Below are 115,343 nucleotides of genomic sequence, written 5' to 3'. Positions count from 1 at the left end.
GTTCCTTTTCCAACTCCATGAATTCCACCAATAAAATATATATTTTCAAATAACCTCATAAATAGAAATTTCGAGCAATATACAAAAAGAAAGAAATGCATTACAGATTTATTTCTTCACACTACCAATTATCCCTTTCAAAAACCCATTAAAATCAAATCCCTGATCTTCTTCTTTCAAACCCATTCTCACAATTACCATATCTAATGATGGAATAATCGCCACCATTTGCCCCTGATATCCGCTGCAATAAAACATGTCACGAGGAACATCTGGAAATTTTCCTCCGGCGTTTAGCCAAAATTGTGCTCCGTATGCTCCTTTAGAAGTATTTGTTGGCGTTGCAGAATATTTTACCCAGCTTTCATCCAGAATTTGTTCTCCTTTCCAATTTCCTTTGTGCAGGTATAACAATCCAAATTTTGACCAATCTCGCGCCGTTGCCCACGCATATGACGAACCAACAAATGTTCCTGCCATATCTTGCTCAACAATCATCGAATTCATTCCTATTTTATCGATTACGGCACTGTACCAGAAATCAAGATATTCCTGTTGTGTTTTAAACTGACTTTTTAAAATTCCGGATAATAAATTGGTTGTTCCTGACGAATAATTCCAATGTGTGTTCGGCTTAAACTGGGCCGGTTTTTCGCGCTGTACTTTTGCCATATCTCCAGATTGAAAAAGCATTATTGTCGCGTCACAAATTTTGCTGTAATTCTCTTCCCATTCTAAACCCGAATTCATATGTAGCAAATCATTTATAGTAATGATTTTACGATCATCATTTTGCCATTCTGCAATTGGCGCAGGTTTGTAAATATCAATTTTTCCTTGTTTGGCCAAAACTCCAAAAGCAGAATTGGTGATACTTTTGGTCATCGACCAACCTAAAATTTTACTATTTTTATTGAAACCCGTATCATATTGTTCCGCAATTAATTTATCTTTGTATAAAACGACAACGGCACGCGTACGTTTTGCTTTTCCTCCGTTTTTATCGAAAGAATCATCAACTGCTTTTTTCAGTTTCGAATAGTCAATATTTGAGAACACCGTATCTTTCGGATCAATATTTCCGTAAGGAAAAGGCAAGGCCTTAGATTTTGCTCTTTTAGGCAATAAATACGGTTTCGAAATATCATAATCATCATCTATTAAAGTGGCTCCTAAACCTTCGCGGTAAATGGCTTTTCTTTCTTTTAAACCATAAACAGAAGATGTCGCAAATTTTCCGGCTTCATCAATTGTATTTGTTGCCAAATCCATTAACTTAATATCATTATCACCTTTTTCAATCAATTCTTTCGATCGATGATCTAAAAAATGTCCCGAGGCAATACTTTTGGCCGAAAAGCCAGAGATCAATTCAAGCTTTGGATAAGTGGTAAATCCAAAATAAAAAATTACAATCAGTAAAACAAGTGCCAGTAACCTGATGATTTTTTTCATATTCTTAAAAGATATTTTTACTGCAATATAAATAATTTATGCTCACGATTTTAGCATCCAATTCACATTTTGAATTCAAATTATTTACAAAACGTAACTTAATTTTACAGAATCAATATTCAAACCTTCGATTGATAGTACCATAAAAGGAAATTATAGTTTTGATGGGTAAACCAATTTAGTTTTAGTACTTTTGTAGATAGAATTTTTCTAAATAAGACATGTTAGACATCCAAAAAATAAGAGCTGATTTTCCGATCCTTTCGGAAAAAGTAAACGGAAAACCATTGGTATATTTCGATAACGGAGCAACCTCACAAAAACCACAAATTGTGATCGATGCGATCGCGACATATTATCAGGAAATAAATGCCAATATTCACCGTGGTGTTCACACACTAAGTCAATTGGCAACTGATGCTTACGAAATTTCAAGAGTAAAAATCCAACATCATATCAATGCTAAGTTTTCTCACGAAGTACTTTTTACTTCAGGAACAACGCACGGAATCAATTTAGTAACCAACGGTTTTGCATCTATATTAAAACCTGGCGACGAAGTTGTGGTTTCTTCTTTAGAGCATCATAGCAATATTGTGCCTTGGCAAATGTTATGCGAAAAAACCGGAGCAACGCTAAAAGTTATTCCGATGAATGAAAACGGTGAACTGATTATGGAAGCTTTTGATGCTTTACTTTCAGAAAAAACAAAAGTGGTAACGGTAAATCATATTTCGAACGCATTAGGAATCATCAATCCTATCAAATATATGATCGAAAAAGCACACGCCGTTGGCGCTGCTGTTTTGATCGATGGCGCGCAGGCTGTTCCGCATTTAAAACCGGATGTTCAGGATTTAGATTGTGATTTTTATGCTTTTTCCGGGCATAAAATGTGTGGTCCAACCGGAACCGGAATTTTATATGGAAAAGAAGAATGGCTAAACAAATTGCCTCCTTATCAGGGTGGCGGAGAAATGATCAAAGAAGTTACTTTCGAGAAAACGACTTATGCTGATCTTCCTCATAAATTTGAAGCCGGAACTCCAAATATTGCCGGCGGAATTGTTTTAGGAACCGCTGTTGATTATTTAAACAACATAGGTTTTGATAATATTCAGAAACAAGAAGAAGCATTATTAGAACATGCTACAAAACGTCTTTTAGAAATTGAAGGTTTAAAAATTTACGGAACAGGAAAAAATAAAGCTTCTGTAGTTTCGTTTAATATAGACGGAATTCATCCTTACGATATTGGTTCTATTATCGATAAATTAGGAATTGCCGTTAGAACCGGACATCATTGTGCACAACCCATCATGAACTTTTTCTGCATTCCCGGAACGATCCGTGCTTCATTTTCTTTCTACAATACAATAGAAGAAATTGATGTAATGGTTGAAGCGGTGAAGAAAGCAAAAACCATGTTAAGCTAAAAAAATTATGCGAATATTATCTTTATTGCTCTTAACGATTTTCATCGGAACAAGTTGCTCAAGCCAAAAAACCAGCGATATGACATCAACACAAATGGAATATTCGGCTGTTTCGAGAGGCCTTTATAAATTGATAGTAGTTCAAAATAAAACAGTTTCTGTTACCAATGGTAAAAACACACAACCAGTAGTAACAAAAATTAGCGATGCTAAATGGAAAGAGATTGTAGCAGAGTTTTCAAAAATTAATTTAGAAAGTATTCCAACATTGAAAGGACCTACTGAAAAACGTTTTTACGACGGTGCCGCAATTGGAAATTTAAAAATAGTTCAGAATCAGAAAATCTACGAAACGCCAGGTTTCGACAATGGTTATCCTCCAAAGGAAATAGAAAAATTGGTAAATTTGCTGGTAGATTTCACGAAAGAATAATTATGACAATAAAAGAAATACAAAACGAAATAATAGACGAATTCTCGATGTTCGACGATTGGATGCAACGTTATGAGTACATCATCGAATTAGGAAAAAGTCTTCCGTTGATCAAAGAAGAATACAAAACCGAAGAGAATTTAATCAAAGGCTGTCAATCGAAAGTTTGGTTACAAGGCGAACAAAAAGACGATAAAATTGTTTTCACTGCAGATAGTGATGCGATTTTAACCAAAGGAATTATCGCCATTTTAATCCGCGCTTTCTCTAATCAAAAAGCAGAAGACATTATAAAAGCTGATACTGAATTTATTGATGAAATTGGTTTAAAAGAACACTTATCTGCCACTCGCGCAAACGGATTGGTTTCGATGATAAAAAATATCAAAATGTACGCTTTGGCTTTTGATGCTAAAAACAGAAATTAATTAGCCGATTTTTAACCATATAAGTTATATAAGAAATTATAAGCTTGTTGGTTAATTATTAAAAGAAAAAAAAGCCATATCGAACTAAGAGAATATAAGCATAATATTTAAATGAACTTATATCGCCTATATTTTTAAAGTAGGTTTTATCTTTCTTTTTTATTTGTTATTATTGCTAAAAAAAGCATAATGACAAAGAAATATTTGACTGATTTAATTTATAAGCTAAATGGCGCGGCAATTGAAGTTCATAAAAATATCGGAGCTGGACTTTTAGAAAATATTTATCATCAGTGTATGATTAAAGAATTATCTCTAAGAGGAATTAATTTTCAATCTGAAATGGTAATTCCGGTTGAGTATAAAGGTCTAGAACTTGAATCAGACTTAAGATGTGATTTATTCATTGAAAATTGCCTGGTTTTGGAATTAAAAGCTGTTGATCATATTATACCAGTCCATATTGCTAAACTGATGTCTTATATGAAACTTTTAAAGTCCCCAATAGGATTAATGATAAATTTTAACGTGACAAATATCTATCACGAAGGACAAAAAACATATGTCAACGAATTATATCGCTGGCTAGAAGATTAAAGGGTTAATAAAAATTAAACCATATAAGTTATATAAGAAATTATAAGCTTTTTGGTCAATATTACACAGAAGAAAAACCATATTGAACTGAGAAAATATAAGCACATTATTTAAATGAACTTATATAACTTATATGGTAGAAAAAAAACAAAAAACAAAAAAATGGAACAAGAAATAGACACAAACGAATTAGGAGAATCAATTGTAAAAGTTTTAAAAAGCATTTACGATCCGGAGATTCCTGTAGACATATATGAGTTAGGATTAATTTATGACGTAATGGTAAATACAGATTACGAAGTAAAAATTCTGATGACATTAACATCTCCTAACTGTCCGGTTGCGGAAAGTTTACCAAGAGAAGTAGAAGAAAAAGTAAAAACAATCGAAAACATTAAAGATGTTGATGTTGAAATTACTTTCGATCCGCCGTGGAGTAAAGATTTAATGAGCGAAGAAGCAAAATTAGAATTAGGAATGCTTTAAAAAAGTATACAGTTTTCAGTCTCAGTTTTCAGTTTTTCACTGTGACTGTGACTGAAAATTGAAAACTAGACAAAATGGAAGAAATCATCAATAAAGTTGCCAATAGTGCCTTAGAAGTTTTTGATCTTGAGGATTATTATCCAAAAGGAGCGCGTGTGCAAATTGACATTTCGCAATGGCTTTTAGAAGGTTTTTTATTAAAAGAAAAAGACTTTAGAGAACACTTAAAAAATCACGATTGGTCGCAATATCAAGATCAATATGTGGCTATAAACTGTAGTACAGATGCTATTGTTCCTGCCTGGTCTTCTATTCTGGTAGCGATTCAATTGGCACCTTATGCAAAAAAAGTAGTCAACGGAACGATCGAAGATTTAGATGCAAGTTTATATGAAGAGATTTTAAGCAAACTTGATTATTCTGAATACAAAAACAAACCGGTAATTGTAAAAGGCTGTTCGAAAAAACCAGTACCAACGCGCGCTTATATTTTAGCCGCAACTTACCTGCAACCTTTTGCAAGAAGTATTATGTACGGCGAAGCTTGCTCAGCAGTACCTTTATACAAAGAATCTAAGAAATAACTTTCTTTTACAGCCAATAATCCCGAAGCTTTTAACGTTTTTTAGTATATTTGTTCTTACACATTTAAACTATATACCATGAGAAAGCTAACGTTATTACTTTTTATTTTAGCGAACTTAACTTTTGTTCAAGCCCAAAATTCTGAAAAAGAATTAATCCAAAACACTGAAAAAGCAGTAAAGAAAATAAATGATACTATCGAGGGAGAAGGCTGGAAAGCCAAAGGAACAGTTTCTCTTTTACTAAACCAATCGAGCTTTAATAATTGGATTGCAGGAGGTGAAGACAGCTTTTCGGGAACTCTTGGAATCAACTACGATTTCAATTACAAGAAAGACGATCTTACCTGGGATAATAAAATTTTAGCTTCTTACGGACTTTTACAAACTAAAAATGCCGACTATGAAAAAAAGACTGATGACCGTCTTGAATTCAATTCAATAGTTGGAAAGAGAGCTTTTGGCGAATGGTACTATTCTTATTTCCTGAATTTCAGAACTCAGTTTACAACAGGTTATTTGTATGGTAAAGATGCAAACGGAAAGGAAATTAGAACCGAAAATACCAAATTTATGTCTCCGGGTTATCTTACTACTGGTCCCGGTATTTACTGGACAAAAGATGACAATCTAAAAATTAACTTTGCACCTCTTACCTCTAAATTTACTTTTGTAGACGGAGCTTATACCTCAGGAATCGACCAGGGAACTGGTTTACCGTATGTTAGTGGTGATTATTTTGGTGTAGATGCTAACAAAACCATGCGTTACGAATTAGGTTTCTATGCATCGGTTTATTATAAATTGGCTATCATGACCAACGTAACCGCAGAAAATACTTTGAATTTATATTCTAATTATTTAGAAGATCCACAAAACGTAGATATCAATTACTCTTTGAATATTATCATGAAAGTAAACAAATTTTTATCTGCCAATTTATCCTTCCAGGCAATTTATGATGATAATGCTTTTCAGGGTTTTCAAACCAGAGAAGTATTTGGTTTAGGAGTTAATTTCGGATTTTAGTTTATATAAAATTTTACCGCAAAGAGCGCAAAGTTTTTTTTTCTGGGGTGAAATAATCGCGCAAGGATCCAAAGATATATTATGGATGACTTCTGCATCTTAGCAAAATTAATCACTACATTAAGAACATAAGCTTAAAAAACTTTGCGACTCTGCGTCTTTGGCGAGATTAAAACATTTCAGCTTACAAATTAATTGTATAGACATAAGAGCAAGCAAATACTTTTTTATATCACGGCTTTATAAAAAAACAAAGTTCGCAAAGCTATATAGATTTAGCTTTGCGAACTTTATGTTTTGTGAAGATACTTTAATATAATCTTAGCGCTCTTTGCGGTAAAATTTTTATTTATTATTCCTTATTCCTCATCTTGTTCTTCTTCTTTTTCGATTGCATCTTTATAATCCGGATACAAGAATTTATTATAAGGAAATCTGGTTATGTGAATCTGACGAACTGCTTCATAAACTCTTTCTCTAAATTCCTCAAAATTTTCTTTATTCGTAGCCGAAATAAACAATGCATTATCTTCTCCCAAACGATGCATCCAGGTTGATTTCCATTCGTCAAGTGTATAATGTCTTGGCGTTTTCTCAGTCATTAAATCATCCTCATCGATTGTCAGGTGTTTGTAGGCATCAATTTTGTTAAAAACCATTATAACCGGTTTTTCATGTGCTTTTATATCCTGCAAAGTCTGATTTACAGATTCTATATGATCTTCAAAATCAGGATGCGAAATATCTACAATATGCAATAACAAATCTGCTTCACGAACCTCATCAAGCGTACTTTTAAAAGAATCTACCAATTGCGTTGGTAATTTTCTAATAAAACCTACTGTATCTGACAATAAGAATGGCAAGTTTTTAATCACCACTTTGCGAACCGTTGTATCAAGAGTTGCAAACAATTTATTTTCAACAAAGACATCACTTTTCCCAACCGCATTCATCAAAGTCGATTTCCCCACATTGGTATATCCAACAAGAGCAACACGAACCATCGCACCACGATTACTGCGCTGCACACCCATTTGTTTATCGATCGTTTTTATTTTGTCTTTTAAGAGAGCAATACGATCACGAACAATACGTCTGTCAGTTTCAATCTCGGTTTCTCCGGGTCCACGCATTCCAATTCCTCCTTTTTGGCGCTCAAGGTGAGTCCACATACCCGAAAGTCTAGGTAACAGATACTGACATTGCGCCAGCTCTACCTGCGTTCTTGCATACGAAGTTTCGGCCCTTTGAGCAAAAATATCCAGAATAAGATGGGTTCTGTCTAAGATTTTACAATCTATAATTTTAGAGATATTCTTTTGTTGTGATGGCGATAATTCATCATCAAAGATTAAAGTCGATATGTCGTTTTCTTTTACAAAAAGATTAATTTCTTCAATTTTCCCTGTTCCAACAAAAGTCTTGGGATTTGGGCGTTCCATTTTTTGCGAAAAGCGTTTAATAACTTCACCTCCTGCGGTAAATGTCAAAAACTCTAATTCATCAAGATATTCGTTAAGTTTTTCTTCACTTTGATTTTGGGTCACAATACCAACAATGGCAGTTTTCTCAAAATTTATAATTTCTTTTTCTAACATAGCTTTGAATAAGGTGCAAATTTAATGATTTGTAAGGTACTAACACTTATAGAATCTCGTTTTTAAGTTCTATTTGGGAAATTAGTGTTTCTTTAAAAAAAGAAACCATTTAGAAATTAAGTCGATTCTTAATTTCTAAATGGTTTAAAGTAAATAAAAAAGATTGTTTTTATTCGTAAATAAAAGTCTTTTCTGTTTTTACAATTCCGTTTTCTTCAATTTGAGAACAAGAAATTGGAAAGTTTAATTTATTGTATTTGAATTTTCTGCTTACGCCTACTAAAACAGTAGATGACGGACTAAAATTTACCTCGTTATTATAGGATATTGCTTCAAAACTAAACTCTTCTTCGTGATATGAAATCATGGGTACAATTACTTTATAATTATCACCAAACAAGCTCTGAACAATTAATTGATCTACAGATTTTTTATCATCAAAAGTATACGTTTTAGAGATTTTATCTCCCACAAGACCTTTATGTTTAGCAACATTATCATTGATATAAACATATTCAATTTTACCAATTATTGCTTTGTTTCTGTCTCTCGTAGTACGTCTTACAATTATACCGTTCTCTACAATATATTCTACATCATCAACAATGTTTTGGTGATTCGTACTTTTTTTGGTAATTACTTTTACTCTTGCTCCCTCGTAGCCAAAAGTTACTGTTTTGGTAATGTAGTCGTTACCTTCCTGATATTTTTTAACGAATTTTGTAATGTTATTATCTGCATCGTAAGAGTAGTTTACGACTTCTTTCCATTCGCTTCCAATCTTATCTTTTACAGTCTTATCCAGCAATCCTTTTGTATTGTAAAAAAAATGCTGAACAACGTCTGATGTTGTAATGGTTTCTATTTTTCCGTCTTTAAAAACAACTGTTTTATTTACAATTTCACCATCTTTCGAGTTTTGGTAATTTGTTTTTACAATGTTGATTTGTTTTAATCTAACAGGAGCATTTTGATCCTGACTGTGCAACAAGCATGGAAAAACCATCATCAAGATGGCGATAAAATAGGTTTTCATGTAGTATTTGTATTGATTTGGGATGACCAAAATACAAAATTCAATTAAATTTTAACAGTTTAAAACTTAAAAACAACACACAATTAAATTATCACTTAAAAATCAGCACTTTAATTTCATTTTTAAAAATTGAACGCCTTACTTTTCTCCAAAAATTTTAACATCATCAACCATAAAAGCTCCGTTTAATGTTTTGTCTTTACCGGATCCTATATATTTGAATGCAATATGAATATTTCCTGAGTAAGCAGATAAATCTATTCCGCCGGAACTTATAAATTGTCTTGTTGGCGTTGACAATGAAGGTAAATTTGCTTCTAGTTTTGTCCACTTTGCTTTAGTAATACTGGAACCATCAAAATTAGCTGAGATATAAACTTCTAAAGAATTTAGGGGTGAATCTACTTTAAGGTCATGTTGAGCACTTCTAAAAGATAACACAGCATTTTTATATCCTGACATATTGATCTTTGGCGTAACTAACCATGCAATATTTTCGGCAGCTGTTGTACTGGTGGTATTAAATTCTGCGTAACCATTTCCTGCATACAACATACTTTTCCATATTTTTGAAGCTTTTTCTACTATGTTGCTCCAACCTGGCAATGTGAAATTTACATTGTTTTTTACTGATTGAAAATCTTCCGAAAAAAAAGGAACGGTTCTTTTTCCGTTCATTACCAAATCTTTTTCTGACCTGATCATCAATTGGTAATCCGATCCAAATTTGGTCAAAATCCCTCTCACTTTTCCGCTTCCTTCCGGTACGATATGATCTGCAAAACTAGCGTAACTGCTTGTTCTGAAAATAATCTGATTACCGGTTTTATCTCGTAAATTCCAATTGGTTGAACCACCCACATTATTAGATTCTTCAAAATAATGACGACCAATTGCTTCTTCGGTAAATTGCACATCCGTTAACTCTACCAAAGTATTGAGTTTATCATCGTTTAGAGCTTCTTCAATAGAAATAGACTCAACCAATTGACTTTCATCAATTACTGTACACGAAGCATTAAGGACATTTTTATAATCATTTTGCGAAACTCTGCCAATAGTGGGATCGCCAGCATTACTTACATACAGACTTCCTATTCGCAATCCTCCAAAATATAAATCTGTAAACTGGTTTTTGACTTTTATATACACTTTATTTCCAATTCGAAAATCAATATAAGTGTTCGAAACATCTACAGGAATGCTAAATCCTATTGCAGGTACTTTATCTGTCGCTAATGTTTGAAAAGAAATCGCCTTAAAAAAATTGCCTCCTTCATCACTCGATACCACATAAGCTTCGATGATATCATTGTAATTGTATTGTTTTGGAACTGAACCCGAAAGATCCTTAACTTTTTGAACCGATTGATTTACTGCTAAATCAGGCTGTGTGCATTTTAGTTTTGGAATTTCAACTTCATTATTACAACCATAAAAAAAGAAGACTGACCACGCTAAAAAAGGAATTAAAAATCTATTTTTCATTTCGAATGTGTATTAAAATTTTATAAACTTATCGTGAGGTTTACGAAATAAGTTCTTCCGTATCCGTAAAAATATTTGGGTGCAAATGATGGCGTTCCGCTTGAAACATCCTGATTTAATGCTCTGAAATTCGCATTTCTTGCCTGCTCAAAACCTCCTGTTTTATAAGTCTTGTCAAGAACATTATTTATACTTGCAAAAAGCCCGACATATTTACCTGAAATACGCCAGGATTTACCGCCTGTAATATTTAGCAACGAAATAAGATCGAATTTCTCTTGTTTTAATAAAGCGGCTGCACGTTCTTCTGTAGCTTCAGGAAAAACTAAACCGCTGATTGGATTTTTATAAAAACGGGCTGTTCTGGCAATTGGCGAAACATCAATATAACTTTCGGTCAAATAATTGATGTTGGCTCCCAACCACCAATATTTAGGATCCCGATATTCTAACCCAAAAGAGTAAGCTTGTTGCGGCATACCGGGTTGTTTATAATTTTTGAGATATGATTCTCCAAAATCAAAAGTAGTTTGTGTATCACCTTTCGCAGCGTTGGCATCATTTGTAACCGAAACATTTGGATTACTATTGTAAGTGTAATTACCGTAAGCTACAGATAATGTACTTTTTAATGTAGATGAAATTTGATATTCGAAACTCAGCTCTGCTCCAATATTTTTCTTGTCGAGATGTGTCAAAGTCTGACTCACAAATGCATCTGTATTATTGTAACTGGCTCCTCTGTCAAAAATACCTTCAGCATAGAAAAAAGAAGTTTTTGTAGTGTTCTTGATCAAAGTATAATAAACCGTTGTTCTAATTTTAAGTTTTGGAGAACGGAAAACATAATTACCTTCGACACTACTGATATTTTCATTTTCGATTCCGTCTACAACTGAATTATTCAGGCGTGAATTGGCGAAAGTATTTCGAAGTGATGGCGCTCTTGTAAGATGCATTCCGTTAAAGAACAACCATTGTTTTCCCGAAATCTTATAAGTAAATCCACCTTTGAAACCAAAATTTTCAAAATGTACTTTTTCACTTTTACCTAAAGAAGTTGTTGGGTAAATTCCGTTTTGATACAAACCTTCTCTTTGATAATTGGAGATGGAAAATGATTGACCTAAATAAAAATCAATTTTTCTATAATTAAATTTAAACTGCGTAAAAGCATCGACTGTAGTCGCTAGAAGATTAAAATTATAACCATAAGCATCTCCTTTTTTCACCTGACGATTTGGATGCTGAAGATCTGATTGCGACTGATCTCCAACATAAAATGCATCGATATCTTCAAAATATTCGCCTCCCAGCAAATCTAAAAGATATTGAAATTGATGTGATTTTAAATTCCGAAAAGTTATTCCGCCATCAAAAGAGCTGTTTTCTGTAATTTGAATGTTTAAGTTTGAATTGGCAGCAAACGTTTTATCATCTGCTCTGTCTTCATACAAAACATAATGACTTTGAGAAGGCTGATAACCTATAATTTTTCCATTAGAATTTAATATTGGTTGCTGATTGGCCTGATACATTTCATCCCAATTGATTTGCGGATTCTCCAGAAACAATTTTTTATTGAGTTCCGCATTTTCATAATCCGGTGTAAACTCTCCTGAAAACTCTCCGATATCTTTTCCGTAAAGTGAGGCATAATAACTGGGTAATTTTCGATAATATGTAGGATCCGGACTATTTGCATTTTGATAATCAATCGTGCTGTTTCCTACTTTACCAAACTGATACATTATATTGGAATTCAGTTTTGCTTTTTCATTTATCTTGTAATAATGATTGAGCATCAATAAAGGTTCTTCGACTTTTTTTACCCTTGCATTTCGTTTTTCGCCATCCTGAAAACCCCAATACGAATTGTATTTTTCGTTGGTTAATTCGACAACTTCATTGGTATTGGCTGAGTTTTTTCCTCGGGAATTTGGCGTATAAAATCCCGTGAAGTTTAGCGAGTGTTTGTTACTTAATTTCTTTTCGACACTTATAAAAAACGATTCGGCATCGAAACTTGTTCCTTCAAAATAACCTTCATTACCAATACGTTTTCCTGCTGATATTACATACGCCCACCCAGAAGAATTCATTCCGGAAGCATAGGTCGCATTGGCACGCCAATTATAGGTTGTATTACTTCCTGAAAAAGTAAGCCTTGCTCCTTTTCTGTAAGTTGATGCGCGGGTCGAAATTTGCTGCGTGCCCAATATGCCTCCAAAAGTAAAATTTGAAGCTGCGGCTCCAACAGAAAATTCCTGATTTCTAAGTACGTCATTCAAACCTCCCCAATTACTCCATTGCGGTCTTCCGTCATAAATTTTATTCATGACCATGCCATTGAGCATCATAGTTCCGTTTTCGCTGTCCAGACCCCGAATTCTAAATCGGGCTTGTCCCCAATTGAAAGCGGAGGCCTGCATAAAAACATCTTTTGAAGACTGTAAAAGTCCTGATGTCATTTCTGACGAACTGTTATCATCTGATAATTCACTGTCTAATAAGGTGATTAACGTTGCAGGAACATCATCTGAAAAATTATCTTCTAATTGTAATATTCCAAGATTGACTGTTTGTTCCGGATTTGAGTTTATCTTTAAAAGTAAATCTTTATATCCCTGACTACGAAGCAATAATAGTTGTTCTCCTTTAATAGCAGAATGCAATTCGAATTTTCCGCTTGCATTGGTAAGTTGTGTGATCGAAGAATTCTGGATACTTACCACAACATTTTCAAGAGGACTTTGCGTTTTTGCATCAATTACTATTCCTTCGAAAGTAGTTTCTTGTTGTGCAAAAGCAACTCCAAAAGACAATAAAATAAAAAACAATATGTATTTCTTTCCCATGAAAACCCAATTTACTTTGATAAAAGTTTTCAGATTAAACAGTCTTGATTTTCAAAACTTTTTAATTCTGCATCAAAAGATAAAATTGGTCTTTGGAAAAGACTTTCGATAAATACGAAACTTAATTTTCAACCTCAAATATAAGCAAAAATCGATGTAAAAGAAATTTCTTACAAATTTTTATTTTATAAATAAGATTGCTTTTTAAAAATCAGTAATTAATTTGGGCATTTGCTAGTTTTATTATAGCCACAGATTATAATGATTGAAATGATTTTTTCTCATTTAATGTTATTTTCGACGAAGGAGGCCTGAGCGATAGCCAACGAGCAAATCAAACTAGAAATTCTGTAGAGAATATCGTCAATATTTGGTGTATTACTATACGGAGTTTCTTGTGGAGATCCCTCGTTCCTCGGGAGGACAAACTAGAGGAAAAAACTCTTATGAAAATGATTGTCCTAGCCCCGATAGAAGTGGAAATCCTTTTGTGGCGGTGTTCGCCACAAAAGATTGGAACGTATAGCGGGATTAGCTCCTGAAAAAAAATTATGCTTCGGTAGTTCTAATTTTCGAAACCATAAAGGCGATCAGAACACCAAAGATTCCGATAAAGGCAAAGGAAAACTGAAGTCCGAAAGCTTCCGCAATATGTCCAATAACCGGAGGTCCCATCAAAAAACCTAAAAAACTTACACTCGAAACAATGGTTAAAGCTTCTCCGGGAGGAACGGTAGGGTTTTTTCCTGCCATACTATAAACGGTAGGCACAATGGTCGCAACTCCTAAACCAACAAGCATAAAAGCAATGGTACAAGGAATAATATAAGGAAGAAAAACAGCAGTAAAAAGCCCCACAGAAATCATGACGCCACTAATTTGCATCACCCGTTCACGACCAAATTTGTTGATGAGTCCATCGCCTAAAAATCGTCCGCTGGCCATCATGATCATGAATGATGTATAACCTAAAATTACTAAAGGTCCGGGAGCTTGTACAATATCTTTAAAGTAAACTCCGCTCCAGTCGAACATTACACCTTCGCTGGCCATACTGCAAAAACCAATTACACCAAGCCAAAGCAAAGAGCTGTCGGGTTTTACAAATAGCTTTTTCTTTTCGGATGTTTTGTTTTTTATTTTTTCTTTGGCTTTGACCAAAAATTTAAAATTGAAAGCAACCATTAAAAGTACAATTGCGCCCACAACCAGAAAATGATGAAATGGTGTGAGTTTTAAAGTCAGCATTCCTAAACCTACCAAAGCTCCTGTAAATCCGGCAAAACTCCACATTCCGTGAAAAGAGGACATGATTGTTTTTTTGAAAAGTACTTCGGTATAAACTCCTTGAGTATTTACGGCGATGTTGGCTAGATTTCCAAAAACTCCAAACAGAAATAATCCTAGTGATAATTGCAGTGCTGATGTTGCTAATCCTAAATTAGCCAAACACAAAACATACATTATTAAAGAGAAAACAAGGATACGATGACTCCCAAATTTGGTTACCATTTTACCTGAAAAAGGCATGATGATCAATTGTCCCATTGGCAAAGCAAAAAGAATCGACCCCAAATCTCCTTCCGTTAAATGTAAAGCGGTTTTTATGTCTGGAATTCTGCTCGCCCAGGTTGCAAAACTTAATCCCATTCCAAAATAAAACATTCCCACGGCAAAACGAATTCGGTTTAAATAAGAGGCTTTTGCTTCTCTATAAACTTTCTTGATTTTTCCTTTTGTTTGGAATAGCGATAATGGATTGAAACTGATCAAAGTGATTTATTTTTGGATTCTAGTATAAAAGTACTAAAAAGCTACTTTATAGACTATAAAACCCTACTAGTTCCTAAATTTATAACGTTATATGTTTATAAATTTGTTTTAAGGGACTAAGGTTCTGAGAAACTAAGGTGCTAAGGTTTTCTATTTGTACGCATAAAAAAGACGCACTGCCGTGCGTCTATGATATAGTTTAAAAGATATAATTAGAATAAATCTGTGTTAATCCGTTTAGATCCGTAAAACCCGTGGGCAATTTTACGTTACAAATTAATTACCTTTTGTTGCGCATTACTTGCAATTGCAGCTTCTATAATTTGCATCACTTTTACACCATCTTCTGCTGTAACGGGTTCTATTTTATTATTTGCAATGGATTCATAAACGCCATCAAAAAACGAAAAATAATTTCCCTGAAGTGTTGGGATTTTTTCTCTTATTTCTTTTCCGTCAATTTCGGTATGCAATAATCCTTGTAAGTTTTCTGATTCTGTTCCCCAGGATTCTAAATTTGGTTTTTTACCTAGTTTTAATTCATCTTCCTGAACATCTCCACGAGGTTTTAGGAAAGATCCTTTTTTTCCGTGAATGGTATAAGCAGGATTGGCTTCGCGAACAAAAAAACTGGCTTTTAATCGTACTCTGAAATCTTCATAAATCAACAATAAATCGATCCAGTCATCGACCAAAGAGTTTTCTCTTGTAAAACGAATATCTCCAAAAACGGACTTTGGTGAACCAAACAAACAAACGGCCTGATCGATTAAATGCGGACCTAAATCTTTCAGGATTCCGGCTCCGTCATTTACAGTTTCTTTATGTGCTTTTGCACTCAATAAAGGATTGTATCTGTCAAAATGAAATTCGGCTTCGACCAAATCTCCTAAAGTTCCTTCTTTGATTATTTTTTGAACGGTTTTAAAATCACTATCCCATCTTCTGTTTTGGAAAACAGCCAATTTCAAACCCTTTTCTTTGGCTATTGCAGCTAATTCTTCGGCTTCGGCCACGGTTGTTGTAAATGCTTTTTCGACAACGGCGTGTTTTCCTGCCAATAAAACTTTTTTGGCATATTCGAAATGTGTTCCAACCGGTGTATTTACAATTACCAAATCGACATCATCTGCCAATAAATCATCAATTGTTGGATAACTTTTTACGCTTGGATAATCTTCCTGAATGAGTTTTTTGCTTCTTTCCCAAGATCCTAAAAGTTCAAATCCGGGGTGAATGTCTAAAAACGGAGCATGAAAAACTTTCCCCGACATTCCGTATGATAATAGTGCTGTTTTTATTTTTTGCATTTTGTATGTTTTTACAATTAAGGTTAAACATTTTATTTTTTTCTAACCATTAAGAGATTAAGATTATTAAGCATTCGAACTTAATTTTTCTTAATCTCTTAATGGTTCAAATCAAAAAAACTTATGTTTTAAATTTTATTTAATCTTAGCGCGTTCGTATTGTTTTGGCCATTGAATATCGTCGTGTAATTCTTTGGCGAAATCTAATGGCAAGTTAGGATTTCTAAGGGATTCTCTGGCGAATAAAACCAAATCAGCCTGAGCTTTTTCTAAAATTGCTTCGGCTTGTTTGGCTTCGGTTATTAAACCTACTGCGCCTGTTGGAATATTTGCTTCTTTCCTAATTTGTTCTGCGAAAGCAACCTGATAACCTGGTTTTAATTCAATTTTTTGGTGTGAAACCAATCCGCCTGATGAAACATCAATTAAATCTACTCCTTTTTCTTTTAAGATTTTAGAAAGTTGTACAGATTCTTCGGGATTCCATCCGCCTTCTGCCCAATCTGTCGCTGAAATTCGTACGAATAAAGGTAAATCCGAAGGCCATTCTGATTGTACTGCTGCTACAATTTCTAAAGTAAAACGGATTCTGTTTTCAAAACTTCCGCCGTATTCATCGGTTCTTACATTCGTTAAAGGAGATAAAAACTGATGTAATAAATAACCGTGTGCTCCGTGAATTTCTGCAACCTGATAACCGGCCTGAACCGCTCTTTTGGTCGCTGCTTTAAAATCTGAAACTACTTTCTGGATTCCGTTTTGGTCTAAAGCTTCCGGAAGAAATGGTTCATCATCATGATACGGAATGTTACTCGCAGAAACCGTTTGCCATCCGCCTTGAGCGAAATCTAATTTTTTATTCCCTTCCCAGGGAGCTGAAACACTTGCTTTTCGTCCTGCATGTGCCAATTGAATTCCGGGAATAGCATTTTGAGAAACTATAAATGCGTTGATTGTTTTGAGTTTTTCGATGTGTTCGTCTTTCCAGATTCCTAAATCAGATGGAGAAATTCTGGCTTCGGGAGAAACTGCTGTTGCTTCCTGAATGATTAAAGCTGCTCCACCACTGGCACGACTGCCTAAGTGAACCAAATGCCAATCGTTTGCAAATCCGTCAACGGAAGAATATTGACACATGGGCGAAATAACGATTCTATTTTTTAAAGTGATTTTTTTTATAGTAAGTGGAGAAAATAATAATGAAGCCATGTTGTAACTTTTTTATGGTTTTACAATATCAATTGAGGATGATAAAGTTTAAAAAGTAAAGTTACGGCTTCTTGATAAAAAGAGAAATCTAAATGTTTATTAATTAACAAACATTTAAACCCAATATTTACTTAAAGGTAAGTTCCCAAAACATAGCTTAATAAATAACAATGAGGTTTAAGTGGCAACATCATTATTATTTATTAAGCTATGATTTGGTTTTAATATTTTCTAATTGGCCAAAGCCTGCCCAAAAATAATTCCTTTTTCAAATACCTGTATCAGGAAAAAGATTAAAATTACCGAGCCAAAAATTATTGGATAGTAATTCTCGCTTTTAGTTTCCATACTTTGAAATTGCCTGTATTAATGTTTAAATCTTAATTATAAATATAGTAAAGTGTTGCACCACAAAACTTTCCTAGAAAATAGATAAAAAACATGCTAGCTATCATAAAACTAAACATAAGCATGATCCTGGTTTCCTTTGTGTCTTTAAAAATTTGATTTTTCATGTTTTCTTTTTATTATTAGTATTAAGTTAGAATATTACTTTTACAAGCTTTTATTGAAAGAAAAATAATGTACAATATAATACTTTAATATTTCAGACAAAATAAATTATATGATTTTTCTTAATTATAGGTTTGCGGACAAATTTAAAGCAGACTTTGTTTACTCCACAAATTATAATATTCTCCTTTTTGTTCCAGTAAGCTATTATGACTCCCAGACTCAGCAATTGCTCCACTTTTCATCACTAATATTTTATCAGCATTTGCAATTGTACTTAATCGATGTGCAATAATTATTATAGTTTTTCCCTGAGCTTTAAAATTATCTATTACATCTTTTACAACTTTTTCTGAATTAGTATCTAATGATGCTGTTGCCTCATCCATTAATAAAATCTCCGGATTTTTATATAATGCTCTGGCTATTGCAATTCTTTGTTTTTGCCCACCAGAAAGCATTGCTCCATTTTCGCCAATTTGCGTTTCAAAACCATTGGGCAATTTTTCTACAAATTCTGTTATTCCTAATTGCTTTGACAGATCCAAGACTCTATGGATATCAGGGAATGAATCTCCTAAGGCAATATTCTCTATTATATTTCCGGAAAATAAATTAAGTTGTTGCGGAATCACTCCAACAATCTTCCTTAAACTTTGGTAATGAATAAATTGAGTATCAAATTCACCTATATAAATTTTTCCTTCTTTTATTGGGTATAAATTTTGAAGAAGTGAAATTAAAGTGGTTTTTCCACTACCACTTTCACCTACTATTGCAGTTGTCTCATTTTTTTTGAATATGGCATTAAATTTTTTAAAAATTTCTAATCGTGATCCATATCGAAAAGAAACATTTTCGAATTTTATATCGCCTGCATTCTCTCTTTTTAACTCAACTTTATTCTCTGTTTCCTCTCTTTCCAAATCCATTATTTCAAAAAGCCTATCAGCAGCAATTAATGCATTTTGAGCCGTTTTATTCATTCCGATTAAAGAAGCAACGGGCGATGTAAAATAACCGATTAAAGCATAAAAAGAAAATAATTCTCCTGGAGTGATAGATCTGTCAATCACATAACCGGAACCAATCCACATTAAAACAACCGTAAATCCTGAAGCTAAAAGTTGCGTAGATGTACCAGCAAAAATTCCATTCAGGCCTGATTTATAAGTTGTAAATAAAAGTTTTACAAATTTATTTTCTGTTTTTAAATTAGAAAACTCTTCAATTCCAAATTCTTTTACTGTCCTTACATGTGTAATACTTTCTACTAATTGAGTTTGTAATTCCGCAGCATTTTCCATAATATTTCGCTCGACTTTCTTGTTGAATTTGTTTAAAACAAAATATATCAAGGTATAAAATGGAATCGCAAGTAGAATAACCAAAGCCAGTTTCCAATAATAAGTAAACATTAAAGCAAATGAAAAAATTACAATAAAAATGTTGACAATCATTTCTATAGCAACTTCATTTATAAACGAACGAATTTTTACTGCATCGTTTATTCTGGAAGTTATTTCACCAATTTGCATAGTGTCAAAAAAACGTTGTGGTAAGTGCAATAGATGTTTATAATAACCCAAAATTAATTTCGCGTCAATTAATTGCCCCGTTTTCATAACAAATATGCTTTTTTTAGAGCCTATATAAGCTTGAAGTGCTATAATAGCAATCATCGAAATACTCAATAAATTAAGTAGGTTTTTATTGCCATCGACCAAAACATAATCTGTGATTTTTTGAATATAAATAGACATTGACAATCCCAAAACAGTAAAAACTATGGCACCAATTAATGCCTGAAGTAAAATGATTTTATGTGGTTGAATTAAATTCCAAAATCTCTTTATTGGCGAAGTTTTTTCGTTTAGTGTTTTAAAATCATCATTGGGTGCAAAAAGAATTAGCACACCAGACCATATTTTTTGGAATTCTTCAACAGTATAAACTTCCATTTTACCAAAACCCGGATCCATAACCGTAATTTTAGATTTCTCAACTTTGTAAATTACAACATAATGATGTAATTGTGCTTTTGTGATAATGTGGGCAATTGCAGGAAGCGGAATTTTATCTAAAGAATCCAGACCTCCTTTTACACCTTTTGCTGTAAAGCCCATTTTTTCTGCTCCCTCAATAATACCCAGTACATTTGTACCACGTTTATCAGTGTTGACATACTGTCTAATTCTGGCTATAGGCAAATTAACTTTGAAATGGTTTCCAATAGATGCCAAACAAGCAGCACCACAATCTTGAATATCATGTTGTTTTATTTTTATTGAAGCCATTTTAATTACTCTTTGCTATTTGTTTTGGGTTTAACCAATCATCTATTTTATCAAATAACAGATCAAACAAACTTCTGCGGGTTAATATGTATCTGGTTGTTAAGGTCATTCCTTTAGAAACATTGGCCTGATAACCTGATTTCAGTTTCAGTGTTGTAGAATCAAGAGCGCAACGAACTTTAAAAAAAGCCTGCTCTCCCTGAATTGTTATATTTTTATCGATATCAATTACTTTTCCTTCTAAAAAACCCCATTGGTTATAATTAAAAGCATCCAATTGAAATTTTACTTTTTGATTTTTCTTAATTAAGCCAATATCATTTGTAGCAACATTATTTTCTACAATAAGATGATCAGCCGAAGAAATCGTTGCGATAGATTGTGATGCATTAATGAAAGAACCTTTCTGAATACCTGAAAAATTCTCTATAGTTCCAGAAATAGGAGCCAAAATAATATAATTGTTCGATTCAATATTTATTTTAGAAACCGATCCGTTCAAATTTTTCAAACGTTCTTCTAAATCTCTTTTCTGATTTTCCCAAGTCAATTTCTGCTGACTTATATAACTTTGCAATGCTTGTTTATTGAAATGCAATTCATATTCGATTTTTTCGAAATCAGCTTTTGCAATAATATCCTTATCATACAAGATTCTATTACGGTCATGATTTATTTGTGCCTGTGAAATTTTGCTTTGCAATTCACTTTTTCCCGATTGAAATTTGAATAAATCTTCTCGTGCTGCAGATGTGAGCAAATGATTCGTTTTATTTTGTAGAAGGTTTGAAAGATCATTTAATAATTCAGAGACAGAACCAGATAGTGTATTTTGTATCTCTTTATCACTTTCCAGGTTTTCTTTTGAGATTTTTACAAGCGTATCTCCTTTTTCTACAATATTATTATTATTATTTAAGGAAACCCATTTCACACGCCCGCTTACAATTGCCGTAACAGGTACATTGTCCGTTTTACTGCGAATAATACCACGACTCTGACTACTAATATCTACTTTGATTATAGGCAAAAGTCCTAAGAAAATTATAAGTGCTAAAACAATTACAAAATAAATGGATAAACTTTTGGTTTTATTTTTTGATATAAGATTCTCCAGATTATTTATAGGATCTGAACTAAAATTCATACTGCTTAATTTGAGATACTTATTTATAATATATAAATCTTATAGACCGGAATTATTATTTTTGTTTTTCTCAGCTAATGAGTGAAATAAAACAATGCCTTACCAAAAAATAGAATATACAAACAGAAAATAAAATAACATAAACCAGAGTTAGAAACTTTTTCCCTTTTGTTCCTAAGAAAATTGTGTGAAATAAATTATTTTTCATTTTAAATATATTTAATTATTGCCCTCTATAATTTTATCCTTTTTAGTCTATAATAATAAAGCCAACTTTACTTTTATGATCCAGAAGTTTGTGATTCAAACCAGTTTTAAATATTAAATGAGAATAAATAAAATCACCAACCGCTCCCAAAGTCATAGAAAAGCCAATGAAAAAACAAAACAAATCACCAAATAACATCCCATATAAGGAAGGTAATAAACCCAATATAAAAAAAGGCGCCAGAGACACAACCAACATTTGCTTTGATGTTAATGGCTCGAGACAATTTGCAAACGGCATTAACTGTTTTTTTATAAACCCAAATCGTACCGACTTCCAACCGTTTTTAGAAAAAAGACCCATAAAGATGCCATGAATAAGCTCATGAATTATAATCCCTATTACAAGAATTAAATTTGGTGCTAATAAAATCAAGATTGTATTGGCTTTTTTGTTATCAAATATTAATAGCGATTCTTTTATTTCTTTCAAGTTTTGCTTAAAAACTTCATCCCATCTTAAAAATATAATAGAAATAAATATTAAAATAATTGGAACACTAAGCAGTATTCCAATTATATGCACTTTTTTAGATTCAATATAAATCTCCCTCATTATTTATAATTTTAAAATCTCAAAAAATAAGTATTACCTTTTTAGAGCATATTTGAATTTATCAAAATTCTTAGGCAATTCATTTGTTACTCTTAATTTATTAGAAGTGACATTGGGTTTAATTTTTATAACTTTTGTTTTTTCATCAATTTCGACTTCATCCATACTCCTCATATTAACCACGTCTAAGTGCTGTACTTTAAATTTATAGGTGTCCTTTTTAAGATCAATTATAACATATTCACTTGCTTTTAGTTGACCTAATGGCTTATCATTAATCCAGATGTTTATTCTGGAAGTATTATCTATTTTATGCAAAATATCAGCCCCATTGTAAATTAAAACCTTGCCATTTCCTAAGTTGTCTAATTCAACTTTTTCAAACCCATTTTTAATAAAAGTATATTCAGAAGGAATTGACTTTAAGCCACATGAGAATACAAGAAAAAGGATAAAACAAAGTACTGATTGTTTAAATAATTTGATAAAATACTGTTTCATTATATTGATTTTTGATTTTATAATTTGTTCTTATACTTTTCAACGTAATACTGTAAAATATACTAAGATTTTATAGAGCCTTGATTCCTCAAGGCCCTATATTTAATTAAAAAAATGTAGCTCCGGTAAACACATCTCCTCTATAATAAGCAGTGTCATTAGAGCCATTACCTCCAGGACCATTTACTTTTTTTCCATTATTATTAGAAATTAAACCAACGCCAATTATTAATGCGCCAAGTGCAATAAAAGTAAAAAGTTCTCCCCCTGTTACTTCTTGTACTTCTTGAGCATTAAGCTCTACTAAATTCAAATTTTCTAAATTAATAATTTTAAAGTTTAAAATATTAATTAATAATTTCAACAAAACCATTTTCTCGAGAACGTTTTCGTTATAGCAAACTTATCAGAGTTCCGTCTAATAAAATTGGACGGAAGTATAAATCATCTTTTTTTTTGATAATTATTTTAAGAACAGTTCCTCTTCGATCATAGAATATTCAAATTTTTCAAACTCCTGTATTTTAGTGTTTTTTACTAAGAATATACTATCACAATCTTTATAAAGAGTTTCCAGAATATGAGAACAAATAAAGACAATACTTTTTTTTGATAATTGTCTGATATAATTCATCAGTACATAATTAGACTCTAAATCAAGTCCATTAAAAGGTTCGTCAAAAATATAGATATCATATTCTTTCTGAAAAACAGCATTCATATAAGCTTTCTTTTTCATTCCTGTCGAAAAAGTTTTGATGAGTTTATCCTGAGGAACATCAAACATCTGAAAATCACTATTCTCAATATTTAATAATTCCTGGTAAAAAACGGCAAATTCTTTTGCCGTCAATTCATCATAAATTACGGGTTCAGTAGGACACCATGCTATTTTGCCATGAAAAGAATTTTCTGTTTCATGAGCAATAGAACCAATAAAAGAAGTTAAGCCCATTATGCACCTAAATAATGTAGTTTTTCCTTCTCCATTTTTCCCTACAACCCCATAGATACCGCTTTTAGGTATAGAAATCGAAATGTTTTCTAAAACCGTTTTGTTCTTATAGGATTTATTTTTTATGTCAATTTGAAACATCCTGAATCGCTTTAATAGTTTTAACTGATTTTAGATACAAAAATGGAATAGCAACAACAGATATTCCCAGCGGAAGCATACCCAAAAAAACGGCAAGCATAATTTGATGTAAAAATTGATTGTTGAAATAGGAATATTTGAATATGATATTGAGTATTGGAATAGCAAAAATTAAAGGTATAAAACAGAGAAATTCCCATTTTTGAAATACCATCAGTGCAATAATTAAGGGGACAGTTGTTATTAGGGAATTTGTGATTGCCGTTTTGAATTGCTTATTAAGATAACCCTTCCCTGAATAATAACTCATCTTTATGTTTTCGTAAGCTTCTCTTTGAAAAGAAGGTAATGCACTCAAAAATGAAGCAACAAAAAATGCAGCTATAATAAGATTTTCGTTATTGTATAAATCTCCAACAACCACAAGAAAAATAGTTATAGGAAGAAACAAAATTAATTTGTTTTTGCGCCAACAAATATTCCAAAAAGGATCAAATAGTTTAAACGGATATTTGATTGTTTTTCCGTAAAATTCCGGAACAGCAATAATGTAAGCCGCTATTAAAAAAAGATATATTATAATAAATAAATATTCTTTATTCATAAAAAACAAAACCAAATAAGGAAAACTATAAACAAAATATTCTCCATATAATACTAACTTCCATTTCTTATTTAGTTTTAATAGTTCAATATCTTTCCTGTTAACATGATAAAAAAAAATATCTAAGGAAAAGAGAAGTGAATAATTTCTTAAGACATTAAATTTTTCATTCAAACAGAAAAAAAATAGTAAATAACCGCAAAGAAATAATATCAAAGTCAATTTGTCCATGGGAGGAAGAAATTTTCTTAGACGAATTAACACCAAAGTTTGAATTAGTTGTATCATATTTTATTATAAAAGGAGCGAGTTACTTATATAGTAAATTCGCTCCTTAAAGTTTTCAATAAATTAATACGCATTATGCGTTCCCCATAATAAAGAAACTGCAATTATTAATGGAATAATTCCACCCTCAATTTCCTGTGTTTCCTGAACATTAAGCTCTACCAAATTTAAATCTTCTAAATTAATTAATTCTAATTCCATAATTTTAAATATTAAAGGTTAATAAATTTCAACAAAATCATTTTCTCGAGAACGTTTTCGTTATAGCAAACTTATCAGAGTTCCGTCTAATAAAATTGGACGGAAGTAGGATCCTCCAAAAATTTCTTTAGATTCATCATCTTTAATAGTTTTTAAAGAGAAATTTAATATTAGCTCAAAAGAACTTTCATAATAAAAGCTTTCTCTTTTTTTACAATATTTTACAGGAGCATCAAGTTCCTTTATCATTTCTAATTCATTATAAAGCTGGCTTCTGCTTAAACTTAACTTTTTAGCAAAAACAAGAGGAGTACCTGTTTTTTCAGAACTAATTAATATATGCATCCTTTTAATTCTTTCGATTTGTTTAATAAAATTCATGGCGTATAATTTAAAGATTAGCGAATAAAACAATTGATTGATAATTCTAAAATATTTTTGTTAACTCTTTAAGAATAATTCAGATTTACAATAAGAATGAAATTAAAACGGAAACACTAAATAAGTGTCTGCTATAAGTTTTTTAAATATCACAATAAGACAAATTGTAACATTAATTAAGAATGAGTTACTAATATATAGAGAAGCGAAATGAAGTTTTCTTTATTTATAAAGTATGAAGCAATTATTAACAAGAATTTAAAACCTTAAGTGTTATCTTGCGTCTTAAATTAAATCAGAAAACGTTACTTTTGTGCGTTAAATTACGAACTAAAAATACAAAATGGATATAGTTATCAAACTCTCTCAATTTCTATTGAGTTTATCTTTACTTATTATTCTTCACGAATTAGGGCATTTTATCCCTGCAAAATTATTTAAAACAAGAGTCGAAAAATTTTACTTATTTTTTGATGTTAAATATTCCCTGTTAAAAAAGAAAATTGGCGAAACCGAATACGGAATTGGTTGGTTACCACTTGGAGGTTATGTAAAAATCTCCGGAATGATCGATGAAAGTATGGACAAGGATCAAATGGCTTTGCCACCGCAACCGTGGGAATTTCGTTCTAAGCCAGCCTGGCAACGTTTGATTATTATGTTGGGTGGAGTTACTGTAAACTTTATTCTGGCATTCATTATATATATAGGAATGGCGTTTGCTTATGGCGAGACGTATGTAGCAAATGCTGATTTGAAAGATGGTGTTTTGATCGAAAACCCAGCAATGCTTAAAGCTGGTTTTAAAACTGGTGATAAACTTATTTCTATAGATGGAAAAAAAGTTGAAAATTTCGACAAAGAGTTAAACATGAATGTTATAATGGCGAAGGAAGTCCTGATCGAAAGAAACGGGCAACAACAAACCATAAAAATGCCAACTGATTTTGTTGATCAGTTATCAAAACAGGAAAAAGGACTTCTTGTAAGCATGAGAACTCCGTTTGCAATTGCTGCTGTTACTCCTGAATCTGGAAACACAGCTTTAAAACCAAAAGATTTAATTATTAGTCTTAACGGACAAGATGCAAGATATTTTGATCAGGTTAAAACGATTTTAGAAAATAATAAAGGAAAAACAATTCCTGCTGTTGTTTTGCGTGATCTAAAGCAAGTACCTGTTACAGTTAAAGTTTCTGAAGCTGGTGTATTAGGTGTTAGTGTTGGCGGTTTAAATATCGAATCTCTAGCAAAATTAGGCTACTATAAAGTAAGTACTAAAAACTATAGTTTCTTTGAATCAATTCCGGTTGGGTTAACAAAAGGGAAAGATCAATTAGTTGGATACGGAAAACAGCTTAAAATGATTTTTAATCCTGAAACAAAAGCTTACAAACAAGTAGGTGGTTTTGCAGCGATTTTTAACATTTTCCCTAGTACCTGGAGTTGGGAAGCATTTTGGACAATCACTGCTTTATTGTCGATTATGCTTGGAGTTATGAATTTATTGCCAATTCCGGCTCTTGATGGTGGTCATGTGATGTTTTTATTATACGAAATAATTAGCGGCCGAAAACCAAGTGACAAATTCCTTGAAAATGCCCAAATCGTTGGTTTCGTTCTACTTATAACATTACTTTTGTTCGCTAACGGAAATGATATTTATAAGGCAATTGTTAAGTAGTAAAATATTTTAAAAAAAGTGCGAAAATGTTTTTGAGAAACTAAAAAATCCTCTATATTTGCACTCGCTAAAAAGAACAACAACTTCCTCCTTAGCTCAGTTGGTTAGAGCATCTGACTGTTAATCAGAGGGTCCTTGGTTCGAGCCCAAGAGGGGGAGCAACTTTTTTTAGCAAACATATTTACCTTTAAGGTGATTCCTTCTTAGCTCAGTTGGTTAGAGCATCTGACTGTTAATCAGAGGGTCCTTGGTTCGAGCCCAAGAGAGGGAGCTTAAAAAAAAGACTATCATTCGATAGTCTTTTTTTTTGTTACAATAGTAAAGCTTAATTCCTCACCAATTTACTGTGCTTCACTACATTATTGCCTGTATTTTTACTTTCAAATAAAAGCATTGCTTCATTTGCTTTACCCATTTGATTGATTCCTTTTAGGGATTCTGCGTAACGATAATAATACATAGCATCTAAATCTGTTTTCATAATAAACAGCTCTTCGTAGTATTTAGCCGCCGTGGCCAAATCACCATCAAAATAAGCCCTGTCTGCGACTTTTGTAAGCATCTCTACAGATTTATAGCCTTTATCTAAAACTTTAGCATAGGTGTCGACTACATCAATGGTTACATATTTTGAATCTTCGGCTGGAGCGATTACCTCGACTTTGATGGGCTCAATATTTGTGACACCATTATCAACAACGGCTTTTGACTGTAATGCTATGTCACCTCTTTTTACTCTGGGTTTTCTATATATTGGAGTTACAACCCTGGTGTTATTTGGCCCCAGATCATTTGTATAAACCATGTCTAATTTTGAAACTTCGTATTTGGTAATCCTTTTCCCAAAAGTCATATTAATGGTTTCCTCTACATAATAGCCTACAATTACCAGATTTTCTTTAGAGGAATTATCAGAACGCACGGTTGCATTCTCAATTGCTGTAATCGTGGGAGCATTATCTTTGCTTTGCCCAAAACAGCTAAAAGAAAAATTAAACACAATTGCTACAAAAAGTACCTCATAAATTTTCATGATAGCTTGGCGTTATTAGTCAAATAAATATAAAATACTGATATAAAGATAGTTATTATTTTATTTCGTTGTATTATAAAAACTACAAACAAGCATAAAAAAACGTTTAAAAGTAATTTTTAAGATTGATCCTAAAAATTTTGAATAAAAAAAAGCAGCGTTACTTTTCAGTAACGCTGCTTTTATATATCCTTTTGACTGGTGATTAGACCCCTAACTTCTTAGCAATATCCGTTGGAATTCCTCCTTTGTTTAGTAACAAAGCAGTTGTTTTATATTTCACAAAGTTTTTAGTTACAAACAAGTATCCTTTGTAGTCGTTTGTTGCTCCCCATGAATTTTTTACGATGTAATATTCTTTTCCGGTTTGATCTTTTGCAATACCAATAATGTGCATTCCGTGATCATCTGTTGTAGTGTAGTTATCAAACGCAGCCTGACGCATTTCTGGCGTGATTTCAGGTTCAGCTTTTGGTCCGTTGAACATGTCTGCTTTTTCTTCGGCAGTCATATCATCAAATTTCTTTGTTGGTACATAAGCTACACCGTTTTTCCAACTAAAGCTTTTCTCGCTTACATCTGTTGCCCAAGCTACTGTATATCCTTTTTTCAAAGCATTGTCGATAACATCAGTCATGTCATTTACTTTTACGTTGTAAACCTGATCAAATGACCAGTTGTCCGGTACCATCATGGTTGTTTTTTCGTAATACGGAGAGGTTGTAAACGATGAAATTTCTACATACTCATCAGGATTAATTCCTACTACTTCTTTAGCAAACGTTTGTGGTGTGTAATTTTTCCCTTTGTAGGCGAAGTTTTCCGGTACAGTTCCTAAATAAGAATCGATAACTGCAGCGTAGGCTTTTTTCCAGTTTGGCGTTAATTCTCCATTCGGGTTTTTAACTACAGCTGTCAAAACACCTTCGATCATTGCTGCCATTTCACCAAATTTATTTTTATCTGTTCCGTAGTTTAATCCTGTGTAAACTTCTCTTGGTACAGTTCCGTATTTTTTATACATATTAATTACATCGTGCAATGCTCCACCATCACCTAAAGTAACAGCTCCGTGCATACGTACATAATTAACTCCTTTTTCTACATAAACGTTTCTTGCAGAGTAAATCTGAGACAATTCTACCGGTTGTTTTCCTAAACGAATCATTTCTGACTCTAAGAAAGAGTTCGTAGAATAACTCCAACATGTTCCTGATGAACCCTGAAGTTTTACAGAAGTAGTTCCTAAATTGATTACGTCAGTGAATTTAAAGTTTTCTTTACTTTTTTCGCTTGCATTCAGTTTTAGTGAATTCACTAAAATGTCTTGTGCAAAACAGCCGGTTGCTCCAACAAAAAAAACCGAAGCAGCAAGTACTGATTTGAATGAAAATGTATTCATAATTTATATTTAATGATTTGATAAATTAGTTGCTATAATTTACAATTTGTTACAAAACAATTAAATTTTAGTTAATAAAACTAACCTTGCACCGTTAATATTTACAAAATATTTTTATTAAGCTATAAAAACTTACAAAATATGCAAAACCGTAACTTAAAGAGAATCAAAAACAAATGATTTTTAATTTTAGCAAATATGTAGTAATTTGGTTGCTGTAAATGCCACTCATAATCCTGGAAAATGTTCGAACTCGAAAAAGAAAAATATTTGGGTAATACCAAAAATATCTTCAACAACAAGCAAGGCATTGCGGTTGTCGAAACAGAGTATCAGCAAAAGGTTTACGAAGGATGGCATTCGCATAATAATGCGCACATTACACTTTTCCTGAAAGGCGGGACGGCCGAAAAACGAAAAAACTCCAGTACGGTTGTGGGCCCGGGCTCTTTATTATTTTACCACAGCGACGAATTACATCTTAATCAGGATACTCTTTTCCCTTCTAAAAACATCAATATCGAAATAGAAGAAAACCTATTGAAAGAACTTCAAATCTCTGAAGCTATTATCGAAAAATCTACCCGAAATACTACGCTTACTAAATTTTTGATTCTCAAGATTTTTAAAGAATCGATGGTGGCTGATCCTTTTTCCGCCGATACGATCAATATGTTATTTGCACAATTATCGAATGCTAACACGCATTTGGAAAAATATGAAAAAAGTCCGTTTTGGGTAAAGAGTTTAAACGAATTACTGAATGATTGCTGGAACGAAAATCCAAACCTGCTGGATTTGGCTCAGGTTTTAAACTTAAATCCTATCACGATATCCAAGCATTTTCCTAAATATTTTGGCTGTACTTTAGGTGAATATATGCGCCGCATAAAAATAGACCGTTCGCTTTCGCTGATAGAGTCTAACCAAACTAATTTGACCGAAATTGGTTTTCAATGCGGATTTGCAGATCAAAGTCATTTTATAAGAACTTTCAAAAATCAAACGGGATTTTTACCCAAACAATTTCAAAAATTATAAGAGAGGCAAATTTCATTCTATTTTTTGGTTTTGATGTCGCATACCTTTGCTTCATCATAAATCATAAAACACAATCAGATGGAAACGCTTACTTTAAAACAAAGAACTTTTAATTCTCCTGTAACCAAAATTATTCTTGCCTTATTGACTTTTTTGGCGGTGGTTATTATTGGTCAGCAAATTGCCGTAAAATTACTGGATTTAACTTTGCTCGATAAAGATTATCGAAATCTTCTCAAAGGTCTTTTTGTGTCGGCATCGTGCGTTTTGAGTTATATTCTATTCTTTAAAAAATATGATAAAAGAGCCGTAACTGAGTTTGCCGCAAAAGGTCTTGCAAAAAATCTTATCATTGGCACTGCCATTGGTTTTATCCTGCAATCGCTTACTATTTTAGTGATTTACCTTAACGGAAGTTACAGCGTTATCAACATCAACCCTGTTTCGTTTATCCTGATTCCGTTTGCTCTTATGTTTACCGTTGCCATTATCGAAGAAATATTGGTAAGAGGTATTATATTCAGAATTATCGAAGAAAAACTGGGGAGTTATGTTTCTTTGACCATTTCGTCGGTACTATTTGGCGTTTTGCATTTGGCAAATCCTCACAGCACTTTGATTTCGAGTATATGCATAACTACTGCAGGTTTTTTGATGGGTGCTGCTTTTATTTACAGCCGTAATTTATGGATGCCAATTGCTTTACACTTTGCCTGGAATTTTACCCAATCAGGGATTTACGGAGCAATCACATCCGGAAACGAAAAAACAAAGAGCTTATTAGAAGCCAAAATACAAGGTCCGGAATTTATTACCGGCGGAGCATTTGGTCCCGAAGGATCGATACAGGCCATTGCTTTTTGCGCTATAGGAACTATTATAATATTGATTTTAAGCCGTAAACAAAACAAAATCATCAAACCGTACTGGAAGCAATAAGTATTATGAAAACCTTGTTAGCAGCTCTTCTTTTTTTAAAACCTGCAAGCTGAAACTTACATTTATCAACCTAAAAAAAAAGTCTCAACAGATCATATCTATTGAGACTTTGGCTTTATAAACTAACTAATTGTAATGCTAATTATCGCAACCAATTGCTGCCAAATACTACATAATAAGCCCAATCTTCATTGCCTTTTGCAACGTCGACTCCCATACGGAGTTTGAATTTTCGGGCAAGTAAATATCTAAAACCTGTTCCGTAACTATAAACTACGGGTTTGGCAAAAGCTTTATCCCAATCGTTAAAAGCACTTGCCACACCGCCATATCCCATAAGACTCCATCTTCTGTATAAATCCCATCTCAACTCTCCTTCGGTAACAATACTGGTTTTACCCTGATATCGTGCAGCAGGAATCCCTCTTAGATTAATTCCGGGACGTAGATAAAAAGGCGGACTTCCAAATACTTGTTCTCCTTCGATCCTGAGCCCTCCAATTAATTTTTTAGCGATGGGATAATATCCTATTGCTGATAAATTTACCCGCCAGGCCTGGTAATCACTGCCTATTGCCTTATCTGACCAAAAAAAGTCTGACTGGAGTCGTATTCCTTTATCGGGAGTAAAGATATTATCCCGCCCGTCGAACTGAAGCGCTGCTCCTAACTGACTCACGGTACTATTAATATCTTTGAGATTGGCAAATGCAGGAAGATTATTTAAATCCGGAAAATTAATTTTAGAATCCAACAAAAAATACTGTGGTCCTGCGCTCCATTTCCCGTTTCGAAACTGCTTCATAACGCGGGAATAAAAAACAAATGATTTAAAATTAAGGTCGATTTCTTTATCATTACCATTGGGTAAATTTTCATAAAAAGACATGTTTACATCTCCGTAACCGGCTCCCACACGATACATTATTCTTGATTTTATGAAACTTCCTGCCCTAAAAGCACCTGCAACCCAGCTCTTATTTCCGGTATACATTCCCATTGCTCCGGTAATATCAGGATCTACAAATCTTTTCTTTCCGTTTTCATCAATAACGGGCGCATGTTTTTTAAGGAAAATAGGCACAATTGCACCTCCAATTCCGCCTAAAGCAGGTTCTGTAATTAATGTTGGAACCACTATAAAACCATGTGCATAAATAATATAATCGCTCAAATCGAATGCTCCGTCCAGAGAATCTTTTACGCTAATATGAGGTTTTTGTCCCATCATTGTAAATGATAAGAGAAAGAAAAGACTGGCGAGAATAATTTTCTGAAAGAGTTTCGTGCTTTTCATAGTAGCATCTGAATATTTATTTCTCATTTAAAGTAATTTAGATTGTATGGCATTCATCAGAAAATATTCACTCAATAAAAAAACAGTTGTTTAGTATTTGCTCACTATTTTTTCTTGAAACTAAACACATGGGCGAGTGTGAGAAAAAAAGTATTTCCCTGAAATCTATTTACGGCTTCGACCTCAGCAATCCATCGAAATCCTGCAGAAGTACTACAACCAATATGATAGTAATTGATCTCGGCCCCGATACCGCCAACGCGATCTTTATCAGTCTCGATAGTACCAAATACAGGAACCGGTATCTGATCGTTTGTCACTTTATATTGTAGGTAATAAATTAATCCCGCGTTTAATATTCCTTTAGGCGCTGTTTTTTCAGGATTCATCATATAAAAGGTTTTTCCTAAACCTCCTTCAATACTTAAAAGGTCTCCTGTTTTAATATCAGTATCTTTCTTTTTTCCATTGAGTTCATAAGAAACTAAAGCTGAAAAATGGACCGTTTTTTTATCATTAAAAAATAAAGTTGTTCCGGCAGAAAACTCATTCATAAACATTCCTAAGCCACTATTATCAGAAGCTCCGAGATCAAATTTTCCTGTTGGCAAATAGATTTGATAACTAAAAACAAAGTCGGCTCTTTTATTGTGCCAGCCTAGTTGCACCGGAACAATATAAGTATCTGTTAAGGCAAAAGGACTTTTGGAGTCTACGGTATTTCCCTGAATTCTATTGGATGCAAATGCAAGCAAAACAGTTGCGCCATAATTGGCCCCTAAAATTTTAAAATCACTTACATATGTTGCACCTACCCCTGTAATAAACATGTTCAGGTCAGGATTTGCAATAGATTTATCGCCATTGGCATTTCTTAAAGATGAAGCGCTGTAAATATATCCCGGTACATAAACACTTAAGGTATTTTCTGGAGTCTGCGTTCCGGATTGTAGCCCCATTGCCCCAAGAATATGACCTCCTTTAAGCTGTGCATGACTCAAAAAGGAAATGAGCAGAAGTAATAGTGTAAAAAATGATTTTATGGTTTGTCTTTGTATATTAAGTTTTGTTTTCATAATTGATATTTTAAAAATTAATGAGACCCCACAACTTCTTTTTTACAAACTATCTTTTTTTAGTTTGAAGCTTGTTTAAAATAATAAGCATTGGTTTTCTCAGGATTAATTCTAATTACTTTAAAATATTCAGAAGGTGATTTTCCAGTATGTTTTATAAAGGCTCTAAAACAGGTTGTTCTGGATTTAAAACCAGAGCCCCAGGCCATACCTTCAAGCGATAAATCTTTCCACTCAGGGTCATTAATTTTATCTTTAAAATATTCGATCCTTTTAAGATTTACATAATCCTGAAAATGAAGATTAAATTCTGAATTGATTAAATTGGAGATGTGATGTACTGATATTCCAGTCTCATCAGCGATATCGCGTATTACTAAATCTTTTTTCAAAAAGAGTTCTTTTGATTCAAAAATGCTCTCTAATTTGTTGAGATATAGTAATTTTTTTTCGGAAGTTAATTCTTTTACAAGTGGTAAAACCGTCTTGTTTTCACTTGTCTCTACTGTTTCTGATCTTGTTTCAGCAAACTCAATAGTTTCATTTGTATCATAAAAAATTTGTGGTCTAAAATAGAGCCATGCTACTGTAAAAACCAAAACCGATGATATTAATATATAACAGGAAAAATCAATTCTATCTACACGTGCCATTAAAAAATAATGTACAAACAGAGCTGAAAACAAAAACAATATCATCAAATTATATACTCTAATCCAGCTTAAAATTTTTATTCTGTTGAAGTGATTTTCTTTAAATTTTTTCAAATCGTAATTCAAAATCATCATGGTCTGACAAAAAGCATATAAGAGCCAAACGGTCAGACTTAACATCGAAAAAGGACTGTTTATTTTGGCTGAAACAGAATCAACTATTTGCAGATTCAGAAAGGTACCTACCCATACAAAAAGAGTTAAAGTAAAATATATTAGAAAAGGTAAAAAATGCAGCCAATCGTACTTTTTAAACAATTTGCCCGAGAACAACATGCTTCTTACATACAAAAAGGCACAAGGAGCAACCAAAAAAATAAATGATTTTGCGATCATAAATAAATCAGGAAATTCTTTGAAACTGTTTGCAGATAAGTAAAAATTATATACGCTAACGACGGCAAGACTGAATAAAAACAATCCGAGAAAGAAACTTTTTGAGTAGTTTTTTTTTGAAAAAAGAACCATAAAAGAAGTTGCAAAGCCTACTATTGTTGCTATAAAAAAGAAAAGTGAAAGTACTATATCGATCATGGTTTGTGAGCTTAATTTATTTGTACGTACCTTTTTTCTTTTAAAATAAATTTAAAAAAGAAAGTTTTTCCATTTGCTGCAAGACTATACGTATTTGATTAGGATACGTATAGTCTTGAAACAATTATCTGGAAGCTATTTTTTTGCTAAGCCGGGAGGAAAACCAGCCAGAATTTTTTTGATAGAATTAGTAACAAACTCTTCCGGATTGTCTGGTTTACTGTCAATTTGAGCGTTACCAATTCCTTGCCAAATCAGTTTTTGAGTTTTTGATGATACAATATCAATGATCAGTGAGCCATCAACATAATCGTAAGAATTAAATGTTGTATTGGCATTACCCATCATTGCACCTCCACCACCCCAATATCCGTAAGGGCGATACATTCCGCCATAACCGTAAAAATCAGTGTTGGCAGATACAGATGTTTTGTTTTTTAAGATCGTAACCGCATTTACTTTTAAATCCGGATTGGTAGTTGTTTCTGTAAAACCTTTGTTGATCAACTCAGCACGAATTGCTTTTGTAATACGATCTACATTCAATTGATTGATTTGACCTTCCTGTGCTTTTAAATCATAAAATGCAAAAGTTTTGTATTCGCTAAAATTAGCAGAATGGTCATAGTCACTTGTCACTTTTACAGTTGGAGAGCAGCTGAAAAATAAACCCAAAAGCAACATTGAGATTATACGAAGATTCTTTCTTTTAATATTCATCTTGTGGTATTTTAATTAATGATTAAATTAGTTTAACTCGAAATTCTTAAAATCTTGCTTAAACCCTGAATATACGGGAAGTCGTGTTAAATAATTGTTTAAATTTTCACAAACAACTACTAACCAATATCTTACCAAATACTCAAAGATAAATTATTTTATTTAATTAACATCACCTAAGATGTAAAATTCTTACTTATTTAATCAGAACAATTTATTTATATTAACATAGACTGTTCTGAGCTTTTTAAGCCCTATTTTCCTTGTACAACGACATAACTGTCTTGTCCGTCTTTTGAAATTGGCTGATAATACACGTTATTGTAAATCATGTATTTTTGACCGTCTATTGTTTTTTCTTCGGCTCCTTCCGGAAGATGCGAAACAACGGCTCCAACCGGAGCATTTACGACTTTATATTTACTGCTGTCTTTTGAGTAATAGGTTCCTCCATAATAATAGTATTCGACACCCGAAACATTGATGGTGACATATCCTTTTGGCAACTCCGAAATTGTTGCTCCAAGTGGCGCAGAAACTACTTTGTAACCACTAGATTCTTTTACATAGTAAACTCCATCATCATAGTTATAATTTGTGTTTTCTACAGATATCACTATAGCGGCAGTGGTTAATGTTGTCAAAAAGAAACCTACCGGATACCACGTTGGTCCCCAAGCATAGGGTACAAACGGATGATAAGCATAAGGAAAAGGCACTGGATAAGGATGAAATGGTACCGGATAAGGCCTAGGATACGGATGCGGTGGCGGCGGTAAAGGTCTTGGAGGTAACGGTCGCGGCGCAGGAGGTATAGGTCTTGGTGGCGGTAATGGTCTCGGTGCTGGCATTGGCATTGGTCTGGGCATTGGTCTGGGCATTGGTCTGGGAGGCGCAAAATGACCAAAACGCTGTGCTGTTGCTTCTTCAGGAATCATAATTAATAATGCAAAAAATGCAATAATCAGGATTGCTATTTTATTTTTGGGTTGATATGATTTCATAACTAAAGAGTTTATAAGATTATTTAGTGTTTTCTCTAGGCGCTAATTTTACTTTTGTCGCTTTGGGAGGCGTCGTAAATTCAAACATAGAATCCGGATAATCTGTATTTATAGTCCAGTCTTTATAAAGGGCCTCGTATTGAGGTTTGTCTTTATCTGAAGTATAAATAATCACTAATTTTACTGGTAGAAACAAATCATCACTGGCAATCCAGAACTGAAAACTTTTTGTTTTATCGTTTCCTGCAATATGAAAACAGTCACGCCCATCGACTATGGTTTCTCCTAAAAAGACTAAATTGCCTTGTTCTGACAATAGATCCTGCAAAAAGGAAGGGTAGAAAAAATCAGCACCCGGAAATTCGATTCCAAATTTTTTGCTGGCTTCGTCAATCGTTTCGATGACAGAACCGGGAGCGGCTGTAAAACCATACGTATTATTATCAAACGAGTAATAATTAAGTTTTTTACCATTGTACCATAAAGCGCGGTTTCCTTTGTCTCCTGATGAAGTAACTTTCATTTTATCAGGAAACTTAATGGCTACTTTATCATTTATAGCATGCTTGATAAGGCCTAAACTTTCGTTTGCTACATCATAAGTTGTAATCGCTGTAAAACTGCAAGACTTTATATCCTGAAAAGTTTCGCCAGTTCGATGTAAGAGAAAAACAGCCGTAGAATCGATACGCTGTGTTTGGCCATTGGTAGTGATTGTCATTATCACAAAGCCCATCAAAAACAAAAACTTTTTACCCATACATTTATTTTTATTAATTAATGAAAGGTTAGATTTCAGCCGAAATTGGTAATCTTCCCTCTTTTATTGCTTCTAACATTTTGGTATAATCTGCATCATTTTGGTTCGCATAAGAAATAGAAAATCTCGAAATTGCATTAGCAAATTCATTACTTTTCCCCATATATCCTGATAATACCGAAGGATCTCCTGTACGGGCATGTGCTCTTGCAAGTGCCCAACCGCAAGCTTTTGCATAATCGATCATGTTTTTAGATTTCATAATTTCAAGCACCGGTTTTACTTTTGCATCGCGAAGCTGGCGGATGTAAAAAAATTTACCATTGTCATCGTTTGTCCATCCTAAAAACATGTCTGATGCAGATTGCATCAGTTTTTGCCCTCTCACAATTCGTTCACCCTGATGAGTGTACTTACTTTTGGCTTTTACATTTGCTTCAAGCACACTTTTTCTGGCTTCTTTAAATTGTAAAAAAATAGGTTCGCCAGTAGCCGACATTAACAAACTAATTCCACAAAGCGTTCCCACACTTCCTACACCCACCACTTTTATAGCCAGATCATGTAAGGTATATCTACTTAATAATACTTTTTTTTCATCAGACAATGTTTTGAGATACCGGTTATGGACCATTTCTGCTTCCTCCAAAATTCGTTTTGCACCTTCTCCTGTTGGATGATAAATTAAAGGCGGATCATCTTTTATTCTTGCCCGCGGACCTTCATGATAGGTCATCTTTGCAAATTCTTTTTCATGAGCAGTATATTCTGCCGCTTTTTTAATTCGCTTTTGCTGAAATGATTTTATTTCTTCATCATCACCTCTTTCTATCAATTCTGCCAGATCAATATCGGCATACCAAATTTGAAGCGCTGATAATTTACTATACTCCAACATGTGTCTTTTATAACTATCGGCAACATTCCAGGCAAATTCTTTACAGGTTTTATTCGAAAATTTTCTCCATCTTCCGGCGATTACAAAACTTGCGGCGAGTCTTTTTACATCCCACTCCCAAGGTCCTGGATGTGTTTCATCAAAATCATTAATATCAAAAACCAGTTTGCGCTCCGGAGTTGCAAATCCTCCAAAATTCATTAAATGACAATCTCCGCAAAGCTGAAGATCAATTCCTGTATTGGGAGTTTGTGCTAAGTCTGCCGCCATAATTGCAGCAGATCCTCTAAAAAAAGCAAAAGGAGATTCCATCATTCGGCTATATCGAATCGGTAACAGACTTTCGATTCTTCCAATGCTTGTTTGAATTAAAATTTCGACCGGATCTTCCCGATTTTCCGATGGATTCCATTCCTGATGCGTTGATCGGGGCGTAACTTTTCTTATTGCAACGCCCTTGTCAAAACGTTCCGCTTTTGATGCTACAGGATCAAAAATATTTTCGCTTTTATCGTTGAATTCGTCAGTCATAACTTTTAATTTTCTTTTCTTTTAAAAGGCAAATCTGTTGTTAACGTAATTCTAATGGTATGATTCATTCTGCTTAAACCACTTTCGGTGTCAGGCGATTTAAAAAAAATCTGATTCATATAGCCCAATTCCATCCGGATTTCCCTTCGTTTATCAAGACTATAAGCTGTTCCTAAATACAATCTGTTTTGATCCAGATAGTTTTCGTTACCACTGGCAGCATTTGTTCTAATATGAAGTTCATCATAAACCACTGCCGCCCATCGCGGTTTAAACCATAATTGATATCGCACCTGGTATCTGAACGTATTTTCGAATTTGTAATAATCAAAGTGATCACTTGTACTGTTGGGGTCGTCTTTTCGACCTAACCAGCGTTGCTCCATTCTAAAACGTTGCGACCAAACTTCATTTCCTTCTTTCTTAACAATACGCCAAATAAACTGCTCGTAAATACGGTAATCCGGATTATTATATGGCAGTGAAATCTCATCATAAGGCAAATCCCACTGATAGGCGAACCCGGCTCCTAAACGGTTTCCGTTTTTAAGATAATAATTGGCTCCTGCCCTGTAAAAAGAACCCTGAAGTTCAGATACAAATTGATTTCCTTTTGAATATCCTTCTAATAACAAACCCCAGCGTCCGTCTTCTTTAAAAGGCAAATACATTTCATAACCCACCCAAGCGGCAACATTTTGTGCCATTTTTTGAGCATTTGTTTTAATGCTGCAAAAGAGCATTAATACAATAATAAATAAGGATTTTGAAATATTAATTCTCTTCATGGGATCAATCAAATTAGTTTTTCAATTACTTAAATGACTATTTTTTTTAGTCCCGGAAACTTCTTAGCACTACTTCAATATTAACTTGTTTTCAAAACTGCCGGAGGAAGCCAACTGTCTTTTATAACACGGTCTTCTGGCCAATAACATCTTATATAAAGAGAAAAAGTTTCTTTTGGCGATGGTAACCAGTTACTTAATTTATCATTAGATGGAGGTGTATTTTGTACATAAAGCGTCAATGATCCATCTGTATTATATTTTAAATCCTTATTTTTTGTTCCTAAAGAAAAACGATTGATTGAATTTGGAGAAAAGAAGTGGTATTGATTGTATAAAGTAAGCGACCAAAAACCTTTTACAGGTGGTACTTCTCCTTTTGCAAAAGTTACTGTGTACTTACTATTTCCCTGTAATCTTACTCCTGAAACATCTTTGTCCTGATAGAAATATTTTGTCTCGATAGGTTTATTCACAAAAATATTGGCTTTAGCGCAAGCAGTTCTGGTTAGATAATCCAATCCAAATTGTGCTCCGTTTGCTTGTGTTGTCCAATTGTCTTTTAATGGATAACCTACATTCGAAAATTGAAATAAAGGCGTAATTAATTTTTGATCTGCATCTATTGCAGCTTGTTTAAGTATCGCTTTTATCTTTGGATCTTTTGCAGCTGCAGCCAAAACAGATTGAATTTGTCCGTAAATAGCTTCTTCACCAGGCATTGGCGGAACTTCTTTCATAATAGCCGGTAATTCATCAAAGTATACTTCTGGTTTTACCCATTTTGTTTCTTCATTTCCTTTTTTTGCAGGTGAAGGCAAAATTGGAATTTTTGTCCAGTCTTTCGTTTTCTCTTTTCCGTCAAACTGACTTAAAGTATACATTACTATTTTTTGAACTATCGGCTGAATTGATTTTTTATCAGCAGGATCATCTGTTTGAAAAACACGCGGAATCACCACTCCCAAATCAGTATCACATTTGAATACAGCAGTAATCCCATCCGGCACTTTTCCGTTCCATTTTGGCCCTGTCAATAAATAGAATCCAGGTTTTGTTCCGTACATTTTTCCTAAAGCTGCATAACCATCTGTACGTTGATTACAAACCTGATATACCCAAAAACGATCTCCAAAATCCGGAACCTGAACTACTATTGCGTCTTTGGTAAAATCAGTTATCCCAAATCCGTAAACTACATCCTGATTCGGACAAGCTACTTCTCTTTCACCTGACTGAATATAGTCTGTCAACATACACAATTGATTTGGCGGACTCAATGGTACAATTCCTCCCTCATAACTTGGCTCCGGAAGTTTTGAGAACATTACGTTTCTATTATGAATATTTGTCATTGGCCAACCCCATAAATAAGCAAGTGTTCCAATGTGTTTTACATATTCATCTGTCAAAATTGTGTTTGCCACCGGACCAGCAGGAATGCCAATTTTAACTGCTGCTGTATCATTGGCAACTATACCATTACCAACTTCTTTTCCGGTTGCCGTTTCTTTTTTACAGCTTATCAATAGTAAAACTGCCAATAGAGGAATAAATATTTTTTTCATGATTTTATTTTTTGGTCATTATCAATAACTAGTTTTTTGGCTCAATTGGCGCAGGGAACCATTTACCGTCCTGAACTATTTTTTTAGGAATGTATGTGCGGAAATTGATAGAGAAACCTTTCCCGGCCGGCGTTGGAAGCCAGTTGCTTTCTATTGCTCCTTTTGGCAATGAAGATGCCAGCCAAATACTTAAAGAACCATCAGGGTTTTTCTTTAGTCCGGAAACATTATTTAGATTATAACGCTTCAATTTATTGTCAACCACTCTGTAATCCGGCACACTATATACTGTTGTTGACCAAAAACCATCAACAGCAGTATCTGGTAATGCATCTTTTGGAAATTTTATTTCATATACTTTATCACCTGTCAAAGGCTGGCCTTTACTATCTATTAATCCAATAAAATAAACAGCTTCTTCTTTTCGGTTTGCCCATAATCCACCATAATTTATAATATCACGAGCCAGAATATCATCACCAAAATTACCGGCAGCATAAGATACTGACCATCCTCCTTTTTGAGTTCCAAAACCTTTTGCTCCTGCCAAAAATGCCGGAATTGCTTTTGTTTTTACGATTTCATCAACATGAGCTTTAGCCTTATCATCGGTTTTACGATAAGCTTCAATTGCAATTGCTTTATCCAGAAATTCTTTTGCTTTAGGCATTACATCCGGGTAAGAAGCAATAACTTCTTCTACATTATCAAATATTTCTCCGCCAATTGGTGCTTTAGGAGTAAACTCTGGAATGGTTAAAGGCGGAGCTATTTTAATTCCGTCAGGAACTGTAAACGTAAATTGTCTTTGTAGTTTTTGTGCTATATCAGGAGTTCCTTTCAATTCTACACGAGCAAGCATTTTTGCTTTTTCTGATGGTAATTCGATTTTTACAGCATCAGCCGGAATTGTTGGATTGGTTCCTTTAAGCACTAAAGCAAATTTGCCATAAGGTGTTTTAGGAAAATTACGATTGTTGATATTAACAATTACTTCTCCCCAACCGTTCAATAATTCTGCGGTATAGTAACGTCCTTCTATTTTAGGAACATTCAAAATGACAGCATGATCCTTATCGACTGCAATCCAGGCTTCAAGATAAGCAACATCAAGATTTGGATTTACAAATTGAGCCGTACCAAGCGGATTGTATTTTATTTTATTATATCCTACTTTCTCCACATTAATGTCATGGTTCTCTTGCTGAATTACCAAATATCTTCCGTACAAATAAGTATAGGCGTCTACAATATCCTGATCTGAAGGAATTGCAGCACTACTTTCTGTAGTAGATGACGGAGTTGTTGATGTCGATGTTTCTTTTTTGCAACTAATAAATAGAAACAATACCGCTAAAATTAGAACTGATTTTTTCATAGTAATGATTTTATATTGAAATTTTATTTTTTAAGATCCTGGAAATACAAAAGCAACAACGGCTCTCAATCCCCAATCTGGTCTTGATTCATGCGGACCAACAATTGGTATTAAGGGCTGAATGCTAAACTGTACAATCTGATCGCCAAATTTAGTAATGCCCCCAACAGATGGATTTAAAGAAATCATGGTTGTATTTGCTTCCCAATTTTGAGTGATTTCGGCATTTACACCTAAGCTTGCTCCGCTTTTATAACTATGTGAAAGAAATATTTGAGTATAAAAACTATTAACATCTGCACGTTCTTCTTTTCCGGCAACTGACCAAATTTGATTGGCAAGAAAACCTACCGAAAGTCCTTTTCCCTGATGCATAACTAAGACACTTGGCCCTATACCAAATTTCTCTGTTCCTAAAACTTTTTCCGTAGCGGTTGGTACTAAAAAGGCTGGTCCAAATCCGAAAATAAGTCCTTTTGTTTTAGGAGCAAAAAAAGCGGTTACTGTTGCATCACTTAAACCAAACTCATGAGTGTTTTCTCCTGTAATATCTCTTTGATCGACAACCGGAAGAATATATCGTGTAATTAAATTTAAATTATCACTTAATTTAAAGGGAACAACTGGCTGAATATTTATAGTATACTTTGATCCGTTGAAAGGACCAATACCATAATTAAGATTGTTTTGCAAAGGCACACTAATTAAACTTGCTACCGGATTTGCCAGTTTGTCTGCCAACTCCTGAGCACTTGCTCCAGCCTTTTCTTCTTGTGCAAAAGCTGTGATACTTAAAAAACAACAAATTAATTTTAACAAAAAATCAATTTTAAAATATTTGAGTGACAATTCCATATGGTTTTTTTTAAAATTTATAATAATTAAAAAAACAAATCTACTTGTTTTTATTTAACAAGAAATGATTTACATAATAATATTTACTTATTCCCTACAAATATTTTATTACAGTCACTTTTATACTGATTATGTGATATTAATATTTTTAAGATTTAGCATCATTAGATAAAATTTAAACAAAGCAACCTTGAATATGTAAAGGTTGCTTTGTTTGAATTTTTATAACTAAATTATAGTTTATATAAATCGTTCTATATCACCCTCCGCCACTTCTTTTAGCTGTTGATATGGATTTCAATTTCTCTTGTGCTTCTTTCAGCTTCAAATAGTTATCAATAGTAATTGGGCCAGGATACAGGTTACTTTGTACTACATGAGGTGGATATTTTTCATAGGTTTTAGCAAATTCTCCAATAATGTTCTGAACAGTTGGCAAGAACCAGGTTTTCTCTGTAAAGTTATTCATGAATAAATCGTAACGTTCCTGAGGATCTGCCCATAAGTCAAATATTTGTGGTACAGTTGCTACATAACTAGATGCCCCTTTCCATCCTAAATTAGAATCTACCGCTAAACCTCCTGTTGCTTGTCCGTTATCACCACGTAAATTAAAGACAGCTTTGAATTTTCCAATTCTTATTGCTCCCGGCAATAATTCATCTTCTGTAAAATAAAACCACATTGTTCTTTTTGATTTTCCTGTGCCAAATAAAACAGGAGACATATCATAACTATCAAAAATAGTTGGCTTGCCTTCTCGGTCTACGGTTGGTAGTTCCTGACCTGATAAAGCAGCAAATGTTGCCATGAAATCAAGTGTTCCTAAAATATCATGATTTTGAGTTCCTGGTTTAATTTTTCCAGGCCACCATGCGAGTGTTGGAATACGGCTTCCACCTTCACGGTCTGTTCCTTTTGTTCCTCTAAAAGGTGTATATCCGCAATCTGGATAAACATCTTGCCAGGTACCATTATCTACTGTGTAAATAATTAAAGTATTTTCGGCAATTCCCATGTTACGAACTTCATCGATAATACGTCCAATTCTGGTATCCAATTCTACAATACAATCAGCATATTTATTTTTACCCGCAGATTTACCCGCAAAATCAGGATGTGGTAAGTTTGGTTGGTGGTTTTTTGCAAAAGAAATTTCCATAAAAAATGGTTTATCTCCTTTTTTGCCATTTTCTTTCAGCCATTTGATAGATTCCTCTTCTGTATATTGATCCAGATACGGAATTACTTTTCCATCAATTTTTCTAACTTCTCTATATGGTTTTCCAGCTTCACCTTCTAATGCTCCTTTGGTTCCTTTTGCCCATTGAGCACGAATATCATCAGGCATATCTGCATTCCATTCAGGATCTGTATAGGTATAAGCATTTAAGTGATATAATGTTACATTTTTCATAACATCAAAACCTTGTGCAATTGGCATTGAATAATCTTCTTCACCAAGGTGCCATTTTCCGGCAAAAAAGGTGTTATAGTTTTTACGTTTTAATATAGAAGCCAATGTCCACTCTGCTTTTGGTAAACCACCTCCATCACCAGGAAATGCTACGGTTGTCATACCGCTTCGGTTAGGAATTCTTCCTGTTATCAAGGCTGCCCTGCCTGGAGTACAGCTTGGCTGTCCATAAAAAGACCAGAACTGCATGCCTTCTTTTGCCATTTTATCTATATTTGGGGTTGCAGCACCACGGCCTTCTCCTCCTCCATAAGGACCTAAATCTCCCCATCCGGTATCATCTGATAATAAGATAATAATGTTGGGGCTTTTTTGGGAATATCCCATACTAGCAACTAGTAAAAAACATATTACAATAAAACTTGTAATGATGTTTGACTTGATTAATACTTTCTTTGTTTTCATAGTTTGTCTGATAAATAAAGTGTTTAAATTATTTTATCTATTTTGGGCATGAAAATTATTTTAAAGGCTTTTAATCAGTTCTTAGAATTATATCATTTATCGGGGAATATAGTTTTCCAATCGTCTTTCATGCTGATTACATGATATTTGTATTTGGCGGCAGTATTTAAGGATAAATTATCTTTTTCCTGATAACTGTATTCTCTAATAGAGTCATTATGATTTACAATCATTTGAAAAGAAGGATATTTGCTTCCTGAGGAATATCTTAACATGGCAAGATCGCCCGCTCCGCCTTCGTTACCGCAGGCAAAAACCGGTCTTTGGCCAATGTGTAATTGTATCCCGATTGGTTTTCCTGCCTTATCGTTAAGAAGATCCAAAGCCGGTTCTCTTTTTACGCTATTGGCTGCATCATCAAAAGAGTATTTAAAAGAAGTTCCTACTACTTGTTCTTTTGGGATTCCGTAAAAATCAGCTGATATTGCTCTGACTAATTCAATAGTTCCACCTGTTACAATGAAAGTTTTGAAACCATTTGCACGCAAATAATTCAAAAGCTCCAATTGTGGCTGATATCTAATTTGTTTTAGCGGAACGTTTTTACCAGGATATTGGGCACTAGCAAAAAACTCTTTTGTAGAAGCTTCAAATTCATCTTCGGTCATGCCTGTATGTGTGGCAGCCACTAATTCGATAAGGGCTTTATCGCCACCTTTTTCAAAAAAGGTTTTGTCTTTTTCAACTACAGCCTTAAAAGGTTGTTTTTGAGCTAATTCAGGCTTAGCTTCAATCATTTTCTTAACGCGGTAAAAAGCAAATAATTCCTGAACGTATGGTTTTTCAGCCCAAAGCGTTCCGTCATTATCAAAAGTCGCTATTCTGTTTTCTATAGGAATAAAATCCGGACTTCCTTCTTTTGTAACCTTAGTAACATAAGCAATTATATCTTTTTTCAAAGCTCCGTCATTCCAGCTTGGTAGCGGATCCCCGCTTGTCGCAATAGTTTGCGTACTATCTTTAGGATTAGTGGTAGCGATAGTATCAGACTTTTTGCACGAGCCCAACAATAATAAAAACAAGGGCAATATATATAGTTTTTTATACATGATATTGATTTTTAAATTATTGAAAAGCCTGAGTTATGAGAATAACTCAAGCTTTATTAATCCTAATTTTTTTTATTTTTTCTTTTTATCTGTTTTTGCATTTGCATCATCAACACTTTCATTTGCAGCACCTGGCAGAATTTTTCTTTCTTTTTCTAAAAATGCCTTCGCTTTTATTTGTAATAATTTTTGCTCCAATATAGTTGTTGGGTTAAAACTTGGAGGCACCGACCGCGGAGGATATTTATCAAATGTTTCAGCAAAAATAAATACCTGCTCCATAAGACCATATACAGATGGAACATGATTCATAATCCAATCCCAATAGGTATTCGAAGTGATATCTGCCCTTTCATAAGGATCTTGCATTAAATTGAAAATTTTTTGCATACGAAGTTTTGTAAAAGGTTCTGCCCAAAGCCCCATCGTACCCTGCATACGCTGTTCAGCAAAAACATATTTATAATCTCCCTGACGTAAGCCTACCAATAAACCATCATCATCTGAATAAAAGAATTTATCTCTTACACTTGGTCCTGTACCACGAAGCAATGCAGATTGATCGAATCCATCTAAGTGAACATTGTAGTTTTTACCATTTGCATTATAACCGTTCAATAATTTTTTTACTAAATCTGGTTCACCTGCAATTGAAGCCAATGTTGGCATCCAGTCATTATGACTCATCAGCTCATTTGTAATTTGCCCTGGTTTGATAACTCCCGGCCAACGCACTAAACAAGGAACTCTAAAGGCGCCTTCCCAGTTTGTATTTTTTTCAGAACGAAATGGGGTCATAGCACCATCAGGCCATGTATTCATATGAGGACCATTATCTGTAGAATACACCACAATCGTATTATCAGCAATACCCAAATCGTCTAATGCTTTTAAGATATCTCCAATTGTTAAATCGTGTTCGATCATACCATCTATATATTCACTGTCTCCATGAGTATATCTCCCTCTATGCTCTGCTCTAACGTGTGTACGAAGGTGCATACGCGTAGCATTGAACCAACAGAAAAATGGTTTTCCGGCAGCGGTTTGTCTTTTTATAAAATCAATAGCTGCAGCAGATGTTTCATCATCTATAGTTTCCATTCTTTTTTTAGTAAGAGGACCTGTATCTTCGATTCTTTGTTTTCCTATTTTTCCAAAACGAGCATCTGGAATACTAGGATCATCAACATTTGTTGCAGTACATTTCAAAACTCCTCTTGGCCCGAATTTTTTCAGATAAGCTGGATCTTTTGGATAATCCGGCAATTCTGGTTCTTCTTCAGCATTTAAGTGATATAAGTTTCCAAAAAATTCATCAAATCCGTTCACTGTAGGTAAGCTCTCGTTACGGTCTCCAACGTGATTTTTACCAAACTGACCTGTAGCATAACCCAAGTTTTTCATGATACCTCCAATTGAAGGATCTAACTGACTCATACCCATAGGCGCACCTGGAAAACCTACTTTAGTTAATCCACTACGAATCCCGTGTTGCCCCGTTAATAATGCAGCACGCCCTGCGGTACAACTTTGCTCTCCGTAATATTGTAGAAATCGCAATCCTTCGTTCCCAATACGATCGATATTAGGCGTTGTATATCCCATTAATCCATCACTATAAGCACTTATATTGGTTGTTCCAATATCATCTCCCCAAAGAATAAGAACATTGGGCTTTTTTGTATTCTGTGCATTCGTTATCGAAAAACAAGTTAATGCAAAGAGCATTAGTGAATTTCTAAATCCATTTTTAAGTCTACTTTGTTTCATGGTACTAAAATTTATTAATAAATCCTTTTATTAGCCAACATTTTATATAAGAAAATTACTATTTTAAATAGCCAGATGCGCGAAGTTAAATTTGGTTTATATCAATTCTCTATATGTTTAACAGGTATATTTTGAAACAAGAATTTTCTTAACTTTTATTTAACTGTCTCAAAATTAACCAATAAAAAAACTAAGAATAGCATTTATATGGTCTGACATTGTTTCATTTTATAAAATGAAACAATAAAAATGTCTTATTTTACTCCTAATTGTTTGATTTTATAAAATATGCTGCATAAAATGATTTAATCAGTAACCAGATTTTTGAATTTTATTCTGATAAAAAAAAGCGTCAGAACAACACTTTTAATTTGATATGATTTTTTATTAAAATTTAAACGCAAGATTTCAAATTTTAAATGGTTCGAAATTTTCAATCTTTTTTGATTTGTTATTTCAAGACAAAATTTTAATTTTTTATCTTAATTATTTAAAGCGAAAACTGCTTAAAAAGATTCCGAATCTTATTTTTATAATTCATCTCTGAAAATAAATTCATTAGCATCTAAACAAAAAAAGACTCATGATTTTATCATAAGTCTTTTACAAATCAAAAAAGTTTAAACCAAAAAAAAGCCATTCGATATCGAATGGCTTTTTTATATTATAAATAAAGATTACTCTATTTCAGAAACTCTCATGGTATTTACCATTCCTTTATCCTTAATTGGCATAGCTGCAAGGTTAATTAAATAATCACCTTTTGTAGCATATCCTTTTTCAACTGCAATTTTATTTACATCTGTTACAGTATCATCTGTACTTACGTCTTTATCATAGAAGTATGATTTTACTCCCCATAATAAATTCAATTGTGTTAAGATTCTTCTGTTTGAAGTAAATACTAAAATATGTGCAGATGGTCTCCAAGCCGAAACCTGAAAAGCAGTGTATCCGCTATTTGTTAAAGTACAAATTGCTTTTGCTTTGATTTCGTTAGCCAATAAAGCTGCCTGATGACAAACTGTTTTAGTAACAAAACGTTTTGTTTTAATTTGTGGAGTGTTTTGTGGAACCTGAATTAGCGGAGAATCCTCTACAGCTTCACAAATTTGTGTCATTTTTTGAATAACTTGTACTGGATAATTTCCTGTAGCAGTTTCTCCAGACAACATTACAGCATCAGCACCGTCCATTACAGAGTTTGCAACGTCGTTTACTTCAGCTCTTGTTGGTGTAAGACTTGTAATCATTGTCTCCATCATTTGTGTAGCAACGATAACAGGAATTCTTGCAATTTTTGCTCTGCGGATCAAATCTTTTTGAACCAATGGTACTTCGTGAGCAGGAAGTTCAACTCCTAAATCTCCACGTGCCACCATTAAAGCGTCGCAATATGCTACAATTTTATCCATGTTCTCAAGAGCTTCCGGCATTTCAATTTTAGCTACAATCGGAATTTTATATTCTGAATGTTTAGCGATCAATTCTTGTAAGTCTTGTAAATCGCGAGGTGTTTTTACAAACGAAAGTGCGATCCAGTCTACTTTTTGCTCAATAGCAAAAATAGCATCTGCAATATCTTTTTCAGTCAAAGCTGGTAAAGAAATCTTAGTGTTTGGAAGATTAACTCCTTTTTTAGATTTTAATTCTCCACCCTGAATTACTTTAGCAACAACTTCAGTCTTTTTATCAGTAGAAATAATTTCGAAAATCAATTTACCGTCATCAAGCAAAATACGCTCTCCCGGATTCACATCATTTGGAAAATTTTGGTATTTCATGAATACTTTAGAAGCAGTTCCTAAAATATCTTCTGCTGTTGTAAAAGTGATTAAATCACCATCATGAACAACAGTTCCTTCCTCCATTACACCAACTCTTAGTTTTGGTCCCTGTAAATCTCCAAGGATTGCAGTTGTGTAACCAAACTCTTCGTTTAGTCCTCTAATAATATTAATTTTCTCTTTTACACCTTCGTAATCAGCATGCGAAAAATTAACTCTAAACACATTAACCCCTGCATCGATCATATCTTTAATGATCTCTCTCGTACCACATGCAGGACCAAGTGTAGCGACAATTTTGGTTTTTTTGTTTGTTAACATTTTTTTTAAAAAATTAGATTGTTTTTTGATTTTATTTTATCGGTATCTACAGCATAAATAGCTGCAATACTCTCGATGGTATTTAATTGTTGTTGAATTTCTGAAAAATCGAGAGCCTCTTCGCTATTCTCTATTTTCAGGAAAAAATCTACTTTTTTGAATTCAGGAAGTAAATGAATTGTTGTTGAAACCTCACTTGTTTCATTGGAAAACAAATCCTGGGAATCATTTCTACTCGTTGAAATGATTTCATTTTTATTCTGAATTAAATTCCATGAAACTGTTTTCTCAGCATCATAATAATAGAATCTCGAAAAATTTGCCTCGCCTTCTTTAGTCTGAGCATGGATCTCGTTTTTGCTCTTACTTAAGTTTATCGGAAGGTTTTTATTGATAAAATAGGCCAATCTATAATCTTCTAATGAAGTATGAATTGCCATTAAATAATAATCAATTTCGTCAAATTCGTCTAAATCCAATCTATGAATAGCCATGTCATGAAAAATCAAGGTGTAAATATACTATTTCTAGCGGAGCTTAAATAGTTAAGATGTGCTTGTTTTTATTAATTTATAAACGAAAACGTTATAGCTTTAAGATAGTTACACTAAAATTGTAGCTATTTCTTGTCTATTTTTTCCTGAAATGCAAAATAAGCTCTTTGTGATGCTTTCTCTTCTGCTTTCTTTTTTGAAGTTGCCCGCGCTCGTGCGATTACTTTATCGTCTATACTTAATTTAACGCCAAATAAGCGCTGACCGTCTATACCGTTATCCTCAAAAATGTCGTAATGAAAGACTCTCTTTTCTTTCTGACACCATTCGATAACCAAACTTTTATAACTAATTACTTTGCCTTCAAGTCGTGCAATATCAACATAAGGAGCAACAACCCGCTTTTGAATAAACTTTTCGCAAAATGCATATCCTTTATCCAGATAAATAGCACCTACAAGTGATTCGAAAATATTACCATGAATATTTTCTCCAAAATGCTGAATAGGTACTTTGCTTTCTACAAAACGAACTAAATTTAAATCTTTACCCAGCTCATTCAAATGTTCGCGACTCACAATTTTTGATCGCATTTTAGTCAGATAACCTTCGTCGCCATTTGGTGCTTTATTAAATAAATGTGCTGCAATTACGGCACTTAACATAGCATCTCCTAAAAACTCTAATCGCTCATAATTTATTGGATGTCCTGATTCGTCTATTTTATTTGAAGACCTATGTGTGAAAGCTTTCTTATAAAAATCGATTGTAGCAGGCTGAAAACCAAGTATTTTCTGAATAGTGTCAAAAAAAATCCCGTCTTCTAGAGAACGGGATTTAGAAAATATTTTTTTGATAAAATTCATATACAGAAATTAGTCAACTAATTTTTTAAACAATACGCAAGCATTGTGTCCACCAAAACCAAAAGTGTTACTCATAGCAACATTTACTTCTCTTTTTTGAGGTTTGTTTAAGGTAAGATTCAATGATGGATCAATATTTTCATCCACTACCGTATGGTTGATAGTTGGAGGAACAATACCATATTTCATTGCCAGGATAGATGCAATAGCTTCAATAGCTCCTGCAGCACCAAGTAGGTGTCCTGTCATTGATTTCGTAGAGTTGATGTTGATGTTTTTTGCATGCTCACCAAATACAGCACTGATTGCTTTCAATTCGGCAACATCTCCTAATGGAGTAGAAGTTCCGTGAGTATTGATATGATCAATATCTTCCGGTTTTAATCCAGCATCTCTTAATGTATTTTTCATTACTGCAATAACTCCAATTCCTTCCGGATGTGGTGCAGTTAAATGATAAGCATCAGATGACATTCCGCCTCCGCCAACTTCGCAATAAATTTTTGCACCTCTGGCTTTAGCATGTTCGTATTCTTCAAGAACCAAAGCTCCTGCTCCTTCTCCTAAAACAAAACCATCTCTGGTTGCATCAAAAGGTCTTGAAGCCGTTTCCGGGCTATCGTTTCTTGTAGATAAAGCGTGCATAGAGTTAAAACCTCCCATACCCGCAATAGTAATAGCAGCTTCTGAACCACCTGATACAATTACATCACACATTCCTAAACGAATGTAGTTGAAAGCATCGATTAATGCATTTGCAGAAGATGCACATGCAGAAACAGTAGTATAATTTGGTCCCATATAGCCGTTACGCATCGAAATGTGCGCCGGGGCAATATCGGCAATCATTTTAGGAATGAAAAACGGATTGAATTTTGGTGTTCCGTCTCCTTTTGCATAATAAATAACTTCATCCTGAAAAGTCTCTAAACCACCAATTCCAGCTCCCCAGATAACACCCACTCTTGTTTTGTCGATATTATCATCAGTAAGTCCGGCATCTTTGATAGCTTCATCACTTGCAGCGACAGCATATTGAGCGAATTTATCTAATCTACGAGATTCCTTGCGATCCATGTAATCTTCAATATTGAAGTTTTTTACTTCACAGGCAAATTTCGTTTTATGCTTCTCTGTATCATAATATGTGATAGGAGCGGCTCCGCTAACCCCATTCACAAGTGCCTCCCAATAATCCTGAATATTATTCCCGATCGGAGTAAGAGCACCTAATCCTGTTACAACAACTCGCTTTAACGTCATAAATATGTATTTTGTACTTTAAACAAATAAAACCCATGCTTTCTTAACTGTAATGTTTACTTAAGAGCCATGGGTATTACAATATAAATATATCTTTTTGATTGAAAACCAATCGAAATTTAAATTTTAAAAAAAATAATAACACCCGATCCTTAGAAATTACAAAAATCAAAAGTCAAATTCCAATTGGAATTTGGAATTTTAAAAATTGGTATTTTTAGAAACCGGGTGCAGTATTATTATTTTTTAGCTTCTTCGATATAAGAAATAGCTTGACCAACAGTAGCAATGTTTTCTGCTTGATCGTCTGGAATTTGAATATCAAATTCTTTTTCGAATTCCATAATAAGCTCAACAGTGTCTAATGAGTCAGCTCCCAAATCATTAGTGAAGCTTGCTTCTGTTACAACTTCGTTTTCGTCAACACCTAATTTGTCTACGATAATCGCTTTTACTCTTGATGCAATGTCTGACATAATCTTTAATTTTAGAATTTAATTTGTTGGCAAAAATAAAAAACTTTATTTTAAAACCACGATTTAGTTTATAAATGTAACACTAATTTATAAAATTAATTTCAAGAAAGCTTTTTTAATACTATTTATTTTCGATTTTTATTCCGTTTTTTGCATTCTCAAATTATATTCAATTATGAAAAAAATTATTGTTTTTGCCTCAGGATCAGGAACTAATGCCGAAAACATCATAAAGTATTTTGCGAAAACCAAAATTGCAAAAGTCGTTTCGGTTTTTACAAATAATGCTGCGGCAAAAGTCATCGAAAGAGCAAAAAATCATCAAATTCCAACCGAAATTTTCTCAAAAAGTGAATTATTAGAAAGTAACCTCTTACAAAAAATACAAGAAATCGACCCGGATATGATAGTTCTGGCAGGTTTCTTATTGAAATTCCCGGATCATATAATCGAGAAATATCCTAATAAAATAATCAACATCCATCCGGCACTTTTACCAAATTACGGAGGTAAAGGAATGTACGGCATGCACATACACCGCGCTATAGTGAATAATAAAGAGAAAGAAACCGGAATTTCTATTCATTATGTAAATGAACACTATGATGAAGGCGGTATCATTTTTCAGAAAAATGTAGCCTTAACGGAGGACGATACGCCAGAAACAGTAGCCGAAAAGATTCACGAACTGGAACAAAAGTATTTTCCTGAAATTATTTCAAGATTATTGGAAGATTAAACTGTAAAAAATTAAACCATATAAGTTATATAAGAATATATAAGTTGAACTCTAATTGACTTTCTTAATCTTGACAAAGAAATATAAGCTGTATTATTAAATGAACTTATATCAGTTGGACTCTAATTAACTCTTTTAATACTTGACAAAGAAATATAAGCTGTATTATTTAAATGAACTTATATAACTTATATGGTAAAAAAAAATAACAATGAATCACGAAGTACATATATATACTGATGGCGCTGCAAAAGGAAATCCCGGAAACGGAGGATATGGCGTAGTGATGGAATTGGTGGGAACGCCACATAAAAAAGAATTCTATGAAGGTTTCCGTTTGACTACTAATAACCGAATGGAGCTTCTGGCTGTAATTGTAGGTCTCGAAAAACTAAAAAACCCAAATATGAAGGTTTTGGTGGTTTCAGATTCTAAATACGTGATTGATTCTGTAGTGAAAAAATGGGTTTTTGGCTGGGAGAAAAAAAACTATACCGGCAAAAAAAATCCTGATTTATGGAAACGGTTTTTAATTATTTACCGCAAACATCAGGTCGATTTTAAATGGATTAAAGGTCATAACAATCACCCACAAAACGAACGCTGCGACGAATTGGCTGTTATGGCGGCTATGCAAAAGAACCTTTCGGTTGATGTTTATTACGAAACCATCGGCTCAAAATCATAAAAAAAATAACGCGTCAAAAAACAATTGTTTCTGACGCGTTTTCTCGTTATCAAAAGTACTAGCTTAAACGATTTTATTGCTTATCTAAATCTTTGGCTCTGTGAAATCCTACCAGCAAACCTACTCCAGACATGGTGATAATCGTTGCCGGATATACCACATCTGAATTCATTGCTGTATAAGTAGAAAGAAATAAAGCAATAAAAAATCCAAGTCCGATACCTATTAAAAGAAAAGCTGTATTCAGAATAAGGATTTTCCAGGCCGGAACTCCATTGGTTCTTCCTTTTAAAAAGATACTGGCATCGACTCCTTTTTCTATAAGTGCTAAACGTTCTCTGTTTCTTGTTGAATAAATAAGATAAACGATTCCGAAGATCATTAAGAAAAGACTGATTGGTACTAAAATTTGTGCTCCCATAATTTTTTATGTTTTTATAATTGATTGATACCCCATATGACGACATGTTTTGAATTGAGGTTACAACTTTCGATAAAAAAAATCAAAATTTAAATTCCAAATTCCAAAACTTACTGATTATGAGTTAATTTTGAGTTTAAAATTGTTTTTTGAGAAACGATATTTTCGTCGAGATGACAATATTGGAGTTAAACTTTGTCAAAGTTTTAAACTTTGACAAAGTTCTACAAACATATAGATTAGAATTTAAACTACATTTCCTCTTCTGAAGTTGGAATTTGAAATTTATTTATTTTTTAAAAAAATCTTGTAACCTAAACACAGAACGTGTCGTCTTACCTATTATGAGTACAATAAGTGATCAACATTATATAGATAAAGTGTTGCAGGGCGAGACCAATGCGTTTGCCGTGCTGGTTGATCGTTATAAAGATATGATCTTTACATTGGCTCTAAAAATGATTAAAAACAGAGAAGAAGCCGAAGAAGTTGCACAAGATACTTTTATTAAAGCGTATAATTCTTTAAGCAAGTTTAAAGGCGATTCTAAATTTTCGACCTGGATTTATAAGGTTGCTTATAATACGTGTTTAGATCGTTTGAAGAAAAATAAAAAAGAAGACAACAATATATCCATAGACGAATTTTCGGCTCATTTAATAAAAACTATGGACAATGCTTTGAGCGCTTTAGAAGACAAAGAACGAAAGCAAACCATTCAGAATTGTTTGAATTTATTACCGAGAGAAGAGAATTTCTTGCTAACTTTATTTTATTTTGAAGATCAGAGTTTAGAAGAAATTGGAAAAGTCATGAATATTAATGCTAATAATGTTAAGGTAAAACTATTTAGAAGCCGACAAAAATTAGCTGTAATTTTGAAAAAGCAATTAGAACCAGAAATAATAGAATGTTATGAAAGAAAATGATAAAGAAATAGAAAATCTGATTGAAAGAATGATGGCCGAAAATACTTTGGAGTCACCATCTATTGATTTTACTTCAAAAATAATGTCTAAGGTTTTAGTGGCTGAAAAAAGCAAAATCAAAGCTTACAAACCTTTGATTTCTAAATCTACATGGATTTTTATTGGTATCAGTTTAATTGCCTTGACCGCTTATGCTATTTATTTCAATAACGACATTTCTAATTTTGAAATAGCTAAAACATATTCGGATAAAGCTTCTACTCTATTTTCAGGAATTCATTTTTCTACAAATGTGCTTTATGCTTTATTGGTGGTTCCTTTTATGATTTTGGTTCAGATTGGGGTTTTGAAAAATTATTTTGATAAGAAGTATGAGTTGTAGTAATCACCTTCATTTTTCTACTCATCTTATTTTTGAAATATTTATTTAACTTTACAAAAGCATTATTTAATAATAGACTTATAGAGTATAATGACTGAATCTTCAAAAGAAATAAAATATACAACTTTAGAATCTGCTTACAAAGCTGGAATTATAAAAAAAATAAGTGCAGTCCGCGCAAATAAAAACAACTATCTATTTATAACTTTAATAGCTCCTAATGAAAATAACAACAATTTCTATTTTTCAAAAAAATCATCTAGAAAAATATTAAAAGGAGACGTTCTGACCCATAAGCAAATTAAAAATTCTAAATTAATTCTTTCCAGCAATAAACAAGGAAGAGCACGTTTGAAATTCCTTCTGCCAAATTCTTATTACACTGACTTAAATACAATATTTGAGATTCCTAACAATCATGAATTAGAAGTATTAGATTTTCTTAGAAAAGAAATAGAATCTAGTAATAATTTTGAAGATGATGAAGAAGACGAAGACGAAGATTACAAAAATTATGTAAAACAACGTAACGCTAGTAGGCTGAGAAGAAGCTCTACTATTGAAAATAATAACGTTAAGATAAAAAGTCATCACATTGTTTCAGATAGACAATATGGCACGCATACAATAATTATTCTATTTTTAGTCGGAATTTTATTTGTATTGATATTTGGTTTAGCCAAATAGTAAATTCAATTTCAGTTAAAAACAATCAAGACACAATTCATTCATTTACAATGGTTTTAGCCCCGAAAACGATATTCTTTTTTTATGAAAATTTTGAGAACTTAAACCGTTGCAATATTGCAACTTATGAAGTATCTTTGCACCCTAATTCGAAATTCATAAAATGAATAAATTATTGATTGTTGGAACGGTTGCTTTCGACGCGATTGAAACTCCTTTCGGAAAAACAGATAAAATATTAGGTGGTGCTGCAACGTACATTGGTTTATCAGCATCGTTTTTTAACTTACAATCGGCCATTGTTTCTGTAGTTGGCGACGATTTTCCTCAAGAACATTTAGATCTTTTAACTTCAAGAAATATTGATATCTCTGGTATCGAAATTGTAAAAGGCGGAAAAACCTTTTTCTGGAGCGGTTTATACCACAACGATCTAAATTCAAGAGACACTCTTGTAACTGAACTTAACGTTTTGGCTGATTTTCAACCAAAAGTTCCTCAAAACTATAAAGATGCCGATGTTGTGATGTTAGGAAACTTACATCCGTTAGTACAAAGTAGTGTTTTGGACCAAATGGAGAAAAAACCAAAATTAGTAGTTTTAGATACTATGAACTTTTGGATGGATTGCGCTTTACCGGAATTACTTGACGTAATTAAACGTGTAGACGTAATTACAATCAATGACGAAGAAGCAAGACAACTTTCAGGCGAATATTCATTAGTAAAAGCAGCTAATAAAATCCAGGAATTGGGACCAAAATATGTGGTGATCAAAAAAGGAGAACACGGAGCACTTTTATTCCATAACAGAGAAGTATTCTTTGCACCGGCTTTACCACTAGAAGATGTTTTTGATCCAACAGGAGCAGGAGACACTTTTGCAGGTGGTTTTTCAGGATTTATTGCACAAAGCGAAAACATCTCGTTTGGCAACATGAAAAATGCAATTATTTACGGATCTAATTTAGCTTCATTTTGTGTAGAGAAATTTGGAACCGAAAGGATGGAAACATTAAGCAAAGCAGAAGTAGCGATTCGATTACAACAATTTAAGTCGTTAACTCAGTTTGACATAGAAATATAATGCCCTGAAGCCTCGATAAAACGGGGCTTTTTTATTACGTTATTACGCACAACTTACAACAACAACAACACAAATACAAAAAACAATGAGCGACGCTTTAAAACACGAATGTGGTATAGCCTTAGTTAGACTTCTTAAACCGCTTGAATATTATAAAGAAAAATACGGAACTGCTTTTTACGGGATACAAAAAATGTACCTGATGATGGAGAAGCAACATAACCGTGGGCAGGACGGAGCAGGTTTTGCCAGCATTAAATTAGACGTTGAACCTGGACAACGCTACATTAGCAGAGTTCGTTCAAATCATTCGCAGCCAATACAAGATGTTTTTAAACAAATCAACGAAAGAATCAGTGAAGAGCTAAAAGCAAAGCCAGAAATTGGTGACGATGTTCAAAAAATAAAATCTGAAATTCCTTATGTAGGCGAATTGTTTTTAGGACACGTTCGTTACGGTACTTTCGGAAAAAACAGCATCGAAAGTGTACACCCATTTTTACGTCAGAGTAACTGGATGCACCGTAACTTAATTTTGGCAGGAAACTTTAACATGACAAATGTTAAGGAACTTTTTGAAAATTTAGTTGAGCTAGGACAGCACCCAAAAGAAATGGCGGATACTGTTACCGTTATGGAAAAAATTGGTCACTTCTTAGACAAAGAAGTAATGCAATTGTACCAGGACTGCAAAACCGAAGGTTATTCTAAAAGAGAAGCTTCTCCGGTAATTGCAGACCGATTGGACATTGCAAAAATATTAGGCCGTTCTGCTAAAAACTTAGACGGAGGTTACGCAATGGCCGGATTATTAGGTCATGGCGATGCTTTTGTATTTAGAGATCCAGCAGGAATTCGTCCAGCTTACTTTTATCAGGACGACGAAGTTGTCGTTGTAGCTTCTGAAAGACCTGTTATTCAAACGGTATTTAATGTACCTTTTGAAAGTGTTCAGGAAATCGATCCGGGAAATGCTTTAATTATAAAGAAAAGCGGAAAAGTTTCTATGGAACAAATTTTGGAGCCAACCGTTAAGAAAGCTTGCTCTTTTGAAAGAATTTATTTTTCAAGAGGAAGTGATGCCGAAATATACCAGGAACGTAAAAACTTAGGAAAATTAATTTTACCTGCTGTTTTAGATTCAATAGACAGCGATACAGATAATACTGTTTTCTCTTATATCCCGAATACAGCAGAAACTTCATTTTATGGTTTAGTTGAAGCTGCTCAGGATTTCTTAAACCAGAGAAAAAACAATTATATTTTAGCCAATAGAAATACGCTTACAGCCGAAACTTTACAGGAATTATTGGCTGTAAAAATTCGTACTGAAAAAGTTGCGATTAAAGATGCCAAACTTAGAACCTTTATTACTGAGGATAGCAGCCGTGATGATCTTGTTGCACACGTTTACGACGTGACTTACGGAGTGATCAAACCAACAGACAACCTTGTTATCATCGACGACAGTATTGTTCGTGGTACAACGCTTAAAATGAGTATCATAAAAATGATGGATCGTTTAAAACCTAAACGTATCGTAATCGTTTCATCGGCACCACAAATTCGCTATCCTGATTGTTACGGAATTGACATGGCGAAGCTTGAAGGTCTTGTAGCTTTTAGAGCAGCTTTGGCTTTATTAAAAGAAAGAAACCTATATCATATTGTAGACGAAGTTTATGCAAAATGTAAAGCACAGGAAAACTATATTGATAGCGATGTTGTAAATTATGTTACTGCAATCTACGATCAGTTTACTCCTGAAGAAATCTCAGATAAAATTGCCGAGATGTTGAGTTCTCCGGAAATCAATGCCGAAGTAAAAATCATTTTCCAAAAAGTAGAAGATTTGCACATCGCATGTCCGAAAAATTTAGGTGATTGGTACTTTACGGGAGATTATCCTACACCAGGAGGTAATCGTGTCGTAAACAGGGCTTTTATGAATTTTTACGAAGGAAAAGACGCGAGAGCGTATTAAAAAAATACTAACAAAAGGTTAATTTGTGCATTTCATCGGTTTTTTTTGCCGTTCATCCTATATGTTTGGTAAAATTGAAAAGCTACAATACTTTTGAGATACCATAACATTAGTAGGTTAAGTTTATGGTAGATTTGGGGCAAAAAGGGTGGAAGCAATTCCACCTTTTTTATTGGAATAAACTCAAGTATTTCAATTTAAATGCATTATCTTCTTTTGGTCGGATATATTGACCATTCGTCTGAAAAGTTTTTTATATAAGAATAGCTGCCATACATTTACTAAACCATAACATTAGTAGGTTAAGTTTATGGTAGATTTGGGGCAAAAAAGGTGGAAGAAATTCCGCCTTTTTTATTTTTATTTTTTAAGAGTTAAGAAAATAGACTAAAAGCAAAAGCATAGCTTTTAAGCAGAGAACTCCTCCTCTAATTTTCCCTCTTTATTACATTCTCTTTATTCTTCCCTCTTTATTCTTTCTTCTTTCTTCTTTCTTCTTTCTTCTTTCTTCTTCCCTCTTTATTCTTCCCTCTTTATTCTTTCTTCTTTCTTCTTTCTTCTTTCTTCTTTCTTCTTCCCTCTTTATTCTTCCCTCTTTATTCTTCCCTCTTTATTCTTTCTTCTTTATTCTATTTTCTCAACTCCCTATTCTAACTTTCTCTTACTTAGTCGGATATATTTACCATTCGTCTAAAAAGTTTTTTATATAAGAACAGCTGCCATACATTTACTGAACCATAACATTAGTAGGTTAAGTTTATGGTAGATTTGGGGCAAAAAAGGTGGAAGAGATTCCACCTTTTTTATTTTACATATAGAAGAAAGAAAATAGAGCAAAGAGTAAAGATTGCTGAGCATAGTTTTAATATTAAATAACAACAAAAAAAGACGGATAGCCATCAAGCCATCCGTCTTTTTTCTTTAATCTTTATTCTATTCTCTTTCTTAGACTATTTATCTAAAGCGAATCTTCTTGCAACTTCTGTCCAGTTAATTACACTGAAGAAAGCTTCAATATAATCCGGTCTTCTGTTTTGGTAGTTTAAGTAGTAAGCGTGCTCCCAAACATCCATTCCTAAGATTGGAGTTCCACCGTTACCAGCAACTTCCGGCATTAATGGATTATCTTGATTTGGAGTACCTACAACTTCTAGTTTACCACCTTTTTTTACTGTTAACCAAGCCCATCCTGAACCAAATTGTGTTGCTCCGGCTTTAGCAAATTTTGCTTTAAACTCTTCGAAAGTTCCAAAAGAATCTTCGATTGCAGCTAATAAATCACCTGTTGGTAATCCGCCACCGTTTGGAGACATTACAGTCCAGAATAAATTGTGGTTGTAAAAACCTCCACCATTGTTACGAACTGCTGCGTTTGTTTTATCTAAATTGATTAAGATATTTTCGATTGTCTTACCTTCTAAATCTGTTCCTGCAATTGCAGCGTTTAGATTTGTTGTGTAAGCATTGTGGTGCTTTGTATGATGGATTTCCATTGTACGAGCATCAATATGTGGTTCTAATGCATCATATGCATAAGGTAATTGTGGTAATTCAAAAGCCATGATATTATGATTTTATGATTTATAATAATTTATCCCAAATTTAGACATTTAACTTTGGAATAGAAAATACTATTTCGTTATAATTCGATTTAATTAACTGATAATTTGATTATTTAACAGTTAAATAACTGAAATTCTTTACTTTCCGTTAAACGTAGTCATTGTATTTTCTAAACCGGCGGTCCCAAATGTTTTAATAATTTCTGAAGAAATTTCTAAACGTTCGGGTAATTTTGCTTTTTCTTCTTCGTCCCATTCTCCTAAAACGTAATCGATTTGCTGTCCTTTTTTGAACTGATCGCTGATACCAAATCTAAAACGGGTGTAGTTTTGAGTGTTTAAAACCAAGTTGATATTCTTTAAACCATTATGACCTCCGTCGCTTCCTTTTGGCTTGATGCGAATGGTTCCGAATGACAGGTTTAAATCGTCTGTAATGACCAGAATATTCTCTAAAGGTATATTTTCCTTGTCCATCCAGTATTTTACCGCCTTGCCGCTTAAATTCATGTAAGTGTTTGGCTTAAGCAAGAAGAAAGATCTTCCTTTGAATTTATATTCGGCCAAAGCGCCGAGTTTTACGGTTTCGAATGAAAGTCCTTCTTTTTTAGCTAAAAAGTCCAGGACTTTGAATCCTATATTATGTCGTGTATTTACGTATTCGGCTCCAATATTACCAAGTCCTACGATTAAATATTTTTTACTCACGTTTTTTATATTGTTTTTTGGGTGTTCGTGAACCTCCGGTTTCATATTGTCTATGTTCTCTTCTTTTTGTGTTGATGAAAACAGTTTGTTTATCCATTTTATCATGATGCAAAAGTAAGATTAATTAGAGAATGTGCCAATTGGTTGATTAGATAATTATTCTTAACTGCAAAGTTCGCAAGGGTTTTACGCAAGGTTCGCTAAGAAAAAGTTTCTCGCAGATTTTGCAGATGGAGCAGATTTTTTTTATTTGATTGTATGATGCTCATTTTTGTCAGGCTGAGCGAAGTCGAAGCTCGCGCAAAATATTTCAATTTAGATCGTCGAGCCACTTGCGGTCCTTCGACTTCGCTCAGGATGACATAGAAGCTCATCAGCTCAAAATCTTATAAAAACTAAACTTGTCGCTAGCCCTGACAGAAGCGGTATCCTTTTTCTTGCTTCTTTAGCAAGGAAAAGATATAGCGGATGGCAGGAACGTTGGGTCTTGAAGAAACCGAAAATTTCTGCTTCAAAGAAAAACAAACACAAAACCAGAAAAGGGGCTTGGACTTCGCTCAGCCTGACATTAAGATAAAAAACTTAGTCCCGAAGCCTCGGGACAACATCTTAGTAACTTAGAATCTTAAAGCAAAAAAAAAGCACCAATCTTTCGATTGATGCTTTTTGTATTGAAAATTTGAAAAAAATTATTTTTTCTTTCCTTTTGCAGGAGCTTTTGCAGCTTTTGCAGCTTCTTGAGCAGCTTTCATAGCAGCACGAGAAATTCTTACCTGAGCAACAACTGTGTTCTCTGGGTGCATAACTTTGTATTCTGGTTGACCAACTTTAGTAACATATAATTTGTTACCCATTTCAAGTGGAGTAATGTCAGCTTCAACAAAATCAGGAAGATCTTTAGGTAAAGCTTTAACTTTTAATTTACGAGTGTTCAAACGTAAAACACCACCTGCAAGAACACCTTTTGATGTACCTACAACTTTTACAGGAACCTCCATAGTGATTTCTTTGTCATCAAATAATTGAAAGAAGTCAATGTGTAAGATTTTGTCAGATACAGGGTGAACCTGGATATCTTGTAAAATTGCATTGAATGATTTTCCTTTTCCAAGCTCAATCACAACTGTGTGTGCGTTTGGAGTGTAAACCAAGTTTTTGAACGCTGCAGCGTCTGCTGAGAAGTGTACTGCTTGATTTCCTCCGTATAACACGCAAGGAACCGCTCCAGCATTACGTAAGGCTTTAGTTGACACTTTGCCCACGCTTTCTCTTTCTGATCCTTTAATTGTAATCGATTTCATTGTAAAAAAAATATAGTTATTAAATAATATTCTAACGCTTATTGTAGTGAGATTGCTTCGTTCCTGGCAATGACTACATTATAAATTTTCCACTGATGGAATTGTTGTGGTGCACCATGTGCATAACTTCGGCAAAAAGAGGTGCACAACTCACTACTCTTATTTTCTTTGATTCTTTCTTTAACGGAATAGAATCGGTAACTATTAACTCGCTTAATTTTGAGTTTTCGATTTTTTCGTATGCGTCACCTGATAAAATGGCGTGTGTACAAATTGCTCTAACGCTTAATGCTCCTTTTTCGATCATTAAATCTGCTGCTTTCGCTAATGTTCCACCAGTATCGATCATGTCGTCTACTAATATTACGTTACGTCCTTTTACTTCACCAATTAGCTCCATAGTGTCGATAACGTTGGCTGCTTTTCTTTGTTTGTAACAGATTACTACATCTGATTCCAGAAACTTAGAATAAGCATATGCTCTTTTTGAACCTCCCATATCCGGAGATGCAATGGTTAAATTGTCTAAATTTAAACTTTTTACGTATGGTAAAAAGATTGTAGATGCAAATAAATGATCTACCGGTTTTTCGAAAAATCCCTGAATTTGATCTGCGTGCAAATCCATTGTCATTACTCTTGTCGCTCCGGCAGCATCTAATAAATTAGCTACTAATTTTGCTCCAATCGGAACTCTTGGTTTGTCTTTTCTATCTTGTCTTGCCCAACCAAAATAAGGCATAACAGCTGTAATGTGTCTGGCTGATGCACGTTTTGCTGCATCAATCATTAGTAACAATTCCATCAAATTATCAGCAGTTGGAAATGTTGAGCACACGATAAAAACGCGTAATCCTCTTATTGATTCTTCGTATGATGGCTGAAATTCTCCATCGCTATACGTTGACATCGTTACTTTTCCTAACGGAATTCCGTATTGTTCTGCAATTTTTTCTGCAAGATAAACACTTTGTGAACAAGCAAAAATTTTAGCTTCTGGTTCTAGGTGCGACATTATAATTTGTTGTTTTTGCTCCGCTGCGCTCTGCACGATTCGGCTTTACATTTTTTAGTAAAGCAAGACCAGTATAAATGCCTCGGGTGTAGTTAGTTGTGTGTGCTTCGTTTTAACGAGGTGCAAATTTAGAAAATTTATTGGACACTGAAAGGAAAAATTTAAGTATTTTTAGTAGAACATTTAATTTTATTTTTTACATTTGCACCGTGTTAAAGAAATAAGCACAGTTATGACATCATAATTAACTTATTTTATTGCGTTGAAATGATCGATTTATTTGATTGTTTTTTCGTCTGCTAAGCCCGGATGGCGGAATTGGTAGACGCGCTGGTCTCAAACACCTGTGGGAAACCGTGCCGGTTCGACTCCGGCTCCGGGTACAAAAACCTCTTCGAAAGAAGAGGTTTTTTTGGTTTTATGGTGTTATTTTTTCACCATATAAGTTATATAAGCAAATTTAATCTACACTTTTATTAAATGAATTATATGGAATGGCTTTAAATTATTAAGAATAATCAATTATTAATAGTGTTTTTAATCTTTAAAGTAGCATATCTTTTTAAAATCAAATCATAATTTTTATTAATATTGATTAACGGCATAGTTACTCTTTTTTTAATTTCATCATAATCTGAATATTCTGGATTATATTTTAGAAACTCTTCTACCTTATATTCTTTTTCTTGAAGCATCTCACGTTTAACTTTTATCGCAACGATTATACTGTTTAAAGAATCGATTGATAACCTATTTATCTTTGATTCATCTAAAGTATTTATCAAACTATCATAATCTCTATTTATTTTTTTTAAAATATCTAAATCAGATAATGCAATTGATACATTAGATGGTAATTCTTTTTTTGCACACGAAGCAAAAATAATAAACAATAGCAGTAATGTTTTTTTCATTTTATTGTATTAAAATTTCTAATTATCAAATCTACTCTTTTTAAATTTTGCTTATTTATGGTTATCCATAATTTATATTCTATTAAATAAATAAGGAAAGCGTTTCTTCGTTTCTTCCATAACATCTTGATGAGATTGAATTCTTCTATTTGCAATATCTTCCAATGCCTTATCTATTGCTTTTATTTCAAGTTCGCTGATCTCATATTTTTCAAAACTATGTTTAAAATCTTTTTCGTTAACTTTTATCATAATTAATCTTTTCACAATAATACGTTTTTCGTAACAGATGCGGTATCATAATATGGTAATACTTCCTCCACTTCCACCTCATTAAATAATTCGCAACAAGCAATTTATATTAAAATAATTTTGTTATGTTTGTAAGTGTAAAACTAACACTTAACCATGAAAAAGCTATTATTACTAATCTTTTTTGGGATTTTTCTCAATTCGTTTGCTCAAAAAAAACCAAATTCATTTTTTACGAATTCTGAGAAGACCATAAAAGTTGGCTTCGAAATGAATGCGAAAAACACTCCAACATATACTGTATTATACAATGATAAAGTTGTACTTAATACATCTGAATTGGGAATTATCCGCGAAGACGCCAATTTCTATTCTGATTTAAAGTTGATTAAAATCTCTGATGCCAAAAAAGTAACTGACCACTACTCGATGCTTCAGGGAAAACGAAAAGATATTTCATACTCGGCCAATCAATATATTGTGAGTCTTCAGAATTCGAAAAATGAAGTTATGGAAATCATTTTTCAACTTTCGAAAGATGGTGTCGCACTTCGATACAATTTCCCTTCAACATCAAAAGAATTGAAAAAGATTGTCGAAGAAAAAACGGCTTATAATTTTGACACTTCGGCGAAAGCCTGGTTACAACCCATGTCGAAAGCAAAAACAGGATGGAAAGAAACGAATCCGGCTTATGAAGAACATTATGCAATGGCCGTTCCTTTGAACACAAAACCAGCATTTGGCGAAGGTTGGGTTTATCCGGCGCTTTTTGAAACCAACAATAATTGGGTTTTGATTTCTGAAACCGGTTTGCACAACAAGTATTGCGGAACACGATTGGTATATAATGAAAATGCGAAGGCAATGCAGGTTACTTTTCCTCAAAAGGAAGAAATTTTCCCGAATGGCGCATTGAATCCGGAATCTGAATTGCCATGGATTACACCTTGGCGCATTATCACAATTGGTTCTTTGAATACGATTACCGAAAGCACTTTAGGAACTGATCTTGCTGATCCTGCTATAAAAATGGATATTTCTTTTATTAAAAGCGGATTATCATCATGGAGTTGGGTTTTATTAAAAGATGACTCTGTAAACTACGAAACTACTCACCAGTTTATTGAATACGCCTCTAAAATGAATTGGCCGTATTGCCTGATTGATGCCGATTGGGATACAAAAATTGGAGATAAAAAAATGAAGGAATTAGTGGCTTTCGCCAAAACCAAAAACGTGAAATTATTGGTTTGGTACAACTCATCCGGTTCCTGGAATGGTACTGAATATCATCCAAAGAATAAATTATTAACACCGGAAAGCAGAGCAATTGAATTTAAAAGAATGAATGATTTAGGTATTGCCGGAATCAAAGTTGATTTCTTTGGAGGTGACGGACAATCGATGATTGCATATTATCACGACATGCTAAAAGATGCTGCCGATTATAAATTGATGATTAATCTACATGGTGCGACTTTACCTCGCGGATGGCAACGTACATACCCAAATTTACTAACTACCGAGGCTGTAAAAGGATATGAATTTATCACTTTCGATCAAAACATTGCCAATCTGGAACCTAGTCATTGTGCGATGCTGCCTTTTGCCAGAAATGCTTTTGACCCAATGGATTTTACTCCAATGGCTCTAGATAAAATTCCGAATATTGATAGAAAAACAACTCCGGCTTTCGAATTGGCTTTACCAGTTTTATTCTTATCAGGGATTCAGCATATTGCTGAGATTCCGGAAGGAATGGCTAAAATGCCAGCTTATGTTGTTGATTATTTAAAAGATATTCCAACAAATTGGGACGACTCAAAATTTATTGCAGGTTTTCCAGGAAAGTACATTGTTATGGCCAGAAGAAGTGGAAACACCTGGCATATTGTGGGGATTAATGGAGAAAATTCTCCTAAAGAAATTGAACTGGATTTGTCTTTTGTAAAGAATCAAAAAGGATTTATTATTCTTGAAGATGAAAATGGTTTTAAACAAGAAGCTATTTCTAAAAACAAAAAACTGACGGTGAAAATAAAACCTAATGGCGGTTTTGTAGTTAAAATATAAATTCCAATCCCGAAGCCTCGGGATAAATTCCAAATTCCAATCGATTACGAACATTGGAATTTGGAATTTTTTATTTGGAATTTAATCCATTATTGATCTCTTCTTTAATAATTAAATCATTAATAAGTTCTGACATTTTTTTAGCACCTATTTCATTTAAATGGTCGCCATCATAGAAATCTTTATTTACAAATAACTTATTGTCCAGCAAATTATAATAAACAGCATTTTTATTTTTACTGGCAAACTGCGTCATAGTAGTAACAGTGTTTTCTATTTGTTTTGGCTCAAGATTATCGACATATGTTTTATAAGCAGGAGATGTAATAAAAATCACTTTTGCATTTCGGGATTCTGCAAACTTAACAATTTCATTTAGGGTTTTAATATTCGCATTGTAACATACATTATTTTCTATATTTACAGTATGCCTTTTAGCGGCAGTAATTCCGGTTGCAGTCAAATCATTGTTTTCAGTTGATTTATAACTTGTACCCCAGCCTGATTTATCACAACTAATGTCGTTTACTCCTCTTTTATAATATCTTTTAACTCTGGAAATATGATCCTTTAATTTTCCATTTATTATTTCGAAATTATAATATATATCATTATCTAGGTGTATATCATAATATATTTTGTACTCCTTTTTTCGCCATATTTCTGCCCCGGAATTAATGTTAGAATACAAAGAAAAATAATCAACGGGTACTATAATATATTTTAGATTGCTCCATTTTGGACTGTATTTTGTTAAAATGGCTAAATCATAATCCAGCGGTTGCGAAACATGTGCTGCATTAAAACTTTTCTTTTGAATATATTTTGGATCTATCCCATAATAAGTATGCGAATTACCTAAAATAAGAACTTGAACTTTATCTGAATTGTTTTCTAAATATTCATTTTTATACGAATAATCATTAGGTATTCTTCTTGAAAGAATCTCCATAAATATTGCCAGGAAAATAATTGGCGCCAGAAAAACAATAACAAGCTTGATAAATTTTCTCATAATTAAAATTGGAAATAAATAAATTGCTGCTCAGAACCGGCAAAATAAAATATAAAATATACAATTGCGTAATAAAATACCCACCTAATTGCTTTGGGTAATTTTAACCCTACTTTAGCTATTGCAAATTGCTCTTCTCTACCAATCCATTCGATAATTATGAATGCGGTAAGTAATATCATCAAAATAGGTTTTAAACCAATGTCGGAGAGATTAGGAATAGAAAATAATGATTTAGAGAATATTTTTGTAATAATACTGATGGCATGTCCTACACTGTCAGATCTAAAAAAGATCCAGGCAAAAACAGTTAAACTAAAAGTTGTTACTATGGCAATAAATTCTTTGAATGTTGGAAAATATTTTCCCTGAGCAACAATATCAAGATTATTTCTATTAGTATTAAAAATTATTGAAGGCATAATATAGAGCGCATTTAAAAAGCCCCAAATGATGAAAGTCCAGTTTGCACCGTGCCAAAAACCGCTTACAATAAATATTATAAAAGTATTTCTGATTTTCATCCACATGCCTCCTTTGCTTCCGCCTAACGGAATATACAAATAGTCTCTAAACCATGTTGACAATGACATGTGCCATCTTCTCCAAAATTCGGCAATATCTCTTGAGAAATAAGGAAATGCAAAATTTCGTAATAAATCAATACCAAAAAGTCTTGCAGTTCCTATGGCAATATCTGAGTATCCGGAAAAATCACCATAAATTTGAAATGCAAAAAGTATAGCTCCAATAAGCAATGTGCTGCCGGAATAATCTTCAGAATTATTAAAAACGGTATTAACATAAATTGCACATAAATCTGCTATAACTACTTTTTTAAATAATCCCCACAATATTTGTCTTAAACCATCAACAGCCTGCTCATAATCGAAAACTCTTTTTTTCTTAATTTGAGGCAGTAAGTGTGAAGCACGCTCAATTGGCCCGGCAACAAGCAACGGAAAGAAACTTACAAAAACAGAATAATCGATAAAATTCTTTTCGGCTTTGATCCTGTCTTTATAAATATCAATTACATACGACAAACCATGAAAAGTATAAAATGAAATACCAACTGGTAAAATCACTTTTAATGTCCAGGGATTCACTTGTAATCCAAAATTAGACACTGCAGCTGCAAATGATTCTGCGAAAAAGTTATAATATTTAAAAACTCCTAAAAACCCAAGGTTAATAGTAATACTGAGCCAAAACCAAACTTTTTTAGTTGTTTTACTTTCTGTCTCTGACATCTTTAATCCTGTGTAATAATCTAATAATGTAGAAAACATTAAAAGAAATAAAAACCTCCAGTCCCAACAAGCATAAAAAAAGTAACTTGAAGCTAAAAGTAAAATATTCTGAAGTTTAAGTGATTTATTTGTGACAAACCAATAAAGAAAAAATACTATAGGCAGAAATATTGCGAAATTGATTGAGTTAAAAAACATTACTATCTATATATTTTGATTAGGATCTTAAACGAAAAATAATTGATCTTTGATTCTAAATTGAGATCACTATTTACATTTCGTTTTCAATTGAGATTTTTGTGCGAAAATAATCTTTTTCATATAATATTATTCACTTTTAATAGGTGATTAATTCTAATATTATTAAAAATTATTTCGATCAATTTTAATACACATACATATATAAAGGAACTTAAGAAGATGTTTTTTCTAAAATATCTCACAACTCGCATTATGCAAAACAGGAAAATTACAAGAGTTCGCAATAAAACACAATTGATTTGCTTTTGTATGTAATTCTATTGCCAATTCTATTTTATCTGCATTTGCAATTTTTACTTTAGGCTTTAATCTGACTTCTGTAATACGTCCGCTTCCATCAGGAGAAACTTCAAGCGTAGCTTCGGCATTGTCTGAATATTCCAGGACTTCTATTCCGTTTTGAGAGCATACATATAAATAGGACATCATGTGGCAGGAAACTAAACTGCTCAACAGCAAATCCTCTGGATTGTATAATTCGGGATCGCCCTTGAAAGCCTTTGCTGCCGAAATATTTAAAAGTGGTTTTCCTTCAATTTTAATTTGATGACTTTTACTGTAAAATCGCTTCGTTGAATCTTCTTGAATTTGATTGGAATTCCAATTTAATACTACTTTGAATAAATGTTTAAATGCCATTTTTTAGATTTTCTGTAAGAGATTCAATTCATTTGAAAATAACTGTATTGATTATTCTCAATCAAGGTCGATTACGTTTTTATCGTTTTAATGCAAAATGTCCGGAAAAAACAACTTTATTATTAAAGCTGGCTTTAAACCAATAATCATCAGCCGGCATTTCTCTTCCGCCATAAAAGCCATTCCATCCAGAATCATCTGAGGATAGTTCTTTCAATAATTTACCATATCTGTCAAATATTGATATTTTGGCATTTTGAAATTTTTTTATAACGCTTATTTGCCAAAGGTCATTGTATCCATCATTATTTGGTGTAAAGAATTTTGGGTAATCAATTACTGTAACTTCTTTCGAATCTTCTCCACAGCCATCTTTATCACGTACAGATACCATATAATTTCCTCCCGGAATATCTGAAAAGTAATTACTATCCTGATAATTTATTCCATCTATAGCATATTCAAAATCACCATAACCTTCTGCTATAATTTCAATAAAATTGTTATCTGACAATTCTTTATATTTCACTTCTTTAATAATTGGAAGTACAGATCGTGTTAATTCAAAATCAAAACTATTTTCACAATAAATATCATTTAGAATTTTTCCGACCAAGAGCGTATACTTTCCTGCATTTATTAAATTGGCCTCATTCGTATTTGAAATAATATCGCCTACGGCAGATTTCCAAACATAACTATCTAAACTATTATCAATACTTATGTGCATTGAAGGTTCTAAATTGCATAAGAAATAAGTTTTATCGATCTGTACAGTGGGCAAATCATTTACAATTAAATCAAAACTTGTTTCAGAATTACAGAGACTATTTGCTTCGTTCTCAACCCTTATATATATTGTTTGAGATTTTGACTGCGTATTTTTAAATAATATTGGCAATGGATCAGGCAATGGATTTCTATTATTGTCAAAATACATTATTTTCAGACCTGACTGATTCCCTATAATTTCAGTTTCTAAATTTGACATATCAAAACTGGCAAAACCATTCCCTTCGTCGCAAGCATACTTATTTACAGGTTTGTTAATTTTTGGTTGCGAAGCTGTTTTTAAAACTAATGTAGTTTCTGCATAACAGTTAGTCAAAACATTCGTTACTCTAACAGTTATTGTTTCCTGATTATTAGTACTATTTGTATAAGGATTAGGCAACGGACTTAACAATTGATTTCTGAGCGCATCAAAATAAGAAACTTTCATTCCGGTTTGATTTCCTAAAACAGCAGATTCAACTTTCGAAGTATCAAAATATTCCGAAATACCATCGTTGTTGTCATCACATCCAATAAGCTCTTGCAAAAGGTTTGCCGTCGGCAAAGGATTTACTATTATTTTAAAAGTTGATTCGTTGTAGCAATTTGTATCTGTATTAATGGCTTTTACTTTTATTATTTCTTCTTTAAGCACCAAATTAGAAATTGCATCTAATGGATCTATTATTTTCTGTCCGTTTTGATGATAAAATTCAACTTTTATATTGGTTGCAGTTCCGGTAATTAAGGTTTCTACTGGCTTTAAATTAAATTGAGCAAATCCATCTGTATCATTGTCACAGGTATTTAAATCAGTAATAACAGATAAATTGGGTAATGAATTTACAATTAAATCAAATGTAGTTTCAGAATAGCAACAAAGATTATCTTTATGGCTTACCCTTACCTTTATTGTTTCTCGTTCTTTAATGGTATTTGTAAACGGATTTGGCAATGAAGTATATTTATTGCCTTTACCATCTATAAAAGTTACATCCTTATCTGTTTGTCCTCCTAATACCTGCTGTGCAACCATCGAAACATCAAAAGATTTTGAAATACCAGTGCCAGATAAACTTTCGCATGCATAAATATTGTCGATCCCGTAAGCTTTTGGCGGTTCTTTTGCATCAATTGTTTCGGTTAATACTTCTACTGCTCCGTCTTTACCGGTAACTGTGGCAATAACTGTATATTTTCCGTCTAATGAGAAATCATGAAAAGGAGATAAATCTGTAGAAGTATTAGCTGCTCCTGAAGCCGGATCACCAAAATCCCAAACTATTGAAGCTACTTTTGACTGATCATCAACACTAAATTCTTTTAAAAATTCAGAGCATATATTTGAAAAATTCATTTCGAAATGGTTAGACACATTCTTTACATTCCCCGTTACATTAATATAAAAATTGGCATTTGGAAATCCAAAATCAGCAGTAGAAACATATTTATCTCCGGCTCCTGACAAATTTGTGCAACCTCTTTGCCATGACACATCATTATCTTGTGCTGAGCCAGCTATAAATGCGACTCCTTCACCTCCTTCAATTCCTTTGTGCACTTCTACGAGAATTCTTTCTACGCCTGCAGGAATTACTATTGGTGTATCAAAATCGACCTGTACAATCTGAGATTCATGACCTAAACCATATTGAAGTACTCTAGACTGACTACTTCCTATCAAATTTGTTTCGGAAAAAGAAGCTGGAAAATTATTGTCTATTTTGTAAATATTAAATTTAATATTGGGTTGCCAACCCGTTTTATTAATTGCAACTTGCCCTGAATTAATTACAAATTCTTCGTTATTTGATATTCCAAAATCTTTTAAAGTAAATGCTCTTGCCCAATAAATATTAGTAGAACTGCAGGAATGTATAGCTGTTTCTATTACATCATCACAAACATTATGAGACAGTCTTGTTATTGGTCCAGTACTTTTTGAATTAAATGCCTCACCAGTTACATTTATATAAAAATTTGCATTTGGAACAGGGATGGTTAAATCTGTAGTACGAGAAAAAGGAAGCGTTTTATCACAACCTAAATACCAAGAATCTCCCTTATCTTGCTCCGTACCTGCTACAAAAACTTCTGCCGATGTGTAATTAGTATAATCTTTACCCTTACCCACCATTACCAAAATTTTTTCAACTCCAGCTGGAACAATAATTGGATCATCAAAATCTATTTGCATTATTTCTGGATTTCCATGAATGGTTTTTGTTGGCATAAGGGCTCTAGATCCAAGTAATGGTTTTTCAAAATAAGTTCTAAAAAGCTCAGGAAATCTGTCGTCAACAATATAAACTGAAAATGACAAATTTGCACCAACATCCGATTTTGCAATTCCAATCTGTCCCGATTTAATAATAAATTGTTCATTTGGTTTTATACCAAAATCTGATAATTTAAATACTCTTGACCAGCTTTCATCATCTTTGCAAGAATACATATCAGTCTTAACAAGTGTTGTCCCGATATTATTCGTCAATGTTATTTGTGCATTTATAGGATAAAAAACTATAAAAAATAAAAAACAAAGTGCTGAAATAAATTTATTTTTTCGAATAATAGTCACTTTCATCAAAGTAATTTTTGGTTCTTTTTTCAAAATTTTGGTTGGATAGCGATCATCAAATATAAGAATCAAACGATATAATTTTGGCTCAAAAATACTTTTTCATAACGAAATAATTCTCTAAATAAAAAAAACCTCAAAAGTACTCCTTCCGAGGTTTTTTAAAATTACTAAACTAATAAACAGAATCCTAAAACTATTTCTTCACTGAAAATTTAAAAGTAGTTTTAGTTTTATAATTTTCTCCCGGGTTTAAAACCGTTGTTGGGAAATTTTTCTGATTTGGAGAATCCGGATAATGCTCTGTTTCTAAACAAAGTCCGGTTCTGTGAGCAAATGTTCCGCCTTTTGGCATTGGTAAAGTTCCGTCAAGGAAATTTCCTGAATAAAACTGAATTCCAGGTTCATCGGTTGTCATTTCCATCACTCTTCCGCTTGCTGCGTGGTATACTTTTGCAATGATTGTTTTTCCTTTTTCAGGATTGTTCAATACCCAGCAATGATCGTAACCTTTTCCTCTTTCTAATTGTTCGTTTTTAACCTCGATGTCTTTTCCAATTAATTTTGGTGTTCTAAAATCGAAAGGCGTGTTGGCAACATCTTCTAGTTTTCCTGTTGGAATTAAAGTCGCGTCAACCGGAACTAATTTATCAGCATTCAAAGTCAATTCGTGATCTAAGATTGTTTTTGTAAAATCTCCTGATAAATTGAAATAAGAATGTTGCGTAAGATTTATAACTGTCTTTTTATCTGTAGTTGCTTCATACAATACTTCTAATTGGTTATCATTTGTCAAAGTATAAGTAACAAAAACTTTTAAGTTTCCAGGATAACCTTCTTCCATATCTTTACTTAAATACGATAATTTTAAAGAAGCTGTACTTCCTGATTTAACCTCATCGGCTTTCCAAACCACATTAAAAAATCCTTGCGGTCCTCCATGCAAAGCATTTGGCGCATTATTGATTGCTAATTGATATTCTTTTTCGTCTAACTTAAATTTTCCTTTAGCAATTCGGTTCCCGTATCTTCCAATCAAAGCTCCAAAAAATGGATTTTCCTTTTCGTATTGTGCCAAAGAACTAAACCCGATCACTACATTTTCAGAAACACCTTCTTTATTTGGTACTTTCAAATCTGTAATTCTTCCTCCAAAAGTGATGATGTCTACTTCCATCCCATTTTGGTTTTTCAGTTTATAACTGTCAACCTTTTCTCCTTTTGCAGTGGTTCCGTATTCTGATTTTTCGATAGTAACCGCAGCTTTTTCGTCTGGAGAAACTGTTGTAGTATCTGTTTTTTTATCGCTTTTGCATTGAACTGAAACCAAAGCCAAACTCAAAAGGCTCATTCCGAAAACGCAACGTTTTAATACATTCATAAATGATAATTTTGTGGTTATTGTGAAATGTTAGATGTTAAAAGTAATCTGCTAGGCGTAATAAAAAACCCTAAATTTTAACGCGGATTAAACAGATTCGTTTCACGAAGACGCGGATTAAACAGATTTTTAATATCTAAAATCCGTTTTCATCTGCGCTTTTGCGTTAGCAAATCCGTTTTATCAGCGTTCTATTTTCAAAAAGTGAATTTATTACTCTAACAAGTTAAAAGTAACAAAAACTTAGAACCTAAGCAACTTAGAATCTTAGTACCTCAGCCTACAATCCGTGTTGAAACAAATGATAATAAGCTTCGTTCGCATTGATCTTGTCTTTAAAGTCTCTCACGGTTGTTTTTTCGTCAATAACCAGTAATTCGATTCCGGCGATATCTGCAAAATCTTCCATATATTCTGTTGTAATCGCCTGACTATATACGGTATGATGCGCTCCTCCTGCAAGAATCCAGGCCGTTGCTGCGATATCAAGGTTTGGTTTACAATCCCATAAAACTCTGGCAACTGGCAATTTTGGTAAATCTGCCAATGGTTTAATCGCTTCAACTTCATTTACAATCAAACGGAAACGATTCCCCATATCAACTAAAGAAACGTTAATCGCATCTCCCGCAGGTGAATTAAACACCAAACGTGCCGGATCTTCTTTTCCTCCAATTCCTAACGGATGCACTTCGCAAGAAGGTTTTGCATCTGCAATTGATGGACAAATTTCTAACATATGTGATCCTAAAACATATGATTTTTGAGGCGTAAAATGGTATGTATAATCTTCCATGAAAGAAGTTCCTCCTTCAAGACCTAGGTTCATTACCTTTAAGGCACGAACCATTGCAGCCGTTTTCCAGTCTCCTTCTCCACCAAAACCATAACCGTCGGCCATTAATCTTTGTGTTGCAATTCCCGGTAATTGTTTCCAAACCCCAAGGTTTTCAAACGTATCTGTAAAAGCTCCAAAACCTCCTTCTTCAAGAAAAGCTCTTAAACCTAATTCTATTTTTGCTGCTTCAACTAATGAACTTCTTTGTGCTCCGCCTTCTTTTAATGAATCGGTTAGAGAATAAGAAGATTCGTAAACTGCCAATAAATCATTCAATTGTTGGTCTGTAACTTTCTCGATATGTTTGGTAACATCAGATGAATCATATCCATTTACCGACATTCCGAAACGAATTTGAGCTTCAACTTTATCACCTTCCGTAACGGCAACTTCACGCATATTATCTCCAATACGGGCTACTTTTAGATTTTGAAGTTCATCCCATCCTAAAGCTACTCTTGTCCAAACACCCAATTTGTTTAAAACACGAGGATCTTCCCAATGTCCCACAACAACTTTACGTTTTTTACGCATTCTTGACATGATAAAACCAAATTCACGATCTCCATGTGCTGATTGATTCAGGTTCATGAAATCCATGTCGATAGTTCCCCACGGAATTTCAGCATTGTATTGTGTATGCAAATGACATAATGGTTTTTTAAGAATACTCAATCCGCCAATCCACATTTTTGCCGGAGAGAAAGTATGCATCCAGGCAATAATTCCGATACAGTTTTTAGCTGTGTTTGCCGCTAAACAAACATCTAAAATTTGCGAAGGCGATTTTACCACATCTTTGTAAACCACTTTTACAGGAATACTTGATGATGCGTCTAATCCTTTTGCAATTAATTGCGAATGTTCTGCTACTTTTCTTAGTGTTTCCTCACCATATAATTCCTGGCTTCCTACTACAAACCATACTTCTTTTTGAGAGATATCTATCATTTCTTTTGTTTATTTTGTTTCAGGTTTTCTTTGTTTCAAGTTTTGAAATCGTGGAAAATCTTTGTTCTATATTCTTTGTTCTTTTATCTAAATTTACTGTCCGTAATACGAGTCTTTTCCGTGTTTGCGGTTGTAATGTTTCTTTATTAGGGAATCTTTTAATCTTGGTGCGTTTGGGTTTATTTGTAAAGTCAGATACGCCATTTCGGCAACGACTTCCAGAACCTTGCTGTTGTAAACTGCTTTTGCGGCATTTTTTCCCCATGCAAATGGACCGTGATTTCCAATTAAAACCATTTCTACTTCTTCGTAAGAAAGATTTTTTTCTTTGAAACAATCCAAAATCTGAATTCCGGTATTATGCTCGTAGTTTCCTTCAATAAGAGAATCTGCCATCGGTGGCGCACACGGAATATCAGCTGTTAAATGATCAGCATGCGTGGTCCCGAAGATTGGAATATCACGTTGCGATTGTGCCCAAGCAACAGAATATGTTGCGTGTGTATGGGCAACGCCTCCGATATTTGGCCAATTTTTATATAAATAAGCATGCGTTTTTGTGTCTGATGACGGACGCATAGAACCTTCGATAATATTGTTATCAAAATCAACAATCACAATATCTTCGGGTTTTAAATCTTCGTATGGAACACCGCTTGGTTTAATGGCAAAAACACCATTTTTTCTGTCAACAGCACTCACATTTCCAAAAGTATATACAACCAAATTCAATGCATTTAACTGCATATTGGCTTCGTAACATTCCTGTTTTAAATCTTTATAAAGAGAACTCATGTTGCGAAATTTTAATAGTTGGATCTTCGTAAGCGCTTAATTGATCGTATGCAACAAGCAATTTATGATATGCTGCTACTTTATCTAATTGAGGGAAATATTCTGCGTCGAAATCGCTTCCTATTTTTTGACTTGCTTCAATTACATTCGGATAAATTCCCGCTGCAACGGCTGCGTAAATCGCGGCTCCTAAAGCCGGGGTCTGGTCTGAAGCTGCAATTTTAATTGGCTTGTTTAAAACATTTGCCAAAGTCTGCATGATAAAAGGAGATTTACGGGCAACGCCGCCAATTCCGATAACGCTGTCAATTTTTACTCCTTCTTCTTCAAAACGATCCACAATTTTCTTTGCTCCAAAACAAATAGCGTTTACCAAAGCTTTAAAAATATGTGGCGCTTTTGTTCCTAAAGATAAATTTGAAATCGCGCTTTTTAATTCCTGATTGGCATCCGGAGTTCTTCTTCCGTTAATCCAGTCCAAAGCAATTGGAAGACTATCTGAAACCGGAATTTTCTCTGCTTCTTTTGTCAATTCAACAATTAATTTATCGCTGAATTCTTCTCTTAATTGTTCTTTTTGAGCATCATTTAAAACAGTTGAAGAATTCAATAAATGATCTGTTGGCCAAAGCAATAATTCTTTGTACCAGGCCAGTAAATCTCCAAAAGCAGATTGTCCTGCTTCAAGACCAATAAAGCCCGGAATTACAGATCCATCAACTTGTCCGCAAATTCCACGAACCGTTTTTGTTCCAACTTCATCATAAGAACCTACGAGAATATCGCAGGTTGAAGTTCCCATAACGCGAACTAAAGTATTTTCTCCAATCTTAGCTCCAACAGCTCCTGAATGTGCATCGAAAGTTCCTACGGCTACAACTGTATCTGTAGAAAGTCCTAAACGATCTGCCCATTCTTTGCTTAAATTTCCGGCAACCAGATCTGATGTATATGTTTCATCGTATAAATTACCACGAAGCGTTGCTAAATATGGATGTAATTTTTCTAAGAATTCAACTGGAGGAAGTCCGTTCCAGTCTTCGTGCCACATCGCTTTATGACCTGCTGCGCAACGGCTTCTTTTAAAAGTTTTTAAATCTTTATCTTCAATCAATAAATACGTCATTAAATCGCAGTGCTCCATCCAGGTGTGCGCTGCATTTCGAACGGCTTCATCTTCCCTTGCAATGTGCAAAATTTTTGCCCAAAACCATTCTGATGAATAAATTCCGCCTACATATTTGGTTACGTTTTCTCCGCCCCAGCTTACAGCCAGTTCGTTGATTTCGTTTGCTTCATTTATAGAAGTATGATCTTTCCAAAGTACCATCATCGCATTCGGGTTTTCCTCAAAACCTTTTGTCAAAGCCAGCGGAATTCCGTCTTTCGTTACAGGCACAGGTGAAGATCCCGTTGTATCAATACAAATTCCGCGTACCAGCGAAGGATCGACTTTACTTTCTTTTATAACCGTTTGAATGGTGATTTCTAAACCTTCAATATGGTCTAATGGATGTTGACGAAACTGATTTGCAGCCGCATCACAATATTGCTTGTTTTTCCATCTTTTATAATGAGAAACATTGGATGCCAGCTCTTGCCCATTTTCAGTGTCTATTAGCATCGCTCGAACTGAATCTGTTCCGTAGTCCAATCCTATAACGTAATTTTTCATTCGAAATTCTTTTTATAATAATGACAAATATAAATATAAATATTTTATAAGTGTACAAAAAACACTTAATAAAAATAAGCCTTTTAATTTTTGCAAATAATGCATCAAAACAGTCGTTTAGAATCAAATCAGAAAACAAACGTTGATTTTACATTTATTATCTTGCGATTATTTCATCTTTATCTTCAAAACGGTAACTGAGTAAGCAGGAAAATCATATTGTACCTTGTTTCCGTTTACTTTAAATTCGCTTTCTTTTGGACTAATTTTAGTCGGAGATTCAAAAGAATTTTCATCATTTATTCCATCTCCTTTTAAGATTATTGCCGTTCCTTTTGACTCTAATTTTACTCCTCTTACATCAATTGAAGCATTTTGTGCCGATGCAGAAGCATTTACAATTTTCAGGATTACTTCTTTAGAATTTACATCTTTTACTGCCGATGCAAACAAATCGTTTTGTCCTGTAACTGCTTTTCCTTCTTTTGTAATATTGATTAAATCTGTTCCTTTATTATTAGAGAATAATTTCTGAACATAATAATTTGGCGTTCCGTATGATTGTAAATTGTTAAACCAAATCATGTCTGGAGTCCATTGCCAACCTTCAACGTGAGCTAATAAAGGTGCATAAGAAGTCAAATGAACTACCTCAGCATTACGCTCCATTCCAGTCATGAAAGCAGCTTCAGAAAAAGCACATTCCCAGTTGTTTTTATTATCCGGACTTGCGATCGCTACACTTTGAGCTGCATATTCTCCGGCAAAAATCTTTGGTCCTTTACGATCGTAATTGTCATAACGTGTTACGTTTTTACGGAACCAAGCCGGATCTTTATAATAATGTTCGTCGACAATTTCTGCGTTTAGTTTTTTAAGTTCTTTCATACCATAATCAAAATAATCTCCGTCAGGAAAAGGTCCTGTTCCCGAAACAATGATGATGTTTGGATATTTATCTTTGATCGCTTTTTGAAATACTTTGAAACGCTCGATATAGTCCGGTCCCCATTGTTCATTTCCAACTCCGATATGTTTTAAATTGAATGGTTTTGGATGTCCCATATCAGCTCTCACTTTTCCCCAGGCAGTAGTCTGATCGCCATTTGCGAACTCAATTAAATCTAAAGCATCTTGTACATAAGGATCTAATTGATCCATTGGAACCAATTCTCCTGTATTGAACTGACACGCCATTCCGCAACTTAAAATGGGTAATGGTGAAGCGCCAATATCTTCTGAAAGTTGGAAATATTCAAAAAATCCTAAACCAAAACTCTGGAAATAATCCGGTGCCGGTTTGTGTGCAAATTCGGTATTCCAACGGTTGATCATTGTTTCTCTGTCCTCAACATTTCCAATTGATTTTTTCCATTGGTAACGTAATGCCAACGTTTTTCCTTCAACAATACAACCACCAGGGAAACGTAAAAATCCCGGTTTCAAATCGTATAATAATTGTACTAAATCAGCACGCATTCCGTTCTTTCTTCCTTTCCAGGTATCTTCCGGAAACAATGAAATCTGATCTAAATCGATTACTCCGCTTCCTTCAAAAGTGATTCTAATTTGTGCTTTTGCTTCTGTTGCAGTCGATGTTAGTTGTGCAGTATAATTGGTCCAGTCTTTTGCTGTTGGAACAATCGAAGTTTCACCTAAAACCTTTTTGTTTTTATCAATAAATTGAATCTTAATCTTCGAAACATTTCCTGATATTTTCGCAGCTTTTAATGATAAATTATATTTCAGATCTTTTTTGATTCCCATTCCTCTGAAACCTTCATTGATCAACTCATAACCGCTGGCATCATTAAGGGTAACGCGGCAATAATTATGATTTGTCCCTTTTTGAGAATACTGAATGATATTCGCGATTCCGGATTGCTCGTTTAATTTATGGCGATCGCTGTTGGGTTCTTTCCACCCCATCATTGGTGTTTCAAATTCGAATGATCTGTTCTTGATCATTTCGGCATATAAACCTCCATCGGCAGCAAAATTGATATCTTCAAAAAACACTCCGTACATCGTTGGCTGAATTTTCGTCACTGTTTTTGCAGCGTCAACCTGAAGATTGTTCTTTTGTGCCGAAGCGTAAATGCCGTTAAGCAATAAACCACAAAGGGTAATTTTGGTAATTAAATTGGACTTCATTTTTATTATATTTAATGTGTTTTATGGCACGCGGATGACGCGGATAAAACGGATTTTTATTTTTTTGTTTCACTCAGATTTTTGCAGATCTGAGCAGATTTTATTTTCTAATCTTTGACGTTTTAAACGCATAGAAACATAGTTTTTGATTCTGGAAAAAGGCATTTCATTTATCTAAACAAACATAACTATGTGTGCAAATCTAGATTTGTTTTATACTCTTTTTATTCATTTTAAATTCTATGTTTCTATGTGTTTAAATGTTTTTTCTCGCAGATTTGGCAGATTGAGCAGATTTTTTTTATGTTATGCGTCTGACGGATTGAAATCCGTCTCTGCAATATGAATCGTTCCTCCGGAACTTTTTTAAATCTTTTTTATCCTATCATCTGCGACATTATCTTTCTTCTTGCCTCTTGATTCTTTGTTCTATTCTCTTTGCTCTTTCTTCTATATTCTCAATTCTTATAATCCAACCAAACTTTCATTTTCCCAACACCACGATTTGACCAAGAGTAATATGGAATTGCTTTGAATTTTGAATTTTCGATGACGTTTACACCTTGCAATAAATTAGGTTCTTTTTTTACTTTGAAAGTATCTCCGGCGGCTACATCTATTTTATCGAAATTGCTTTTGTTGTCGATTTCTTCTACGGCGTAAACGATTGGACCATATTCTAAAGAAACTTTGTTTTTATTACTTTCCACTTTAGCATTGGTTTGAACTTCCTGAACTTCCATTGGGAAATTAAGATTGATTTTATCTCCTTTTTTCCAATTTCTTGTAATGGTGAAATAACCGTCTTGTGGCTGAATTGCTAAAACTTCTCCGTTTAAATTGATTGTTGCTTTTTGAGTCGAAGCTTTTTTATAAGAGTATAAATCTCCTGGCAAAACTTCATTTCTTGCCCAACCCGGAACTCTCAATTTAATTGTGAATTGGCTTTCTTTTTTCGGATTAACCGAGATCGCTACTTTTCCGTTCCAAGGGTATCCGGTTTGTTGTGAAATCTGTAAATCGGTTTTTCCTAAAGCGAAAGAAGCGTTGTTTGAAGCGTATAAATTCACATACAAAACATCTTTTGATTTTGAATAAATCAATCCCGGAATCGAAGGAATAAATCGAATTAAATTTGTGGGGCAACAAGAACAATCAAACCAAGCCTGACGTGTGCATGAACCTCTGTTTGATTTAAAAACACCATCAGATTCTAAGGCATTTGGATAGAAAAATTGTTTTCCGTCTAATGAAATTCCAGAAATTAATCCGTTGTACATCGTTCTTTCGATCACATCAAAATATTCCGATTTCCCGTATAAATTATGTAATCTGTGATTCCAATATACATCGCCAATTGCAGCGCAAGTTTCATTATATGCCGTTAAGTTTGGCAATTCATAATTGTCTCCAAAAGCTTCTCCATCATGTCTTGAGCCAATTCCGCCAGTGATATACATTTTTTTATTCACCATATTATTCCATAAATTATTTACGGCATCGGTATAGGCTTTGTCTTTTGTCATGGCAGCAATATCTGTCATTCCAGCATACATGTAAACGGCTCTTACGGCATGACCCACTACTTCGTTTTGCTGCACAACCGGAATATGATCTTGTGCATATTCACCATATAATTTATGATTATTCGGGTTACCGCGATTGTCTAAATAATATTTTGCCAGTTTTAGATAATCTTCTTTTCCGGTAATTTGGTATAATTTAATCAAACCCGTTTCTACAATTTGATGTCCCGGAACTCCCTTCACCTGACCTGGACCATCGCCAAAAGTTTTCACTAATAAATCGGCATTTTTGATGGCGATTTCAAGGAAATTTGTTTTTCCTGTCGCTTCATAATGCACTACAGCAGCTTCGATCAAATGTCCTGCATTGTAGCATTCATGACTAATTTGTAATGATTCCCAACGTTTTCCTTCGATAACCGGAACCCAAGGCGCTGGCGGTTTTGCCGGATTTATAGTTCTCCACGTTGTAAGATATCCATCTTTTTCCTGACCAATTTTTACGATTGCAATCAACGAATCCAATACTTTTTCAAGTTTTGGATTTGGTGCGCTGATCAAAGTATTCGAAGCGCCTTCGATTATCTTATAAACATCGGTATCGTCAAATGGCATTTCGCCTCTAACTGTTCCTGTTTTTTGTTTTCCGGCGATTAAGAAATTCTCAAATCGCCCTTCTTCATTACATTTCTGAATGGCGTATGCAATCGTAATTTCCTGCACTCTTTTAATAATAGGCAACCAAAAAGAATCTGTCAGTTTTACATTTTGAATGTTGACCGGTTCTATTTCGTAACCCGCTTTTAGAGCCGAGGTTTTACTCGATTGTACAATATGGTTCTTGGTTTCTTTACAGGAAACAAAAATCAAAAATGACAAGAAAATCGTTAAGGTAGTGAAAGTGTATTTTTTCATTATTTTTTCTATTCTATTTTAAAACGGGCCATAAATCATTGTCCCAAAGCATTTCTTTAACGACCAGTCTTGGCGTTCCGTTGGTTTTCTTTTCATAGGCATGATAAAAAATATAATCTTTTCCGTCAAACGTATAAGCGCTGTTATGGCCTACGCCAAAGTAATTTTCATCTCCCTGAACTACGATACTTCCGCCGCCTTCATTTAAAGATTTTCCGTCTTTATCTACGTAAGGTCCGGTTACATTTTTAGATCTTCCAACAACAACTTTATAAGTGCTTTTTTCTCCGCGACAGCATAAATCCCAGGAAAGAAATTGATAGTAATAACCGTTTTTCTTAAAGATAAAAGGAGCTTCAAGCGCGCCATCGCCCGGGTCTGCATCCGGTAATTCGAAAGTTCTTTTGCGTTTCGAAATTGTGTGCCATTCCTGAGGCTGAGCAATCGATTTTAAATCTGGATTTAGTTTAACCAGTTTCAATCCTTCCCAAAAAGAACCAAAAGACAACCACGGCGTATTGTTTTCATCGAAGATTAAATTCGGGTCAATGGCGTTCCACATATCGCGGTTGGGTTGCGATTGAATCACAATTCCCTGATCGACCCATTTGTACTTTTTGTCTTTTGGATCTAATGTTGTATTGGTCGCAACGCCAATCGCCGATGTATTTTTGGCGAAAGCCGAAACCGAATAATACAGATAATAAACATTGTTGTGCAATGAAATATCCGGCGCCCAAATATGATTTTTGAAATCGGCCGCAACGCCATCTGCCCAAACGGGTTTGTCTTTGAAAACCTGCGGTTCAGGATTCCAGTTTTTTAAATCTTTCGAACTAAAAACACTGATTCCGTTTCCGGTGCAATACAAATAATAGGTGTCCTTTTGCTTGATGACAACCGGATCGTGTACTACAATATCCTGCGCAAATGAAACTGAAGCTATCAGCATCATTAGAGCAGAAAGTGAATATTTTATGTTTTTGTAAAACTTCATAATTGGATGTTTTTTTTCACCATATAAGTGATATAAGATAATTTAAGTTTTGCGTTGACTGGAAACTTTTTAAATCATATAAGCTAAAACTGAAAACCGAGACTGAGACTGAAAACTGCGACTGAAAACTAAAAATTACTGAATTCCTTCTGATGTCATCACCACGCGTTTCATTGTTCCGTCTTTGTTATAATACAATTTATCGACACAAACAGATCTTCTGAAACTTCCTCCGTGTGGAATTGACGCTCCGTTGTGATAAATAAAATACGATTGTCCTTTAAAATCTATTATCGCCTGATGGTTGGTATTGCTATTTCCGGCGATTTCATTCAAAATTCCTTTAAACTCCCACGGACCAGTAATTGACTTACTCATCGCATAGGCAATTTTCTCCGGAAATTCATAAGCGTACGATAAGTAATACCAGTCTTTATGTTTGTGAATCCAAGGTGCTTCGGTAAAATTTGGAAGTTTTATGTGATGAATTTCTCCGTCTATTTCAGTCATATTTTCTTTTAATTTTGCATAATGACAAGCTGTATTTCCCCAAAATAAATAGGCCTGACCATCAGTATCGATATAAACCGTTGGATCGATATCGTCCCAACTTATGTCCGTAAATTTGGTCATGTCGTTTGTAATCAGGGCTTTTCCAAGAGCATCTTTAAAAGGTCCTGTTGGACTGTCTGAAACCGCAACTCCAATTGATTTCCCGTGTACTGAACCGTGCTCAACGGTTACATACCAATAAAATTTTCCGTTTCTTTCAATTACCTGCGAAGCCCATGCATCACCTTTCGCCCATGCAAAATCACTGACTTTTAAGGGTACAGGATGTGATTCCCATTTTTTCATATCTGAAGAAGAATATACTACCCATTCGTTCATTTTATAAAAATTAAAATCGTTTGGAGCTTCGTCATGACCAGCGTATAAATAGACTTTATCTTTATAAACCAATGCCGCAGGATCTCCTGTATATTGATCTTTTATAATGGGATTATTGAATTTTGTTGGATCAATTTGGCTTTGAACTGTTTGACAGAAGGCAAGCAAAACTAAAAGTGATACTATATTTTTCATTATGATTATTTTACACATTATATTTTCTCGCAGATTTTGCAGATCAGGCAGATTTTTTATCCTTTTAATCCTTTAATCTGTGGCTTTTATTTTAACACATAGAGACATAGAATTCTTTGTGTTGAAAAAGGCGTTTCACTTAGTTTTAATACACATAGCTATGCGATTTATTTGAAGTGAAACGTCTTTTCGCGATTTGTTAAACTATGTTTCTATGTGTTTAAAATAATTTTAATTCACTTTTTTACCCCAAACCGGCAATCCGCCTGACGTTAAACCGGAATAACTCAAAGTCACTTTTCTTGTGGCTGATTCCCAATCCCAGGCATCGGTTACGTTACATTTTACTCCATTTACAGTTAAGATTTTTTTTGCACTGTCATACGACCATGTTCCATTTGCATCTCCGCTTACTTTTTTATCTGCGGTTAAATAAACGGTAACTGATTTTTGAATGGTTTTATATTGATAATTCATGGTTATTTGTTCCCAAGTTCCAATAAAACTAGCTTCAGAAATCGTTGTTGCCGGTACGCCCGCATAACGTTCTGCTTCTACAACCGGCCATCCATCTTCTGTCCATTGAATACCGCGAACGTGTCCCATCATTACCGCATTCGAAACTGCAATTCCCGGAACTCCTTCCGGCAAACGTGCTTGTGATGCGTAATACCATTGTTTGGTTTCTGGATTTTGGAAAATTCCGCAATGTGAAATTCCAACCCAGCCTGTATGATTTTTAAAAGAATAGGGATGAGTCAACATCGGGAAACAATCGGCTCCGTTTGTAATACTGGTTCCGGTAATGGTTTGGTAAGGGCCTAAGATATTTTTTGAACGTGCTACACGTGTATTATAAGCAACTGATAATTCATCATAAGCCAAAAACAAATAATAATATTGAGTATCCGGATTATAAATAATTTCAGGTCCTTCGAGTGCTTGCCAACGGTTTGAATTTACGTTGCCGCGTCCTGCAATTCGTACTCCGTAATCGTCAATTGTTTTTAATTTGTCTGGTTTTCCTGTTGCCGGATTAAGCTTTAAAGCTGCGATTCCGGAATGCCATGAACCATAAATTAAATACTGATCGCCTTCAGGAGTCTGAATAAAACTAGGATCGATGGCGTTGAATTTAAAATACGCATCCCAATCGTTTCCTCCGTTTCGAACGTAGCTTTTTACGCCATCAGGTTCAGAGCAAACGACCATTCCTTTATCGACCCAATTGTTAGATGCTAAATCAGTTGTTTCGGCTAAGCCAATGAAAGCGCGTTCTGTCCAGGAAGTATTCGTGTCTGTTCCTACAATAGGATTCGTCACTACAATGCTGTAATACATTCTGTAAATATTGCCCACTTTTCGAACACAAGGCGCCCAATATCCATAATTAGGATTGGTAATGGGTGGTAAAGCAGGAGACATTCTGGCTCTTTTATTGTTTAAAGAATCTTTTACCCAAGCCGGAGCTTCGGTCATTGACGATCCCATAAATTCCCAGTTGATTAAATCTTTCGATCTTCTGTAAAAAAAATGTCCGTGACCATCTGTTGCATTCCCATAAGAAGCATCTGTTTGGTACATATAATAATACTCTCCCGATTTTTCTACAGATGGATCATGTACGTTGGCAAGATTCCATTGTGCTCGGCTTCCCCAACTGGATAATGCCGTATAATTATCTGCGTAAGTTGGTCCCGGAAAAGCGGGCGTCACTACCGGAGGATCAACAACCACTGGCGGATCAGGATTTTCATTTGTTGCAGGATCATCTTTTGAACAGCTCACTGCAGCAAAAACAAATAAAAGCAGCCCTAAGTACGAGGCTATTTTTATTATATGTTTTGATTTTTTCATTTTTTTAGCTTGTTATTTTCCTTCTAATACTACTACAGAGAAAGGAGGAATTGTGATTTCTAATTTTCCTTTTTTATTTTCGAAACCTTTAAAAACTGTTGGTACAATTTTGTTTGGAGTATCGAATGAATTATAATCCTGTAACTTAGCTGATGTTATAATAGTTCCTGTGAAATTTTTCACGCCCAGATTATTGACATCTATTTCTATTTTATTTTTATTCTTAGCATCTACATTTACTAAAGAAATATGAACCAATCCGCTTTTGTCTTTTGATGCCGAAGCAGAAACTGCCGGAAGTGATTCTCCGTTGAAAGTGTATAATGGTGATTGAAAATTGACTGGTAATAATTTAGCATCCTGATGAACACTGTACAATTTCATAACATGATACGTTGGCGTTGTAATCATTTTTGCTTTATCAGTAAGTATTACCGCTTGCAAAACGTTTACACATTGTGCTAAATTTGCCATACGAACTCTGTCAGCATGATTGTTGAAAATGTTAAGCGTTGCTCCGGCTAAAACTGCATCTCTCATGGTATTTTGTTGGTATAAAAATCCAGGATTTGATCCTTTTTCGACTTCGTACCAAGCTCCCCATTCGTCTACAATCATGGCTACTTTTTTCTCCGGATCGTATTTGTCCATTATCGCAGCATGTTTGGTCACCAATTCTTCCATTTTTAAAGCCGATTGCATGGTATGGAAATAGCCGTCTTCGGTAAAATTTACACCGTCGCCTTTTTTACCCCAATCGATAACAGCATAATGATGTACCCCAACTCCACCCAACATATTGATCGGAATGTTTTTCATTAAAACTTCTGTCCAGTTATAATCAGCGCTGTTTGATCCTGATGCGATGCGCGTAATTCCGCCCGTGTTTTCCCAATCTGACATGAAAGTGGCATATTTGCGGTATTCATTAGCATAATATTCTGCTGTCATATTTCCTCCGCATCCCCAGGCTTCATTTCCAATTCCCCAGAATTTTACTTTCCAAGGTTCTGTTCTTCCGTTCTTTTTACGTAAATCACTCATTGGGCTTTTACCGCTGAAGTTTGTATATTGAACCCAATCAGACAATTCCTGAACGGTTCCGCTTCCAACGTTTCCTGACAAATAAGGTTCTGCACCAAGAAGTTCACACATATTAAGGAAATCGTGTGTCCCGAAACTATTATCTTCGGTTACGCCGCCCCACCATTTGTTTACAATTGTTGGTCTTTCCTGTTGTGGTCCAATTCCGTCTTTCCAGTGGTAAGTATCGGCAAAACATCCGCCCGGCCATCTTAAATTTGGAATTTTTAATTCTTTTAAAGCTTTAACAATGTCATTTCTAACTCCTTTTGTATTTGGAATTTTTGAGGTATCTCCCACAAAAAAACCTCCATAAATAGAGCGTCCTAAATGTTCTGCAAAATGCCCGTAAATGTTTTTATCGATTGTTGGCGCATCAGCGTTATTTTTAATAGTGACAACCGTCGTTTGATTTTGAGCAAAATTAACCTGACTGAAAAGGGTAAAAAGAAATGTGCTTAAAAGTATTTTTTTCATAATGTGTTTTTATAAGTTATAAAGAGGAAAGCTTCATGAAACCTTCCTCTAAATAGTATTTTTAATAAGAAAGTGATGGCCATCCTGATGACCATGTAAAATATACAATTTCGAGTTTTGGATTTCCGCTGTCTGCTCCATCATAATAATGAACTGATCCTTTTTGAGTTCCAACAATTCTGGATAAATGACCTGGTCCGATATAATTTCCTTGCGTTGCTAAAACTGTTGTTCCGCCGCGATTCTTTAAATTGACTCCATTTTTATCAACATATGGCCCAAACGGACTTGTTGAACGACCTACTACAATATAGTACGTACTGTTTACGCCGTTACAACAACTACCTCGGTTTACGAACATATAGTAATAACTTCCTTCTTTTATTAAACAAGGCGCTTCCCAACTTGCACTACTTCCGCCGGCAACAATCGTTTTGCTTCCTGTCGTTTTTCCTGTTGACGGATTAATCTGGATGACTCCAATTCCGGCATGCCAGGAACCATATGCCATATAAACATTGCTTCCGTCTACTAAAATTGAAGGATCAATTGCATTCACATCTGAAGATGATGAGGATGAAACCACTACGCCTCTATCTGTCCAGGTTGTTCCTGCCGAAGCACTTATCGCCGGAGCAGTTACCAACCCAATTGCTGATGTTGCAGAACCAAAAGTGGAGCATGAATAATACATATTCCATCGATTATTGAACCAGGCAACATCTGGCGCCCAAAATGTTTTTACAAAACCGGGTACATATCCTGTGATCCAACCTGGAGTCGAAGTAAATACTGATGTTCCCCAAGTCCAGCTTGTTAGATTTGTTGAATACGTCATGGGTATATTATCTCCTGTTGTAAATACATAATAGTTTACGCCACTTTTTACAATAGTACTTGGATCGTGTGACGGAACTGTTCCTGTAACGGTTTTGGCTGTTAAGTTTTTTACTTGAGAATTCTGAGTGTCTACAGCCGCGGCTGCGTCCTCATTTGAAGAATTTATAAGATCTTCATTTTGGCAACTTGCTAATAATACTGCTAATAAAACTAAACTTGTAATTGTTTTCATTGGTTATAATTTTAGTTAAGGTGTAATTATTATATCTCTGCAATCTCAATTTCTGTTTTTAAGATAATATCATGTAAAGGTTTTTAGGCCCTTACATGATATTAGGTATTCTAACTAATTCAAAATAAATTCTTTTTTAGTCTCAGTTCGCAGTCACAGTTTTCAGTTTAGACTGAGACTGCGAACTGCGACTGAAAACTTAAAACTTAAAACTTAATAACTGTCATTTTGTGTTGTTCCCGGATTATTATCCATTTCTAATTGCGGAATTGGATAAAATTCTCTTCCTGGTGCGTACGAATTAAATTCTGCATCTCTCGATTTTAACCAAGCTAGTTTTGTTGCATCCTGCAACCATCCCCAACGACGAATATCATCAAAACGGTGTCCTTCAAGAGGAAACTCCAGGAATCTTTCGTGTCCTATTTGTTCTCTCATTTGAGCTTGTGACATATTTGGTTTTACTGTTGCTAAATCCGGAAGACCCACTCTGTTTCTTACCATCTGAATATATCCGTATGCTCCGGGAGTATCACCTGTTTCGTTTAAAGTTTCGGCATACATCAAAAGAATATCTGCATAACGCAACAAACGCTCGTTGATTCCGGAACGCCAATCCATTTCACTTTCAAATTCTCCATCTGAATTTTGATATTTTCTACAAAATATATCATTCAAATCAGCTGGGCTTTTTTCATAGTAAGTTGCAAAATCTTGTCCATACAATTTCATTCCGCCTGGTTTATTGTAAAATATCGTGGCATCTAAACGAGGATCCAGATCTCCTGATTGAGTTTTCTCCTCATGAAATTCATTGAATAATGCAAATGAAGGCTGAACATCTGTCCATCCAAAACCTCTTGCTGCATAAGTAATAGCGCGCGCTGAAGTTTTTCCCCAATTTGAAGCCGGAATACCTCCCCAGCCTAATGCAACGCCTCCAGCCTCTCTACTCATTTGTACTTCAAAAAGTGACTCTGAATTATTTTCATTAGCAGTAGTAAAATTATCGCGATAGTTTGATACTAACGAATAAACACCTAAGTCAATAACTTGCTTGAAAGTAGCTTTGGCTTTATCAAAATCCTTAGTAAACAAATAAGCTTTTCCCAGGTACCCCAGAGCTGCTCCTTTTGTTGCGCGTCCTGCCTCCCCACTATCTAAACCTGAAACACTAGCGTATGAAGTAGGCAATAACTCAGCCGCAGTTGTAAAATCTGCAATGACTTGTGCCCAACCTTCTGCTTCTGTTTTCTGTGGATATTTAACTGCAATGTTTGTTGGAACCGGCACGTTTTTAAACATGTTTACTGCATGAAATAAGTAAAGTCCTCTCAAAAAATAAGCCTGCCCTAAAATTCTGCTTTTTAGCGCCGCATTAGTCATTTCGATATTTGGAACATTTGCCAAAACTTGATTGGCACGGTAAATTCCCTGATAATAGGTTTCGTAAGCCCAGCCGTAAATTGCTGCATCCGCAACATTTGAGTTGAAATGCCCAACATTGTACATAGATGGCCATGGACTATTGGTACGGGCATCATCAGATCTTGCATCTAATAATAAAGGCGTACTACGCATATAAGTACCATCTGTTAATAAACTACTATAAACAGCGTTTATACCTGCAATCGCATCCTCATCTGTTTTCCAAAATGATGCTGCCGTTTCAACATTTGGATCAACCTGAAGTAAATCTTCATTATCAACACAACTTGTTGTTAACACGGCTACTGAAAAGAAAACCGTTATATAGTTAAATATTTTATATTTCATTTTAATACGTTTTAATTGATTAGGCTAGTTTTAAAAATTTACTTCAACACCCATAGAAATTGTTCTTGGATTAGGGAAAGATCCCGCATCGTATCCTCTGGAAAATAATCCATCATTGTAATTAAAATCCGGATCATAACCTTTGTATTTACTAATAATCAATAAGTTTTGCCCATTAACAAATATCTTTGCTTTCTGAATAAAAGTATCTTTAGGAACTGGAATTAAAAACCCGATTTCTAATGTCTGCAATTTGATATAATCGCCACTTTCAATAAATCTGTTAGAATCTCTTGCGTTTGCATTTGGATCTCCAATAATCGGACGTGGCACATTTGTGTTTGTATTTGTTGGGGTCCAGTAATTCAATGCATCAACACTACTGTTTCCGTATTGTTCTGCCATTAAATTACGGTACAATCCGTTGAATACCTTGTTCCCACCGCTTCCTTGCCAAAACATAGAGAAATCAAAGTTTTTGTAATTAGCACTAAAATTAAGTCCGTAACTGTATTTTGGAATGGCAACTCCCTGAAAAGTTCTATCTGCATCTGTAATTTTTCCATCACCATTTACATCCCTAAATTTAAGATCTCCAACACCTGCATTCGTTTGTGTTGGCGAAGCTGCTAAATCAGCCGCATTCTGAAAAATCCCTGCCGTTTCATAAGCATAAAGTTCACCAATAGATCTTCCCACTTCTGTTTTTGACGCTGCTCCATAAATAGGATTTCCGTCTAAACCAATTTGTAACACCTTATTTTTTAAAGTTCCTAAATTAGCCGAAATGTTATATTTAAACTTATTGCGATTGTTGTTATAACTTGCTGTAAATTCTAAACCGCTATTTCTAACTGCTCCGGCATTTGTTACAACATTTGCAGGGAACGCTCCCGTTGAAAAAGGCAACGGAACTCCAATTAGTAAATCTGTTGATTTTTTTTGATAATATTCTGCTGTAACTTGTAAATCATTATTAAAAAATCCTAACTCAAGAGCTACATTCGAAGTTGAAGTTTCTTCCCAGTGAACATTTGGATCAATGGCACTAATTACTGTAGTTCCAGGTGCTAATTTATTATTAAAGTCGTATCCTGCAAAAGCATTAATAGTTGGAGAATAGCCATAAGCACCAATCGTATTATTACCTAAAATACCATAACCTCCTCTAACTTTAATAGTATTCCACCATTCCGGTAAGTGAATAAACTTTTCATTACTAATTTTCCACGCTCCTGAAAAAGAGTAGAAATTACCGGTATTATTTTCTTCACTAAAAAGTGATGTTTTATCTTGTCTGAAATTTCCAGTAATAAAATAACGATCATCGTAAGAATAATTTAATCGGCTTAAATACGAAATATTCGTAACCGTACTTTTATATTCTCCTCCATCTCTTGAATCAGCATATTGAAGTTGACTGATCTCTCCCGGCGTATAGCCAACACCTTTATTCCATAGTTTATAAAAATCCTTTTTCTCCTGAATCCATCCGCCTAAAGCATCAATTTTATGCTTTCCAAGCGAAACTTCATATGTCAATAAATTATTCAGGAATGTTCTTGTCTGATTTCCGGTTTCAAGATCTAATGCAGATTTCTCATTTGTAGTAATATAATACCACCCTAAATTGCTTGGTGGATTAAATTTTCTGTTTTGCCAATCTAATCTATCATAACTTACATCTAGTTTATATTTAAGTCCTTTAACGATTTCAAGTTCTCCCCAGATATCTCCAATGAAACGATTTCTTTTTCCGTTATTCGTTATTAAATTATTAAACCCAATTACATTCATCGAAATGGCTCTTTGCGTTAAAACATCTGTACCACCGTAACCGCCAAGTCTGTTTGGATCATAAACCGGCATTGTTGGAATAGCGCCCAACAAATCAACAATCGCTGATTGACCTGCATTATATTCGTTGAAATTCTCTTTGTCAGATTGTGTATAACCTATCTTAGAACCATATTTAAATTTTCCTTTTTTACCATATAAATTTAAATTGGTTGACAATCTTTCATAATCTTGTGGAGAATTTAAATAGCTGGTATTTTTAAAATAATCAACATTCATATTGTATCCTAAATTTTCAGCTCCTCCATTAAGGGTAAGCGAATGATTTTGGACAATCCCAGTTTGAAAAGCTTCTTTTTGCCAATCTGTATTTACATTTTTTATATAAGAAGGACTCGTTGGGTCATTTCCGGGAGCAACAGTTAATCCGGCATTTAATTCGGCAGCTGTTGTTATTTTTTGGTATCCAGCTCTATCAGTCAAGTCCCATGTTTTAGCCACATTCTGAAGCCCGACTAATGACTTATATTTTATATCTAATTTTCCGTTCTTCCCTTTTTTAGTAGTAATAATTACAACCCCGTTTGCCCCCTGAACACCATAAATAGCTGCTGAAGAAGCATCTTTTAAAACCTGCATTGATTCGATATCACCAGGTGCAAAATCATTCGGGCTATCAACGATCATTCCGTCAATAACAAAAAGAGGATTGTTGTTTGTAAATGAATTTATACCTCTAATTTTTACATTTACAAAGCCTCCGGGTTCTCCTGATGACTGTACTGTAACACCAGCAACCTGGCCTTGAAGCATTTTTGCAGGATCATAAGTGATCGTCTTTTTAGCTGATTCCATATCCACTACACTTATTGAACCTGTAAGATTAGATTTCTTTTGTGTACCGTATCCGACAACTACTACTTCATTTAGTTTATTGGTGTCTTCGCTTAAAGTAGTATTTACTTTAGATTGGTTTCCTACCGTTAATTCCTGATTCTGAAATCCTATAAACGAAAAGACCAAAATATCGTTTGGAGATGCTTTAATCGAATATTCTCCGTCGAAACCTGTAGTTGAAATTGTTTTGGTTCCTTTTATTAAAACATTTACTCCCGGCAAAGGCAGTTTATCCTGCGCCGAAGTAACAACTCCGGTAATCACTTTGTCTTGAGCCGACATTTGATTAACGGAAAATAATAGCATAAGTAATGCTAAAAGCCATTCTTTTTTTGGCAATAAAAAATTGCAATAAAAAAATAATTTTTGGTTTGTTATCATACTGGTTAGTTTAAGTTGGTTAGTGTATAATTATAAGTGTTAATTTTACATTTGTAAATTTAAATAAAAAAAAAGCTTAAAAACAAATTAATATGACAAAAAAAGGAGGTAAAAAAAACGCATATCATAAATTAAGTGTAAAAACAACATTTAAAAATTGATATTATTTCAAAAAAAGAGCGTTTTTGAACTGTAATTTGTGTAAAATCAACACTTTTTATAAAAAAGCAACTTTTTACTCAAAAAAATAAGCTTTAAGAAAATTTCACAAATGAGTTGATTATTGGCTTTTTGAAGCACAAAAATTTGTTATTTTTGTAAATAAAATCCTGTTTAGGCTCTTTTAAAATTCGACAGACAGATTGTTTTTTGAGAAAATCAAACCTTTTTTGTTCCGAAAACGATTGAAAAAGATAAATTGTGATCTAAATTTGACTTTAAAAAACTCATTATTGAACTTCTTGAAAAAGATGTATTTATTAAGTGTAAAAACTACATTAATAAATTATGAAACGTATTAGGAAGTTTATATATTTACCAATAAAAAATTGAATATGCTAAACAGTTATAGTTCTGCAGATAAAGTCTTATTAGCAGTAGATTGTATCATTTTTGGATTCGACAGTGAAGGGTTGAAAATCCTTTTGATCAAGAGAGACTTTGAGCCTGAAAAGGGAAAATGGTCTTTGATTGGAGGTTTTTTAAAACGAGATGAAGTACTTGATGATGCTGCAATCAGAATCTTAAATACGTATACAGGTTTAAACGATATTTATATGGAGCAACTATATGCTTACAGCGAAATCGATCGTGATCCTGTCGAAAGAACTATCTCTGTATCTTATTATGCCTTGATTAATATCGAAAATCATAATGCTGAGCTTATTAAAAATTATCATGCACAATGGTTTAGTATTACCGATGCGCCTCATTTAATTTTTGACCATAACGAAATGGTACAAAACGCCATTAAAAGACTTCGTTACAGAACTTCGATCAAGCCAATTGGTTTTGAATTATTGCCTGAAAAGTTTACCATGCGTCAGTTGTTAGAATTATACGAAGCTATTTTGAGTAAAGAATTAGACAAACGTAATTTTATCAGCAAGATTAATTCTTTAGAAATCCTGAATAAACTAGATGAAAAAGATATGCAGTCTTCCCGAAAAGGATCTTACTTGTATACTTTTAATAAAGAAAAATACGAAGAGAAATTACTGAATGATTTTGTATTGAATTTGTAAAAAGTGGTTAGGCCACGGGTTTTAACTGATCGAACTGATTTTCACTGATTTTTTTTAGAGAGAATTCTAAAAATTCTCTCGCAGATTTAGCAAATCGGGCAGATTAATAATTAGAAAAAAAATCTGCTAAATCTGCTAAATCTGCGAGAGAAAAAAGATCAAAAATATTACTTAGTTTCGTTCAGAAATAGGACGAATTAAAAATTAAAAAATCTGTGTCAATCCGTATCATCCACCCCATCCGTGGGCTTATAATATTATAAAAAACAAAACCCTGAAAGCCACAAACTTTCAGGGTTTTTTCTTCAAAAAAACTACTATTAAAAACTAACAAAATTATTATTTTAAGTTTTGGTCACGGATTTGGAACAAACAGATCTTTGCAGTTATTTTATTTATCAATTGAACTGGTATGATAAATTTTAATTGAGCTATCCATTAAATTTAAATCTGCGACAATCAGTTTAATCCGTTAAATCCGTGGCCCAAAAAAGTCTTCTAATTAACTATTTCCTTTTTGATAATCAGCAAGGAAAGTGGCCAGACCAATATCTGTTAAAGGATGTTTTAATAAACCTTCGATGGCACTTAATGGTCCGGTAATAACATCTGATCCTATTTTTGCACAATTGATAATATGCATTACGTTACGAACAGAAGCTGCTAAAATCTGGGTTTCGTAACCGTAATTATCATAAATCAGCCTGATATCTTCAATAAGCACCATTCCGTCAGTCGAAACATCATCTAAGCGGCCAATAAATGGCGACACATAAGTTGCTCCGGCTTTTGCAGCCAATAAAGCCTGACCTGCAGAAAATACCAAAGTACAATTGGTTCTGATTCCTTTATTCGAAAAATACCTGATTGCTTTTACACCATCTTTTATCATCGGGATTTTTACCACGATTTGCGGATGCAAAGCAGCCAGTTTTTCACCTTCGGCAATCATACCTTCAAAATTGGTCGAGATTACTTCGGCACTTACATCCCCATCAACCAATTCGCAAATTTTTATATAATGATCTAAAATATTCTGGGCTCCGGTAATTCCTTCTTTTGCCATCAACGAAGGGTTTGTGGTTACACCATCTAAAACACCTAAATCATTGGCTTCTTTAATATCTTTTAAGTTTGCTGTATCTATAAAAAATTTCATGTCTTTCTATTATTTTAATAAATTGTAATTGTTATTTTCTAAATATTTCAGGATTTCTTTACGGGCATTTTCGCTTGTAAATCCAAATTTCTGATCTAAAACGGATGCCGGAGCCGAATATCCAAAATGGTCTAAACCAAATACTTGTCCGTTACTGCCAACAAGGTTTTCTAAATTAACCGGAAGTCCGGCAGTAAGTCCGAAAACCAAAGCATCTTTTGGAATAACACTTTCCTGATATTCCGCAGACTGAGATCTGAAAAGTCCTTCTGAAATAATAGAAGCTACATTTATTTTTAATTTAAAATTTTGTTCCAGTTCATTTGCAGCCTCGATAAGTGTTGCGACTTCAGATCCGTTTGCTATTAAAGTGATATCAGGATTTGGATTTGATCGTACCAGATAACCTCCTTTTTTTGCCTCAGAAGCTTCATCAAATCTTGAACTTCCGTTGGTTGGAAGATCTTTGATATCTTGTCTCGAAAGAATTAATCCTGTTGGTGTTTTTTTATTTTCGAGTGCCATTTGCCAGGCCACAGAAGTTTCTACAGCATCTGCAGGACGTAAAGCCAGTAAACTCTGATCTCCGGAATGGTTTTTAATTTTCTCTAATAATCGAATTTGCGCTTCCTGCTCGATGGGCTGGTGCGTTGGTCCATCTTCGCCTACGCGGAAAGAATCATGCGTCCAGACATATTTTACCGGTAACTCCTGAATCGCCGCCAAACGAATTGCCGGTTTCATATAATCTGAAAACACAAAAAATGTTGCTACAACCGGAATAACTCCTCCATGAAGCGCGATTCCGTTGGCAATTGCTGCCATCGTTAATTCGGCAACACCAGCTTGAAGAAATCCTCCGCTAAAATTATTCTTCTGCAAAACCGATGATTTTTTCAGGAAACCATCTGTTTTATCACTGTTCGATAAATCAGCAGAAGACACGATCATGTTTTCTACATTTTCGGCCAGATATCCTAAAACTGCCGCCGATGCATCGCGGGTTGCGGCATTTGCTTTTTGAGCAATTGTGCTAAAATCCAATGCAGGTAAATCTCCGTTAAAAAACTGTTTTATCTTTTCGGCTAATGTTGGGTTTTGTTTTTCCCAGGCCGAAATTTGTATTTTTCGATTCGCCGCTTCTTCTGTTTTATTTTTTAAAATTGCTGCATAATGTGATTCAACTTCTTTATAAACAGCAAATGAATCTTCAGGATTTGCGCCTAAATTCAGTAATGTTTTTTCGAAATTGGCTTTTGTAGCACCAATAGGTTTTCCGTGTAATTCGCATTGTCCTTCGTACATCGTTCCGTCGGCCGTTACACATCCTTTTCCCATTATGGTGCGACCAATAATTAGGGTTGGTCTTTCTAATTCGGCGTGAGCGGCATTTAATGCTGAACGAATATGAGTATGATTATGACCATCGATAGTAATTACTTTCCAACCCCATGATTCGTATTTCATGGCCGTATTTTCGGTTGTAACCTCATCTGTCATCGACGAAAGCTGTACATCATTCGAATCATAAAACATGATAAAATTATTCAGTCCTAAATGTCCTGCAATTCTTCCGGCTCCTTGCGAAATTTCTTCCTGAACACCACCATCGGTAATAAAACCGTATATTTTATGATCGAATAAATTTTCGAATCTTGCTGATAAAAACTTAGCTGCAATGGCAGCTCCAACGCCCATGGCATGTCCCTGGCCTAATGGTCCGGACGTATTTTCGATTCCTCTTTTTACATCAATTTCAGGATGTCCGGGAGTTACGGAACCCCATTGCCTGAAATTTTCAAGATCTTTTTTTTCGTAATTGCCCAGTAAATGATATTGTGCATACATCAAAGCCGAAAGATGTCCGGCATCCATAAAAAAACGATCTCTGAAAATCCAGTTCATATCACTAGGATCGTATTTTAAATATTCAGAATAGAGAATGTGCATGAAATCTGCGCCCCCCATAGATCCTCCGGGATGACCGGAATTTGCTTTTTCGACCATCGAAATAGCCAAAGCTCTTATATTATCTGCCGATAATTGGTCTATTTTGTTATTCATTTCTAAGTTAATTTCAAGTTGGTTGGTTTATTTAATAGCAGATTTGTATTGGTTTTTACTAAATTTCAAAATAGAACATATCCTACTTTTATAAAGCAAAATCAAAACAAATAATAAGTGTAAAATTTACATTTACAAATGTATGTAAAATAATTCCACAAAAGCAAAAAAATTGTTTCGTTATTTTTTTAATTAAAAAATTAGGGATTTGATAGATTATTGGTTTTTATTGTGAGATATTGGTTTATTAAATAAAATAAACCTTAACGGGAGATTGAAAATTAAATAGCGTATGTCTTTGTCATGACACGCGGATGACACGGATTTGCTTCGCAAAAACGCGGATTAAAAACGGATTTTTTATTCTTTTTTTATTTGTTCATAACCACAATCTTGTCATCCTGACGAAGGAAGGATCACACTAGAAACTCCGCAAACAAAATCGCCAATCTTTGTCGAATTACTTGTGTGATCCTTCCTTCGTCAGGATGACAAATTGGACGTTAAATCGTCTTATGAAAACGAGTGCCCTAGCCCCGATAGAAGTGGAAATCCTTTTTCTGGCTTCTTTAGCCAGGAAAAGATTGAAACGGATTGCTTCGCCAATTCGCACTTTCAGGCTCGGGTGCGGGATTAGCTCCTAAAAAAAAATAAAAAATCTTTACAAAGAATTACGCATCGTAAGAGAGGATTTGTTTTCTATTTGTTCTTTCTTTCCTTTAAGGACCATATCGGCTAAAATTTTTCCCATTGTTTCAAAATGGGTCGAAATTGTGGTGATTCCGTTGGCGACAATCTTTTTTAATGGCGTTTCGTTATAGGATATAATTCCAAGATCGATTCCTAGTTTTAGGTTTTGGTCTCTTGCTTTTTCAATTACGCGTACCAGATCACGATCGTTTGGGATAATGTATAAATCGCCTAAAGTAATTTCGCGGTTGGTAAATTCAGTGATGATTTCGTATTCAAAATCATATTGGGCACAAAAAGCTTCAAACCCTATTTTCATTCCGAGTGGTTCTCTGAATCCTGGGAAAATCAGAATCAACTTTTCGTATTTACCCAGTCTCGACTTTCCTTTAAGCAATCCTTCAAAAATATCTTTTTCATGATTTTGATAAATTGCGGGATACAATTTCAGATCCGGATTGGTCTGATCCAGTATGATAACTTCGCCTACTGGTAGGGTTTTTATCAATTTGGCTACATCGTTTAAGTTGGTCGGCATGATGATGTATTTTGTATAATTTCCGTTACTGTCATTTATGAGTTTCTGAAAAACGGGAACATTAAAATGATGAAAGAAAATATCGACCTGAGCATTTTTTCCAATATGCTGCAAAAACGAATTATAGATGTCTTCCTTAAAACTATTTAATTCATCAAATAATAAGAAAACCTTTTGTTTTATAGTAGTTTCAACGCTTTTCACGTAATATCCTTTGCCTGGAATGGCGTAAATAATACCTCTTTTTTTGAGTTCATCGTATCCTAATAAAACGGTATCACGGGATAATGAAAAAGCCAGACAAACTTTATTTACAGACGGAAGCCTGTCGCCTTTTACCAGTTTTTCTTCTTCGATTGCTTTTTCTATTGACAGAATTATCTGCTTATATTTTGGCAAACCAATGTTGTTTTGAATCGAAATAATATTCATAAAAAAGGAAATTTTGGTGCAATATACAAAAAACTGGTAGGTACTGGTATGCAAACGTAAATAATGTTTCTATTTTTGGATTTCACTTTTGGCAAAAATAGTATGGAAATAAAACATATATCGCATTTTCAAAACGAATCTGTATCTAAATCATTTGGTTTAATGCCCGATAAGGAAGAAATTCTTTCTTTTGAATTAAGTAATAAAAACGGAATGAAAGTTCAGGTCATTAATTATGGTGCTACTGTAACTTCATTACAAATTCCGGTTTCGAACGGTCAGCTTGTTGATGTTGTTTTGGGTTTTGATACTTTAGAATCGTATCTGGCTTCGTATAATTTATCAGGCGCTCCTTATTTCGGGACCACTGTTGGCCGTTATGCAGGACGAATTAGTAAAGGTATTTTTAAGTTGAATGATAAAACCTATCAGCTCAACATTAACAACAACGGAAATACATTGCATGGCGGAATTGTTGGTTTTGGACAAAAAGTCTGGAATGTTACCAATATTACTTCAGGCGATAATCCGTCGATTACGTTGAGTCTTTTGAGTGAAGATTTAGATGAAAATTTTCCCGGAGAATTACACGTTGATTTAACTTATACTTTAACCGAAGAGAACGAACTGAAGCTGGAATACAAAGCAACCACTACAGAAGATACGGTTATCAACTTAACGCATCATAGTTATTTTAATCTTGATGGTCATGACGGGAATGTTCTGGATCAGACTATGTTTATTGATGCTGAAAAAATGTTAGAAACAGATTCAGATAATATTCCTAGCGGAAATTTTACGGCTCTTGCTGATCATGATTTCGATTTTAGAACCACAAAAGAATGCCCTGCCATTATTGATAATTCGTTTGTGGTTGAACCTACAAATAATGCTGTAGCAAAATTATACAGTGCTAAAAACAACTTGCAAATGAGCGTTTACACGGATCAGCCAAGTGTACATGTATATGTGGGCGGTAAATGTTCTGATGCATTAACAGGGAAAGAAAATATAAAATATCATACAACAAGCGGAATTTGTTTTGAAACTCAAAATTTTCCGGATGCACCAAATCAGCAACATTTTCCAAATTCGGTTTTGAAAAAAGGCGAAGAATACCATCAAAAAACAGTTTATAAATTCGAAACTATAAACTAATACTATTTAAAGAAAAGTTCAAAAATTACAAGATAATACCATTTCAATTACATCATAATGAATGACATTTTAGTACAGAACACCACTGCTTTTTTTGAGAAATCTTTTGGATCAGCTCCTCAAAAAGTAGTACTTTCTCCAGGAAGAATCAACATCATTGGGGAACATATTGATTATAATGACGGTTATGTTTTACCGGCTGCAATCGACAAAGTAATTTGTTTTGCTTTTGCGAAAAACGATACCAAAAAATCACGAATAGTTGCCATCGACTTAAACGAAGATTTTGAAATTGATCTGACTCAGGAAGTCACATTAAGTGATGTGGTCTGGACGAATTACATTCGCGGCGTTATCAAACAATTACAGGATAACGGATTTGTGTTTGAAGGTTTCAACTGTGTTTTTAGCAGTAATATTCCGGTTGGTTCCGGTTTATCTTCTTCTGCGGCTTTAGAATGCGGAACGATTTTCGGAATCAAGGCACTTTTCGATCTAAAAATTGAAAAAGTTGACATTTCTTTATTAGGACAAAAAGCAGAACACTGGGTAGGTATCAATTGTGGTATCATGGATCAGTTTTCGAGCGTTCACGGTCTTGAAAATAAAGTAATTAAACTAGATTGTAATACGCTTGATTTTGAATATCACAATGCTGATTTTAAAGATTACTCTTTAGTGTTATTTGATAGTAATGTAAAACACTCGCTTTTTACATCTGAATACAATACCCGAAGAATTGAATGCGAACAGGGATTGGCTATTATTAAAGAAAATTTTCCTGCAATAAAAAGTTTCAGGGATTGTACCGAAGAACAGCTTTTAAGCATTGAGGACAAAATAAGTCCAACTGTTTTTAAAAGAGTGCACTTTGTTGTAAAGGAAATTAACCGCGTAATAAAGGCTTGTGAGGCTCTGGATAACGGAAATATAGAACTTTTAGGACAATTGCTTTTTGAAACTCATTATGGTTTATCGCAAGAATATGAAGTAAGTTGTGCCGAGCTGGATATGCTTGTAGATACCGCAAAAGCTGACGATGCAATTATTGGTTCGCGATTAATGGGAGGCGGTTTTGGAGGCTGTACCATCAATTTGATTAAAAAAGGTCATGAAAATGAGGTAAAAAGTAAGTTTTCAAATCTTTATTTAGATACATTTGGGATTGAATTAAAATTTTATGATGTAAAAATCTCAAACGGAACAACACTACTTTAATACCACAAGAATTACAATGAAAAATTTCGACATTAACGAAGATCCACACAGACGTTTTAATCCCTTAATTAATGAATGGGTTTTAGTATCACCTCATCGTGCAAAACGCCCGTGGCAAGGACAAAATGAAACTATTGCAACTGAAGCATTACCAAAATACGACCCAACTTGTTATTTGTGTCCGGGAAATGTTCGCGCTAACGGATTAAATAACCCGAATTACGAAAGCAGTTTTGTATTCGAAAATGATTTTGCTGCCATGAAGCAGGACGAAATTATTTTTGAAGAAGATATCAAACACACTTTCTTTAAAGCAAAACCGGAACAGGGAATTTCGAGAGTGGTTTGTTTTTCGCCACGACACGATCTTACTTTACCTGAAATGGAAATTGACGGGATCGAAAATATTATCAGAACCTGGCAAAAAGAATACACTGATTTAGGAAATATAAAATACATCAACCACGTTCAGATTTTCGAAAATAAAGGAAGCGTGATGGGATGTAGTAACCCACACCCGCACGGGCAAATCTGGGCGCAGTCATCATTGCCTACTCAAGTCGAAAAAACACAAAACAGTCTGAAATCTTATTTCGATAAAAATAACCGAACTCTTCTTGAAGATTACCTGCAAGCCGAATTGAAAAGCGGAGAACGTATCGTAATCGAAAACGATCACTTTGTGGCGTTGGTTCCGTTTTGGGCAATCTGGCCTTACGAAACTATGATTGTAAGCAAAAGAGCTCTTAATAAAATTACTGATTTTACAGCTGAAGAAGTAAATGCGTTTGCTACCATTTTAAAGCAATTAACGATCAAATACGATAATTTATTTAGCACTTCATTCCCGTATTCATCAGGAATTCACCAGGCGCCAACAGACGGTTTAGACCATCCTGAATGGCATTTCCACATGCATTTTTATCCGCCATTATTGCGTTCGGCAACGGTTAAAAAATTCATGGTAGGATATGAAATGTTAGGCGAATCGCAGCGTGATATTACACCTGAAAAAAGTGCCGAAATTTTAAGACAACAACCTGATGTGCATTATAAATCGGCTGGTAAATAAGCTGTAAAAGTCCATTTATAATAAGGTCATTTTAAAATTTAACACAATAATTTATTTATAAATGTAAAAAATACATTTGTAATAGTATATTTGTAATTATTTATTTTACTTTTGGCTTTCGTTCTTATTTCGTAAAAAAATAACAAAATAAAAACACATATCACATTTTAAACCAAATTAAACAAACAATCACCTATACTAATTTTTAAAATACTACTAACAATGAACCAGAACCTCGCTGTCGCAGATTATGCGGTTTTTATTATTTATTTTATCGTAGTTTCTGCCTACGGTTACACGGTTTACCGCAAGCGTAAACAAGACGAACAAGATGCTAAGGCTTACTTTTTGGCCGAAGGAAATTTGACATGGTGGGCTATTGGAGCATCTTTGATTGCCTCAAATATTTCAGCTGAACAATTCATCGGGATGAGCGGTGAAGGTTTCTTTTTAGGAATCGCTGTTGCAGCTTACGAGTGGCTTGCTGCTATTGCTTTGATTATTGTAGCAGTTTGGTTCATTCCTGTATATCTTAAAAATAAGATTTACACGATGCCTCAATTCTTAAAAACACGTTACAACGAATCTACTGCATTGATTATGGCGGTTTTCTGGTTGTTTTTATATGTATTTGTAAACTTAACTTCTATCCTTTATTTAGGAGCTGTTGCCATTAATGGTTTAGCCGGTGGAGAATACCTGCACGTGATCATGATAGGTTTAGCAGTATTCGCATTATTCATCTCTTTAGGAGGTATGAAAGTGGTTGCTTATACAGATGTTATTCAGGTTGCTGTATTAATTATTGGTGGTTTGGTAACTTCTTATATCGCACTAACAACTGTTGGACAATATTTTGGAGTAGGTGAAAATGCTATTGCCGGTTTCAAGGTTTTAATGAGAGAAGCTCCTGAGCATTTCAAAATGATTATTCCAAAACCAACTGCAAATTCTTCTCAACTTGATATTGATAAATATTTAACTTTCCCTGGTTTGATGTCTTACCTTGCCGGTATCTGGATTATCAACTTAAACTATTGGGGTTGTAACCAATACATTACTCAAAGAGCTCTTGGTGCTGATTTACAAACGGCTCGTACAGGTATTTTGTTTGCAGGTATGCTAAAATTATTAATGCCATTAATCGTAATGTTACCTGGTATTGCTGCTTATGTACTTTACGTAAACGGACATTTACCTCAATTAGTTGGAGGAAAAGACGGAGCTTATTCTGCTGTATTGACTTTCTTACCAACAGGATTAAAAGGACTTTCTGTAGCGGCTTTAACTGCTGCAATCGTAGCTTCATTAGCCGGAAAAGTAAACAGTATCTCGACTATTTATACTTTAGATATTCATAAAAAATACATCCAGAAAGATGCTGGCGAAAAACAACAAGTAAACATTGGTAGAATTGCCGTTTTTGCTGCAATGCTTTTAGCTGTTTTATTTACATGGAATGACATCTTAGGAATTGGCGGAGTTGGTGGATTTACCTACATCCAAAAATATACAGGATTCATTAGCCCTGGAGTTTTTGCTATGTTCTTCCTTGGTATGTTTTGGAAAAGAACTACTGGAACTGCAGCAATTGTAGGTGTAATTTTAGGATTTGTTTTATCTGTATTATTCAACGAATATGCTCCGGCTTTATTCGGAAACGAAACTTTATTATACACAGCATATAATAACGGAAAAGGTGCTTTCGAAATTCCTTTCCATATTTGTATGGGATTATCATTCTTCTTTACAATGTTAGCCATGATTGCAATCAGTTTTGCAGGACCAAAAGTAAATCCTAAAGCATTTGAAATCGATGCTGAAATGTTTAAAGTAAAACCACAAACTACAGTTTTAATCGTAATTACATTATTAGTAATTGTAGCTTTATACGTTAAGTTCTGGTAAAATAGAACGTTTTAATTCTCTCTATTTTTATAGCTGTTGTCGTAAAGGCAACAGCTATAAAATTATAAACTAGTTTGTATTTTTCATCTTTAATAAAAAATATCATGCAACTATCCCTTACCAATAAAATTATCATAGTAACAGGCGGTGCAAAAGGAATTGGACTTGGCATTTGTAATGTATTAGCAAGTGAAGGTGCGATACCTTTTATCGTTGGCCGAAATGAAGAGGACAACAATAAAGCTGTAAATGAAATTAAAGCTTCCGGAAAAGAAGCGTTTCAGGTTGTTGCCGATTTAACAAAACCGGAAGACTGTAAAAAAGCAATTGAAGCTGTTATCAAACAATGCGGAAGAATTGACGGATTAGTAAACAATGCGGGCGTAAATGACGGAGTTGGTTTGGAAAAAGGAAACTATGAAGACTTTGTTGCCTCTTTGCATAAAAACTTAATTCATTATTATCTAATGGCGCAGCATGCGTTGCCTTATTTAATTGAATCGAAAGGAGCGATAGTCAATATTGGCTCAAAAACTGCCGAAACCGGACAAGGAGGAACTTCTGCTTATGCAGCTTCAAACGGAGGCAGAAATGCCTTAACCAGAGAATGGGCTGTCGAATTATTAAAATATAGTATTCGTGTCAATGCAGTTGTAGTGGCAGAATGCTTTACACCTTTGTATGAAACCTGGATTAATACTTTCGAAAATAAAGAAGAAAAACTGGCCGCTATCACAAAAAATATTCCTTTCGAAAACAGAATGACAACAGTAGATGAAATTGCTAATATGGTTGTTTTTCTTTTATCCGAAAGATCAAGTCACACTACAGGACAAATTATTTATGTTGATGGAGGTTACACTCATTTAGACCGTTCGATTTCTTAAAAATAATAAACACGAATTTCACTAATTGACACTAATTAATTGATTTGTGAAATTGATTTAACGAACTAAGCTAGTTATTACTATTGGTGCAAATTCGTGAAATTCGTGTTTAAAATTAAACTACAATTCATTAAACTGCAGCACTCTTTTTAAATTCACTGGGCGTCATTCCCATAAATTTTTTAAAAAGTTTATTAAAGTTAGAAGCTGTTTTATAGCCGCATTCATAGGCAATCTCAGACATACTCAAATCGGTTTCTAATAAAAATTTACACGCTTTAGAAACCCTGATTTCGTTTAAATATTCTACAAAACTTTTCTTTGTTTTTAGTTTGAACATTCTGCAGAAAGAAGTGGGCGTCATATTCGCAATTTCAGCAATTTCGATCAGGACAATATCTTTTTTATAATTTTCATTTACATATTGAAAAACTTCCGAAAGCCTGTCTTTTTTAGAATCTTTATGTGCCGTAGAATAAGCTTCATTATTGATATAAACCCGATCCTGACTTTCTGAAAGCAGTGATAAAATTTCGAAAAGGCCAATAATCACTTCAAAATCTTTTTTCAGGATAAGCTTTTCTAATTTTTTAGCGATCTGTTTGTTTGTTTTTCCAATGATCGAAATTCCCTTTCCTGCCTGAAAAAACAACTCGTTTATTTTTTGTGTTTCTTTTAATTCGTAAAAAGCAGGTCCAAAAATATCTTTGCTAAAATAGACCACAATTGCATTGGCTTTTAAAGTCGAAATTCCCTGATAATACATTTCATCATTCAGCCAAACGTGCGGTAGATCTGAACCCAGAAAAACCATATCGCCAGGCTCAAAAGGCATAACCGAATTGCCAATGATTCGCTTTCCAAAACTCTCTTTTACATACACCAATTCCAGTTCCGGATGGGAATGAAACGGCGATTGAAAAAACGATTCTTCACGGTTAAGAACCGAAACGGTTGAATTGGTGTAAGATGTTATTTTAGTTTGCTCTAATTTCATGAAGACAAAGATAATTAAAGATTAAACAAGGATAATATCGGATTATTAAATAAGCTTTAAAAATTATAATTTTAAATTTTATTAAACACAAAAATAATCCCAAATAATTATGAAAGAAGCCGTTTTTACAGAGTCTGATTCTAATGTAAAGGTCAAAACTTCAAAAAAATGGTTATTGCCCTATATTTTAGTGACCAGCTTGTTTTTCTTTTGGGGATTTGTTCATAATCTGGATCCTATTTTAATTCCGCATTTGCGAAAAGCGTTTAATCTAACCGACTTCGAATCTTCGCTTGTAGACTCCTCTGTTTTTATCGCTTATTTCGCAATGGCGTTGCCCGCGGGTTATATCATGAGAAAATACGGCTACAAATCAGGAATTCTTGTTGGGCTGCTTTTTTTCGGGATTGGCTCTGTTTTATTTGTTCCCGCAGCAAACTCGCTCGAATACAGTTATTTTCTGGGAGCACTATTTATCATTGCCTGTGGATTAACCTTTTTAGAAACTGCCGCAAATCCGTATGTTACCATTTTGGGACCTCCGGAAACCGCTACACAACGACTTAATTTTGCACAATCCTTTAATGGTCTCGCCGCTTATATTGCGCCTGCCTATATTGGTCCGCTTATTTTATCCAACAAAACCTTATCTCCTGAAGAAGCAAATGCAATGTCAGATGCCCAAATGCATGCTTATGTGGTAGCCGAAGCTGCCAGTGTAAAAATGCCTTACTTAACTTTAGGATTAATCATTTTAGTGATAACGGTAATTTTCTATTTTACTCCAATGCCCGATGTAAAAGAAAAATCAACAACCGAAGTGAGCAGTTTTAAAGAAGCTTTTAAATCCATAAAACTAAAATGGGGAATTTTAGCGCAGTTTTTCTATGTTGGCGCTCAGGTTTGCGTAGGTAGTTTTTTTATAAAAATGGCCACAACATCGGCAGGTTTATCAGAGTCATCTGCAGCTAAATATCTTGGACTTTTTGGATTATTTTTCATGATTGGCCGTTTTGCCGGAACCTATTTCATGAAGTTTGTCGAACCCAAAAAACTATTATTACTGTATTCTTTTATCAATGTGATACTTTGCATCATAGCCATTTTAGGCAGCGGAATGTTAGTGGTTTATACTCTAATAGCTATCGCATTTTTTATGAGTATCATGTTCCCTACTATTTTCTCGATGGGAATCGACGGACTTGCCCATAACACAAAAATAGGATCTTCCTTAATCGTAATGTCTATTGTGGGCGGCGCGATCCTGCCACCAATTTTAGGTGCCATCTCAGATCATACCGGAAGTATTCAGAACGGATACATTGTTCCTTTAATTTCATTTTTAATAATTGCCCTTTTTGCTTACAAAGGACAACAACAAACCAGACAATAAACAATATCATGCCCGAGAATAAAACAAAAAAGCAAGTCGTAAAACTGCATCCAGACGATAATGTTTTGGTAGCATTATCTGACTTGCAAAAAGGAGAAAACATCACTTTTGAAGCTGAAACATTCGTTCTGCAAGACCTCATCAAGGCAAAACATAAATTCTATACCCAGGATATGATCAAGGGGCAAGAAGTAATTATGTATGGAGTTTTGGTAGGAAAAGTACAAAACGACATCAGCAAAGGAAGCCTGATGACCACAGAAAATTTAAAACACGCAGCCGATCCTTACGCTTACAGAAATGTTTCGTACGAATGGCAGGCTCCTGATGTTTCTAAATATAAGAATAAAACGTTTAAAGGTTATAAACGAAATGACGGTCGGGTTGGAACTGCCAATTACTGGCTTTTTGTTCCAACGGTTTTTTGTGAAAACAGAAATTTAGATGTTATTAAAGAAGCACTTCACAATCAGTTAGGCTATGCCGTGAGTGACAAATACAATCAGTATACACACGAATTACTGCAAGGTTACCTCAACGGAGAAGATATCGAAAGCATCAATATTGAACTCAATCCAACGCCAAAAAACAATCGCGTTTTTGAGAATGTCGACGGAATAAAATTTTTAAATCATCAGGGAGGTTGTGGAGGCACACGTCAGGACTCTGCCACTTTGAGCGCTTTACTCGCTTCGTACGCCAACCATCCAAACGTAGGCGGAATAACGATATTGAGTTTAGGATGTCAGCATTTGCAAGTGCAGGATTTTGTAAATGATGTAAAAAAACAAAACCCTCAATTCGACAAACCTTTACTGATTTTCGAACAACAGCAAACCGAAAGCGAAGAAGCTTTAATTACAAACGCCATCAAAAAAACATTTGAAGGTTTAATTGAAATCAATCAATACGAAAGAACAGATGCGCCTTTAAGCGAATTATGCATTGGTGTAAAATGCGGCGGAAGTGACGGTTTCAGCGGAGTATCGGCAAATCCGGCTGTTGGTTACACTTCTGATTTGGTTGTCGCTTTGGGAGGAAAAATTCTTTTGGCCGAATTTCCGGAATTGTGCGGTGCCGAACAAAATTTAATTGACCGTTGCATTACCAAAAAAACTGCCGAAAAATTTATTGATTTAATGGAATCTTACGATGCCTTAGCGCATAAAGTGGGCTCCGGTTTTCATATGAATCCTTCTCCGGGAAATATAAAAGATGGTTTAATAACAGACGCTATAAAAAGTGCAGGAGCAGCCAAAAAAGGGGGAACTTCTCCCGTTGTTGATGTTTTAGATTATACTGAATTAGTAACCAAATCAGGATTAAGTCTGGTTTGCACACCCGGAAATGATGTAGAAGCCACAACCGGAAAAGCAGCTTCAGGCGCTACCTTGATTTTATTTACCACAGGATTAGGAACCCCAACAGGAAACCCGGTTTGTCCTGTAATAAAAGTAGCAACGAACTCCGTTCTGGCAACAAAAATGAGCGATATTATCGATATTGATTGCGGCCCAATTATTAGCGGTGAAAAATCGATAGAAGAAATGGGTGAAGAAATTCTGGACTATTGCATCAAAGCAGCCAGTGGAGAAATTATTCCGAAAGCGGTACAATTGAATCAGGATGATTTTATTCCGTGGAAACGAGGCGTATCTTTATAAAATCCAATCAAAAAAATAACTTTTAATTTAAGTAAAATGTTTTCATTAAAAAATAAAAAAGCAATTATAACCGGAGGCGGAAGCGGAATTGGAAGAGCCATTTCTGTTTTGTTTGCCAAACAAGGAGCCGAAGTTCATGTTTTAGAACTGACTCTAGAAAGTGCAAAAAATACGGTTGAAGAAATAGAATCAAACGGCGGAGTTGTTTTTGCGCACGCCTGCGATGTTGCCAATCATCAGGAAGTAAAAGCTACTTTTGAAAAAATAGGATCAATTCATATTTTAGTAAACAATGCCGGAATTGCTCACGTTGGCAAAGTAGATACCACTTCTGAATCTGATTTTGACCGCATTATGAACGTCAATGTAAAAGGCGTTTACAATTGTCTGCACGCTTCAATCCCTGCACTAAAAAATGCTGGCGGAGGAGTTATTTTAAACCTGGCATCTATTGCCTGCTGGGTCGGAATTCCGGACAGATTTGCCTATTCTACAGCAAAAGGCGCGGTTATGGCCATGACATTATCTGTAGCAAAAGATTATTTGAAAGAAAACATCAGATGCAACTCAATATCTCCGGCAAGGGTACACACACCATTTGTTGACGGATTTATTTCGAAAAATTATCCGGGACAGGAAGCCGAAATATTCGAAAAATTGTCCCAGTCGCAACCCATAGGCCGTATGGGAAAACCGGAAGAAATAGCCACTCTTGCTTTGTTTCTTTGCAGCGATGAATCTTCCTTTATTACCGGTTCTGATTACCCTATTGATGGAGGTTTTATCAAACTGAACAATTAAAAAACGACTTTTATAGTTATAAAAATATAATACGATTAAAAAAAGAGAACATGAAACTAATACGATTTGGAGAAGCTGGTCAGGAAAAACCAGGAGTCTTAATAAATGACAAACGAATAGATGTTTCGTCTATAGTAACTGATTATAACGAAGCTTTTTTTGAAAATGACGGTCTTGCAAAATTACAAGAAGCCTTAAAAAACAACACTTCATTTCCTGAAGTAAGCAACGATATCCGATTGGGTTCGCCAGTAGCGCGACCATCAAAAATTATATGTATTGGCTTGAATTATGTAGATCACTGCGAAGAAACTGGTGCCGCAATTCCGGAAGAACCAATTATTTTCTTTAAATCAACAACTTCGCTATGCGGACCAAATGATAACTTAATCATTCCTAAAAATAGCGACAAAACCGACTGGGAAGTAGAGCTTGCTTTTGTGGTAGGGAAAAAAGCCAGTTATGTTGCCGAAGAAGATGCGCTGGATTATCTTGCCGGTTATTGCTTATTGAATGATTATAGCGAAAGAGCTTTTCAGATCGAGCGTGGCGGACAATGGGCAAAAGGAAAAGGATGTGATACATTTGCTCCGCTTGGACCAATTTTGACAACTGCGGATGAAATTGAAGATGTTAACAATTTATCGATGTGGCTTACTGTAAATGGTAAAAAATTTCAGAACAGTAATACTTCTAATTTGATTTTTAAGATTCCGTTTTTAATTCATTATTTAAGTCAGTTTATGACGCTTTTACCGGGCGATGTTGTAAGTACAGGAACGCCTCCGGGAGTTGGTCTGGGTATAAAACCAAACCCTGTTTACATCAAAGCGGGAGACGTGATAGAATTAAGTATTGAAGGATTAGGCACAAGCAAACAAGTTGCCGTAGCTTATTAAAGAATTACTTTTTACAAATTAATAGGTAAAAATGAAAATCGACAGCCATCAGCATTTTTGGAAATATGACCCTGTAAAAGAAGCCTGGATTACTCCGGAAATGGCGGTTATCCAAAAGGATTTCCTGCCTCAGGATGTGGAACCTCTTTTGAGCCAAAACAACTTTGACGGTTGTATTGCGGTTCAGGCAGATCAAAGCGAAAATGAAACTCATTTTCTGCTGCAATTGGCCGATGAAAATGATTTTATAAAAGCTGTTGTGGGCTGGGTAGATTTTAAAGATCCTAATATCGAAGAACGATTAGAATATTTTTCAGGTTTTAAAAAACTAAAAGGATTCAGGCATATTTTTCAGGCAGAAACAAATCCTGAATTTATGCTGCAAACAGACTTTTGTAACGGAATTGACAAATTAGCAAAGTATAATTTTACTTATGATATTTTAATTGGTCCCCAACAATGGCCGTTTATTGGGGAATTTATAAACAAGTTTCCAAAACAACGTTTTGTAATTGATCATCTGGCAA

At 34.2% G+C, this 115,343-nt stretch carries 96 protein-coding genes and 3 tRNA genes (2 of these 99 only partly in view); 32 read left to right on the top strand and 67 right to left on the bottom strand.

Features of this window, described 5'->3' with window-relative positions:
• Together LNP81_RS06535 and LNP81_RS06530 are read right to left on the bottom strand one after the other, a co-directional pair.
• Positions 1 to 59, bottom strand: the beginning of a protein-coding gene (locus tag LNP81_RS06535) for an ATP-binding protein (protein WP_230034377.1). It extends 466 nt beyond the left edge of the window; 59 of the gene's 525 nt are visible here — the first part of the coding sequence; it begins with the start codon at positions 57 to 59; the stop codon falls past the left edge of the window.
• Between the two features lie 49 nt (positions 60 to 108).
• Complete coding sequence (locus LNP81_RS06530; protein WP_230034375.1) at positions 109 to 1,455, bottom strand: serine hydrolase domain-containing protein; 1,347 nt, start codon at positions 1,453 to 1,455, stop codon at positions 109 to 111.
• 221 nt (positions 1,456 to 1,676) lie between these two features.
• On the opposite strand from LNP81_RS06530, the gene LNP81_RS06525 reads away from it, so the two are divergent.
• The 7 genes from LNP81_RS06525 (at position 1,677) to LNP81_RS06495 (ending at position 6,448) form a co-directional block, all read left to right on the top strand.
• Positions 1,677 to 2,891, top strand: coding sequence for an aminotransferase class V-fold PLP-dependent enzyme (locus tag LNP81_RS06525; RefSeq protein ID WP_230034373.1), 1,215 nt, complete (start codon positions 1,677 to 1,679; stop codon positions 2,889 to 2,891).
• Between the two features lie 79 nt (positions 2,892 to 2,970).
• Positions 2,971 to 3,324: a hypothetical protein gene (locus LNP81_RS06520; protein ID WP_230034371.1), complete on the top strand. Its 354-nt coding sequence runs from the start codon at positions 2,971 to 2,973 to the stop codon at positions 3,322 to 3,324.
• A gap of 2 nt (positions 3,325 to 3,326) precedes the next feature.
• Positions 3,327 to 3,752, top strand: coding sequence for a SufE family protein (locus tag LNP81_RS06515; RefSeq protein WP_194615143.1), 426 nt, complete (start codon positions 3,327 to 3,329; stop codon positions 3,750 to 3,752).
• Positions 3,753 to 3,941: 189 nt separating this feature from the next.
• Positions 3,942 to 4,349 carry a GxxExxY protein gene (locus LNP81_RS06510; RefSeq protein ID WP_230034369.1) on the top strand — a complete coding sequence of 136 codons (408 nt, stop codon included), beginning with the start codon at positions 3,942 to 3,944 and terminating at the stop codon, positions 4,347 to 4,349.
• 162 nt (positions 4,350 to 4,511) lie between these two features.
• On the top strand, positions 4,512 to 4,835 hold the full coding sequence (locus LNP81_RS06505) for an SUF system Fe-S cluster assembly protein (RefSeq protein ID WP_055097577.1): 324 nt from the start codon (positions 4,512 to 4,514) through the stop codon (positions 4,833 to 4,835).
• Between the two features lie 74 nt (positions 4,836 to 4,909).
• Positions 4,910 to 5,419, top strand: coding sequence for a DUF2480 family protein (locus tag LNP81_RS06500; protein WP_194615142.1), 510 nt, complete (start codon positions 4,910 to 4,912; stop codon positions 5,417 to 5,419).
• Between the two features lie 78 nt (positions 5,420 to 5,497).
• A complete protein-coding gene (locus LNP81_RS06495) occupies positions 5,498 to 6,448 on the top strand; it encodes a DUF3078 domain-containing protein (RefSeq protein WP_230034367.1) in 951 nt (316 codons plus the stop codon).
• A 359-nt stretch (positions 6,449 to 6,807) separates the two neighbouring features.
• Here the strand turns inward: LNP81_RS06495 and hflX are convergent, their stop codons facing one another.
• The 16 genes from hflX to LNP81_RS06415 all read right to left on the bottom strand — a co-directional run bounded on the left by hflX (position 6,808) and on the right by LNP81_RS06415 (position 25,574).
• Complete coding sequence (gene hflX, locus LNP81_RS06490; RefSeq protein WP_230034365.1) at positions 6,808 to 8,049, bottom strand: GTPase HflX; 1,242 nt, start codon at positions 8,047 to 8,049, stop codon at positions 6,808 to 6,810.
• Positions 8,050 to 8,218: 169 nt separating this feature from the next.
• A complete protein-coding gene (locus tag LNP81_RS06485) occupies positions 8,219 to 9,085 on the bottom strand; it encodes a hypothetical protein (RefSeq protein ID WP_230034363.1) in 867 nt (288 codons plus the stop codon).
• Positions 9,086 to 9,223: 138 nt separating this feature from the next.
• Positions 9,224 to 10,573 carry a DUF5689 domain-containing protein gene (locus tag LNP81_RS06480; protein ID WP_230034361.1) on the bottom strand — a complete coding sequence of 450 codons (1,350 nt, stop codon included), beginning with the start codon at positions 10,571 to 10,573 and terminating at the stop codon, positions 9,224 to 9,226.
• Between the two features lie 20 nt (positions 10,574 to 10,593).
• On the bottom strand, positions 10,594 to 13,431 hold the full coding sequence (locus LNP81_RS06475) for a carboxypeptidase-like regulatory domain-containing protein (protein ID WP_230034359.1): 2,838 nt from the start codon (positions 13,429 to 13,431) through the stop codon (positions 10,594 to 10,596).
• Positions 13,432 to 13,980: 549 nt separating this feature from the next.
• Complete coding sequence (locus tag LNP81_RS06470) at positions 13,981 to 15,204, bottom strand: MFS transporter (RefSeq protein WP_230034357.1); 1,224 nt, start codon at positions 15,202 to 15,204, stop codon at positions 13,981 to 13,983.
• Positions 15,205 to 15,473: 269 nt separating this feature from the next.
• Positions 15,474 to 16,514, bottom strand: coding sequence for a Gfo/Idh/MocA family oxidoreductase (locus LNP81_RS06465; protein WP_230034355.1), 1,041 nt, complete (start codon positions 16,512 to 16,514; stop codon positions 15,474 to 15,476).
• A 135-nt stretch (positions 16,515 to 16,649) separates the two neighbouring features.
• On the bottom strand, positions 16,650 to 17,723 hold the full coding sequence (locus tag LNP81_RS06460; protein WP_230034353.1) for an NADH:flavin oxidoreductase/NADH oxidase: 1,074 nt from the start codon (positions 17,721 to 17,723) through the stop codon (positions 16,650 to 16,652).
• 659 nt (positions 17,724 to 18,382) lie between these two features.
• The gene (locus LNP81_RS06455; RefSeq protein ID WP_230034351.1) at positions 18,383 to 20,533 is read right to left on the bottom strand and encodes a peptidase domain-containing ABC transporter; all 2,151 of its coding nucleotides are present in this window, start codon (positions 20,531 to 20,533) and stop codon (positions 18,383 to 18,385) included.
• A 1-nt stretch (position 20,534) separates the two neighbouring features.
• A complete protein-coding gene (locus tag LNP81_RS06450; RefSeq protein ID WP_230034349.1) occupies positions 20,535 to 21,680 on the bottom strand; it encodes an HlyD family secretion protein in 1,146 nt (381 codons plus the stop codon).
• A 250-nt stretch (positions 21,681 to 21,930) separates the two neighbouring features.
• Positions 21,931 to 22,503, bottom strand: coding sequence for a DUF3267 domain-containing protein (locus tag LNP81_RS06445; protein WP_230034346.1), 573 nt, complete (start codon positions 22,501 to 22,503; stop codon positions 21,931 to 21,933).
• Positions 22,504 to 22,536: 33 nt separating this feature from the next.
• Positions 22,537 to 23,004: a hypothetical protein gene (locus LNP81_RS06440; RefSeq protein ID WP_230034344.1), complete on the bottom strand. Its 468-nt coding sequence runs from the start codon at positions 23,002 to 23,004 to the stop codon at positions 22,537 to 22,539.
• Between the two features lie 106 nt (positions 23,005 to 23,110).
• Positions 23,111 to 23,368, bottom strand: coding sequence for a hypothetical protein (locus LNP81_RS06435; RefSeq protein ID WP_230034343.1), 258 nt, complete (start codon positions 23,366 to 23,368; stop codon positions 23,111 to 23,113).
• A gap of 99 nt (positions 23,369 to 23,467) precedes the next feature.
• Complete coding sequence (locus tag LNP81_RS06430) at positions 23,468 to 24,100, bottom strand: ATP-binding cassette domain-containing protein (RefSeq protein ID WP_230034340.1); 633 nt, start codon at positions 24,098 to 24,100, stop codon at positions 23,468 to 23,470.
• The gene (locus LNP81_RS06425; RefSeq protein ID WP_230034338.1) at positions 24,087 to 24,878 is read right to left on the bottom strand and encodes a hypothetical protein; all 792 of its coding nucleotides are present in this window, start codon (positions 24,876 to 24,878) and stop codon (positions 24,087 to 24,089) included. The genes LNP81_RS06430 and LNP81_RS06425 overlap by 14 nt, the downstream gene beginning before the upstream one ends.
• Positions 24,879 to 25,055: 177 nt before the next feature.
• The gene (locus LNP81_RS06420) at positions 25,056 to 25,193 is read right to left on the bottom strand and encodes a class IIb bacteriocin, lactobin A/cerein 7B family (RefSeq protein WP_230034337.1); all 138 of its coding nucleotides are present in this window, start codon (positions 25,191 to 25,193) and stop codon (positions 25,056 to 25,058) included.
• A gap of 60 nt (positions 25,194 to 25,253) precedes the next feature.
• Positions 25,254 to 25,574 carry a hypothetical protein gene (locus LNP81_RS06415; RefSeq protein ID WP_230034334.1) on the bottom strand — a complete coding sequence of 107 codons (321 nt, stop codon included), beginning with the start codon at positions 25,572 to 25,574 and terminating at the stop codon, positions 25,254 to 25,256.
• Between the two features lie 343 nt (positions 25,575 to 25,917).
• Here LNP81_RS06415 and rseP point away from each other — a divergent pair, with 343 nt between their 5' ends.
• The 3 genes from rseP (at position 25,918) to LNP81_RS06400 (ending at position 27,529) form a co-directional block, all read left to right on the top strand.
• Positions 25,918 to 27,258, top strand: a complete 1,341-nt coding sequence (rseP, locus tag LNP81_RS06410; RefSeq protein WP_230034332.1) for an RIP metalloprotease RseP — start codon at positions 25,918 to 25,920, stop codon at positions 27,256 to 27,258.
• 85 nt (positions 27,259 to 27,343) lie between these two features.
• Positions 27,344 to 27,417: transfer RNA gene (locus LNP81_RS06405), tRNA-Asn, on the top strand.
• A gap of 38 nt (positions 27,418 to 27,455) precedes the next feature.
• Positions 27,456 to 27,529, top strand: a tRNA-Asn gene (locus tag LNP81_RS06400).
• Between the two features lie 54 nt (positions 27,530 to 27,583).
• On the opposite strand, the gene LNP81_RS06395 is transcribed toward LNP81_RS06400, so the two are convergent.
• Together LNP81_RS06395 and LNP81_RS06390 are read right to left on the bottom strand one after the other, a co-directional pair.
• Complete coding sequence (locus tag LNP81_RS06395; RefSeq protein WP_230034330.1) at positions 27,584 to 28,291, bottom strand: hypothetical protein; 708 nt, start codon at positions 28,289 to 28,291, stop codon at positions 27,584 to 27,586.
• Positions 28,292 to 28,496: 205 nt separating this feature from the next.
• Positions 28,497 to 29,693: a C1 family peptidase gene (locus LNP81_RS06390; RefSeq protein ID WP_230034328.1), complete on the bottom strand. Its 1,197-nt coding sequence runs from the start codon at positions 29,691 to 29,693 to the stop codon at positions 28,497 to 28,499.
• Positions 29,694 to 29,936: 243 nt separating this feature from the next.
• Here LNP81_RS06390 and LNP81_RS06385 point away from each other — a divergent pair, with 243 nt between their 5' ends.
• Both LNP81_RS06385 and LNP81_RS06380 read left to right on the top strand, forming a co-directional pair.
• The gene (locus tag LNP81_RS06385; RefSeq protein WP_230034326.1) at positions 29,937 to 30,734 is read left to right on the top strand and encodes an AraC family transcriptional regulator; all 798 of its coding nucleotides are present in this window, start codon (positions 29,937 to 29,939) and stop codon (positions 30,732 to 30,734) included.
• Positions 30,735 to 30,812: 78 nt separating this feature from the next.
• On the top strand, positions 30,813 to 31,673 hold the full coding sequence (locus tag LNP81_RS06380; protein WP_230034324.1) for a CPBP family intramembrane glutamic endopeptidase: 861 nt from the start codon (positions 30,813 to 30,815) through the stop codon (positions 31,671 to 31,673).
• Positions 31,674 to 31,815: 142 nt separating this feature from the next.
• Here LNP81_RS06380 and LNP81_RS06375 read toward each other — a convergent pair whose 3' ends face one another.
• The 19 genes from LNP81_RS06375 to LNP81_RS06285 all read right to left on the bottom strand — a co-directional run bounded on the left by LNP81_RS06375 (position 31,816) and on the right by LNP81_RS06285 (position 53,766).
• A complete protein-coding gene (locus LNP81_RS06375; protein WP_230034322.1) occupies positions 31,816 to 32,997 on the bottom strand; it encodes a BamA/TamA family outer membrane protein in 1,182 nt (393 codons plus the stop codon).
• Positions 32,998 to 33,074: 77 nt separating this feature from the next.
• The gene (locus tag LNP81_RS06370) at positions 33,075 to 34,046 is read right to left on the bottom strand and encodes a SphA family protein (protein WP_230034321.1); all 972 of its coding nucleotides are present in this window, start codon (positions 34,044 to 34,046) and stop codon (positions 33,075 to 33,077) included.
• A 59-nt stretch (positions 34,047 to 34,105) separates the two neighbouring features.
• Positions 34,106 to 35,293, bottom strand: a complete 1,188-nt coding sequence (locus LNP81_RS06365) for a helix-turn-helix domain-containing protein (protein WP_230034319.1) — start codon at positions 35,291 to 35,293, stop codon at positions 34,106 to 34,108.
• 135 nt (positions 35,294 to 35,428) lie between these two features.
• Positions 35,429 to 36,013, bottom strand: coding sequence for a DUF4136 domain-containing protein (locus tag LNP81_RS06360; protein ID WP_230034317.1), 585 nt, complete (start codon positions 36,011 to 36,013; stop codon positions 35,429 to 35,431).
• 254 nt (positions 36,014 to 36,267) lie between these two features.
• Positions 36,268 to 37,017: a DUF6515 family protein gene (locus tag LNP81_RS06355; RefSeq protein ID WP_230034315.1), complete on the bottom strand. Its 750-nt coding sequence runs from the start codon at positions 37,015 to 37,017 to the stop codon at positions 36,268 to 36,270.
• Positions 37,018 to 37,036: 19 nt separating this feature from the next.
• Positions 37,037 to 37,777 carry a DUF2092 domain-containing protein gene (locus LNP81_RS06350; protein ID WP_230034313.1) on the bottom strand — a complete coding sequence of 247 codons (741 nt, stop codon included), beginning with the start codon at positions 37,775 to 37,777 and terminating at the stop codon, positions 37,037 to 37,039.
• A gap of 28 nt (positions 37,778 to 37,805) precedes the next feature.
• Positions 37,806 to 39,206 (bottom strand): DUF2252 domain-containing protein, encoded by a 1,401-nt coding sequence (locus LNP81_RS06345; protein WP_230034311.1) that lies wholly within the window; start codon positions 39,204 to 39,206, stop codon positions 37,806 to 37,808.
• A 5-nt stretch (positions 39,207 to 39,211) separates the two neighbouring features.
• Positions 39,212 to 39,994 (bottom strand): DUF2490 domain-containing protein, encoded by a 783-nt coding sequence (locus tag LNP81_RS06340; protein WP_230034309.1) that lies wholly within the window; start codon positions 39,992 to 39,994, stop codon positions 39,212 to 39,214.
• An 80-nt stretch (positions 39,995 to 40,074) separates the two neighbouring features.
• A complete protein-coding gene (locus LNP81_RS06335) occupies positions 40,075 to 41,562 on the bottom strand; it encodes a DUF1254 domain-containing protein (protein ID WP_230034307.1) in 1,488 nt (495 codons plus the stop codon).
• A 28-nt stretch (positions 41,563 to 41,590) separates the two neighbouring features.
• Entirely contained in the window at positions 41,591 to 42,940 is a 1,350-nt protein-coding gene (locus tag LNP81_RS06330; RefSeq protein WP_230034305.1) for a DUF1214 domain-containing protein, read from the bottom strand.
• A 30-nt stretch (positions 42,941 to 42,970) separates the two neighbouring features.
• Positions 42,971 to 43,795 carry a hypothetical protein gene (locus LNP81_RS06325; protein WP_230034303.1) on the bottom strand — a complete coding sequence of 275 codons (825 nt, stop codon included), beginning with the start codon at positions 43,793 to 43,795 and terminating at the stop codon, positions 42,971 to 42,973.
• Positions 43,796 to 44,054: 259 nt separating this feature from the next.
• Complete coding sequence (locus tag LNP81_RS06320; protein WP_230034301.1) at positions 44,055 to 45,677, bottom strand: arylsulfatase; 1,623 nt, start codon at positions 45,675 to 45,677, stop codon at positions 44,055 to 44,057.
• Between the two features lie 92 nt (positions 45,678 to 45,769).
• Complete coding sequence (locus LNP81_RS06315; protein WP_230034299.1) at positions 45,770 to 46,786, bottom strand: HAD family hydrolase; 1,017 nt, start codon at positions 46,784 to 46,786, stop codon at positions 45,770 to 45,772.
• Between the two features lie 72 nt (positions 46,787 to 46,858).
• Positions 46,859 to 48,559, bottom strand: coding sequence for an arylsulfatase (locus LNP81_RS06310; RefSeq protein WP_230034297.1), 1,701 nt, complete (start codon positions 48,557 to 48,559; stop codon positions 46,859 to 46,861).
• A 677-nt stretch (positions 48,560 to 49,236) separates the two neighbouring features.
• Positions 49,237 to 50,667 (bottom strand): pyruvate kinase, encoded by a 1,431-nt coding sequence (pyk, locus tag LNP81_RS06305; protein WP_065451663.1) that lies wholly within the window; start codon positions 50,665 to 50,667, stop codon positions 49,237 to 49,239.
• 5 nt (positions 50,668 to 50,672) lie between these two features.
• On the bottom strand, positions 50,673 to 51,161 hold the full coding sequence (locus LNP81_RS06300; protein ID WP_065451664.1) for an IPExxxVDY family protein: 489 nt from the start codon (positions 51,159 to 51,161) through the stop codon (positions 50,673 to 50,675).
• A 125-nt stretch (positions 51,162 to 51,286) separates the two neighbouring features.
• A complete protein-coding gene (gene rnc, locus LNP81_RS06295) occupies positions 51,287 to 52,027 on the bottom strand; it encodes a ribonuclease III (protein ID WP_230034295.1) in 741 nt (246 codons plus the stop codon).
• Positions 52,028 to 52,036: 9 nt separating this feature from the next.
• Positions 52,037 to 53,290: a beta-ketoacyl-ACP synthase II gene (gene fabF, locus LNP81_RS06290; protein ID WP_230034293.1), complete on the bottom strand. Its 1,254-nt coding sequence runs from the start codon at positions 53,288 to 53,290 to the stop codon at positions 52,037 to 52,039.
• A 239-nt stretch (positions 53,291 to 53,529) separates the two neighbouring features.
• The gene (locus tag LNP81_RS06285; RefSeq protein WP_007137004.1) at positions 53,530 to 53,766 is read right to left on the bottom strand and encodes an acyl carrier protein; all 237 of its coding nucleotides are present in this window, start codon (positions 53,764 to 53,766) and stop codon (positions 53,530 to 53,532) included.
• 175 nt (positions 53,767 to 53,941) lie between these two features.
• Here LNP81_RS06285 and purN point away from each other — a divergent pair, with 175 nt between their 5' ends.
• Both purN and rnhA read left to right on the top strand, forming a co-directional pair.
• A complete protein-coding gene (gene purN, locus LNP81_RS06280; RefSeq protein ID WP_230034291.1) occupies positions 53,942 to 54,505 on the top strand; it encodes a phosphoribosylglycinamide formyltransferase in 564 nt (187 codons plus the stop codon).
• A 211-nt stretch (positions 54,506 to 54,716) separates the two neighbouring features.
• On the top strand, positions 54,717 to 55,193 hold the full coding sequence (gene rnhA / locus LNP81_RS06275) for a ribonuclease HI (protein ID WP_230034289.1): 477 nt from the start codon (positions 54,717 to 54,719) through the stop codon (positions 55,191 to 55,193).
• A 73-nt stretch (positions 55,194 to 55,266) separates the two neighbouring features.
• On the opposite strand, the gene LNP81_RS06270 is transcribed toward rnhA, so the two are convergent.
• Complete coding sequence (locus LNP81_RS06270; RefSeq protein ID WP_072964728.1) at positions 55,267 to 55,614, bottom strand: DUF6249 domain-containing protein; 348 nt, start codon at positions 55,612 to 55,614, stop codon at positions 55,267 to 55,269.
• Positions 55,615 to 55,958: 344 nt separating this feature from the next.
• Here LNP81_RS06270 and LNP81_RS06265 point away from each other — a divergent pair, with 344 nt between their 5' ends.
• The 5 genes from LNP81_RS06265 to LNP81_RS06245 all read left to right on the top strand — a co-directional run bounded on the left by LNP81_RS06265 (position 55,959) and on the right by LNP81_RS06245 (position 60,683).
• Entirely contained in the window at positions 55,959 to 56,543 is a 585-nt protein-coding gene (locus LNP81_RS06265; protein WP_230034287.1) for an RNA polymerase sigma factor, read from the top strand.
• Entirely contained in the window at positions 56,530 to 56,925 is a 396-nt protein-coding gene (locus tag LNP81_RS06260; RefSeq protein WP_230034285.1) for a hypothetical protein, read from the top strand. Before LNP81_RS06265 ends, LNP81_RS06260 begins: the two co-directional genes overlap by 14 nt.
• Before the next feature lie 90 nt (positions 56,926 to 57,015).
• Positions 57,016 to 57,612 carry a hypothetical protein gene (locus tag LNP81_RS06255; protein WP_230034283.1) on the top strand — a complete coding sequence of 199 codons (597 nt, stop codon included), beginning with the start codon at positions 57,016 to 57,018 and terminating at the stop codon, positions 57,610 to 57,612.
• Between the two features lie 163 nt (positions 57,613 to 57,775).
• A complete protein-coding gene (locus LNP81_RS06250; protein WP_055097600.1) occupies positions 57,776 to 58,699 on the top strand; it encodes a PfkB family carbohydrate kinase in 924 nt (307 codons plus the stop codon).
• An 85-nt stretch (positions 58,700 to 58,784) separates the two neighbouring features.
• On the top strand, positions 58,785 to 60,683 hold the full coding sequence (locus LNP81_RS06245; RefSeq protein WP_230034281.1) for an amidophosphoribosyltransferase: 1,899 nt from the start codon (positions 58,785 to 58,787) through the stop codon (positions 60,681 to 60,683).
• 950 nt (positions 60,684 to 61,633) lie between these two features.
• On the opposite strand, the gene LNP81_RS06240 is transcribed toward LNP81_RS06245, so the two are convergent.
• The 4 genes from LNP81_RS06240 to LNP81_RS06225 all read right to left on the bottom strand — a co-directional run bounded on the left by LNP81_RS06240 (position 61,634) and on the right by LNP81_RS06225 (position 65,269).
• The gene (locus LNP81_RS06240; protein WP_230034280.1) at positions 61,634 to 62,245 is read right to left on the bottom strand and encodes a superoxide dismutase; all 612 of its coding nucleotides are present in this window, start codon (positions 62,243 to 62,245) and stop codon (positions 61,634 to 61,636) included.
• 138 nt (positions 62,246 to 62,383) lie between these two features.
• Positions 62,384 to 63,058 carry an aminoacyl-tRNA hydrolase gene (gene pth, locus LNP81_RS06235; protein ID WP_230034279.1) on the bottom strand — a complete coding sequence of 225 codons (675 nt, stop codon included), beginning with the start codon at positions 63,056 to 63,058 and terminating at the stop codon, positions 62,384 to 62,386.
• Positions 63,059 to 63,642: 584 nt separating this feature from the next.
• On the bottom strand, positions 63,643 to 64,254 hold the full coding sequence (locus LNP81_RS06230) for a 50S ribosomal protein L25/general stress protein Ctc (protein ID WP_230034278.1): 612 nt from the start codon (positions 64,252 to 64,254) through the stop codon (positions 63,643 to 63,645).
• A 73-nt stretch (positions 64,255 to 64,327) separates the two neighbouring features.
• The gene (locus tag LNP81_RS06225; protein ID WP_065451678.1) at positions 64,328 to 65,269 is read right to left on the bottom strand and encodes a ribose-phosphate pyrophosphokinase; all 942 of its coding nucleotides are present in this window, start codon (positions 65,267 to 65,269) and stop codon (positions 64,328 to 64,330) included.
• 303 nt (positions 65,270 to 65,572) lie between these two features.
• On the opposite strand from LNP81_RS06225, the gene LNP81_RS06220 reads away from it, so the two are divergent.
• Positions 65,573 to 65,652 (top strand) — tRNA-Leu (locus LNP81_RS06220).
• Positions 65,653 to 65,787: 135 nt separating this feature from the next.
• Here LNP81_RS06220 and LNP81_RS06215 read toward each other — a convergent pair.
• Together LNP81_RS06215 and LNP81_RS06210 are read right to left on the bottom strand one after the other, a co-directional pair.
• Positions 65,788 to 66,183: a hypothetical protein gene (locus LNP81_RS06215; protein WP_230034277.1), complete on the bottom strand. Its 396-nt coding sequence runs from the start codon at positions 66,181 to 66,183 to the stop codon at positions 65,788 to 65,790.
• A 72-nt stretch (positions 66,184 to 66,255) separates the two neighbouring features.
• Positions 66,256 to 66,435 carry a hypothetical protein gene (locus LNP81_RS06210; RefSeq protein WP_230034276.1) on the bottom strand — a complete coding sequence of 60 codons (180 nt, stop codon included), beginning with the start codon at positions 66,433 to 66,435 and terminating at the stop codon, positions 66,256 to 66,258.
• A gap of 156 nt (positions 66,436 to 66,591) precedes the next feature.
• Here LNP81_RS06210 and LNP81_RS06205 point away from each other — a divergent pair, with 156 nt between their 5' ends.
• Positions 66,592 to 68,511 carry a glycoside hydrolase family 97 protein gene (locus LNP81_RS06205; RefSeq protein WP_230034275.1) on the top strand — a complete coding sequence of 640 codons (1,920 nt, stop codon included), beginning with the start codon at positions 66,592 to 66,594 and terminating at the stop codon, positions 68,509 to 68,511.
• A gap of 70 nt (positions 68,512 to 68,581) precedes the next feature.
• Here the strand turns inward: LNP81_RS06205 and LNP81_RS06200 are convergent, their stop codons facing one another.
• The 17 genes from LNP81_RS06200 to LNP81_RS06120 form a co-directional block, all read right to left on the bottom strand.
• Positions 68,582 to 69,526: an SGNH/GDSL hydrolase family protein gene (locus tag LNP81_RS06200; protein ID WP_230034274.1), complete on the bottom strand. Its 945-nt coding sequence runs from the start codon at positions 69,524 to 69,526 to the stop codon at positions 68,582 to 68,584.
• Positions 69,527 to 69,528: 2 nt separating this feature from the next.
• Entirely contained in the window at positions 69,529 to 70,977 is a 1,449-nt protein-coding gene (locus tag LNP81_RS06195; protein WP_230034272.1) for an MBOAT family O-acyltransferase, read from the bottom strand.
• A 231-nt stretch (positions 70,978 to 71,208) separates the two neighbouring features.
• Positions 71,209 to 71,679: an OsmC family protein gene (locus LNP81_RS06190; protein WP_230034270.1), complete on the bottom strand. Its 471-nt coding sequence runs from the start codon at positions 71,677 to 71,679 to the stop codon at positions 71,209 to 71,211.
• A gap of 79 nt (positions 71,680 to 71,758) precedes the next feature.
• On the bottom strand, positions 71,759 to 75,106 hold the full coding sequence (locus LNP81_RS06185; protein ID WP_230034268.1) for a T9SS type B sorting domain-containing protein: 3,348 nt from the start codon (positions 75,104 to 75,106) through the stop codon (positions 71,759 to 71,761).
• 124 nt (positions 75,107 to 75,230) lie between these two features.
• Positions 75,231 to 76,415, bottom strand: a complete 1,185-nt coding sequence (locus tag LNP81_RS06180) for an aldose epimerase family protein (RefSeq protein WP_230034266.1) — start codon at positions 76,413 to 76,415, stop codon at positions 75,231 to 75,233.
• 280 nt (positions 76,416 to 76,695) lie between these two features.
• Positions 76,696 to 78,204, bottom strand: a complete 1,509-nt coding sequence (gene araA, locus LNP81_RS06175; protein ID WP_230034264.1) for an L-arabinose isomerase — start codon at positions 78,202 to 78,204, stop codon at positions 76,696 to 76,698.
• 93 nt (positions 78,205 to 78,297) lie between these two features.
• On the bottom strand, positions 78,298 to 78,999 hold the full coding sequence (locus tag LNP81_RS06170; protein WP_072957886.1) for an L-ribulose-5-phosphate 4-epimerase: 702 nt from the start codon (positions 78,997 to 78,999) through the stop codon (positions 78,298 to 78,300).
• On the bottom strand, positions 78,983 to 80,674 hold the full coding sequence (locus LNP81_RS06165) for a ribulokinase (RefSeq protein WP_230034262.1): 1,692 nt from the start codon (positions 80,672 to 80,674) through the stop codon (positions 78,983 to 78,985). Before LNP81_RS06165 ends, LNP81_RS06170 begins: the two co-directional genes overlap by 17 nt.
• A gap of 168 nt (positions 80,675 to 80,842) precedes the next feature.
• Positions 80,843 to 82,828 carry an alpha-L-arabinofuranosidase C-terminal domain-containing protein gene (locus LNP81_RS06160; protein ID WP_230034260.1) on the bottom strand — a complete coding sequence of 662 codons (1,986 nt, stop codon included), beginning with the start codon at positions 82,826 to 82,828 and terminating at the stop codon, positions 80,843 to 80,845.
• 458 nt (positions 82,829 to 83,286) lie between these two features.
• Positions 83,287 to 85,269 carry a glycoside hydrolase family 127 protein gene (locus tag LNP81_RS06155; RefSeq protein WP_230034258.1) on the bottom strand — a complete coding sequence of 661 codons (1,983 nt, stop codon included), beginning with the start codon at positions 85,267 to 85,269 and terminating at the stop codon, positions 83,287 to 83,289.
• Between the two features lie 13 nt (positions 85,270 to 85,282).
• A complete protein-coding gene (locus tag LNP81_RS06150; protein WP_230034256.1) occupies positions 85,283 to 86,266 on the bottom strand; it encodes an arabinan endo-1,5-alpha-L-arabinosidase in 984 nt (327 codons plus the stop codon).
• 135 nt (positions 86,267 to 86,401) lie between these two features.
• Positions 86,402 to 87,352, bottom strand: coding sequence for a glycoside hydrolase family 43 protein (locus tag LNP81_RS06145; RefSeq protein WP_230034254.1), 951 nt, complete (start codon positions 87,350 to 87,352; stop codon positions 86,402 to 86,404).
• A 231-nt stretch (positions 87,353 to 87,583) separates the two neighbouring features.
• A complete protein-coding gene (locus LNP81_RS06140; RefSeq protein WP_230034252.1) occupies positions 87,584 to 89,209 on the bottom strand; it encodes an arabinan endo-1,5-alpha-L-arabinosidase in 1,626 nt (541 codons plus the stop codon).
• Positions 89,210 to 89,221: 12 nt separating this feature from the next.
• A complete protein-coding gene (locus LNP81_RS06135; protein WP_230034250.1) occupies positions 89,222 to 90,769 on the bottom strand; it encodes an alpha-N-arabinofuranosidase in 1,548 nt (515 codons plus the stop codon).
• A 61-nt stretch (positions 90,770 to 90,830) separates the two neighbouring features.
• Positions 90,831 to 91,841, bottom strand: a complete 1,011-nt coding sequence (locus LNP81_RS06130; RefSeq protein ID WP_230034248.1) for an arabinan endo-1,5-alpha-L-arabinosidase — start codon at positions 91,839 to 91,841, stop codon at positions 90,831 to 90,833.
• A 213-nt stretch (positions 91,842 to 92,054) separates the two neighbouring features.
• Positions 92,055 to 93,617, bottom strand: coding sequence for a RagB/SusD family nutrient uptake outer membrane protein (locus LNP81_RS06125; protein ID WP_230034246.1), 1,563 nt, complete (start codon positions 93,615 to 93,617; stop codon positions 92,055 to 92,057).
• 30 nt (positions 93,618 to 93,647) lie between these two features.
• Positions 93,648 to 96,692: a SusC/RagA family TonB-linked outer membrane protein gene (locus LNP81_RS06120; RefSeq protein ID WP_230034244.1), complete on the bottom strand. Its 3,045-nt coding sequence runs from the start codon at positions 96,690 to 96,692 to the stop codon at positions 93,648 to 93,650.
• Positions 96,693 to 97,246: 554 nt separating this feature from the next.
• Between LNP81_RS06120 and LNP81_RS06115 the strand changes: the two genes are divergently transcribed.
• Positions 97,247 to 97,936, top strand: coding sequence for an NUDIX hydrolase (locus LNP81_RS06115; RefSeq protein ID WP_230034243.1), 690 nt, complete (start codon positions 97,247 to 97,249; stop codon positions 97,934 to 97,936).
• 502 nt (positions 97,937 to 98,438) lie between these two features.
• Here LNP81_RS06115 and fsa read toward each other — a convergent pair.
• The 3 genes from fsa to LNP81_RS06100 form a co-directional block, all read right to left on the bottom strand.
• Positions 98,439 to 99,095 carry a fructose-6-phosphate aldolase gene (fsa, locus tag LNP81_RS06110; RefSeq protein ID WP_230034242.1) on the bottom strand — a complete coding sequence of 219 codons (657 nt, stop codon included), beginning with the start codon at positions 99,093 to 99,095 and terminating at the stop codon, positions 98,439 to 98,441.
• Positions 99,096 to 99,104: 9 nt separating this feature from the next.
• Positions 99,105 to 101,159: a transketolase family protein gene (locus LNP81_RS06105; RefSeq protein WP_230034241.1), complete on the bottom strand. Its 2,055-nt coding sequence runs from the start codon at positions 101,157 to 101,159 to the stop codon at positions 99,105 to 99,107.
• A gap of 661 nt (positions 101,160 to 101,820) precedes the next feature.
• Positions 101,821 to 102,819, bottom strand: coding sequence for a GntR family transcriptional regulator (locus tag LNP81_RS06100; protein ID WP_230034239.1), 999 nt, complete (start codon positions 102,817 to 102,819; stop codon positions 101,821 to 101,823).
• A gap of 102 nt (positions 102,820 to 102,921) precedes the next feature.
• Between LNP81_RS06100 and LNP81_RS06095 the strand changes: the two genes are divergently transcribed.
• From LNP81_RS06095 to LNP81_RS06075, 5 genes are all read left to right on the top strand, one after another.
• Positions 102,922 to 103,977 (top strand): aldose epimerase family protein, encoded by a 1,056-nt coding sequence (locus LNP81_RS06095; protein ID WP_230034237.1) that lies wholly within the window; start codon positions 102,922 to 102,924, stop codon positions 103,975 to 103,977.
• 57 nt (positions 103,978 to 104,034) lie between these two features.
• Positions 104,035 to 105,195 carry a galactokinase gene (gene galK, locus LNP81_RS06090; RefSeq protein ID WP_230034235.1) on the top strand — a complete coding sequence of 387 codons (1,161 nt, stop codon included), beginning with the start codon at positions 104,035 to 104,037 and terminating at the stop codon, positions 105,193 to 105,195.
• Positions 105,196 to 105,211: 16 nt separating this feature from the next.
• Entirely contained in the window at positions 105,212 to 106,267 is a 1,056-nt protein-coding gene (locus LNP81_RS06085; protein ID WP_230034233.1) for a UDP-glucose--hexose-1-phosphate uridylyltransferase, read from the top strand.
• Between the two features lie 222 nt (positions 106,268 to 106,489).
• Positions 106,490 to 108,175, top strand: a complete 1,686-nt coding sequence (locus tag LNP81_RS06080) for a sodium/sugar symporter (RefSeq protein ID WP_230034231.1) — start codon at positions 106,490 to 106,492, stop codon at positions 108,173 to 108,175.
• 104 nt (positions 108,176 to 108,279) lie between these two features.
• Positions 108,280 to 109,062 carry an L-fucose dehydrogenase gene (locus LNP81_RS06075; RefSeq protein ID WP_230034229.1) on the top strand — a complete coding sequence of 261 codons (783 nt, stop codon included), beginning with the start codon at positions 108,280 to 108,282 and terminating at the stop codon, positions 109,060 to 109,062.
• Positions 109,063 to 109,192: 130 nt separating this feature from the next.
• Here LNP81_RS06075 and LNP81_RS06070 read toward each other — a convergent pair whose 3' ends face one another.
• A complete protein-coding gene (locus LNP81_RS06070; RefSeq protein ID WP_230034227.1) occupies positions 109,193 to 110,059 on the bottom strand; it encodes an AraC family transcriptional regulator in 867 nt (288 codons plus the stop codon).
• A 109-nt stretch (positions 110,060 to 110,168) separates the two neighbouring features.
• On the opposite strand from LNP81_RS06070, the gene fucP reads away from it, so the two are divergent.
• The 5 genes in view from fucP to LNP81_RS06045 are tightly spaced (at most 50 nt apart) and all read left to right on the top strand, a layout consistent with a single transcriptional unit that may run on beyond the window.
• The gene (gene fucP / locus LNP81_RS06065; protein WP_230034225.1) at positions 110,169 to 111,452 is read left to right on the top strand and encodes an L-fucose:H+ symporter permease; all 1,284 of its coding nucleotides are present in this window, start codon (positions 110,169 to 110,171) and stop codon (positions 111,450 to 111,452) included.
• A gap of 8 nt (positions 111,453 to 111,460) precedes the next feature.
• The gene (locus tag LNP81_RS06060) at positions 111,461 to 113,116 is read left to right on the top strand and encodes a UxaA family hydrolase (RefSeq protein WP_230034223.1); all 1,656 of its coding nucleotides are present in this window, start codon (positions 111,461 to 111,463) and stop codon (positions 113,114 to 113,116) included.
• A 36-nt stretch (positions 113,117 to 113,152) separates the two neighbouring features.
• Positions 113,153 to 113,917, top strand: a complete 765-nt coding sequence (locus LNP81_RS06055) for an SDR family NAD(P)-dependent oxidoreductase (RefSeq protein ID WP_230034221.1) — start codon at positions 113,153 to 113,155, stop codon at positions 113,915 to 113,917.
• A gap of 50 nt (positions 113,918 to 113,967) precedes the next feature.
• Positions 113,968 to 114,816: a fumarylacetoacetate hydrolase family protein gene (locus LNP81_RS06050; protein ID WP_230034219.1), complete on the top strand. Its 849-nt coding sequence runs from the start codon at positions 113,968 to 113,970 to the stop codon at positions 114,814 to 114,816.
• Positions 114,817 to 114,847: 31 nt separating this feature from the next.
• On the top strand, positions 114,848 to 115,343 hold the 5' portion of the coding sequence (locus LNP81_RS06045; protein WP_230034217.1) for an amidohydrolase family protein. 350 nt of this gene lie beyond the right edge of the window; the window shows 496 of its 846 coding nt (coding positions 1-496); its start codon is at positions 114,848 to 114,850; its stop codon lies beyond the right edge, outside the window.

This window comes from Flavobacterium piscisymbiosum (assembly GCF_020905295.1).
GTDB classification, from domain to species: Bacteria; Bacteroidota; Bacteroidia; order Flavobacteriales; family Flavobacteriaceae; genus Flavobacterium; species Flavobacterium piscisymbiosum.
Note: the sequence above shows the minus strand (reverse complement) of the source record. Positions and strands in the feature narration are given on the sequence as shown.

Coding starts and splice junctions, on each gene's coding strand:
- LNP81_RS06530 (WP_230034375.1), bottom strand. CDS start 1,455: ATGAAAAAAATCATCAGGTTACTGGCACTTGTTTTACTGATTGTAATT.
- LNP81_RS06525 (WP_230034373.1), top strand. CDS start 1,677: ATGTTAGACATCCAAAAAATAAGAGCTGATTTTCCGATCCTTTCGGAA.
- LNP81_RS06520 (WP_230034371.1), top strand. CDS start 2,971: ATGACATCAACACAAATGGAATATTCGGCTGTTTCGAGAGGCCTTTAT.
- LNP81_RS06515 (WP_194615143.1), top strand. CDS start 3,327: ATGACAATAAAAGAAATACAAAACGAAATAATAGACGAATTCTCGATG.
- LNP81_RS06510 (WP_230034369.1), top strand. CDS start 3,942: ATGACAAAGAAATATTTGACTGATTTAATTTATAAGCTAAATGGCGCG.
- LNP81_RS06505 (WP_055097577.1), top strand. CDS start 4,512: ATGGAACAAGAAATAGACACAAACGAATTAGGAGAATCAATTGTAAAA.
- LNP81_RS06500 (WP_194615142.1), top strand. CDS start 4,910: ATGGAAGAAATCATCAATAAAGTTGCCAATAGTGCCTTAGAAGTTTTT.
- LNP81_RS06495 (WP_230034367.1), top strand. CDS start 5,498: ATGAGAAAGCTAACGTTATTACTTTTTATTTTAGCGAACTTAACTTTT.
- hflX (WP_230034365.1), bottom strand. CDS start 8,049: ATGTTAGAAAAAGAAATTATAAATTTTGAGAAAACTGCCATTGTTGGT.
- LNP81_RS06485 (WP_230034363.1), bottom strand. CDS start 9,085: ATGAAAACCTATTTTATCGCCATCTTGATGATGGTTTTTCCATGCTTG.
- LNP81_RS06480 (WP_230034361.1), bottom strand. CDS start 10,573: ATGAAAAATAGATTTTTAATTCCTTTTTTAGCGTGGTCAGTCTTCTTT.
- LNP81_RS06475 (WP_230034359.1), bottom strand. CDS start 13,431: ATGGGAAAGAAATACATATTGTTTTTTATTTTATTGTCTTTTGGAGTT.
- LNP81_RS06465 (WP_230034355.1), bottom strand. CDS start 16,514: ATGCAAAAAATAAAAACAGCACTATTATCATACGGAATGTCGGGGAAA.
- LNP81_RS06460 (WP_230034353.1), bottom strand. CDS start 17,723: ATGGCTTCATTATTATTTTCTCCACTTACTATAAAAAAAATCACTTTA.
- LNP81_RS06455 (WP_230034351.1), bottom strand. CDS start 20,533: ATGGCTTCAATAAAAATAAAACAACATGATATTCAAGATTGTGGTGCT.
- LNP81_RS06450 (WP_230034349.1), bottom strand. CDS start 21,680: ATGAATTTTAGTTCAGATCCTATAAATAATCTGGAGAATCTTATATCA.
- LNP81_RS06445 (WP_230034346.1), bottom strand. CDS start 22,503: ATGAGGGAGATTTATATTGAATCTAAAAAAGTGCATATAATTGGAATA.
- LNP81_RS06440 (WP_230034344.1), bottom strand. CDS start 23,004: ATGAAACAGTATTTTATCAAATTATTTAAACAATCAGTACTTTGTTTT.
- LNP81_RS06430 (WP_230034340.1), bottom strand. CDS start 24,100: ATGTTTCAAATTGACATAAAAAATAAATCCTATAAGAACAAAACGGTT.
- LNP81_RS06420 (WP_230034337.1), bottom strand. CDS start 25,193: ATGGAATTAGAATTAATTAATTTAGAAGATTTAAATTTGGTAGAGCTT.
- LNP81_RS06415 (WP_230034334.1), bottom strand. CDS start 25,574: ATGAATTTTATTAAACAAATCGAAAGAATTAAAAGGATGCATATATTA.
- rseP (WP_230034332.1), top strand. CDS start 25,918: ATGGATATAGTTATCAAACTCTCTCAATTTCTATTGAGTTTATCTTTA.
- LNP81_RS06395 (WP_230034330.1), bottom strand. CDS start 28,291: ATGAAAATTTATGAGGTACTTTTTGTAGCAATTGTGTTTAATTTTTCT.
- LNP81_RS06390 (WP_230034328.1), bottom strand. CDS start 29,693: ATGAATACATTTTCATTCAAATCAGTACTTGCTGCTTCGGTTTTTTTT.
- LNP81_RS06385 (WP_230034326.1), top strand. CDS start 29,937: ATGTTCGAACTCGAAAAAGAAAAATATTTGGGTAATACCAAAAATATC.
- LNP81_RS06380 (WP_230034324.1), top strand. CDS start 30,813: ATGGAAACGCTTACTTTAAAACAAAGAACTTTTAATTCTCCTGTAACC.
- LNP81_RS06375 (WP_230034322.1), bottom strand. CDS start 32,997: ATGAGAAATAAATATTCAGATGCTACTATGAAAAGCACGAAACTCTTT.
- LNP81_RS06370 (WP_230034321.1), bottom strand. CDS start 34,046: ATGAAAACAAAACTTAATATACAAAGACAAACCATAAAATCATTTTTT.
- LNP81_RS06365 (WP_230034319.1), bottom strand. CDS start 35,293: ATGATCGATATAGTACTTTCACTTTTCTTTTTTATAGCAACAATAGTA.
- LNP81_RS06360 (WP_230034317.1), bottom strand. CDS start 36,013: ATGAATATTAAAAGAAAGAATCTTCGTATAATCTCAATGTTGCTTTTG.
- LNP81_RS06355 (WP_230034315.1), bottom strand. CDS start 37,017: ATGAAATCATATCAACCCAAAAATAAAATAGCAATCCTGATTATTGCA.
- LNP81_RS06350 (WP_230034313.1), bottom strand. CDS start 37,777: ATGGGTAAAAAGTTTTTGTTTTTGATGGGCTTTGTGATAATGACAATC.
- LNP81_RS06345 (WP_230034311.1), bottom strand. CDS start 39,206: ATGACTGACGAATTCAACGATAAAAGCGAAAATATTTTTGATCCTGTA.
- LNP81_RS06340 (WP_230034309.1), bottom strand. CDS start 39,994: ATGAAGAGAATTAATATTTCAAAATCCTTATTTATTATTGTATTAATG.
- LNP81_RS06335 (WP_230034307.1), bottom strand. CDS start 41,562: ATGAAAAAAATATTTATTCCTCTATTGGCAGTTTTACTATTGATAAGC.
- LNP81_RS06330 (WP_230034305.1), bottom strand. CDS start 42,940: ATGAAAAAATCAGTTCTAATTTTAGCGGTATTGTTTCTATTTATTAGT.
- LNP81_RS06325 (WP_230034303.1), bottom strand. CDS start 43,795: ATGGAATTGTCACTCAAATATTTTAAAATTGATTTTTTGTTAAAATTA.
- LNP81_RS06320 (WP_230034301.1), bottom strand. CDS start 45,677: ATGAAAACAAAGAAAGTATTAATCAAGTCAAACATCATTACAAGTTTT.
- LNP81_RS06315 (WP_230034299.1), bottom strand. CDS start 46,786: ATGTATAAAAAACTATATATATTGCCCTTGTTTTTATTATTGTTGGGC.
- LNP81_RS06310 (WP_230034297.1), bottom strand. CDS start 48,559: ATGAAACAAAGTAGACTTAAAAATGGATTTAGAAATTCACTAATGCTC.
- pyk (WP_065451663.1), bottom strand. CDS start 50,667: ATGTTAACAAACAAAAAAACCAAAATTGTCGCTACACTTGGTCCTGCA.
- LNP81_RS06300 (WP_065451664.1), bottom strand. CDS start 51,161: ATGGCTATTCATAGATTGGATTTAGACGAATTTGACGAAATTGATTAT.
- rnc (WP_230034295.1), bottom strand. CDS start 52,027: ATGAATTTTATCAAAAAAATATTTTCTAAATCCCGTTCTCTAGAAGAC.
- fabF (WP_230034293.1), bottom strand. CDS start 53,290: ATGACGTTAAAGCGAGTTGTTGTAACAGGATTAGGTGCTCTTACTCCG.
- LNP81_RS06285 (WP_007137004.1), bottom strand. CDS start 53,766: ATGTCAGACATTGCATCAAGAGTAAAAGCGATTATCGTAGACAAATTA.
- purN (WP_230034291.1), top strand. CDS start 53,942: ATGAAAAAAATTATTGTTTTTGCCTCAGGATCAGGAACTAATGCCGAA.
- rnhA (WP_230034289.1), top strand. CDS start 54,717: ATGAATCACGAAGTACATATATATACTGATGGCGCTGCAAAAGGAAAT.
- LNP81_RS06270 (WP_072964728.1), bottom strand. CDS start 55,614: ATGGGAGCACAAATTTTAGTACCAATCAGTCTTTTCTTAATGATCTTC.
- LNP81_RS06265 (WP_230034287.1), top strand. CDS start 55,959: ATGAGTACAATAAGTGATCAACATTATATAGATAAAGTGTTGCAGGGC.
- LNP81_RS06260 (WP_230034285.1), top strand. CDS start 56,530: ATGAAAGAAAATGATAAAGAAATAGAAAATCTGATTGAAAGAATGATG.
- LNP81_RS06255 (WP_230034283.1), top strand. CDS start 57,016: ATGACTGAATCTTCAAAAGAAATAAAATATACAACTTTAGAATCTGCT.
- LNP81_RS06250 (WP_055097600.1), top strand. CDS start 57,776: ATGAATAAATTATTGATTGTTGGAACGGTTGCTTTCGACGCGATTGAA.
- LNP81_RS06245 (WP_230034281.1), top strand. CDS start 58,785: ATGAGCGACGCTTTAAAACACGAATGTGGTATAGCCTTAGTTAGACTT.
- LNP81_RS06240 (WP_230034280.1), bottom strand. CDS start 62,245: ATGGCTTTTGAATTACCACAATTACCTTATGCATATGATGCATTAGAA.
- pth (WP_230034279.1), bottom strand. CDS start 63,058: ATGATAAAATGGATAAACAAACTGTTTTCATCAACACAAAAAGAAGAG.
- LNP81_RS06230 (WP_230034278.1), bottom strand. CDS start 64,254: ATGAAATCGATTACAATTAAAGGATCAGAAAGAGAAAGCGTGGGCAAA.
- LNP81_RS06225 (WP_065451678.1), bottom strand. CDS start 65,269: ATGTCGCACCTAGAACCAGAAGCTAAAATTTTTGCTTGTTCACAAAGT.
- LNP81_RS06215 (WP_230034277.1), bottom strand. CDS start 66,183: ATGAAAAAAACATTACTGCTATTGTTTATTATTTTTGCTTCGTGTGCA.
- LNP81_RS06210 (WP_230034276.1), bottom strand. CDS start 66,435: ATGATAAAAGTTAACGAAAAAGATTTTAAACATAGTTTTGAAAAATAT.
- LNP81_RS06205 (WP_230034275.1), top strand. CDS start 66,592: ATGAAAAAGCTATTATTACTAATCTTTTTTGGGATTTTTCTCAATTCG.
- LNP81_RS06200 (WP_230034274.1), bottom strand. CDS start 69,526: ATGAGAAAATTTATCAAGCTTGTTATTGTTTTTCTGGCGCCAATTATT.
- LNP81_RS06195 (WP_230034272.1), bottom strand. CDS start 70,977: ATGTTTTTTAACTCAATCAATTTCGCAATATTTCTGCCTATAGTATTT.
- LNP81_RS06190 (WP_230034270.1), bottom strand. CDS start 71,679: ATGGCATTTAAACATTTATTCAAAGTAGTATTAAATTGGAATTCCAAT.
- LNP81_RS06180 (WP_230034266.1), bottom strand. CDS start 76,415: ATGAATGTATTAAAACGTTGCGTTTTCGGAATGAGCCTTTTGAGTTTG.
- araA (WP_230034264.1), bottom strand. CDS start 78,204: ATGATAGATATCTCTCAAAAAGAAGTATGGTTTGTAGTAGGAAGCCAG.
- LNP81_RS06170 (WP_072957886.1), bottom strand. CDS start 78,999: ATGAGTTCTCTTTATAAAGATTTAAAACAGGAATGTTACGAAGCCAAT.
- LNP81_RS06165 (WP_230034262.1), bottom strand. CDS start 80,674: ATGAAAAATTACGTTATAGGATTGGACTACGGAACAGATTCAGTTCGA.
- LNP81_RS06160 (WP_230034260.1), bottom strand. CDS start 82,828: ATGAAGTCCAATTTAATTACCAAAATTACCCTTTGTGGTTTATTGCTT.
- LNP81_RS06155 (WP_230034258.1), bottom strand. CDS start 85,269: ATGAAAAAATACACTTTCACTACCTTAACGATTTTCTTGTCATTTTTG.
- LNP81_RS06150 (WP_230034256.1), bottom strand. CDS start 86,266: ATGAAGTTTTACAAAAACATAAAATATTCACTTTCTGCTCTAATGATG.
- LNP81_RS06145 (WP_230034254.1), bottom strand. CDS start 87,352: ATGAAAAATATAGTATCACTTTTAGTTTTGCTTGCCTTCTGTCAAACA.
- LNP81_RS06140 (WP_230034252.1), bottom strand. CDS start 89,209: ATGAAAAAATCAAAACATATAATAAAAATAGCCTCGTACTTAGGGCTG.
- LNP81_RS06135 (WP_230034250.1), bottom strand. CDS start 90,769: ATGAAAAAAATACTTTTAAGCACATTTCTTTTTACCCTTTTCAGTCAG.
- LNP81_RS06130 (WP_230034248.1), bottom strand. CDS start 91,841: ATGAAAACAATTACAAGTTTAGTTTTATTAGCAGTATTATTAGCAAGT.
- LNP81_RS06125 (WP_230034246.1), bottom strand. CDS start 93,617: ATGAAATATAAAATATTTAACTATATAACGGTTTTCTTTTCAGTAGCC.
- LNP81_RS06120 (WP_230034244.1), bottom strand. CDS start 96,692: ATGATAACAAACCAAAAATTATTTTTTTATTGCAATTTTTTATTGCCA.
- LNP81_RS06115 (WP_230034243.1), top strand. CDS start 97,247: ATGCTAAACAGTTATAGTTCTGCAGATAAAGTCTTATTAGCAGTAGAT.
- fsa (WP_230034242.1), bottom strand. CDS start 99,095: ATGAAATTTTTTATAGATACAGCAAACTTAAAAGATATTAAAGAAGCC.
- LNP81_RS06105 (WP_230034241.1), bottom strand. CDS start 101,159: ATGAATAACAAAATAGACCAATTATCGGCAGATAATATAAGAGCTTTG.
- LNP81_RS06100 (WP_230034239.1), bottom strand. CDS start 102,819: ATGAATATTATTTCGATTCAAAACAACATTGGTTTGCCAAAATATAAG.
- LNP81_RS06095 (WP_230034237.1), top strand. CDS start 102,922: ATGGAAATAAAACATATATCGCATTTTCAAAACGAATCTGTATCTAAA.
- galK (WP_230034235.1), top strand. CDS start 104,035: ATGAATGACATTTTAGTACAGAACACCACTGCTTTTTTTGAGAAATCT.
- LNP81_RS06085 (WP_230034233.1), top strand. CDS start 105,212: ATGAAAAATTTCGACATTAACGAAGATCCACACAGACGTTTTAATCCC.
- LNP81_RS06080 (WP_230034231.1), top strand. CDS start 106,490: ATGAACCAGAACCTCGCTGTCGCAGATTATGCGGTTTTTATTATTTAT.
- LNP81_RS06075 (WP_230034229.1), top strand. CDS start 108,280: ATGCAACTATCCCTTACCAATAAAATTATCATAGTAACAGGCGGTGCA.
- LNP81_RS06070 (WP_230034227.1), bottom strand. CDS start 110,059: ATGAAATTAGAGCAAACTAAAATAACATCTTACACCAATTCAACCGTT.
- fucP (WP_230034225.1), top strand. CDS start 110,169: ATGAAAGAAGCCGTTTTTACAGAGTCTGATTCTAATGTAAAGGTCAAA.
- LNP81_RS06060 (WP_230034223.1), top strand. CDS start 111,461: ATGCCCGAGAATAAAACAAAAAAGCAAGTCGTAAAACTGCATCCAGAC.
- LNP81_RS06055 (WP_230034221.1), top strand. CDS start 113,153: ATGTTTTCATTAAAAAATAAAAAAGCAATTATAACCGGAGGCGGAAGC.
- LNP81_RS06050 (WP_230034219.1), top strand. CDS start 113,968: ATGAAACTAATACGATTTGGAGAAGCTGGTCAGGAAAAACCAGGAGTC.